A 115,343-nucleotide genomic window follows, 5' to 3' on the forward strand; every position below is an offset into this window, starting at 1 on the left:
TTTATTTTGTACTACAATAAATTTCCAAGGCTCCCATCCAAATGAACTTGGAGAACGTCTTCCAACCTCAAGAATAAATTCGAAATCATCATCTGAGATTTTCTGATCCTCTTCAAAAACTTTTATTGCGCGACGATATGCATGCGCTTTCAATATTTCTTCTTTTTTTTCTTTCATACGGCATTAATTTTTCTTGCTTCAAAAATATCTTATATATACTTTCGTGTCAAGTACATACTTTTTTCATACATAGTATATTTTTAGATACTTTTATTGAATATCAACCTATTATCAACCACAAGAAATTTAAATATGACTAAAAAAAAATCAGATGCTCCAATTTGTGCTTTAGATTATGCGTTTAGAAGAATAGGTGGTAAACACAAAGCTCGTATTCTTTGGTACATCTATCAGCAAAATAATGTATTGAGGTATGGAGAACTAAAAAAAATGGTTCAGAATATTACATCAAAGATGTTAACCCAAACTTTGCGCGAGTTGGAGGAAGATAACCTGCTTAATCGTAAGGTTTATCCTGTTGTTCCACCCAAAGTAGAGTACTCGCTTACCGAAACGGGAAAAGAATTGATTCCATTTATAGAGCATATTGGTGCTTGGGGGCGCGCGCAGATGGAAAAAGAGAAGGTGGAAAATAAAAAAAAGGACGAATAATCATTCGCCCCATATTTTATAAATCTTCTATTACATAAACCAAAGTCTTAATTAATTTGGATGAAAAACTTAAGCCCTTGTTGCTGCCAGAACTTGTTAAACTAGCAATGCCTCTGCCAACATCAATGGCTTTTTGCCCTTTAATCAATTCCAAATCATCCATTGAGAGTAATATTTTACTTGAAGGAACAATAATGTGTAAGGTCTCTGCCAAGAATATGGTCAACAATTGATCTGAATCTTGAGTATCAATAATCAATTTTCCTGAATCCGCAATAGCATATTCTGCTTCAATTATTGCATTTTTAGCATTACTAATCTCAAATGACTTTTTGTGCAGGTCAATACTATTCAAGCGAATAAATTCAAACTGAACGTTTTCCTTGCTTGCCGCTTCAATAAATAATTCCTGATCTACTTTAAGAGAGTCATTTCCCAATTGGTTTGAATTCGCTAAAAATGAATCCAAAAGGTCTCTCCTGTTTTCTGTCGAAAATAAATTTTGCTTCTGTGTAAATGTTCTGACTTCCATACCTTTTAGATTTTAATTAAAACTAGCATCTAAAAGGCAAAAGGAATGCCAAAGAGTGATTCTAAAAGTTAAGAAAACTCAAGTTTTGTTACACCACTGATATACTGCACATTAACAACCAATACAGACTCTACCATTTTACATCAAAAGTGTTCAATTCTGCACATTTAACTCTAAGCTTGTGGCAAATTCGCACAATCGGGCCAAATCGCACATTTACTGCTGATTTAAAAGTGTGAATTTTCTCCACGACTGTGGATTTTTTTCACATTTTAAGAAAGTTTAAAAACACTATAATTTATTCATTCTGCTACGAAGTGCACTTCTGGTTATTCCTAAATATTCTGCAGTTTTAGATTTGTTGTTATCGAACTTTTTTAGAGCCTTCCTTACAATCTCCAATTCCAATTGCTCAATATGAAGTTCATTTTCAGGCAGTATAATTCGTCCTGGAATAAGTGGCTGATCACCTGCTGCTATCTCCTCATTTTCTGCCTGAAGAAATCTAATGTGCTCGGGTTTTAATTCGATATCATTATACAAGAGTGTCGCTCTTTCGATGGTATTTTTTAGTTCACGAATATTTCCTGGCCAATCGTAATCCTTCAATATCGATTGAGCTTCTTTGCTGATGAACTTAAATTTACGTCCTCTCTTCTTGGCATATTGATCCAAAAATATCTGTGAAAAAGACAGAATAGCTTCTTTTCGTTCCTTTAAAGATGGAATGTATAAACGACCAGTATTCAATCGGTAATACAAATCGCTTCGGAAGGTCTTCTCCGAAACCATTTCCTTTAAATTCCGATTGGTTGCACAAATAATACGTACATCCAAATCAATTGCCTGGCTACCACCAACACGATACATCTCTTTTTGCTGCAATACTCTCAACAGCTTTGGTTGCATGTCCAGAGGCATTTCTCCAATTTCGTCGAGGAATAATGTTCCGCCTTGTGCCAACTCCAATTTACCTGGCTTACCTTCCTTTTTTGCACCAGTAAATGCTCCGTCGGCATAACCAAATAACTCACTCTCGAATAAGGTTGGCGAAATTGCCGAACAGTTTATCGAGATGAAAGGTTTCAAGGTATCTGACTCCTGACCGAAATGAACCAATCTTGCCATTACCTCCTTACCAGTACCTGTTTCGCCTTCAATCAATACAGGAACCGATCGATCTTCATGAAATTGCTCTGCCATACGAACTACTCCACGCATGGCATCCGAAAACACACCAATTTTACCTACCGAAGTAATTTCTCTAATGGTAGTTTCGTAATAATTAATTCTCTCTGCCTCATCTTTTTTAGCGGAAGTAATCTCTCTTTCGAAATTTTCCTTTAAATCCCGATTTTCAGTCTTCAATCGAATATTCTCGGCAACCCTTTCAATTAGTATTGCCAATTCCTCAATATTTACAGGCTTAAGTAAATAATCATAAGCACCTCCCCGTAAAGCTTCAATGGAAGTTTCCATATCGCCAAAGCCAGTCATAATAACAACCTCAATAACTTTACCTTCTTGTGTACTTTTAATTCTTTTTAATAATTCCAAACCTGAAATACCAGGCATTCTCATGTCGGATATTACCATTCGATAATCTTCCGTTTGCATTAATCTTAATGCTTCTTCTCCATTATGGCATAAACTAATCTGATGTCCCAATTGCTCCTCAATGAATTCGGCAACTGCAGCCCCACTGGAAATATCATCATCAACAATTAATATCCTCATGATTAATAGGTTTTATAAAGAAAACTTACTCTTGTAATTTAAATTTAACGATAAAGCTAGCTCCTCCATCGGCATTGTTATAGTTGGAAATGTCTCCTTGAAATCGATCGATAAAAGATTTTACGATGGCCATTCCTAATCCACTTCCCGATTCAGGTCCTTTGGTTGTAAACAATGGATCATAGATTTTTTCTTGAATTTCTTCATCTATACCTGTTCCATTGTCATGGATTTCAAAAATTCCATATTGCTTGTCCTTGCTCAATCTGATTAAAATTCGTTTGGATTCCTTTTTCACCTTATCCAGCGAATGAATCGAATTTACAATCAAATTAACAACAATTTGCTCAAACTGTATAAAATTGGAATGTACTAAAATCTCCTCTGTAGGCAAATCACTTTGCAACTCAATACTGTGGTCATAAACTTGTCTTTCCACTAATGATAAAGCACTATTAACAGCGCTTAACATGTCAACCGTCTCGCTTCCGATATCTCTTGGTTTCTCCCAAAATTTACGCATATGTTTAATAATGGAGTCAATACGCTCTGTTCCTTCAGATATGGTTTTGATTTTTCGGGTAAACATCTCAGGCAGCTCCCCTGGATTTCTTTTTTGCCAGAACAATACGCTATCTGCGGTAATTTTTATGGCATTTAATGGTTGATTAATTTCATGGGTAATTCCTGCAGCCATAACTCCAATGGAGGCCAATCGAGACGATTCTTCCAATAATCGAATGGCATCCAAATTTTTTTGTTCTGCCTCAATTCTTGCCTCCATCAACGAATTTCGCTCCCATGCATTGGCAATCATATTGACTGTACTGAAAAAGATGGATATTTCATCTCTTGTCCATTTGTATTGTTGATTTTGAGAAAACCCCATTAGGCCAAGTACCTTTTTCTCAACAACCACAGGCAATATTACCACAGATTTGATATTTCTTTTGCGATAGAATTCTCTTGCCTTATCACCTAAATTAGAAAGATCATTCGATACAATACTCCTGTGCTTTTGCAAACGCGCAATAACATCCTCTAGTTCCGAAAAATAGAACTGATCAACATCTTTAATATTTTTCCCTTTGGTAGATATTCTACTTTTAATTTTTACAGCAAAGTCATCAGATGATTGAATCGAATAAAGACTTATTCTGGCTACATTCAATTCCTCTGTCATCAATTTTAAAACATCATCCAAAACATGCTTAAAATCAGCAGAAGCATTCAGCAAACGCCCAATTATACCAAGTAAACGCTCATGTTTAACTGATATTTTCAACCTTTCTTTCTCTTTGATTAAAGCTCGTTCCGCTCTTATTCTCCTGATGATTGCTCTAGATAGAACTACAATAATAAGGGTAGAAATAGATATAATTCCCAGAACAATATGCACCCACTCCCTATGTTCACTATAAAAAGATCGAGGTGAATTTCGAAGAAATGTTCCCTTTGGCAAAACGCCATCGTCAATATTAAATCGCTTTATTTCATTGTAGTTTACAACATATTGATCCAAAGGTTTTCTATGAATAGGAATTGAATCAATAGGTGTTCCACTTAGAATATTATCTACCATTTTTGCAGCCATCTCGCCATGAAAACTTCCTTTTACAATTTTCCCTCCAATTACACCATCGTTAACATAGAATGACCATACAATATAAACAGGAACTTTGCTGGCTGGAATCAAAAGATCCAAATTATCTTGAAAGCTTATAAACTTGCCTTGTTTATCTTTGTTAAAAGTAAGTAACAAAATGGATGTATCACCTTTCACTTTTTTTACATCGGTCACCAATTCGTCTATGGTTTTATCTTCGTAATAGATAAACTCCAATTGATCTTTATACTTTTTTTGTATATCAACCATGGATAACTTGTTGAGCTTTCCCGTTGTAGTTATATTATCATTGATTACAACAAGTTGTTTGGTATTGGGTCTTGTTGTTAGGATTAGGTCAATTACTCCATCCCAGTCAACCTCTTCGGCAACACCGGTTATATTTTGCATTCCTTCAATCATTTCATCTTTAAAATGATTGATCCCACAAAAAACAATAGGAGTATTCTTAAAGTATTTGTCCCCATGATTGCGAACAAAGGAGAGTGCATTATTGTCAGACACAATAATTGCATCGTAATTTTCCTTCATCAGCTTCAAATCATACAATTCAATTAGCTTCTCAAGGTATTCGGGTGATGGGTTTCTTTTGGTATCAAGATATTCGTAATCAAGCTCATATTTATTCCCAACGGAATCCATAACAGATTGAATACCCAAGTTTACATTATCGGTCCAACGCAAACCTTGATGATAGGAATGAAGAACGAGTATTTTTTTCCTGCCATTGGAATAAGCAACAATTGAAGTAAACAGAAAAAAAATGATTAATAAATTGCGTAAACACCTCATATCGTCTTTGAATTGATAAGAAACACTTGCCCAATATAAGTGAAATATCAACATTTTAGGCAGATGCTAAGATGTTACGCAGAAGTTTTAAAGAGGTTATCAAACAGCAATCGTAAAAATAAATTTACTTCCTTTGCCCAATTCACTTTCAACTCTCATCTCTCCACCATGCCTTTCCACAAACTCTTTACAAAGAATTAAACCAAGCCCGGTTCCTGTCTCATTTTCAGTTCCATTCTTAGTTACCTTCTCATCAATCTTAAACAATTTGCTAATGTTTTCTGGTGTAATTCCTATTCCATTATCAGCTACTGTAATTTCAATAAATTGATCTAGCACCCGCGAACTAACTTTAATTACACCCCCTCGAGGTGTGAATTTTATTGCATTGCTCACCAGGTTTCGCACTACCGTATCAATCATGTTCTCATCAACAAAAGCCTTAAGGTTTTCATCAATCTCTGCTGATAAACAAATTTCTTTGTGCTCTGCACTTCCGGTTAGTAAATTGACTACTTCGTTTACCAAATTCCATAAATCAACCTCTTTTGGTTTAAATTTGATATTGCCAGTCTGCATTCGGGCCCATTCCAAAAGGTTTTCCAACAATTTGTATCCCCTTCTGGCTGATTGATTAATGATTTCATGAAAATTATGAAGTTGTTCCTTATCAAGCTCTTTAGAACTATTTACCAGAAAATCTGAAGCTCCAATTAATGAAGCAAAAGGATTTTTTAAATCATGTGCAATAATGGAAAAGAATTTATCCTTAGTCGCATTCAAACGTTCCAACTCTTTTCTTTGTCTTTCGATCATCACCTTCTGGCGAGTCAATTCTTCCTCCAACTGATCCTTCACCATCATACGCTTTCTGATATTCTGTAAAGGAATCAAAACCGTATCAATAATTTTAATATTGAATTTGATCTCAACTTCTCTCAAATTGTCCTGTGTACATTGCAACAAAACACTATCGACTTTAGCTCTAGCCGATGCAGAACGAGTATCAGTATCAATTAATGCGTATTCCCCAAAACTTCTGGACTCATCTAATTCAATAAAAATGTGATCCTCATCATGAATTTGTATACATCCTTCTGCAATTACATATACTGCTCCTCCCGGATCACCGAAGGTAAAAATGCAGTCACCTGCGGGTACATTCTTAATTTCTACAATTTCAGACAGGTAAGCAAAAACTTTTTCATCCTGCTCCGCCAGGAAATCTAATTTCCTTAACAATGAAATCTTGGTCTCAGAAGGTAAAATCATTTTAGGTCGTGGTTTGGTCGACTACAAATTTATCTATTTATCATTCAAATAAATAAAATCTAAAAAATAAAGACAAAAAAAAACTGCTGAAATTATCAGCAGTTTCAATTCATTATACGATCTGATTAGAACAATTTAAATCCTAATGTTACATTAAACATTTTGTTCTTCTTCAAGAACTCAGATGAAACATCGCTTAATCCAAATTCATAATCCACATCCAAAGTAAGTTTCCAAACGTCAACACCTGCTCCTACTTTAGCATTCCAAACCGCACCTTTTAAATCTTCATCTTCAAATCGTTGCTTCAAAGCTGAAGAAAAGCTATCATCAATATTAAATGATGCAACAGGTCCAGCAAATGCTCTTAATTTAAAAGCAGGAAGTTTTACAAGCTTGTAACCTAATAACATAGGAATATCCATGCTCTTAGTTTTAACGTCTCCACTAACTCCATTAACAACAACTTCACTTTTTCTAGATACATAGTTTAATTCTGGTTGTAGATACCATTTGTTCAAATTAATTCTTAAAAAGGCACCTAACATCATTCCATTATCAGCCTTATCTTTAACTTCTGATACTGATGGCATTTTCGTATCCATTTTTGTACTTACCAAACCAGCATGTACACCAAAATTTATAGGAGATGACAATTGAGCGAATAATGCAGAACTGAACAAACAGATCACTGCTAATAAGATTAATTTCTTCATAGTTAAATAATTTTCAATTTTTAGAAATACTAATTTAATAGTTTTTTTAACATTAATCGTTAATTTAAAATGATTAATGTTATAAAATATAATATATACTACTAAATAAACCGAACGAGCACAAAAAAACCCGACTCAAAGCCGGGTTTAATATTTTGTTATGATGGAATTATAATCCCAATTTCTTTTTCATTTCTTTCGACAAAGCATCCTTGTGAATCATGAAAGACATGGTTTTGTATGCTACGAATGGGAATGAAGCATAGAAGTATCCGTCGTACTTGTTGCTATCATCAGCCCATGAGTTCTTCACAATAAAGTATTTGTTATCTTTTTGATCTTTTGCAATACCTACAATGTGCATACCGTGATCATCAGTAGTTGTGTAGTTATCGTATGCAATTTGACGCAATTCCTGAGTAATTTCTTTCTCTTTAACAGGACCAGCATCACCACTTAATTTGGCAGCTTTCTCAGTTTTTGAAAGAGATTCCCATTTTGAAATTTCAGAATCTGTCATGTTTTTAGTTTCAGTTTCAGGAACAATAGCGATACCTTTTCTGTACATGAAACCTTTTTCACTTACGTCAGAAGCCCAACCAATGGTATAACCATCCATGATTGCTTTCTCCATAATTTCCATCATTTCATTCAATGGCACGTTGTAAACCTCATCCCACAACCAGTTATCTGGCACTTCTATAATGAATTTTTCATAGAATGGGTGGTGAGTGTATGATGAAATCTCGATATAATCATCAGCATTCACACCAACAAAATCCTTAGCAAATGACTTTGGAGTATACTCTTTTCCTTCGTACTCGAATTTCTCTGGCTTCTCACCCAAATAAGAATCTAGAATTCCATCGAAACCTTTGTGCCAAACTGGAGTTAATTTTTTATTTCTGTTCTTGATTACAGCAGTAACGTAGTCATTCAAAACAGCATCCAACTCACCATGAGTATGTCCTTCTTCACCGTAATTTAATCCTTCGTAAACTCCTTCAGGTACGATACCGTAGTTTTTCAACACATAAGTAACATCGTGGAAGGCTCCACCGCCACCAAAGTTGAAATTACCATGCATTCTAACATGTCTTTTCGCTTTATCTGAATAGCAGTTGTATACTACGAACATTTCAGACAAATCTACTTCTGGCTTACCCATTCTAATCATTTCTGATTCGATGAATGACAAACCTGAGAATGACCAACATGTTCCTGATCTGTGCTGATCTTTTACAGATGTTGCAGGTAATCTTTTGATATCAGAAAACTGATAAGCTTCTTTTTTCTTCTCATCTTTTTTCACTCCAGCAGAAGCCGAAAAAGCCAATCCTGCTGCTAAAAGTCCAACGCTTAAGAATTTTAGTTTCATGTGTCAATAATTTTATAGTGTTCATTTGGAATAAGATTCCAACACCGACCAACTCCCTATTATACTATTTATCAATCGGTAATAAACATTTATGTATTTTGTTATAATGTATTCAAACGCTTGCAAAATTAGCAAAAGCAAATCCTTAAACAAGGACTATTGTCAGTTTAACACATGTTTTAGACAAACCCTTTATTTTTCTGGTTTTCCCTATAAAAAAAGAGAGCATGCATAAGCAGTACTCTCATTTTATTTCTTGAATTAATAAGCTGATTTAACCCATTACAATTTGTTTGCCCAACACTCCTTTTTTTGACATCAGGTCCATACAGGAATCTACAATATCTTCTTCTCGTAAATTCTTTGAATTGTATATGACATCAAAAACAGTTGCTGGCAATGGTTCTTTGTTAAAGTAATTTCTCAGAATTTCTCTTTTCTTATCAATTTCTTCTGCATACTTACGCATTTCTTCCATGCTTAGCTTGTAAATTTTCTGCAGTTGGGAAGCCCTCCATTCCAAAGGAGCATGCAATTTTACATGAAACGATCTTTCAATATCATTGGTTAGTACTACGCCTCCTCTACCTATAATAATACAGTTGCCTTTGCATGCAAACGACCTTACCACTTCGGCAATTGTCTTTTTAATTTTTCTATCGCTTTGATAATACTTACTCGACAGAGCTGCCAGAATTTCATCCCATGTTGATTTTTCCATAGAATTAAAAACATATTCAATTTTAGCGGGATCCAAATTTAATTCCTTTGCCGATCGCTCAAGAATTTCCTTGGTCAAAACAGTCCATCTCTTTCCGGTCTTTACACTTAGCTTTGCCGCCAAGCTGTTTGCAATGTTAATTGCTGTACATCCGCACTCACGAGAGATGGTAACAACAGGTCCTTCACAAAACATCTCCTTTTTAGGATCGATAATTTTTGATTCATACCTTTTTTCCATGTACTTTAACAAAATATTGTCCATATCCACCTCCAAATTAGTTAGTTTATCTCTTTATAATTTAAGATTTTTTAAGAACATATAAAAATGAAATGGCTTGGTTCTTGTTATATAGAGTGATTATTTAAAAGAAGGTTTTTTTATTTTTATAAATTTGTAATTCATAACTCAAGCTCACCAAAAAAGAATACAATGCGCAATAGATTTGTTCAGCTTATTATCACTCTGATTATATTATCCTGTCCTATAGTTTTAAAGGCACAATTAAACACCAACAATATTTTCGATAAAGGTAGAAGTGCAATTTATTTTGATGATTACACCGAGGCAATCAACAAATTCAACGACATCATCAGGGTAAAACCATATTTACCTGAACCTTATTTCTTTCGGGGACTGGCAAAATCTCACCTTGAGGATTACAATGGTGCAATTGTTGATTATACCAAAGCCATTGAAATGAATCCCAATTACACTTTTGCTTTTCTGTACAGGGGAATTGCCAAAAATGCACTTAATAGATTCCAGGATGCAATCATTGATTTTGATAAGGCCATGCTGCTAAAACCCAATATGGCAGATATTTATTTTAGCAAGGGGAATAGTTTGCTATCCTTAAAACAATACAAAAGTGCAGAAGAAAATTATACAAAAGCCATTCAAATTGATCCGGAAATATTAGGCGTTTATTTAAATCGATCCATTGCACGTGAAAATCTGGATGATATCGATGGTGCAATAAAAGATTGTAACAAAGCCATTCAATTGAATAACTTCTCGGCCCATGCCTTTGGAAATCGAGGATATCTAAAATTCAAAAAAGAAGATTACCACGAAGCCATAAAGGATTACAACCGTGCTTTAAAACTTGAACCGGAAAATGCGAGGGTTCTTATGGCAAGAGCTTTCGCAAATTACCGTCTAAAAGACTTAAAGGGCACCATGGATGATTACAACAAAGTGCTTGAAATTGATCCCAATAATGCTCACTGTTACTACAACAGAGCCTTGTTAAAATCAGAAATTGGAGACTATAATTCAGCAATTGATGATTTCAACAATGTTTTGGAAATGAATCCTGACAACATGCTAATCTATTTCAACCGAGGATTTGTAAAGACTGACATTGGAGACCTGTATGGTGCCATGGCCGATTTTAGCACTGCCATTCGAATCTATCCTGATTTTGCCAAAGCCTACCTTGCCAGAGCATCGGTAAAGCGTGATTTAAATGATGAACAAGGTGCCATGAAAGATAGACATCAGGCATTACAGATTATCGACAGATACAAGAAAATGAAAAACGAAGGCAAAATGTCTGCGTTTGTTGATACAACAGAAAACTTTCAACGTTTGATTGACTTAAATTCCAGAGAATCATTTACCGAAGAGATTATTAAAGGACGAGTTCAGGATAAACGCGTAAACATCGAATTGGAAGACAACTTTCACATTACACACTTGAGCATGGATAGCTTGCGTGCAGGAAAGATTCAGTATTACGATCAAACAATCATGAAATACAACCAGCAGCACAATTACAGTCCTGCATTTACCATTTCCAATCACTTAAGAAGGTATCCAAAATCATTGGTTGAAAAGCAGATTGCCGCTGCACAGAATCAAATTCAATCCGATCCGGCCAAAGCTTATTTCCACAGAGGAACCTATCAGCTGATGGACAAGAAATACAACAATGCCATTGATGACTTTAACAAAGCTTTGGCGAAAGATAAGAACCAGATTTTTGCCTATTTCAATCGCGCCAACGCATTGGTAGCCATGACCGATTACATCCAATCCATTGGAACAGGAAATGAATCGGTGGTTAGCTTAAGACCTGATGATAAAAAGGATAAAAACGAAGTGATTGTTGATTACTCCAGCGCAATTAAGGATTACACCAGGGTAATTCAATTGGATCCATCCTTTGGTTTTGCAATTTTCAACAGGGCTAACGCCTACGCCAAGTCAAAACAATTCAAGAAAGCCATTGCCGATTATGATTGGGCTTTACAATTGGATCCTAACTTTAAAGAAGCATACTACAATCGTGGGCTAATTTATCTGTTCCTTAACGATAAAACATTGGCATACGAAGATTTAAGTAAGGCTGGTGAGCTTGGATTAATTGATGCATACAATGTAATCAAACGATATTGTAACAAACAAGATTAGAAGACTTTGAATAAGTATTTTAATTTTGTGATTTTAGTTAAAACCTCCAAACTATGGACGATTTCTTCGTTATCAAAAATTTTAAGTCCTCACAACCAAAAGGTTGCTCCGGGTTTAAACTTTATCTAGCCTTGAACTCGGCACATATTTTGGGTTATTCAAAGTCTCCTATTAAAAATTGTCCTGATATCAGGATAGAACGATAAAATAAATGACACCAAATCAACCTTTAGCTGAACGCCTGCGTCCAAAAGATTTAAGCAATTATCTTGGACAAAAACATTTGGTTGGCGAAAAAGCCGTACTGCGTAAAATGATAGAATCAGGAAACATCTCCTCTTTCATTTTGTGGGGACCTCCTGGAGTTGGTAAAACCACTCTGGCAAAAATCATTGCGAATCAGCTGAATCGTCCGTTCTATACTTTATCGGCAGTTAACTCTGGTGTTAAGGATGTTCGAGAAGTGATTGCCAAAGCCGAAAGCCAAAGGTTTTTCTCTTCTCCCAACCCGATTCTGTTTATCGATGAGATTCATCGATTTAGCAAATCGCAACAAGATTCATTATTGGGAGCGGTTGAGAATGGAACCGTAACCTTAATTGGTGCTACTACCGAAAACCCTTCCTTCGAGGTAATTTCTCCACTTCTTTCAAGATGCCAGGTTTACGTGCTTAAAGCACAGGAAAAAGAAGAGTTGGAACACTTGATCGATCATGCGATTGAGAACGATAGCTACCTAAAAGAAAGAAACATCAGCGTCAAAGAAAAGGATGCGCTGCTAAAGTTTTCGGGTGGTGATGCAAGAAAACTCTTAAACATTCTTGAACTCGTAATCAATTCACAAACCAGTGATGAGATCATCATCACCAATGAATTGGTGACCAAGGAGCTTCAGGAAAATCCATCGATGTACGACAAAGATGGAGAGCAACATTACGACATTGCTTCAGCAATGATCAAATCCATCAGAGGTAGCGATCCGGATGCTGCTGTGTATTGGTTGGCCCGAATGCTGGAAGGTGGTGAGGATCCAAAATTTATTGCACGCCGACTGGTAATTTCATCCAGTGAAGACATTGGATTGGCCAATCCCAATGCCTTATTGCTTGCCAATGCATGCTTTCAGGCCGTTAACCTGGTTGGAATGCCAGAATCCAGAATCATTTTGTCGGAAACTGCTATTTACCTTGCTACATCGCCAAAAAGTAATGCTTCCTACCTTGCAATAGGCAAAGCGCAAGCATTGGTGAGAGAAACAGGTAACTTGTCTGTACCTTTACATTTGAGAAATGCTCCTACCAAATTGATGAAGAATTTGGACTACGGAAAGAACTACAAATACTCACACGATTATCCGGGTAACTTTGTAGAACAGGATTATTTACCCAAAGAAATTAAAAATCAACGCTTGTATATCCCACAACAAAATGCTCAAGAAGCAAAAATTTGGGAGAGATTAAAAAATTGGTGGAAGAATAGATTCTAAAATTGCTTACTTTTGCCATTAAATAAAACCGAAAATCATGATTAAAAATATTCCAAATATTAAACATACCGATAGTGGTAACTTCTTTCTTTTAGCTGGTCCTTGCGCAATTGAGGGCGAAGAGATTGCCATGAGAATTGCCGAAAGAGTTGTTGAAATCACCAACAAACTTGAAATTCCTTACATCTTTAAGGGATCATACCGCAAAGCCAACCGTTCAAGATTGGATTCTTTTGCAGGTATTGGTGACGAAAAAGCACTAAAAATCCTTAAGAAAGTAAGCGATACTTTCGGAGTTCCAACCGTTACTGACATCCACAATCCTGAAGAAGCTGCCATTGCTGCTGAGTATGTAGATGTATTGCAGATTCCAGCATTCCTATGTCGTCAGACAGATCTTTTGGTAGCTGCTGCAAAAACAGGTAAGGTTGTCAACATCAAAAAAGGACAATTTTTGGCTGCTGAATCTATGAAGTTTGCTGTAAACAAAGTTCGTGAATCAGGTAACGATCAAGTGGTGCTTACCGATAGAGGAAACATGTTTGGATACCAAGATATGATTGTTGATTACAGAGGTATTCCAGTAATGCAAGAAAACAATTGTCCTGTTGTTTTGGATATCACTCACTCTTTGCAGCAGCCAAACCAGGCTGGTGGTGTAACTGGTGGACGCCCTGAACTAATCGAAACAGTTGCCAAGGCAGGTATTGCAATTGGTGCTGATGGTATCTTCATCGAAACGCATCCTGACCCTGCAAATGCAAAGTCGGATGGTGCAAACATGCTACACTTGGATTATTTGGAAGATCTACTTACAAAATTGGTTGCAATTCGAAAAACGATCAATCAATTCTAATATCGAAATCATTAAGAAATTCCCATAGGGTTCTGAGAGTGTCACTTCAAGTGATGCTCTCAGTTGTTTTATACAGGGTATTAATGATTGATACCCATCATCTTGAACTCTTCTCTTTATACACATTTATTTTCTTGAATATAATTCGACAAACAATCAGATATCTAATTGTTTAATTTCTAAATTCTCCCCTTCTAGGGGAGATGGCGACAGCCAGAGGGGTGTATTTTTAATTGAATCTCTTATCTCACCCTTTTCCCTGTCGGGATTTTCCCTAAAAGGGAAAAGTTCAACATGAAAATGTTCTCTAATATTCATATGCATTTAATCAATAACGTTATTTCATATTTACACATAAATAGAAGATCTTAAGAGAGAGCATCAAAATACATTCTAACACAGAAAACATACAAAACAAAAGATCCGACCAAGGCCGGATCTTTCTTTTTACACAAAATTACCTATTACTAATATTGCTCACGCTTCACATATGTGGTATGAAGTAATTTGTGAGATTTATGGCTTAAAGGTTCTTCTAAGAATTCCTTATAAATTTGAACGATTTCAGGATTTTCGTGTGACTTTCTGATCGGAAGATCACTATCCTCATTGTAAATCGCTTGCATTCGCTTCATACGAACTTCATCATCTACTGGATATGGCTGACCACCACCTCCCAGGCAACCACCTGGACATGCCATAATTTCTATAAAGTGATAGAAACTTTCTCCATTCTTGATGTTGTCCATTAATTGATGTGCATTTTCAAGACCATTGGTAATTGCACACTTCAGCTCAACTCCCTCAAGGAATTTCCAATCATCAACAGTTCCCTCAATCTTAATGCTCGCTTCTTTCACACCTTCCAGACCACGAACAGGAAGAATTTCAAGATTCTCAAATGGTACCTCACGTCCAGTTACAATTTCGTAAGCTGTACGAAGAGCCGCTTCCATTACACCTCCTGTTGCACCGAAGATGACTGCAGCACCAGAACCCGTTCCCATAATGGAATCAAAGGATTCATCATTTAATTTTTCAAACTCAATACCAGCCTGACGAATCATTACTGCAAGCTCTCGGGTAGTCAATACAAAATCAACATCCTTGTAACCGCTATCCTTCATTTCTGGACGGTTGGCCTCATATTTCTTGGCCGTACACGGCATGATGGAAACAGAAATAATATTTTGAGGATCTACTTTAACGTTCTTCGCATAATAGGTCTTTGCCAAAGCACCAAACATCTGCTGAGGTGATTTACAAGTAGACAGGTTAGGAAGATACTCTGGGTATTTGTGCTCGATGTACTTCACCCATCCTGGAGAACAAGAGGTCGCCATAGGCAATGCAACATCAGGATCATCCTCTACCAATGCACGCTTCAATCTTGTCAACAACTCAGTTCCTTCCTCCATAATGGTAAGGTCGGCAGTAAAATCAGTATCCAATACCGAATCAAAACCCAAACGACGAAGAGCAGAAACCATTTTACCGGTAACACGAGTACCCGGCTCAAATCCCAGTTCTTCACCCAAACCGATACGAACAGCAGGAGCCGTTTGCACCACAACATGAGATTCAGGATCAGCAATGGCATCCCAAACTTTCTCTACATACGATTTCTCAGTTAAAGCACCCGTAGGACAGTGAACAATACACTGACCACAATTGGTACAAACGACCTCGTCCAATGCACGATCGAATACCGTTGAGATCTTCATCTCAGAACCTTTGTGAGCTACCGCAATGGCACCAACACTCTGAATTTCGGCACAAGTACGAACACAACGCTGACAACGAATACATTTCGAATCATCCTTTTCAATGGCAGGAGAAATTCTGTCAACCGTATAGTTCTTATCAGGAACCAAATCAATAAAATCCTGGTTGGTAATCTGATATTCTGCCGCCAATTCCTGCAATTCACAATGCCCATTGCGATAACACTTGGTACATTCCTCGTTGTGCTCGGTAAGCAACAATTCGATGATGTGCTTGCGACAATTACGAACTTTCAGTGTATTGGTATTAATTTCCATACCTTCTGAAACAGGCATGGCACATGAAGCTACAAGTTTATTGTTTCCAACCTGTTCTACTACACAAACACGACAGTTCCCTGCAACGCAAAGGTCTTTGTGGTAGCATAAAGTTGGTATTTTGATATGGAGTTTTTCAGCTGCTTCGAGAATGGTTTGTCCCTCTTCTACACTTACAGCTATTCCATTGATTGTTAAATTTACCATGTTTGACATATCAAATTTCTTTTTAATGGTTTAAATAAATAGGAATTAGCTCTTTCTTAGTAAATCATTTCCTCACGGAAATTTTCTACAATAGAAGAGAATGAATTAGCCACAGACTGGCCCAAACCACATTTAGCTGTCAACTTCATCGTATCGGTAAGTTTAAGCAATTGGTCCAAATAAGAGGCTGGCTTTTCACCGCGCTTCACGGCTTTGATGCCTTTTAGTAGTTGCTGACAGCCCACTCTACATGGAGTACATTGTCCGCATGATTCCTCCTCGAAGAAATCCAGGTAGTTGTTCAATACATTGTACATGGAGCGAGAAGAGTTGAAGATCATCATCGATCCTCCTGTAGGCAATGAAATACCCGTTAATTTTCCTTGATAACCAATGGAAGTCTTTCCAAATCGTTTACGTGGAACCAAGAAACCAGAGGCTCCTCCCACCTGAACAGCTTTGGTGTCACCATCACCAAAGTCGTCAACGAAATCCTGTACCGACATACCAAGCTCTAATTCATAAATGCCTGGAATTGGCGTATCACCCGAAACCGAAAATACCTTCGATCCGCGAGAATCTTTCACACCCAGTTCGCGAAATTTCTTCGCACCATACTTTAAAATGGTATAGGAATGTGCCAATGTCTCCACATTGTTGATTACCGTTGGCTTGTCCATATAACCAATCTCGGTTGGGAAAGGAGGCTTATTTCTAGGCTCCCCGCGCTTGCCTTCCATCGATTCAAACAGAGCACTCTCCTCTCCACAGATGTATGCTCCACTTCCCATGAAAATTTCAACACGAAAATCCAATCCCAATTCGTCTAATATATCGTGAAATCTTCTCAATTCCTTTTTCAGATTTGGAACCAAGAATTTATATTCTCCTCTTAAATAAATGTAGCCTTTTCTTGCACCAATAATTTTAGCACAAACCGCCATACCGGATAGAACTTTATGAGGCACTCGGGTTAAAATTTCCCTGTCCTTAAAGGTTCCCGGTTCGCCTTCGTCGGCATTACAAATCACAAATTTTTCATCTACTTTTTGCTCGGCAGTCAATTTCCATTTCAAGCCGGTTGGAAATCCTGCTCCCCCTCTACCCTTGAGACCGGAATTCACCATCTCATTGATTACTTCCTGATTGGACCTTGCCAATGCATTTCTAAGAATCTCTTTACAATCCTGCTCATTTTTAAAGATAAGATCGATTCTATGAAGTTGTTTTTTAGTTGTTGTCATACCAAAGGGTATTTAGATTGTTAGTTTTGCTTTATCTAATACTAGCTTAGTTTTCTTCGCGATATTCTCTTAAAATATCCACCACCGATTCTGGCGTAAGCTCTGTATAAACATCATCGTTCACCAGCATGGCAGGCGCCTTATGACACCATCCCAAACAGTTGGTCTGAAGAATGGTAAACTTTTTATCTATGGTGGTTTCACCAACCTTAATCTTTAAGAAGTTCTCAATTGCCTGGATGATTTGGTTTTTGCCTTTCATGGCACAGGTAATTGTTTTGCATACTCGAATTACATACTTGCCTCTTGGATCTGTGTCGAGGAAGGAATAGAAGGTAGCCGTTCCGTAAACATCAGCAGCAGGTATGCTCATCTCTTTGGCAATCTTCAATATTGCCTCTTCCGATAGGTATCTTTCCTGATCAATCACTCCCTGAAGAATTGGAAGCAAATTTTCGCGATCAGTACCATGCTTGGCAACTAAATCATGCACTAATTTTTCTTGAAAATCCATACACTGTAGGTTTAAGGGTTAATACTAATAGAGTTTCTATATGAATATAAAAAAATTAAAGAAATATTTCTCTATTTATTTAAAAAACCTTAACAGTCAATCTATTACCAAAACAAACAATACTAAAGCTTAACTTAAGAAATCCATAACTCTCCAACATCAGCAAACAAAAGGTCTCTGGAAGGTTTACACCTATAATAATTTTCCAATACGTTCAACATAAAATGTCGCAAAACATACGTAATTTGTATTTAGACTCCTTTTAAACTATGATAAACGTGACAAAAGTCATAAAGAAAGCCTTCAGTAATTATCCGAAGGCTTTCTCTATGAATACTTTAAAGTTTTTAGCTTCTGAAAACTTGTTATTAATTTGATTTGTGATCAAATACAAGCTGATGCCATCTTTCCGTTTGTATTTTACTGAGCTGGTATTACTTTCTACTTCTGATTCGCACTTCAATTTATATCACCTTCAGTAATCAGTTGAAAAACGGTCTCAAGTTCCGGATCCTGCTTATTTAGAAAGTATTGATAATATTTTTCACCCCCAAGTTCTATGTCGGGATTGACTTTTAACTCAGGTACTTTTTCATAAAGCTCATCGGAAAAGTTCACCACCATTAACGGAACTTTCACTTTAAATCCCGTATGAGGCATTTGATAGGTAATATCGGTACCAGCCGTAATTGAATGATGAGATCCTCCAATTTGTTCTCCGATGATGACACCACGCTTCTCCCCCTTAAACATAGCCGTAAAGTAAGATGATGCGGAACAAGTATAACCGCCTACCAACAAATATACATTGCCCCGAAAAGCATGTCTGTTTGGAAACATTTCTTGCTCTTTAATAGCTTCAGAGATATAACTGGATTCGCCCTTTTCAAAATTTGATCGATAAGCATTCATAAAATCCGCAATATCTTCTTCTCCCTTACATTCTTTATCATCCAACTTTATAATATATTTCTCTTGGGGCAATAAGAAGTCTGGAATTTCAAGTTGAGCATGCTGTACAAACTTATTTTTAGCGATATAAGAGTATAAAAGTCCGGGATTATGGATTTCCCCTCCTCCATTATGCCTTAGATCAATTATAAGGTTCTCGGCTCCAAGCTTACCAACTTCTTTAAATATTTTTTTGAAGCATTTATCAAACTTAGCCTTCTTATTACTAAACCTTTCAAACCGTCCCAAGTTAGAATTCTCATCCCAACTAAAGCTATTCAACTGAAAGTAATATACTTTGTGCTTGGGATAATATTTGGTATTAATGAAGTTTTTCAAAGAATCTCTATTCAATGGATAAACACGCACCTCATTTAGCTCCTTCACACATTCGCTTAGATCTAACCCATCAATCTTCTTTTTTAAGTTTATTTCCGGGGCCGATGGTTCTGAATAGGCAACAGAATAAGATTGCGTGAAAGGCTTTTTTATACAATAGTCAAAGGAAAATTGGTTTTCCATATTCCTCTTCGAAAGATTATCTGAATCAGAAGAGATCATTCTTAAAACCGAATCGATGGCTTGACCATTAATGGAATGGATGATACTCGCATAGGGCAACATTCCACTTTTACCATTCACCACAACACGATCTTTCAAGATTTTTATAGGCATGGGAAATAGTTTTGCTCTTTTAAGTAGAGGGGTCAAAACATCTTCATCAATCTGAATACTCGCATGTTCATCAAATTGTGTGGGCAGATCCAATTCAGCCAGGAAATTAAAATACTCCAAGCTAGTCATAGCCTTACCCTCAATGGTATTTTTCTTTTCTTCTATCAGCTTAGAAATTTGGTTTCTCTCCTCCTTACTCAATTTTGGAGAAATTCCAATAACAATATCTCCCAGTATTTCCAGCTCTTCCTGTAACAATTTGGAATCAATTTTATCCTGCCCAAAAAGTTGATTACCCAGTAACAATAAGCCAGTTATTGTCAACAATAATATTCTCATGAAATGATCTTCTTATTAATTCTTGCAAATGATTTTGTAGTACCCATTACTTTAAGCGATATCCTTAGTTAGCTCCCGAACCATCAGTCTCCATCCCTTCATAAGCCATCTCCAACAATTCTATAGCAACTTCATCTCCCTCTTCCTTAAAATCAGGACTCAAAATCCTAGTTGGCCAGGCATTATGCAATTTCCAACTCATTGCCGGTTTACCACTTTCATCCAACAAACGAATGAGCACAGTACATTTATTCATGGCATTCATTTTAATTGAATCGTACCATTTAAAATAGTTATCAGTTTTTGTAAAAATCCCTTTTTTCAAGCTTACATTCACAGATTGCAAACCTCCTTCACTAGCAAGATCTAATCCTGCAACTTCTTGAAATTTTGCTTCAATACCTGACTCCAGCTTTACTTCAAAGTAGAACTTAGGCAATGGCCAAGTGGCATTTGTTTTATCTTCTGACATTCTTCTATTCTTAATCGATTAGCATTCTTTTTACTTACCATTTACATGGATTGATTTTTATACCGATTATTAATTTGTATAAGCCATTAGTACGCTTCACTTCTAATGCCTAACAAATTATATATCGGCATTATACCTAAACTATTCGAGAGCGTAAAATAGCTCTCTATTTTTAATAAATGGTATTACAAACGAAGAGAGTGCACCTTTAATGTTAGGTTTTAATCAACCCTATTCCCTTTTCTATCAATCTTAAACCACTCATCACTTTCAACACGCCTATGCTCTTCCAAATCCATATATTCCTTCGCATGGAAGGCAACCTCAGCCTCTCCATTTACAAACTGCTTGGCAAAAGCATAAATACAAGGGATCACAACTTGTCCATACTCATTTGCGTAGCCCATTTTACCATTGCGCAATACCCTTACATAGTCTTCACTAAAAGGATCAGGACCATTGTCGAATAGTACAATATCATATAATATTCTTTGGCTTTTATCTATCGCTACTTGCCTTACTGCACAAGTATCCGTGGGCAATAACATCACATTGGCAAAATGAACCAAAGTATCCGTTCCAAAATAAGCATACCTTCCCAATGGAATAATGGTATCCCCTTTGCTGTCTACATAGGCAACACTTGAACCATACTCTAGATACTCCTCATCAGTAACTGCAATTAAGAATTCCTTTGATAAACTATCCACCTCGCTTGCATTGTAGTACTTGTAATGCGTACTTTCTCTCTTTATATATTGGCGACAAGATGCGAAAATCAGAAGGATGATTCCCAATAGGATTAAAGTTTGATTTGATCTGCTCATCAGTTCTAAATTCTTTATGAACCGCTTTAGAAGCTATAGATTATAATTAGCGGTTTTTCTCTACCAATCTCTTGTTGCAATTAATTCTTCAACGTCAGCCGCACTAAACGAGTATGCTTGGGCAATGAAATAAAAGTCCATTGCAATGATTTCTCTAGCAGCCGTCTCTATTTCGCTGTCATTTTTATAAAACTCATCTTGTAATTCATTTATTTCATTGGTAGCCCCATGAGTTAGTTTATATAGTTCATTTAAGCTTTTAGGTTTTTGTTCTTCAATATTCAAACATAGCTCTATCAAAATACGTTCACATTTGTCTACTAAAAAACCAGGAAAATATTTATCCTGACGCATTCCATTTAAAAACTTATAATTCTTAAGCTTTTTGTTCTTAATATCCTGCTTTGTCAACTGCTTAAATTCCGCCTTGTTCTTATTTTCTTTATTAGTGTTACATGAAAATAACACCACTGCAAAAAGGAAGGCAGCTATTATAATTAATACTTGATTATTCATTGCTTTGAATGTTAACGGTAAATCATATGAGTAATGGCCGATTCTATATCATTTCCTGTCAAGTCACAGAAAAATTGAAGCGAACTAATTAGTAGCAAATCAACAATTATCTTTTTACATTGTTAACAGCTTTGATATTTTGATTTCATTACTGATATTTGATTAATTCATATTAACATTCTCCTTGGGACAAACTGACAGTGTTTTCTTTAGCTCAATATCCGCTCTAATACAATTACCAATAGCTTGGATTAATTCCATACACTCATTATCATCTTGGTTAAACATATCTTTCTTATTCCCAGTTATTACTAACACATAAGGAGTATCACTGCATAAATTAAACATTGCCTGACTTCGTACACGTTTCTTTTGCTCATCACTTACGTGTGAATAGTCCACTTGATGCCAAGTATCTGAGAACATTACTATAGGTTCAATTGGGTTTTTCATATATTTTACTGCAGCATAGTTATTTTCTTCATAATACTTGGGATTTATTTTTCGAAGATGTGAATGAGTAGGAACTTTTGAACCTGTAGAACTATAATAATACTCAATATCAGGCTCTTCCATATTTGTAAATATTGCAATTTCAAATTGGACTTCTTTACCGTATTTTCTTTTTAAAATAGTATCAGCATATTTCAAAGACGTATCCACCAGTCTTTTTGAACATGATTCACAGGTAGTGGTCTCTAAGCCCGTTTTACGCTGTTCATAGTGCTCTTTAATAACTCCAAATGGTAAAATCTCATTATCAACGAACTCTTTTTTTATTATTTTATAGAAATAAACGCCACCTGTCGCAAGGAATCCACTGGTTAGAAGTGTTGGAACAGCGTTAACTTTTCCTTGAAAGGATAAAATTAAAGATGCTATTAGCCCTAATATTAAAACTATGATAATAAAAATAAAAACTCTAAAGATGGTTTTTCTTTGCTTGGCGTTCATCATGATTACATTATTTATTAAGTTCTAATTGCATTTATAATTCTTAGTCATATTTATTTTGTTTTGGATATACTCCTTACTTCTGATTGCACTTTCCAAATTTATAGCTTCGATAGTGATTGTGTTGCTATAGCATTTAGCAACTAAATAATTGATGATATTTTCATAGTTTATTATCCCGCTTCCAAGCGTTAAATGAAGGTCATTCACTCCATCGTTATCACTTACATGAATATTCCGAACATTATCATACAATATTTCTAGACCGACTATTGGGTCAAAATTTGAGTACAATACAATATGTGCTATATCAATAGTATATTGTATTTTCCGTGGTTCAATCAATAAACTGTAGTCCAACAATTCGTTTATTGAATTTTCATGAATATTTTCAATACAAATTTCAATATTATCTTTCTCGGCTTCGCAAACAAGAGTTTTTAATCCGTTAATTACCTGTTCAAGACTACCTTTTTTTTTAAACTTCGGTATGAATCCTGTATGAATTGTCATATATTCTGCATAATTTCCGACCAATGATATTGTTGTTAATAGCTGATTCAATGATTCTCGTCTAATACCTGAATTTAAACTACCAAGTTTTATATCTACAGAAGGAGCATGTACTGCAAAACGAACACCATTTTTTATACATAACTTTTTCAATAGTTTAATATCTTCAAGTTTTAGTGCATCTAGATAGTTGTCCAATACTATTTCAACTGATGAAAAACCATTTTTTATTGCAGCATCTACAGTATCCCATGGATTTGAATCTAGTAATAAGAGTCCTATTTTCATTTATTGTCAATTAAAGATGTTAAATATGTGATGAATTCAATAGTGTGAAGATTCGTTTTTATTGAATCAATTGTTTGTTTTTCAAGAAGACCATGAATACTTAAATACTGAAAAAAAACTTCTTTAGGGGCATTATGTTTCAAATCAGTTAGGAATGATTTAGGACTTGATGGTTTACCTAAACATTGTAATAGAAATGCCTGTACCATTGCATCAGCAGAATGCCTTGCTAAAATTATTGCTGATTCAAAATCACCTTGTTCAATAAGTATTTGTGATTTATTCAGTAAATTCTTTGCTTGATTAGACCACTCATTATACTTCTGAATACTAAATGCCTTAAAATTTGGTGCATTTAGTTTTAAATTGGCAAATATTCCATTATCATACAAAACTATACCTGATTTAATCGCACTAAAAACAGTCCAATGCCCTTGTGATAAGGCATTCTCAAGATAAGGGACATCAACAAATATTAAATCATACTTTATTCCATCCACCCAAAAGGCTTTTGAAGGAATTCCATAAAGCATCTCCGCTTTGTTAATAAACTCAATTTTTTTATTTATAATAAGTATATCAACATCGAACTTTTCATCAATTATTTCCTTTTCTGATTCAGATACAGAACCCCATATTACCGCAGAATTAACATTATCATTAAGCACTTCACTATAGACAAACTCTTTAGCTTTGTCAATTATTTTAACTTTTTCCATAACTCTGATTTAATTATTCTGCTCTCTCCATAATTCAAAAATATAATAAGGTGATCCTGATATATTTGCTTCAAAATATGGAGAAAGTGTATAAATAAATTTGTAAGCAATCTCAATCATTTCATCACTAGATAACCATTGAGTATAAAGAGTAGGGTCGAATTTTGAAGCAACAACATCAGATGGATTTTCAGTCAGCTTATGAATACCTATTTTATTCTCATCTTTATTAATTTCATGGTCAATATATGTGCCTGGGTATGATTGCAGCAATGACATTAATGCAGTATCTGGTTTTAATTCCTTTATAAATTCGATAGTCTGTAGAAGTTTATCTTTTGTATCTGTAGGCAAGCCTATAATCCAATTAGTTCTGCTGGCAATACCTGCTCTTCTACATAGTTCTACTGCATTTTTTATATTTTTCGCCCATAAATTTGGGTTTGATGTTTTTCTAACTTTTTTTATAGCATCTTCATGGATTGTCTCACACCCCATAAAGATTTCATCAAAACCTGCTGCTTTGATTTTTAGTAAGTGGTTTAAATCAGAAAAAAGTTTTGAATCTAAGGTAGATGAGATAGCAAATTTGACTTCATCTAATTGGGATTTAATAATTTTATCAGCTATAGCTAATAGGTGATTGATATGAATTCCAACATTGTCATCATTAAAAACATATCTTTTGATGTGATATTTATTTATATTATGCGTAATTTCATTCACAATAGATTGACTAGTTCTTAGTCTTATTTTTGAGCTGAAAATATTTGTGCATGAGCAAAATATACAATCTAAAGGGCAACCACGACTTGACTCAAGTGGTAGATAAGGTTCAAAATTGTTTTTTTTCGCAATTTCGGAGTATTCCTCAATAGGAAACAAATCCCAAGCAGGCATTGGAAGAGAGTCGAATTCTTTATTAGTTAAGTAGTTTCTTCCATTAGAAATTATCTTGCCTTTTAACTTAAACGCTATTCCATTGATATTTTTTAATAATGATGCATCATTATATGATTGAACGTAAGCTAGAAAACTCTTTTCTGATTCACCAATAAATACTGTATCAACATTGGTATTCTGTAAGAGCTTATTATAAGTAAATGTAGGATCTGGACCTCCCAACGTAACTTTTGATTCTGGCAATATTGATTTTATTATTTTCGCAATTCTTAAACCTTTATTAACATTAGAAGTAACTAATGGCCCAATTCCAATAATATTTGGTTTTAATAAATTTATTGTATGTAATAGTTCACCCCATGGATCTTTCCCTAACACTTCCTTACATGCCATATCAAGAACTTGAACATTTGCTTTTTTTCTTATAGTTGATGCAATTCTTGCTAGCCCTAATGGTGGTATTGCTGATTCTTTAGGAGAATATGCAGAATAAGGAGGGTTTATTAGTAATACTTTCATTTAAAGATTTTCTTAGATTAGTAGAATATTTACTTGACGTCAATAGTTTTCACAAACACGGAAATCAACATTACAACTATATGACTCTTATGTATCATGAATTAAAAATGATACTCACTATTATAAGTTTCTAACATTTAATAGCCTTACTAAATATTCATTTTACTTTAATTCTGAACTACATATATTTGACTTCTTTTCAATACGCTGAACCAATAAAATCAACTCATTAACAGACTCATAATCTGCTAATTGAAAATAAACAACATGAGCATCCTTAGCGTATTTTAAAGCCTGTCCATCATCTTTTACTATATTATACATAAATAGAGCCAAACGTTTATTTGCTAAAGCCATTTCATCAGAACGACCTATTCGATTAGCTATTTTTAATCCTTCTTTATAATGAAAAAGTGCAAGATCATACTCCTTTTCCATTTGAGCAATTTCCCCCATACATCCATGAGCCATTGAATTAACAGCTTCACTTTTTCCTTCCTTCCCAGAACTCTCGTTTAATGACCTATTAAAGTATTCTTTTGCCTTTGAATATTGTTTTTGCTCTCTATATAAATCTCCTAAATCCCATAATAAAAATGCTCCATAATCAGGATCTTGCGATTTATAAATCGCATAACTTTTCTCATATAGCTCCTTAGCCTTTTGATAGTCTCCTTTCATTTGGGCGATTCTTCCTAGATGCCTAGTAGCAGTAGCTACTCCTAGTGTATCTTCATGAAGTTGAAAATACTCAATTCCTTCTTTAACCTTCAATCTAGCAGAATCGTATTTTTTATACTTCAAATCTATATATGCTAAATCATAAACCAGGCACCATGCCATTGTTATGTTATCATTCGTTTCTCTACATGCCTCAATAACTTTATAGGCTAATTCTTTTCTTTTATTCCAATGACCTCTAATACTTAAAAATAATGTCAACTGATTTCTTATTTCTTTAATAGAGAGCCATTCTTTTTGATCGTATAACCAATTTATGGTTTGAACAATATTATCATATTCTCTATCTAATGCATCAAAACTACCCCACTTCCATTTTTTCCCTCCGTGTGAATTAATAAAATCTAAATAATAAGATATAGATCTTTGTATTAATTTAGTTTCAAGCGGTTTATTTTTTCTTAAATGAGATTTTGTGAAGAAGCGCGTTAATGGATGCAATTTATATTTCTTGTCTTTTTTCTGCATTGAGTTAGATGCACTTAAAAGCGATAATTCCACTAAGGTTGTAATAGCATCTTCCAAAGTTGATTCCTCTAATTCTGTAACTCTATTGTATACATCAATATTAATTGAGGAATGCAATATACTAGAGGTCATTAATACAAGTTTATCATTTTCATTTAGAATACTCCATGAATAGTTAAATATTGATTCAAATATATCCCCCTTGGCGGACTTTATCCATTTGGAAACAGTTTCTATAGATTGTCCCCTTTGTTTTATTTGTCCAAGTGCCCATTTCATTGCTAAAGGAGCAAATCCGATCAGTGAAAATAACTTCCAAAGAATCTTTTCTTCATCGCTCTTTAGTTCTAACCCTATTAACTTAGCATGTTCAATTACAAACTCCAATGATTCATCTTCTTCAAACCCTTCTAATGGCACCTGAAATGCATCAATATTTTCAACAAAACGAGTTGTTAAAAAAATTCTAGAGTTTGAAGGGATATTCTCAAGAAACTTAATTAAATCTTTATCATTTACAAACTCTTCAAAACTGTCTAAAACAAGTAGGATTTTGTATGAATTAAGTAAATTATTAACTTGTTTTTTCTTTTCTTTCAAGGGAAGCTTTAGAGCGAAATTCAAATCTGAAGATTTTAAAATAATGTCAATTACTTCTTCAAATTCCAGTTTGGAATCCATTGCAGTAATCCAAATTACCCCGTCAAATATTTTTTCGTTTAAAAATTTATAACATACCTCTTTTGCAATTGATGTCTTGCCGATTCCTCCAATTCCCGTAATAGATATAATAGGAAAATGAGAATTAAATGCCTTATAAATATTATTAATTTCTTGCTTTCGACCAACAAACAACTCTCTTCTCGGAAGATTAGAGTTTATGGTAATCTCTCCTTGAAATCTTATCTGATCATTTATATTTGGAATCAGCTTCTCTATTGGTGTACTTTGATTTGTTCCTTTTGACGAAATTCTATTTTTTTTATCTTTTATAAACTTATGTATTTCTATAGAGCCAACAATTATTGTAAATAGCCCTCCAATTATCCCTATAACAATACCAAATACTTCCATCTAATAAAATAGATTTAAAGGTTTATTCATAAAACTAGAAATTCCCATATTAGAAATCACTTTAGCCGATTCTTTCATTGCTTCATCTATTGCCAATGTAAAATCTTTTGAAGAAATCCAAATACTTAAAAATGTACCTGCAAAAACATCTCCTGCACCAGATGGATCTACAATATTTGTTTCTTTTGATGGATATCTAATTATAGTATTCTTAAATGATGCAATACAACCATCCTTATCAAGTGTAATGAGACCTATTTTAACCTTCGCTCCCATCATATTAATTGAATCTTCCTCATTCAATCCTCCAAAAAGTTGAGCAGCCTCGTTTCTATTACACATAAATACATCAATACTAGATAGCATCCTTAATAGAATTTCTCTCTTTTCAGGAATAGAAGTATGAATATTATTCGTTCCTAATGCAATTTTTAATTTTTTACTTTTTGCAAACTCTACCCATTGCAGCTGTATATCAGGAATCATTGGTGAAATATAAATCCATTTTGAGTCTATGTCATTAACTAATATTGACGGCTGCAACCTATTACCTACTCCTTGTTCTATGCATTCATAATAAGGCTCCCATTGATCATTGTATGTAACAGTAAAACTTGTAGATTTCCCCTTTATCCTTTTTAGATTATTTGTTGTTATCAATCCTTTTTCTAGATTCTTAAAGACTGTAAATGGAAAATCTTCACCTATAATTGAAATTAGATCAACATAAGAATTCTTCGCTGCCGCAAAAGAAGAATACAATGCAGAACCTCCTGGGGAATACATTGAATCCGTAGCTGTTTTTAAATAGTCAATTGATAACCATCCAACTATTGTCAACTTACATTTTTCCATACAAAAAACGAAAACTATTAACGCAATTCACAAAAACAACATAAAATTATAACAATAAGGCGAAAGCATTTATCAACTTTAGAAGACATACATGCAATTACATTTTGATGCAGAACTCCCGAAACAAAAATCTATATTGTTCTCCTCTTAAAGAGTTATTATTCTTCTCAACCGGCCAATAAATTTAAAACTATTCCCTCAAATATCATTTACATATTCTAGCTTATTTCCCTTAGAATCAATCTAAATTTATTTAACTTTTTAAAATCTATTATTAAACTACCGTTGTACATATAAAAAAAGCCCCATTTACTGGGGCTTTCAGAGAGATTAGAATTGAGTGATTCAAACTTCCGTTTCGCTTTCCACCTGCAATTCTTCCAGTATGAAGGTAATGTCGAAATGCATGCAATGGTCGGCTTCTAACATGAACACTCTTTTCTCTTGCTTGTAGGATTCTTTGGTAAACACCAGGCTGTGCTGTCCGGCTGCTACATTGTAAAAGTAGAACTGGCCTTTTTTACCGCCTTTCTTCACGGGTTTCTCCTCATCCAACTGTATCCACACATCGCTTACAGGTTCGCCTTTTTCATTTTTAAAGCTGCCTGTAATCACCTTGGTTTTCTTTGGCAAGGCATCGGTGTGTATGGCATTCCGGAAGGCATTATACAAGTCAGGATTGCTATCCGCATAATTGGCTCTCATATTCGGCTTAATCGAATCGTTCAACAATTTTCTATACCCTTCCATTTCTGCATCAATTTGTACATTCACATCATGCTGTTCCAAGCGGAACTTTTCAGGCCCATGTACAATCGTAATGGCTTCATCTACCTTGGCAATTAATGCAAGCTTTCGCTCTTCGCTAACACCAGCCTCAACACTTTCTGCAGGGTGAGCCTCAATTTCCGCTATCATGCTCTGAACATTGGAGATCACATCTTCATCGCGTGCCCGGTTCAAATCTGTCTTCGAACAACCTTGGATACTCATAAAAGGAATAAACTTTTTGTAGTTCCCATAACTAATTAGCATGTCATTTGTCACCACGCTATCAGCAGTCAAACTTTCAAAAATCACCTCTTTTTCCTGTGTGAGTGCCTTACTGCTTTTTTCATCTTTAACCATTAAATCAGCAATTCGATTGTAAAAACTTTCAGCATCTTCCAACATCAGCCACAATAGAGGATTCAGTTTCAAAGCTTCTTCATTTGCTTTCTTAAAGGCAACTAGCTTTTGTAGTTGTCCAAAATTTAATTTCTCACTTGAATTCATATTTCAATTATTTATTGTTTTGACCCAATAGCGGGCATTGTTCCATATTTGTAAATTCTTAACCCAATTGTTGTATCTCCTTAAGTCAATTGTTCTACCTTCTTAACCCAATTGTTGTACCCTATCAGGTCAATTGTTCTACCCTCTTAACTCAATTGTTGTACCTCATTAGGTCAATTGTTCTACCTCCTTAACCCAATTGTTCTATCTTCTTAACCCAATTGTTCTACCTTCTTAACTCAATTGTTGTACCTTCTTAACTCAATTGTTGTACCCTATCAGGTCAATTGTTCTACACCTTTAACCCGATTGTTGTACCTCATTAGATCAATTGTTCTAGCCCCTTAACCCACTGTCAAGGAGTTTAAACTTCTTTGTGGGTGGTAAGTCCACTCTTTTGTCAGCTCTGTTCAGCAATTTCTGTAATGCTTCTCCCTATTTGTTTTGTAGTATTGATTGATTTCGGGAGTTCCTGGAAGAGAATTGGGTGCTTCTGAATCGTTTCCTCCTGCTGGTAGCCCAATTGCACATGGCGCACGAACGTTGGTATCCTGCTTTTAGGAGTGATTTTGGAATCTGAAACGATTTTTGGGAAGATTGTGAGTCTAATTCTGTGGTATAGAATTGGCTCACCTAGGCACCAGAAGGGATGCGCAAATTGGGATGATTGAAATTTTTAAGTCACCGTGGTCAGCGGTTTTCTGTAGTTTCTGTTTTGTTTTCATCAGAAGGAATTTTAGTTCTGTGTTCAAGCTTTATGCTCTGCTCCTCTTTCGATCTTCACCTTCTCTATTGAACAAGTACTAATTTATGCCATTAATCTTTATAAGTCAATAGTTTAATTTATTTTAAACTGGTTTTTGATGTGAAATATATCACACTTGAGCACTTCACTTTGGTCCTCTTTTTGAGGAAAGGCAACAGATTTCGTCGCAAAAAAACGAACCATTCCTTATCTGCATTGTAGTTGCGACGAATTGTTGTACCCAATCATACCTGGGGCGCTGCTCCAGGCTATAATGATTTGAGCCCTACAGGCTCTTCCTTTGTGTTTATTTTGGTTTACCTTTTTCAAATGGCGCTCTTTTTAATTTCCTCACATCGGTCCTCTCCTGAAGGCAATGTCATTAAGTTAGCAGGTTTTCGCCCCACACTCACCCTTTAATTATTCCTTTTAGTCATGAGACGCTTCGCTTTGTACCCTAAAGGGAACCGCGCACAGGACAAAGCCCCTTTAGGGGTTTGGGGTAATTTTGGCAATGTTTATCAAAAGGATTCACCCTTAACTTAATGACATTGCTCCTGAAGGAGAGGAAGTAGTCACTGGATGAAATAAAGTCGGTATTTGTTATTGGTGAAGCAGTGTTTCTTTCTCCTTAAGAGCCTATCCCGATGAATCGGGAAGAAAGATAGAATGAGGTATTTCTAATCACCTCACCTCAGTCCTCTCCTGAAGGAGAGGAAGTAGCCAGTAGATGAAGTAAAGTCTGTGCTTTTAATTGGTCAGGCACCCTCAGTGTAGCTGATTTCGTCGCAAAAAGCGAATTACTCCAAATCAACATGGCAGTTGCGACGAGTTGCTGTAGATAATCATACCTGGGGCCTTGCCCCAGGCTATAATGATTTGAGCCCTACAGGCTCTTCTTTTGTGTTCTTTGTGAAATCCCTTCGTTTGCTTTTGTGGTGAAACACAAAAAAAGCCCTCGGGATTACCGAAGGCTTTCTATATTAAGGTATATCTTTTCGATTATACGTATACTTTAGGCTCAATTTCGTTTCTAAGAACCATGTAACCGTTCATTGCAAGAGCTTTCATTTCATCCTCTCCAGGATAAACCACTACTGGTGCAATAAATGAAACCATCTCTTTGATGTAGTTCACCAAATCAGGGTTGTGAGCAATACCACCTGTCAAAAGGATTCCTTCTACTTCACCTTTCAATACTGCAGCCATTTCACCAATTGATTTAGCAACCTGGTATGACATTGCATCCTGAATCAATTTTGCTTTTGCATCACCATCTTTGGCTTTCAACTCGATCTCGTAAGCATCGTTTGTTCCCATGTGCGCTACCAATCCACCTTCTCCTTTGATCATCTTCTTGATCTCTTCAAGGGTGTATTCTCCGCTGAAACACATCTTTGCCAAAGCTCCTGTTGGCAATGAACCTGAACGTTCTGGTGAGAAAGGTCCTTCTCCGTCCAATGCATTGTTTACGTCAACTACTTTTCCTTTCAAGTGAGCACCAACAGAAATACCACCACCCAAGTGTGCTACAATTACGTTGATGTCTTCGTATTTTTTATCGATAGATTGAGCAAATGCACGTCCGATTGCTTTTTGGTTCAAAGCATGGAAAATAGATACTCTTTGGAATTCAGGGTGACCTGAAACTCTAGCTACATCAATCATTTCGTCAACCACTACAGGATCGGCAATGTAAGCTTTTGCTTTAGGCAAAGATTGTGCAATATTGTCTGCAATCAATCCTCCTAAGTTACTAGCGTGCTCTCCAAGAATACCCACTCTTAGGTCTTCCTTCAAACGATCGTTCACTTCATAAATTCCAGATTCGATTGGCTTAACCAATCCTCCACGACCAACTACAGCTTCAATTAGGTCAATTTGAATTTCTGCATCCACCATTTCTTTCATGATGATGTTCTTGCGAAATTCGAATTGCTCTGTTATCTGATTGAATTCTGCCAATTCTTCCGCGGTATGCTTGATATTTTTCAAGAAAACTGATTTATCACCTTGAAATACAGCAATTTTAGTAGATGTTGATCCGGGATTAATTGCTAAGATTCTACGAGTTTCCATTAGTTATAAAAGTATGTTTGTGTTTAAGTTGTAATTATTGAGTGCAAAAATATCAAACCAAATTAGAATTTAATAGGATTTACACAGTATTTACATGCAAATTTACAATTAAAATTGATTTTAAGTTACAATTTAATACCATTTTGAGCAAATCGTTTAATACCGATTAGTTGATTACCTCACCTCAATCCTCTCCTGAAGGAGAGGAAATAGTCGTAGATAAAATAAAGCCTGTGTTTTTATTTGCAAAGCGGTCTTTTAACACATGAAAATTAATAGAGCAAAATATTCCCTCGCAATTAAGCGAGTCATTTCATATCAGCATGGCAGTTGCGACGAATTGCAAAACCTAATCATACCTGGGGCCTTGCCACAGGCTATTAAGATTTGAGCCCTACAGGCTCTTTTTTTGACTTAGTCGGATGAAGCTTTAATGTAGAAGGACCTTTGTGATTGATCTTTTTAATCACCTCACCTCAATCCTATCCTGAAGCTACTCTTTATACACAATTCTATTCTCGAATATAATTCAACAAAGAAAAAGGTATGCAATCGTTTAATTTCTAGATTCTCCCCTTATAGGGGAGATGGCGACAGCCAGAGGGGTGCCTTTAGCATACAACACTTATTATTTCACCCTTTTGTCTGTCGACATTTTCCCTAAAAGGGAAAAACTCAACTTGCAAATGTATAGATGATTCACCATTATCTAATTAAAATAATGATTCCAAATTTGTGTATAAAGAATAGCTTCAGGAGAGGAAGTATCCCAGATGGAATAGAGAGCAATTGATATTCAGAATCTATCCTATTTTAAACACAGCACTAATGCCACAAGTACGAGTCCCGGAGACGCGTTCATTTCTCCTAGAGGAGAAAGATAGAATGAAGTGCAAAAAAAAAGCTGATTATAAAAATCAGCTCCACCCTTTATATTTTGGTAAGTTATCTAATGCCATTCGTTCTTGCCTTGCCTCGAAATGATTGAACAGGTCTTGATCAGGCCACTCTTTTACCGATCTCAATACTCTATTCATTAGAACACTCAAATCTCTTGTAAAGTCTGATCCACGCCAGGTAGATGAGTTGGTAACGATCACAAAGCTATATCCACCAACCTGGTGTTTCATCAATGCCGAAGATCCAGCCAACGTACCGGTTCTCCACCATGTTTTGGATCTTGTGCCCTTCCAACCAATCGGACTTTGTCCATTTTTATTTGGAGTAGTCATGTAAGCAATGCTTTTGCTCGATAGAATATCCGGATGAGCGTCATCCCCATCAATAGCCAATAGGAGCTTCATCAGTTCGGCTGCTGAAGCAACCCAACCTCCTGCGCCACCAAGCTCTTCGATATTGTTTCCACCATTCGATCTGAAAACGGTTTTTCCTGATCCATCGAATGCTGAAATCTTAATGGCATTGGATTGTTCGTAATATTTCACCTCATTCGGGTAATGATCCTCTTCCAGGTTTTTACCCAAATGCATATCGAAAACTCCTGCTGGATTCAACACATGAGCTTTTACATAGTCTTCGTAATTTTCACCAGATGCTTTTTCAACCACCTTTTCAAGCATTACATATCCCAGGTTGGAATAGCCTCCTCTACTTCCCGGGGTAAAATGCAATCTTCTTGATAGGGCAAACTGAATGGTTGTTTCAGCCGAAATAGGCGGTTTCACCTTCATTTTTTTAGCAATAGACAATGGCAAAAACATTGGATCGCCATACCTACTGGAATAACCTGCCGAATGTCTCAACAAGTGCTCTACCGTAATTCGCTTGGTTCTCTTGTCTCTAATATTGGTATAGATGGAGTCATTTAAAATTCCATGCTCTCCAAACACATAATCATCCAATTTAAGTTTTCCCTCTTCCTGCAATTTCATAATTGCCGTGGCAGTAATCAGTTTTGATACACTGGCAATTCTAAAAATGTGAGAAGGTTCAACTTTTACTTCATTTTCAATATCAGCGTATCCATAGCCTTTGGCAAACAAAAGCTTTTGATCTTTCACCACCGCTACCGTTGCACCAGCTACTTCCCATTTTCTTAGGAATCGCTTAATTAGGCGGTCAGCGCGAGCTGTTTCTACACTTTCTGAAAGATTATTTGAGATTCTGTGAGATACTGCCTCGATGCTACTATCGAAGGCCAGGACATTTGTTCCTTGTTTTGAGAAACTAAAATTCCGGTTACAAAAGACCAGAAATAATACTATAAGGAAAGAAAATATTCTTCTTATTACCATTCAAAAAAAATTCGTTCAACATGCACTTCCAACATCACAACTTATTCCAACAACAAGTTAACTTGTTCTTTTCTACTCAATTCGCTACAAAAATGTTTATATTTTTTCGAAATTCAATTCTAAATTAGAACCATTTTAAAAATAGCAATAATTTATTCATTAATCCTAAAATCAATTCATTTAATCATTAAAAAGTTTCTCTTTATACCAAGAGACTATAAGACATTAGCCTAATTTAGAATCAATATCAGCAATCAATTACGGTTAAAATCACAAACAAAGGCCATCGAAAATGTAATAACGATGGCCTTTATATATTATTTTACTTCCAATAGTATTTTTTAATTTTCCTTGCAAGAACAGTTCTCTCCTACCTGGTAGATATGGACCTGATCGTCGAATCCTTTTACCTGTACCTCACCCAAATCGGTAAAGCAACCTTTGCAATTCAGCATATCCACAAACTGACGACTTACCAGGAATTGTGTTTTAAAAGTTTTATTCAATTGCTCTATTCTGGAAGCCAGAATCACATTCTTACCGGCAATGGAAAACTGCTTTCTGATCTCGTTCCCAATATTTCCTGTAATCACCTCGCCCGAATGCAAACCGATTCCCACCTTTGTGGTACTACCATTCTGGTCTGTTCTTAGGTGATTAATGGCTTCCATAATCTCCAAACCTGCATTCAAAGAGTCTTTGGCATGATTTTCATTTTTTACCGCTATCCCAAAGGAGGCCATAAATCCATCACCCAAAATCTGGTGAATAATCCCATTGTTCTTTTCTATGATTCGAATAAGAGGATCGAATATGGCATTCTGAAATTCTATGGTTTCTTCCGGACTTTGATGATCGGCCATAACCGTAAAGTTTCGAATATCCAGGAACATGATTGAGCCAACCACTTTGTGCCCGATGGTTTCATTTCTGTGAACAATCAACTCATTGGCAACCCCTTTCGATAACTGCTGACCAAGCAAGGACTCAATTTCTTTCTGCTCTTCCATGCTGTTCAGGTAATTGTTAACCCTCTTTTTAATTTCATGTGCCACTACCCCTGCCACCAGGCCTCCCACAACCAGACCAACACTTCTCATTGTATAAATTTCCTTTAGTTGAGCCACATCCTGTTCGGTTTGAAGATAATTAATGCCCCAAAATGCAACTGAAAAATATCCTATCCCAGCTAGAAAACCAGCTCCTACCGAAACTTTAAAATCAAGATGCATTGCCGAAAGCATGAGTAACAGGAAATAAAACAGCAGCCCGTCATATTCCAATATTAAAAGAGAGTAATCGAACTTTACTGCGTTATACAACACAATGGCAGGCAAACCAAACTCCACCAGTATATTGATAATCAATATTCTTTTAGGAATCTGAATATTATTCTTAATGGCGTAACCCAATCGGAAATAAACCCCCAATTCGAATACACAGAACAACACCCACCAAAACACCAAGCTTCCAATGAATTGTTCTTGATTTAAGAAGTTACGCAACAGGCTTGGAGCCAAATAATGAAGAACCGGAAGAATCAAAGTACCAATAATAAAAAGGCCTAAAATGATTCCTACTCTTTTTCGCTCTATCCTTAAAAATTCGGGATGCAACAACTCATTAAAATGATCATGATGATGAAACATGGTGCTATAATTTATTCATTACATATACCTTTCTTGTCTTGACTTGGATTTCAGTCTTATTTTCTCAGCAATTTCAGGGTACATTTTCAATACCTTATCGAACTCTTTCTTTTGAAGTTCATACAAATCTGAATATCCTACTGATTTTACGGTTGCGGTTCTTGTTGTCTTTTTAAACAAGGCGATCTCTCCCATAAAATCACCTTTCTTCAAAAGTGTCAACTGTTTTGATTCATCCGCCGACAAAACTTTCAGACTTCCTTTTTGTACAAAAAACATTGAACTTGCAGAATCTCCTATTCGAAACAAATAATTTCCAGGAGTTAGGATTTTTGGACTAAGATATTGAGCGATATCTCTAACGAAATGATCATCCACAGATTCGAACAAGGGAATATCTTTTATAATGTTCTTTTTGAACTCTAACTGCAACTCATTTCTAAGTCCAAAAGGAAGTGCTTCCATCAATTCGGTTTCATCGTAACCCAATTTTTGTTTCCTTTCGTAGGTAAAGTAATCGCTAATTCTGTGCTCTAAATCTTTTGAAATGTGTTGATAGTGAATTAGTGCTCTTAGCTTTTCCATATTTTCTAAAAAGCGCTGTTCGGCAGGATCTTTCCTGGTAAAAATACTAACCACATTCCCCACAAGAAGAGCCAAAAAACCAACTCCTATAAACTGAAGAAAGATATTGTAGAGCATCTCGGCATTTCCATGCGGAACCACATCGCCATAGCCAACAGAAGTTAAAGTGGTTACCGTATAATAAAGTGCCCTTACATAATTGTCAACTTTAGTCAGGCTAGCTTCCATTCCATGTATCTGTATCCAAATACAAGCAAACCAGTGTGAAAATAAAAAAGCTCCAATCCAAAGCAAGCCAACAGAAATTCCGGTACTGTATCTTAAATTCCTGATTTGAAAATAGCGAGTTGTTCGAATTACTCTAACCCACTTGAACAATCTGAACAACTGAAATACAGGGTTCGAGAACATTACTGCATATGGCAATATTGCCAGTAAATCAGTAACAAAGAATTTACTGGATGAATAAGTATCCCAATAAACATCTTTTAAAAAGGCATGACTTTTTATACCTCGATATCGCAGAATGTTTACGATCAAGTCTAGGAAATAGAGCACAGATATAATCAAATCGAGAGTCTTGTACCATTCTAATCCTCTCAAATTAAAGAGGAAATCTAAAGGCATTAAACTCACTTGCAGCAAAACGGCTACAATGATCAAGATTCTCCAGGCAGAATTATAAATTGACTTAAAGTAGTTCACAGATATTTGGATTAGAGTTCTTCAAAATAAATTGAATCTTATGGATTGCTCCAGTAAAAATAGATAAAAGAGAACTATTAATCGGTAAATGGCATTGAGTTTCTATTTGAAGTCAGGCAACTTTTCGATGCATGTTCACCGCAATACTTACAACTGATACCGCAAATACCGTTAAAATTGCAATTTCATTAACAATGTCAAAAAATCCGGATCCTTTCAAGAGTATCATTCGAATTACCTTAATAAAATAGGCAATCGGATTTAAGATGTTTAAGGTCTGCCCCCATTCCGGCATACTTTCCACCGGCGTAAACAAACCGCTCATCAATAAGAATATCACCATAAAAAACCATGCAATAAACATTGCCTGTTGCTGCGTATTGGTCTGTGTAGATATCAGCAGTCCAAAGCCCAAAATGGCAATCAAATAAACAAAAGCAACCAAATAAATGAGCCATACGGATCCTAAAAAAGGAATCTTAAACAGGAAAGCAGCTATGCTTAAACCAATTCCCAATTCAAAAAATCCGATTACCAAAAATGGTATCAATTTGGCCAGTAGAAATTGTGACTTTCGAATTGGAGTTACATTGATTTGTTCGATTGTTCCGATTTCTTTCTCTCTTACCACATTCATTGCCGATAAGAACAAACCAATAACCGTAACCAATAACACAAGCAACCCGGGCAACATGTATGGAATGTATTTCATTTCAGGGTTAAACTGATGCAGGTAGCTTGATTGCACAAAATGTACAGGTGTTCCTGTGCCTACTTCTCTAACGCTTGCGCTTACTTTACGATTATAGTCCTGAATTACCGAGGAAATATATGCATTGTACAAACCAGCAGAGCTTGCATTAATCGCATTGATCAGTACCTGAACAGACGCTCCCTTTTTCAAATCAACTGATTTCCCAAAATCATTATTAAAAACCAGAATGGCATCAATCTTATCTTTATAGATTTCCTTTTCGGCTTCTTCAACCGAAAACCCAATTTCCTTTACCGTGAAAAAAGGGGACCCATTAAACTTGGAGATCAACTCACGAGAATGACTTGAAAGGTCTTTATCGACAATATAAAGATTCGTATTTTTCATGTCGTAAGTTGCAGCAAAAGACAAAACACAAAGCTGTAATATTGGCATCACAAAGATGATTGGCAACATGCTTTTGTTGCGAAAAATCTGTAAAAACTCTTTCTGTAATAGATATTTTAATACTCGCATAACTTTTTATTTCACCATTACTGTAATCTGATTTTAAACTTCTTAAGACTTAAACCAATAAACCCAAAGGTCATTGCAAGTAGTATCAAGGTTTCCTTCCATACATATTCCAATCCTACTCCTTTTAGCATGATATTTTTTAAAATCACGATAAAGTATTTGGGTGGAATGATATAACTGATCACTTGCAGGGGAACCGGCATATTTCTAATTGGGAATATAAAACCAGAAAGAATTATGGTTGGCAACATAAGCACAAACATCGAAAGCATCATTGCAACCTGTTGACTTTTGGCGACTGTGGATATAAATATCCCAATTGACAAGGCTAAAAATATAAACAGCACACTTTCGGCCATTAATAAGGTAAAACTACCAAGAACTGGTACTCCAAACACAAAGTACCCCATACCCACAATCACCAGGGCATTAATAAATGACAAAGCCAGGTAAGGAGTTACTTTTCCAAGTATAATTTGTAATGGATTCAAAGGAGAAACCAATAATATTTCCATTGTACCTAGCTCTTTTTCCCGAGCAATGGAAATGGAAGTCATCATGGCAGATACCAACATTAAAATGGTAGCCATTATACCTGGAATAAACATGAAAACACTTTCGAGGTTGGCATTAAAATACATTCTGGAATTTGCTTGAATCGAACTTGGTAATTGTTTGTCCTGATTGATTTCCACATTGTAGTTTTGCAAAATCCCTTGCAAATAACTCACCTCTAAATTTGCAGTATTCGGATCTGAAGCATCGGTTAGTATCTGTACATTAGCTTTGGAATTCTTGACTAATTTCTTTCCAAAATCGGGTTCGAATACTAAAATTAACTTTACATCTCCTTTTCTAAAAATAACATCGGCCTGCTCAATACTCTTTAAGTTATTGCTTAGCTGAAAATAGCCCGAGGATGTAATTTTGTTGATTATTTCAGCTGTATATTCATCCTTGGAATGATCGAGAACTGCCATTTTCACATCCTTTAAGTCTGTATTAATTACATATCCAAAAAGCATGATCTGCACGATAGGCATTCCAAACAAAATAAGCATAGACCGCTTATCGCGGAAAATATGATAGAATTCTTTCTTTAAAAATCCGATAAATCGATTCATTACTTCTAATTTTTAATCTACTCTACATTTGTAGCCGTTCGAGCCAAAGCCAAAAACACCTGATCCATATCTACAGCATTAAAATCTTCCTTCAATTTGGCTGGTGTATCCAATGCTTCTATTTTTCCATCCACCATTATCGATACCCTATCGCAATATTCCGCTTCATCCATATAATGGGTGGTCACAAAAATTGTAATTCCCTCTCGCGATGCCTCATAAATTAAATCCCAAAACTGTCTTCTTGTAACCGGATCAACCCCTCCTGTTGGTTCATCCAGAAATACAATTTCGGGATCATGAAAAATGGCAACCGAAAATGCTAACTTTTGCTTCCATCCAAGGGGCAAAGAACTGATGCGTTTATTTCGTGCGTGCTGCAAATCCAGTTTCTTTAACAAATCATCAGCTTTACGATGAATCACCTCCTTTGATAATCCATAAATACCACCATAGAATCTGATATTTTCAAACACTGTTAAGTCTTCGTACAAGGAAAACTTTTGGCTCATGTAACCAATATTTCTCTTCAATTGCTCACGCTGCTTGTATACATCGAAGCCAGCAACACTAATTTCACCTGAAGTAGGATAAGACAATCCGCATAATATTTTAATGGCTGTGGTTTTTCCTGCTCCGTTTGCTCCTAGAAAACCAAAAATCTCACCTTTAGAAACCTCGAACGACAAATTGTTGTTTGCAGTAAAATCGCCAAATTTCTTACAAAGATTTTTAACCTTTATCACCTTAACATCCTTATTCATATCCGTCTGCTTTTGTGCTCAATGCCATGAAACAATCTTCAATTCCTGGCTTTACATGCTCTATTTCCAAGTGCAAATGACCTTTACTTTTTAGGTAGGAGTTGACTTCTTCCAATGAAAATTCTTTTCGTACATCGGTATAATGCAAAGTTTGACCGAATAGAAAAACCGAGTTTGTAAATTCAAATTCTCTTAAATCGAGTAAGCATTGGTAGTTATCATCACTTTTAATTGCATACAGTTTTCGTTCGAACTGATCCACTATTTCCTGTGGTGTATTCACTTGCAGAATTTCGCCATCTTTAATCAAGGCAACTCTTTCACACAAGTTTGCTTCATCCATATATGGGGTTGCAACTACAATTGTAATTCCTTTTGATTTTAAATTCTTTAGCATTTGCCAGAATTCACTTCTCGATACCGCATCAACCCCAGTGGTTGGTTCATCCAACAACAGTACTTTAGGCTGATGAATTAATGCACAACACAAGGCGAGTTTCTGTTTCATTCCTCCCGAAAGGTTGCCTGCAAGGCGATCTTTGAATGGCTCTATTTGCACCCAGATATCATGAATCATGTCCATATTGTCTTCGATTCTCGTATCAAATACCGTGGCAAAGAACTCAAGGTTTTCGATTACACTTAAATCCTGATACAAAGAAAATTTCCCTGGCATATATCCCAATAAGTTTCTGATTTGCTTATAGCCTTCCACTATATCAATATCACACAAGCGAGCACTTCCTATATCTGGCAATAGTAATGTAGCAAGTAATCTAAAGAGAGTTGTTTTTCCGGCTCCATCAGGCCCAATTAAACCGAATAGTTCCCCCGAATTTATATCTAAATTAATACCCTTAAGTGCCTGAACACTTCCGTATGTTTTAGATAGGTTTTCTATGCTAATACCTGCATTCATAATCAATTAGAATCTAATTTCACCTGGCATACCAATCTTTAGTCGCCCATCGTTTACAACTCTTACTTTTAATGCATAAACCAATTTTACCCGCTCTTGTTTTGTTTGAATAATTTTAGGTGTAAATTCCGATTGAGATGATATCCAGGTAATTTCTCCTTCCAAACTTTCATTCTCATCAGCATTTTTATCAATGATCACCTTCACTTTTTGACCGATTCTCACGCTTGAAAGCTGATCTCCCGAAATGTATGCTCTCAAATCCAAGGATCTTAGATCTGCCAATTTGAACAGTGGAGTTCCTGCATTCACCATTTCGAATGGTTCCTTATATTTTTCAAGTACTGTAGCAGCCTCTGGAACCATAATTTTACTCTTCGCAATCAGATCATTAATGGACTCTATTTGTCTGTCTAAGCTTTCAATATTTCCCAACACTTTGGCATTTTCGCTTTGTACTGATTTTATTTGCTTTTCAACAACCTGAATGTTTCCGTTAATATCATCTACTTCTTTAACCGAAACTGCTTCATCGGCATACATTTTATCAATTCGTTGTTTGTCTTTTTGCAATAGAACCAACTGCTCCTTGTAAACATCAATTCTGGATATGATATTTTGAATTCCAGATGCTATTGACTTGCGCTGTGCCTTTAACTGCTCTTTTTTCAGAAACAGTTGAGCGGTATCGATATATCCTACTAAAGTTGGTTCGTTAAATACATCTCCTTCTTTAAGATTCAAGCCCATTATTTTCCCTGAATTTTCTGCAGAGATCATGTAATCTACAGCTTCGAAATTACCATATGCATCCGATAGCTGATCTCCATTATTACATGCGCTAACCAACATCGCAATTATCAATCCGATATATAATTTTATTTGTCTCATTTTCTATCTAATTTCAGTTTTCCCTAATATTCTTTTGTATTCAGCAATGGACTGGCTCAGTTGAATTTGATGATATTCCCTGTTCAGTTTGGCCTGTATTTCCTTGTTTAAATCTTCCAGGTAATCACTGGATGTGATCACACCATTGTCAAGTTGAGAAGAAGAAGTTTTGGTCACCTCTTCCTGAAGGCACACAATTGCATCATCCTGTTCCAGTAATATTTTGAACTTAGATATGTTATTGACCTCCGTGCGCAATTCAACCATTTGATTCTTCTGAAAACTTGATCGTTGAGTTGACACAATTTCCTTTTGCAATTGATACTTTCTTTGATTTCTTTTGCTCGATTTCCAGTCAAAAATGTTCCAGCTCAATTTTGCGCCAAGCATATAGTAGCTGTCAAAATCATCATTTAATTGATTGTATCCTGGCTGACCATATCCCAACTGACCAAAAGCGCTGATTACTGGAAGCCTGTCTTTTCTGGTGATTTCCATCTTCTCATCCAGCAATAAGTTTTGCCCTTCGAACAATTTGTACTCTGGCCTCTCTTCTGAAAGTTCATTACCCAGTTTAAATTGTCCGATCTCTTCTTTCACACCAATGGCTTCAATATCGAACTTTTCAATCCTATTCATCAACTCGGCCAGGCTTTCCAGGCTTGTTCTTTCGGCAAATTCTATTTCTTTTTCCTGCTGTTGAATGAGCAACAGTTCCGATTCCAGCACTTTGGAATTAAAAGCAGGCATTACACCATTTTTCACAACCGATTGCACCTGTTGCAAACGTGCTGCAATACTTTTTCTTTTCTCCTCTAAAACCTGTTTGCTTTGCCTTAGCAGCAGAATGCTAAAGTATGCATCGTTCACACGCTCTCTAAGCTCATACATTCTGACTTCCAAATCAATCACTTCAAGCTCTGCAGACAATTGCTCCAGTTTCACCTGACTTTTGATCCTACCACCATTGTAAATCAACTGCTCAACATCCAGATTCAGGGAAATTTGTTCCTTGGGTGCACCAAAAGAATTTGGTCCTGCAAGCGGACTGCTGGTTACATCAGACTGGTAACTCATTTTTCCATTGGCATACAATTGGGGCAAAAAGGCAGTTTTTAAATTCTCAACACTTAATCCCGATTGTTCACGTAACAAATCTTTTCCTTTTACCAAAGGATAATTTTGCTGTACTATTTCCTGAATTTGCTCCAAACTTAATATGCTATTCTGTCCAAAGCCTATATTCATATATACAAAGCACATCAGGAATAAAGCACATTTTTTATACGATTTCATTTTCATACTGATTGGATTTTTATGGATTGAATTACAAAATCAGCAACATGATCGGCTCTTTTCTTTAAGACTTCTGTCACATCCTCATCAGGGTACAGGATTTCCCCGGCAACTGGTCGGCTGACAATTGGAAATATGCACAAACTCATGATATTCCATAACAACTCCCTGGGGTCGATTGGCCTTATTTTACCTTCTCTAATATACTGCTGGATTTGCATCCTGGTTTTTTCCTTGGCTTCCACCACTCCTTCGAACTTCATCAAACGTAAAAAGCGGTCAGGATTGGCACTGGCCTCATTCAAAACAAAAATTGGAATAAATGGATATTCAATTAAGACTCCATAGTAATGGTGACACAGATTCCTGATTTTTGCAAACAACTCCGAATCATCAGCTAAGAAAGAAGCCATAGGCCCCAACAATTTGCGAATTGCCCCTTCAAAAACCTGCTCGAATAATTTTTCCTTATTTCGATAATAATAATGCAAGAGTGCTTTATTAATACCAGCGGCATCAGCAATTTCTTGCATACGAGCACCCGCATAACCTTTTTGGGCAAAAATATCCTTTGCTGTTTTCAATATTAACTCCTGCGTTTCTTCTGACTTTTTATTCTCTTTCATACTTTTTTAACCATTTGGTTAATTCAATTATCAAAAATAAACCATTCGGTTTAACCGTTTGGTTAATGCAAATGTAGAACATTTAAATAAAGATCAAAACAATTTATACTTTTTTTAACCAAATGGTTAAAAAACAAAAAAAAGAACTCTATCTGTTTAGAGTCCTTTCTTAATTATAGTTCTGTATTATTCGTATCGAAGTGATTTTATGGGATTTGCATTGGCTACTTTTACTGAATGTCCGCTTACCGTTAAAATTGCCAATAGTAAGGAAATACTTAGTGCAATCAAGAAATAATACCAAGGAAAATCTATTCTATACACAAAGTTCGACAGCCAATTTTGCATTGCATAATAACTTAATGGCCAAGCAATCACATTTGCAATAATTACACTCACACATAAATTTTTACTCAATAATACAATTAGATTCATCTCGGTACCACCAAGTACTTTCCTAATTCCTATTTCCTTTACACGTTGTTGCATTTCAAAAGAAACCAATCCCAACAAGCCCAATAAGGCAATAATAAATGCTAAGATGGTAAAGGATGTTAAGATATTGGCAACTCTTACCTCTCCTTTGAACAACGTATTGAAATCAGCATCTAAAAAGAAATACTCAAATGGTTCTCCTTTGGTCATTTTCATCCAAATTTTCTTCACCATTTTCATACCTCCCATAATATTATGCTGCTTCAGTTTCACCAACATATATCTTTGATGATATTGAGGTGTATAAGTCAAAAACATTGGCAGAATTTTATCTCTCATCGATTCAAAATGGAAATTTTTCACCACCCCAACTATTTCGATTGGTGTACGTCCGGCATCAGAGATGTTAGGTCGATACACATTCCTTCCTACAGGACAATCGGTATAGCCTAAGGCATGTATTGCCGCCTCATTGGCAATAAAAACAGAAGTGTCGGCCAATCTATCTTTGTCGAATTTTCTTCCATCCTTCAGTTTTAAATCCAACAAATCAACAAAGTTTTCATCTACATGCATCAAGCGGAAATTGATCATCTCCTCATTACTGGCTCCCTCTCTATACATCGACCACCCATTTGTTCCACGTCCAGGCACCATTCCTGAAAAAGAAACATTTTCAACTCCTGAATATTTAAAGAGCATTTCCTTTATGGTTTCCTTTTCTTCTGCATCAAAGGTATAAGCACGATCAACCACCATGATTCTTTCCTTCTCAAATCCCAACTTCTTGTTTTGCATGAAATCAACCTGCTCTTTCATTACAAAGGCAGAAATTAATATTCCAATGGCAACTGTAAATTGGAACACCACTAAGGAAGCTCTAATCCTCTGCCCAATCTTTCCTTTCCTGACTTCTCCTCTCAGAATACTCATCACCCTAAATCCCGATAAGGAAAGTGCCGTATATGTTCCAGCAAAAAGGACAACAAACAATATTACTCCCAACACAAACAACAAGTAATCAGGTTGCCACAATAAAGAAGAGGAAATATTTTTCTTGGCAATCATATTAAACGATGGCAACATCAATTCAATTAGAAAATAGGACAATATGCCTGCAAACACCGTCATTATTAATGTTTCAGCATAAAACTGCAACATTAACATCTCTCTACTGCTACCAAAAACCTTTCGAACACCAACTTCATTGGCCCTTGTAAATGATCTTGCTGTAGTAAGATTGAGAAAGTTTACACAAGCCAATAACAATATAAAAAAAGCAATTGCCGAAAAAATATAAATGTATTTGATATCACTTATTGGCTCTATTTGACCATCTGTAGTAGAATAAAGATAAATCTTTTCAAGTGGCTCTAAGTAATAGTTAAATTCATTTCCTGATTTTTCCCATTCATAAATATCAATACCAAGTATGCTTTTTAGCCTTGGTCCCATATATTTTAAGGTAAAATCTCTGAATTTCGCTTCCAGTTCCTTATAATCTGTTCCTGGTTCCAATAAAAAATAGGCTTGCATATAATCACTAAACCAATCATCTGCTTCTTCAGCACTCAATTTCAAATTGCAAACCAAATTGTAATGAAAGTGAGAATTTTCAGGTATATCCTCTACTACACCTGTCACCGTGTAAAGAGTCTTTTCTCCCATCCGAATAAGCTTACCTAATGGATTGGAATTGCCAAAATATTTTTTAGCTGTAGTTTCTGTAATGACTATATTCCCAGAACCATGCAATGCAGTCTTAGGGTCACCATAAATAAACGGTCGATCGAACACTTCGAAAAAGGTGGAATCTGTCCTTAACAATTTATTTTCTACAAACTGCTTATCTTCATATGAAAAAAGAACATTACTCCTAAAATGTGTTCTAACCGCATATTTGACTTCTGGAAAATCGGATTGTGCAGCAGGTGAAAAAGGAGCACATATGGAGTTATAATCTGTTTTTCTTTCACCCATTTTAGCTCTGGTTGCAACACGATATATATTCTCCGATTGAGAATAAAACTTATCATAACTCAATTCATCCTGAACAAACAGGTAAATCAAAAACACACAAGCTAGTCCAATGGCTAAACCAACAACATTTATAAAGGAATATCCCTTATATTTCTTCATATTGCGAAATGCAACCTTAAAAAAATTCAAAATCATCACACGTAGATTAAGGTTATGTCTTTCGATTATCAATCAATATGCCACCTAATGTAACAAGCTTACTTACTGACCGATGCTTCCAACCTCTCATTCCTCACTGTGTTCGTATACGCACATTTAATTTTCGATTATGGACAAAAAAAGAAGGAATGCAAATGCATTCCTTCTTCTAATATAATGTGATTCAAATTAGTCTAATTTGTGAATCAATAAACCTGAACGAAGCTTAGGCTCGAACCAAGTTGTTTTAGGAGGCATGATGTTACCAGTATCAGCAATATCAATTAATTGCTGCATAGATACTGCGTACAATGCAAAAGCAGCTTTCATATTACCGCTATCTACACGTTTCTTCAACTCACCTAATCCACGGATACCACCAACAAATTCTGCACGTGTAGTCGTACGAAGATCTTTGATATCAAGAAGGTTATCAAGAACATGGTTAGATAAGATCGTTACATCAAGAACACCAATCGGATCCTTATCATCGTAAGTACCTTCCTTAGCGTTCATTTTGTACCACTTGCCTTCTAAATACATAGAGAATTCGTGTAATTTAGCTGGCTTGTAGATTTCTTCACCCATGCACTCTACTTCAAAAGTAGCTTCCAATTTAGCCAAGAACTCTTCAGCAGTCATACCATTTAAATCCTTAACTACACGATTGTAGTCAATAATCTTCAATTGGTTATCTGGGAAGTGTACTGCCATGAAATAGTTGTACTCCTCATCACCTGTGTGATTTGGATTTTTAGCAGCAAACTCATCACCAATACGAGCAGCAGCAGCTGTTCTGTGGTGACCATCAGCTACGTAAGTTGCAGGAACTTTAGTTGCAAACAACTCTTCCAACTCTTTGTTAGTAGCAGGATCGTTTACTGGCCAGAAATGGTGACCGAAACCATCTTCAGCAACGAAATCGTAAGTAGCTTCTTCGTTTTTAACGATATTTTCTACGATAGCATCGATTTCAGGTACAGCTTTGTATGAGAAAAATACAGGTTCAAGATTAGCCTCAACATAACGAGTTAAAATCATACGATCTTCCTCCTTATCCGGACGAGTTAACTCGTGCTTTTTAATTACACCAGTTTTGTAATCTTCACATGCAGCGTTAGCAACGATACCGTACTGAGTACGTCCGTCCATTGTTTGAGCATAGATATAGAATTTAGCTTCTTCATCTTGCTTCAACCAACCTTTTTCTTGCCACAAGTTAAAGTTAGATACTGATTTTTCATATACTTCTTCAGAGTGAACATCAGTTCCTGCAGGACAATCAATCTCTGCTCTTGTAATGTGTAGTAAAGAACACTCTTTACCTTCAGCCATTTGAGCAGCCTCTTCTGAATTCATTACGTCATATGGAAGACATGCCAAATCCTTAGCGATATCTTGAGTAGGGCGCAAGCCTCTGAATGGTTTTACTATAGCCATCGTTAATATGTTTTTGTTGTGTTGTTAATTATCTTGATGAAATCGTTTGCTTACAATTTCATAAAAAAGGAAACAAGGTAAACTGTTCTTGTCCCCTGCTTCCTTTTTATATTATCTAGTTTACTTTATAAGTAGTATCTCCCTTTTCGATACAGTTCACAATTTGATTTGCACCAGCAATACCTGCATTGATATTTGCTTCAGCAGTTTGTGCACCCATCTTTTTAGGAGTAAAGAAGAAACGGCCTTCAAATTTAGCAGCAATCTCATCTTTACAATCAGGAGCGATATCAGAAATGTATGCGAAGTCTTTACGATCTTCCATCAATTTCATTAATCCTTCTTCATCAATTACTTCTTTACGAGCAGTATTTACCAAGATTCCCCCTTCTGGCATCTTGTTCAACAAGTCGTAGTTAATTGATTTTTTAGTCTTGTCGTTAGCAGGAATATGCAAAGAAATATAGTTACAAGTACTATACAATTCTTCTACAGATTCAACAACCTTAACTCCATCAGCTTCGATTGCTTCTTTAGCTACAAATGGATCGAAAGCCAAAACTTCCATTCCAAAGCCTTTCGCAATTTCGCCAACGTAACGACCAACGTTACCATAAGCATGGATACCAATTTTCTTACCTCTAAGCTCAACACCAGCTTTTCCGTTGTAACCATTTCTTGCCAAGAATACCATCATTCCTAACACCAACTCAGCAACAGCGTTTGAATTCTGTCCTGGAGTATTCATAGCTACAATTCCTTTTTCAGTACAAGCTTCTAGGTCAATGTTATCGTACCCTGCACCAGCACGAACGATAACTTTAAGATTTTTAGCAGCCTCAATAACTTCACGTGTAGCCTTATCACTTCGGATAATCATAGCATCTACGTCAGCTACAGCAGCCAATAGATCAGCCTTATCAGTATAAGATTCCAACAAAGCCAACTCGTAACCTGCGCCTTCCACAACTTCTCTGATACCATTAACGGCGGCAGGAGCAAAAGGCTTTTCGGTTGCAATTAATACTTTTGTCATTTTATTTGAAAATTAGAATTAAAAAAATAAAATGTCATTGCCAGCCAAATCGAAGTAATTCAAACGAATTACTTTAGTCGTTCCTCATGCATCTGAATGACGAAAAGCAGGAAATAAATCCTGCTCATCTAGATTTAATTATTTTACGTGTAACGCTTCAAATTCTTTCATGCAGTCAACTAAAGCTTGTACACTTGCTTTTGGTAATGCATTGTATGTAGAAGCACGGAAACCACCAACAGAACGGTGTCCTTTAATACCAGACATACCTCTTTCAGTTGCGAATGTGAAGAATTCTTTTTCAAGTTCTTTGTACTCATCAGCCATTATGAAGCAAATGTTCATTAATGAACGATCTTCTTCGTTAACAACAGTACCTTTGAACATTGGGTTACGATCAATCTCATTGTAAAGAACTGCCGCTTTTTCTTCATTCATCTTCTGCATTGCAGCAACACCACCTTGTTCTTTGATCCACTTCAAAGTTTGAAGAGCAGCAAATACAGGAACTACAGGCGGAGTATTGAACATTGATTCTCCTTTAATGTGAGTTCTGTAATCTAACATTGTAGGAATCTGACGGTCAACCTTACCTAAAATTTCATCTTTAACAATCACAAAAGTAACACCTGCAGGAGCAAGGTTCTTTTGAGCACCACCATAAATCAATGCATATTTTGATACATCAACCGGACGAGAGAAGATGTCTGATGACATATCAGCTACCAATGGAACATTGATATCCATATCCTCTTTAATCTCAGTACCGTAAATGGTATTGTTAGTAGTAATGTGGAAATAATCCGCATCAGCAGGAATTTCATATCCTTTTGGAATGTAATTGTAAACAGCTTCTTTCGAAGATGCTACTTCTACAACCTCACCAAAAAGGTTAGCTTCTTTTTGAGCTTTGTTTGCCCATGCACCTGTATTAAGGTAAGCAGCTTTTTTTCCCATCAAGTTGTAAGGAATCATGCAGAACTGAGTAGATGCACCACCACCTACGAACAATACTGAATATCCTTCAGGAATGTTCAATAATTCTTTGAACAATGCAATAGCTTCATCCATAACAGCTACGAATTCTTTGCTACGGTGAGATACTTCCATAACAGAAAGACCTGTACCAGCAAAATTTTTGATAGCTTCAGCAGTTTTTTCTACTGTAAAATCTGGAAGGATTGAAGGGCCTGCAGAAAAGTTGTGTACTTTCATTTTTTCAAACGTTTTAAATTTTTGTATTATTCCATATCCTGAGGCAAATTTGCAAATAAAAATTTATTTAGAAATGATTTTAGTTCTTAATTTCTATGTTTTTCAACAAAAAAATAATCATTTCCACCCCCTTCATATAGATTAATATTTACAGCCTGAAAAACAGTAATTTAACCCACAGAAAATATTTTGTTTTTGTTCTCCTTTTTGTCAAGTTGATGGCAATATTTCGAATTATTGATACTTTCTGATAGGACAACATGAGATTTATCACTCCAAGAAAGCTCATAAACTGTCAGATTTACCTCTTCACCTGCTCAAAAGAGAGGAACAAATGTAAGAATTTATGTTATAACTCTCTTTCTATTTTCACAAAAAAAGCAGATACTTTTACAAGTACCTGCTTTTAATATATCTCGAAATTGAAAATTATCCTTTATAGAAAGGGATTTTAACAATTTTTGCTTTAAGTGCTTTTTTACGTACACGGATGAAGATTTCAGTATCTGCTTTGTAAAATCCTTCTTTTACATATCCCATACCAATTGCTTTGTTTACCATTGGAGCCATTGTACCAGAGGTAACCTCTCCAATTTCGTTTCCTTCAGCATCTTCAATCTTGTATCCTTGACGAGGAATACCTCTGTCAATCATTTCAAAACCTTTTAGTCTACGCTTAGGTTTTTCTTCTTTTTGTTTTTCGAAGAATTCACGATCGATAAAATCGTTACCATCAACAAATTTAGTAATCCAACCTAAACCTGCTTCAATTGGCGTGTGATTGTCATCGATATCATTTCCATATAGGCAGAAACCAACTTCAAGTCTTAAAGTATCGCGAGCAGCTAAACCAATTGGCTGAATACCGAACTCTTTTCCTGCTTCCATAACAGCATTCCAAAGTTTCTCACCATCTTCGTTTGCTACGTAGATTTCGCATCCACCAGAACCAGTATAACCAGTTGTAGAGAAAATAGCATTTTCGATTCCAGCTACAGTAGCTTTCTTGAAAGTGTAATATTCCATGTCTTCAACAGGAACATCAACAATTTTCTGCATTGCTTTAAGAGCTAATGGGCCTTGAACTGCAAGCTGACAAATTTCATCAGAGGCATTGTACAACTCCTTGCCAACTTCCATACCCATTTCTTCTGCATTCTTACAACACCAGTTCCAGTCTTTCTCAATGTTTGCAGCATTAACTACCAAAAGATAAGTTTCTTCATCAATTCTGTAAACCAACAAATCATCTACGATACCGCCATCTCCATTTGGAAAACAACTATACTGTACTTTTCCATCAGATAAAGCAGCAACATCATTTGTTGTAAGCTTTTGAACAAAACTGAAAGCCTTTGGTCCTTTTACCCAAAACTCTCCCATGTGAGATACATCAAAAACACCTAGTTTTTCGCGAACACAAACGTGTTCATCTTTAACTCCAGTGTATTCAATTGGCATGTTATAGCCTGCAAATGGTGCCATTTTTGCACCTAGTTCTTCATGAAAACTAGTGAAAGCTGTTCTTTTCATTGTATTTTGTATTTAAGGCAGTCGGTACTATTTTTTTTAGCTTATCGAATACCTAAGAAAAATTGTGAATTATGTATGTGTTATTGTTAGTGCAAATGTAAAAAATTTTCTTAGATAACAGCCGAATCCTTACATTACTTTACCCCTCCTGTTTTCTTTGCAATTCCTAGGCGGTATCCACCTTTAAATATCACGACAAAAGCATCGTGAACGCCACATGAATCACGATATTCGGCAGCTTCGTCAAAGGTTTCAAAACCTCCAATGGTATACTTGTGCCAACCTTCCACAAACAAGTGTTCTATAACATCTCCACCTCTATATCTCTGAAATAAATCTTTTGGTCCCATTTCCTTTTTGCAGGCAGCAATTTGAACTCTATAAACAAAATCTTCTTGCACCAGTTCTTCTTTCATTCTTATTTCTTCAATTACTTCAGGCTGCTTCTTTACTGGAATATCCGGAACCACTGCAGGTTTAGTCATTACAGGAACACTCATTTTTTCGTTCTTCAGTTCATTTGGAACCTCTTGAATGCTTACTTGCTCTGCAAGGATAACAGGTTCTTCAATTTTTTCAAGAGCCTCCTTTTCCCTGTAGATATCAAAACCTCCTACTCCCCCATATCTTTCCGAAGCAAAATAGAATCGACCAGTTTCATCTTCAAAATATGTAATATCGTTATCGGTACTGTTTATTGGAAATCCTAAATTTTGAGGTCGCCCCCACTGTCCAGACTCCTTTCTTTCACTCTTGAAAATATCATAACCTCCAATGGAATTATGTCCTTTAGAACTGAAATACAAACTTTTTCCATCCTTAGTAAGGAAAATATCACTTTCATCGAATTCGGTATTAATATCTCCTCCAATATTCATTGGTTTCGACCATTTTCCATTCTCCTCTTTTATGCAGTAATAAATATCACAATTCCCAAATCCACCTTTTCTATTACTTATAAAGTAGATTTCATTGTCATTACCGCCTATACACACCGAACTTTCTCTGGATTTATTCTCATTTATAAACTTTAAAGCTTTGCCTTTTCCCCATTTGTTATTTAAAGATTCTGCAAAATACACATCTCCATTTCCTTCTCCTCCAAGATATATTATAGGAACCTCATTTGTAAAAGACATTAAAGCAAGGTTGGATTTACTTGGAGTATTTACCGATACACTGTAAATTTTTCCAGTGGTATCTTGTGCAAAAATTTTCTCATAAAACTTTTGGTCTTCCAATGATCTAGATTTCTTCACACCTCCCCTTCTTGAACTAAAATAGAAATCACTTCCACCCCATACAGGCTTATATTCATCATATGCTGAATTCACACCTATCATCAACTCAACTTTCAAATCAGAAGTATTATTTAAAAGTTGCTTTCCATTTTTACACTCACTAATTCGCTTTTCGCTTAATGCTATTAACTCTTTTTTGTCTTTGTAATTGTTCTGCTGTATTAATTCAATATTGATTTTAAATTGCACAATTGCCTTATCAAAATCATTACAATATTGATATGCTATTCCAAGTAAAAAGTGAATGTCTTCGCTAATATCTGCATTTAGTTTTTGTGCAGATTTTAAATATGTCAAAGCCTCATTTCTTGGTCCTGCAATCAAATAACAAACGCCTAAATTATAATTTAATTCTGCATTTTTTGAATTCAATTGATATGCCTCTTTTAGTAATGGGATGGCCTGCCTCACAAAACCTTCACCTTTTTGTTCCAGTCCTATGGCATGTAGAATATTCTTATAGGCAGGTTTTCTTTCCTTATCTCCTTCGAGATACTCTGATTTTTTAACATTCAATAAATCCTGAGCCTGAATAGAGACATAAAAAGTAAGCAGAAAAATAGATAGGATAGTAAATTTCCAATTCATAGAGATTAGTAGTTTGTTAACAATTCGTGTATTCTAGGTAATAGTTGCAAATTTAAATTTTCTATATACTATTACTGATTATAAAACAAAATGTTTCCCAAAAAGAGAAAAGTCGAATAAAACATCCATTAAATAACAGAATTTTACACCTCTACTGAAACCTTTAACAGATAGGTAATTTGAAAATAAATTAGTATCATTGCAATATTATATGAAGTAAAAACCATACAGATTTACAGGGCTTTTAAAATACTCCTGCTAATTTGTGATTATTATTTTATCCTGCAGAATGACTCAAGGAGAACAACTCACCGATTTATCCTATTTAAAGGAAATGTCTGGAAACGACAATAGCATTATCGAAGAAATGATCGAAATATTTATCGAACAGATTCCGGAATTTACAGAAGAGGTTACAAACTATTTTGAAACTCAAAACTGGGAAGGATTAGGAGCTGTTGCCCACAAAGCAAAATCATCGGTTCGAACAATGGGAATGGATAGTATTGGAGATTGTTTGGAACAATTAGAGCATTTCTCAAAAGGAAACCTTAAATTTGAGTTACAGATAAAAAAAGAAAAGGGTATTGAGTTAAGTCCTAAAGATGAAAAGAATTGGAGTAATGTGATGCACGAAACGACTAATGATGTTGAAATGAAACACATTCCTGACTTGGTTGAGTGTTTTCTTTCAAAGTGTCCGCTAGCCGTTGACGAACTTAAATCAAACCTAAAAAAACTTTAAACCATACTTTGAGCCATGAATATTGAAACCAAAAACATTGACTCTGTTACAATAATGAAACTTTGCGAAACCAATCGTTTGTATGCTTTAAATGCAAGCATTGCAAAAGATAAAATGAACGAAGTTTTAACTCAACCACAATCAAGACTTGTTGTTGATTTTGAAGACATTAATTTTATTGACAGTTCTGGATTTGGAGCACTTATTTCTGCTTTAAAAACCTCCAAGGAACATCAAAGTAAAATAAAGCTTTGTAATATCAATAAAGATGTAATGGAATTGATTGAATTAATGCAATTGGATTCTATTTTTGAAATATTACAGGATCCTACCGCTTGTGTAAACAGCTTCTCGGCAGAATAATTAGCCAATATGGCCAAGGCCTCACCGCATATACTCGTTGTAGATGACGATGTTGTTGTGCTTAAGTTTATAGAGTTTACACTAAAAGGCTTAAGCTACAAAACAACATTGGCAAAGAATGGTATTGAGGCCATTGATAAAGCAAAAACTGAGCATTTTGATTTAATAATTTCGGATCTTTACATGCCTCTTATGGATGGTAATGAATTGGTGCGTCATTTTAGAAACACTCCCGAATATAAACACACTCCTTTCATATTTTTATCTGGTAACAACGAAGAAGAAACCTGGATAAAAAACCTAAATGATGGTGCTGATGATTTTATAACAAAACCAATCAAGCAAAAGGTATTTGTCTCAAAAATTAATTCTCACTTAAAAAAGGCATTTCTCAGAAAGGAAATCATTGCAGGAAAAGAAAAGTCAGACATTAGCTACGAAAAAGGTACAATAATTTATTGTGCCAACAGAACCAGACCTTTTCCAATCCCACGTAAACTTGTAAAAACCAACATCAAGGTTGTTTATACTGATTCCGATTTTTTTATGGCTCTCCAAGGAACAAATAATTGGGGAATAATTATCGACGATGCCGCTACTTGGGCTATGTCCATACTCGATAAAATTGTTGAAATCACATCGGCTCATGTACCTTTAAGTTTACTCATTTCAGATCCGAAAGATTCTGCAAAGATGGATGAGTTTTTAAAGTTAAAAATCAGCACCTTTTTGTACAAAAACCTGGATACCAAACTAATTGTCCATCAAATCAATTCGAATATCCAGAGAGAGCACGAACTTAAGAACAAATATCTTAATGCTTTAAATACGGCAGCCAAAAGATCGCCCATCCGATTTGAAAACGAATTTTCTGATCAATTAAATGATTTTCAAATCCGCATATTACATGAACCATACGACAAATTACCGGGTGGCGATTATTATGAAATCATTAATGTGGATGAACACCGTAAGATTTTTGTATTAGGTGATGTAATGGGAAAGAAATGGGACGCCTGGTTCTTTGTTCCCGCATATATTGCATATATCAGGAGTACAATTAACTTCTTCCTGAACCGTCAGGAATTTGATTTTGTAGAGTCGCCAGGAAAATTTCTGGATATCATCAATCAATACATATTTAAAGACATGCAACTTACCGAGGTGTTCACTACTTTAAGTGTAATCTCTATTTGCACCAAGCAAAACAAAATTAGTGTTGCTTCAGCTGGTGCTTTGCGTCCGTATTACTACAACAAATCGGAGGATACCATGTCGCAATTAAACATTGTAGGAACATTATTAGGCGTTATAAAAACAACCAAATATCAAAGTTTGGTTCATGATTTTAACAAAGGAGATAAGGTTTTATTCTACACCGATGGTTATACCGAAGCGGTTAACGACAAAAACAATGAAATGATTGGAGATGATGCTTTATTCCAATCATTAAATAAGTTTAAACTTGATAGCGAACTACAACCTCAAAGCATAGAAGAAGAACTCATAAAAACTTACAATGTCTCTAAATTCGACGACGACCGCACGCTTCTTTTGGTTCAAAGAAATTAACCTGAGTTCAATTTAAAATATTGTCACAGTTTACACTGGTTTTGAGTAGAAATATTCTCAAATTTCCGAAGGAATATCGGGATATTTCGAGGTGATTTGAGGAAATTTATGCCAAAAGCAGGTAAATTCTTTGAAAAAATCATCTTCATCCAATCTTTACTTTAAAAACTCTTCAAAATATCCCGATATTCTTTCAGATTTTTTAAAACAAATCTTGAATAAATTTGATTTTCTGTGTCGGATATTTTAAATCGAACTCAGGTTATTAGTTTTTTCTTATCCAAAATTCGAGTTTTTTTTAGCACATTTGCCCTAAATATCAAAAAAACGGATTAAAATGAATGAAGTAGTTGGCTGGGTTGGAAGCTTATTATTTGCCATTTGTGCTTTGCCACAGGTAATACACACTTTTAAAACCAGAAAAACAGATGATGTAAGCGAAATATTTCTTTGGCTTTGGTTTTGGGGTGAGGTATTTACATTTACCTACATTTTAGTGGATGATATTGCCAGTAAAAATTACCACATCCCCCTCTATTTTAATTATTTATTCAATCTGGTACTTTTATTTTACTTGATATATGCCAAATATACATACAACAGTAAACCTACTGGCTTGGCATTACTCTTTCAAAAAATAAGAAAATAATACTTTGGATTAGTGTACATCTCAAATAGTAGGACTATTTACAATGCTTTTATATTACTTCTGGTTACTTACCCATTCCTTATGGATATAAAAGCATTCATTTCTCCTACTTTCTCATTCATTCTTCTTACTTTCCCACTCATTCTTTCTACTTACACATTACTTCTTCTTACATTTTCGTTCATTCCTTCTACTTTCACAGCACTTACTGTTGCATATCGATTCCTTTTTGTTTTTATATCGGTCGTTTCATCGACATAAACATTCCCATTGCTTACTTACACATTACTTCTTTCTACTTTCTCGTTCCTTCTTCTTACTTACACATTCCCTTTTGCAACTATCCGATTACTTTTAGCTACTTATAAATATCTATGCCAAAACCCCTCACACCAATCGCCAACATTAAAGAACTTATTGCTCTATAGACTCTATCAAGTTTAGATCCTTTTTAAGTTTATCTTTTTGCTCCGCAGACAACGCCTCATTATTAACATACTGCAGAATTAACTCTTTTAAATAATGATCCTTGATATCAAATAGAAAGCCATAATCTTGTCCACCGGCATATCCATATTCTTCAAACTCCTGCTTCACAGAATTTCTAACATGCTTGATGTATTGTTCAGCATTCATTTGAATTTTTCCTTTTTTACTATTTAAATCATCATCGAAATAGAAAATAGAATCAATAATATTTAAATACATTATTGGATCAATACAATAGGTTCGATATTGATCGGCATTCCAACTTGGCTGTTCATTAATTGTGGTGTAAAGATTATTTGCAATTCGAATATTAATATTGGCATGTTTTTCATACTCTATGATCATAGAATCTAAATCACTATGCGATAACAAACTTATCTGACTACTTTGCACCTGATCACGTTTAAGTTTATTGTTTTTGCAGGCAACTAGTAAAACTATTACACTACAATACATCCATTTATAAGATTTCATTTAGTTTGATTATTATTCTGAAAATAAGAATGTTTGATGTAATATAAATATTCTGCACATAAAAAAAGCCTGGTATTTTAAATAATACCAAGCTTCCATATTTTTAATACTCTCTAAAAGAGCTCTTATTAATGCCTTGAGATTGTATTTTTAATTTTTGTTCTTACTTCTAATGACTCATCGGAAAGCAAGAAGTTTTTTGTAGAATCAGGAAGGAATTCCAGAACATCCTCCAATCTATCTTCTCGTATTGCCTGTCTAACTTTCGAAGCTGAAATATAATTATCATCTCCTCCGCAAGTAATTCTTGGTATTTCCAATAAATCAACACCGTTGGTCGGAAGGTATTTTATCATCGCTTCGTTGTAAGCTGCAGTTACCGGAGAGTACATCTCGGTTCCTACATAACGCTTGTTGATATTCAAAACCGGAACAATATAACTTAAGAAAGTAATTACATCCAACTCGGCTTGTTTTGCAGAAATATCACATTCTTTTTCTTGTTTTAAGAAATAACATGGAAAAATGGTTCCAGAAACCACGTAATTCCCACCTTTTACCATCACAAGATTATCTACATGTCCTAATTCTTCCTTTATTAACCTCCATCTAATATCGAAAGTAAAAGAAGATCGATCTTCCTCAACAACAAAAAGATAGACCAATCTATTCTCTTTGCATGCTTTCTCGATTAAATACTTGTGTCCATTGGTAAAAGGATTACAGTTCACAACAACAGCTGCAATATCGCCAACGCTCACATCCTTTTTTACCGAACGCAAATAATCCTGGTAAGTTTTGATGTTTTCGTAACCAAATTCTAAAACAGAAAACAATGGTTCTGCAGTTGCAATCTCAGTAAAACCAAGTCCTTTAAAAACCTCAAGGTTTCTAGGCTTTGTGTATACAAAAATATGCTTGTGTTCTTGAATTACAATATCGATAAGATGAGTTACAATTTGTGCAAAAGCAGCTCCTTCTCTAAATTTTGGCGCTACAGCAACATACTTTAAAACTCTCCCCTTATACGATCCTGTTCCAATAACCTCATCGTTTAGATTATACAAAATCATAGTATAATCAACATCATGCTTATTGAAATCAAATCCCAATGGTTCCAAAAACTCAGAAACCAGTTTTATATCGAAGGGGTTCCTCAGATCCAAAGATTCTTCTCTGTAATCAGTATTTTCAACTCCCATATTTTCCGTTAGTTTAGTTTTGTTAGGTGTGTGTGATAGTTTTTAAATCAACAGTCAATATTATTGGATTTTGTCAAATATCAATGCTTTTATAATATGTTTCAGAGATATAAGAAGAATCCAAAATCATGATATATGTTATTTGTTTTATCTGAATGTTTTGTTATAAATGAAAATTAGGCATGTTGTTTATTTGCGGTAAAGATAAAATATGAAACCGCTAACAAATCAGCCGAACCTCCCGGAGATATGTGATTCTTTTCACAGTAATGAATTAAATCCTTGTATAAAATTTCGAATTTTTCATTCTCGAAATTCAAAAATGCTTCGTTGGCTTTTTGCTTTAATCCATCTAATACCTCAACACCTTTTCGATACAGAATATTACTATCGTCGTTATTGGCAATCAAAGACAACAAGGCGTGGGTTAAAGATTTGTGCAGGATTTTATCATCGGTGCGCTTCTTGTTCTGCAAATGGTATTCCAAAACCGGAATTGCATGCTGAAATACACTTGGTAAACCAGCCTGTATTTCACCACGAATGCCTTGTCCTTTATTTCCATATTTCTCGAAACAAACTTCACCATGCGTTAGGCTCCCATTATACAATTTCCTGCCCAACTCTCGCTCTACCAAATTTCCATTTAAATCTTTAATCAGATCAACAAAAGCTTGATAGGAAAAACTTCTTTTTGCGATTAGATACGCACTCACAAACAGAGAAAATCCCAATAAAAAAATTGCTCCTTTGTGTGTATTTATTCCATTGGTTTCACGAAACATATCTTCCTCCATGAGCAAACCAATTCGGCGCAATTCAGGAAGAGCTTTTTTTAAATCATCATTTGTATAGGAAAAACCATATTCAGCAATCTCCTTAAAGTAAACCGACAATACCGATGCGGAATCAATAAAGGTAGAAAAGTCCATATCGTCATGCGAACCATTGGAATTCCGATCCACCAAACCTGGTTTAGGTGACAATGCCACTTCGTGCAATAAAGATTTCAAAGCATTCGATGCTAATTTTTTGCAAACCTCATCTTTCCTTATCTCGGATAGATATTGATCGATATCATCATTAATCTTCTGACGAATATCAGCATAAGAATGACTCTGCTCTCGCATACATACCAAAGCAGGCTTTTCATTGCAGTAATAACACAACTTTGCCTTACCCGAAGATACCGGGCCTCCTTCAGCATTGGTTATGTCCACATCCAGCAAACGACCCAAAGAATGTGTTTCCTCGAACTTTTCAGTGATTTGTTTTATTTCATCAATTGAATAGGTATTTTCAAGAAGAGGAACCAAGTAGAAATCGCCAGCTGCATCAACAGCACAGTACTCTTGCTTTGAATCAATCAATACCCTATGCGATAACAGATGTCGCTTTAGTTCTGTCAACACCTGCCTAAAACAAGAATGAATTCTATCATCAGACTTTGGAAACCCTGGAATATTCATGTTCAAGCTTAAAGATGCCTGTCCAGACTCTGAAATTCCTTTTCGCAAAACAGATCTTTGATCCCTTGCCTTTAATATTTTCCCTAACACATCACTCATTCCTGTAAATCTCTCTATATCTTATAAAATTACACCCTAAAAGTAAAATTACAATTAGGGTGTACTTTTCTTTATATCAACTATCTGTTAAGATAGATTTTCAACATTACGAATTACGTCAATAATGGTACCATCGCGATATTCAACCAAGGCAACAATTTTTTCGCCCAATTGTTTTTCCGCCGGAACACCAGTCATTGTATCAACTTCTTTCTTCAAATCATTAATATCGACAACTTTTACACCTGCTTTCTTCAATGCAGCTGCAAGATTTGGCTTAGAAGGATTTACACAAACTCCACGTTCTGTAACAATCACATCAACACTTTCACCCGGAGTAACAATTGTATGAACACGATCTTTCACGATTGGCAAACGACCACGGAAAGAAGGACAAACAATCACACTTAGGTTAGCACCTGAAGCTGTATCAGAGTGACCTCCTGAAGCTCCACGAATCTCACCCGATGAACCAGTGATTACATTTACATTAAAATCAACATCTACTTCCAAAGCACCTAGCACAACGACATCCAATTTGTTGGTCATTGCTCCACAGTTATTTGGATTTGCATATTGATCACAAGTAATTTCGATATGCTGTGGATTATTCAATACAGAAGTACTTACTGCAGCATCGAAAGACTGCACATCAAAAATTGCCTGGAACAATCCTTCGTTAAGCATGTCAACACCGTAAGAAGTAACACCACCAATCATGAAACTACCTTTAATGTCTTTGCGTTTCATATCCTCGCGAAGGAATTTAGCTACAGCCAAAGAAGCACCACCCGCTCCTACCTGGAACGACATACCATCTTTGAACAAGCCAGAATGCTCGATAACTGTTGCAGCAATACGAGCAATACGTAAATCCATTGGAGATTTTGTGATACGAGTAGTACCTGATGCAATCTTGGTAGCATCACCAATGCTGTCAACCTTTACAATATGATCAACAAAATGCTGACGAATTGAACCTGGAACACATGGATAATCTACAAGGTTATCTGTTACAATAATTACATTTTTAGAGTAACGAGCATCAATATCAGCGTATCCCATAGAGCCAAAAGCAGATGGTCCGTGAGCTCCGGTAGCATTACCTTCCTCATCGGCAGCAGAAGCAGCCAAAACAGACAAATCTGGTTTGATACGTCCGGTCAAGATATCTCTAACACGACCACCATGAGAGTGAATAATTGCAGGATGCTTTAATTTACCCATTGAGATAATTTCACCCAAACGACCACGAATACCTGAAGAGAAAATTCTGGTAATCATTCCTTTCTCAACATATGGAACCAACCCATCGTGTGCAGATGTTAATGAAGAAGAAGCCAAAGTAATGTCTTTGATTCCCATTTCATCTAAAATTTCGATTGTTTGCATCAAAACTCCATCTCCTCCACGAAGGTGGTGATGAAATGTAACAGTCATTCCATCGAAAGGATTACATTTTTGGATCGCTTCTTTTAAATCGCCACACAATTTTGAAGTATGAGCTTTTTTTGCTTTTAATGTTCGAACAATATTAGTTGATGGAATCTCATCACCAATAATGCTTTCCCATACGCCCTGGAAAGGTTTTAACTCACCAAGACCTTCTATATATTCAGGAATTTCAACTCCTAATGCATTCTTCATTTTGTTTCTTTATTAGTATCAATTTTGTAAACAGGAATAACTGTTAACTTGCAACCGACTCTTCGATTTCTTTTAAATCGATATTGGCATATTCAAGAACGGTAATTGCTCTCTGAACAACAGGAGCATCTACCATTTTTCCGTCAATTGCAAATACTCCAATACCAGCGTTTTTATTTCGAATAAATTCTGAATAAACACGGTAAGCTTTTCTTACCTCATTTTCGGTTGGGTTAAACACTTCGTGTACACCATCTACCTGACGAGGATTAATCAATGCTTTTCCAGCGAAACCAATCTTTTTAATGTACTCCGTTTCTTCACGAAGACCTTCCTCATCGTTAACATCAGCAAATACGGTATCCAAAACATCTAAACCATGTGCTTTACCTGCCATTACAATACGCTTACGAGCATAATCAATACCTACTCCATCAGGAGTTTTTACGATACCCATATCCGCAGTTAAATCCTGACCTCCAATTGTAATTGCATCAATTCGTGGATCAGCACCTGCAATTTCGTATACATTTGCAACACCTTTAGCTGTTTCGATCATTACATGGATCGTCATGGTTGGCTTCTTAATTCCATGTTCTTTTTCGATTCTGCGAACCTCTTTCATGAAATCTTTCACATCCTGAACAGACTCAGTTTTTGGGAATCTGATATTATCAGGTTGCAATGGCACGATTTCTTCTAAGTCTGCCAATCCAAAAGGAGTATGCATGTTGTTTACACGCACGCAAACTTCTGTATCGTAAAATTCAACGGTTTGTAACATGTTACGAACCAAGATTCTTGCAGCATCTTTTTGGTTCAATGCCACGGCATCTTCCAAATCCAACAATACTGCATCACAACCATAAACTCCGGCTTGTTGAATCATTGCAGGATTATTTCCCGGAATGTACAACATTGATCTTCTTTTCTTTCTAGCCATTACATTGTACCCTCCTGAATACCTAAAGAACGTTTAACAGCAGCTTCAACTCTAGCCTTAATTGTTGGCGTTAGAGCTCCCTTATCTTTTGCAATCAGGTGTACATTCTGGATATCCAAATCATCCAAAACCTGATTAATTGTATTTTTGATATCATCTTCGAACTGCAACATCACAGTAGATGAGATATCAATTTGGCGACCGGCTTCCTCTGATACAGGTTCGATCAAGACCATGATATCGCTTGATTCGAAAGTTCCGGCTTGCGCTTTAAACTTAGGTGTCATTGTTAATGATATTAGTTTAATTATTCCGTAAGAATTATAATAATTGATTTTGCAAATTTTAATGTCTTTCGATAGAAATCAAAGCACTTTTAAAGATTTTTGTAGTTAATTACCTACTGTTATAAAACACAATCAGGAAACGATTGCATATCAGCCTGTTATTAACAGCCTATTCTTTGTAAGTATTTACATTTCTTACTATTCGCATAATTAAACAGGTAATTATTTTTTCGATTAAACATGAAAAATCATTATTTATCCTTCATAAATGTATGTTACTTATCAATTTAAGCTGGAAATATTATACATCCGAACAAAACAACAAAGGCTTCGCGAATGCGAAGCCTTAATTGTTAGTGATTAGTTAGTGGTTAGATTTTACTTGTCTAACAACAAGAAAATCAATTGTGTGATTAGTAAAGTTACAAATGGTAATTGTGTTTACTTTTTAAATACGCCACAATATAAGTTTAATTTTTCTATTTACGCAAACGTTTTCTGAAAAATTATTCACTGCATTTTTTATTTTTATTTATTCTTTAACTCAAAAAATTAGTTGTCAGTTTTTAAGTATCTATTAAAGAAATATTTCCGTTAATACTTCTAATTCTAACATTTTCAAAAAAAACTGCACATCATATTTTTCATCTGTTTATAATTTTCTTGTTAAGGTCAGATGGAAGCCGCAAGATCAAAATAATCATGTCGTGTGTTTAATCATTCTCGTTTCATTCAATCCATAAAATTTAATTGTGGATTAATTCTTTTACCATGTCATTAATCCACAATTAAGCCAAAAATTAAGAGGCTCAAACTAATTTCGTATTGTAAGAATAAATTAATTGATCGTTTAAAGATTAGATTAGTATAGTTAGTTTAGAGTTAGCTTAAACTGTTCCACACAAACAGTTTCGATTGAAAGTGAGAATAGCCCTGTACCACAACATGGGCTATTTTTACAAAAAAAAGGAGCAATTAGGTTTCAACCCAAAAACTCCTTTTCATTGACAATTATATTTTTATTTACACAGCGCCAACCAATGATACTGATGAAATTGTATCACCCATTCCTACCAGTGTAACAGGTTTTTCAATTAAAATGGTTGGAACAGCAATTACTTCAATTTCTTCATTAGAATAAATCCCAGAAGTTAATAATTCATTTTCGCCAAGTATATTTTTAACAGTATTGCTTAAGCCCTCAAGTTCATTCAAACCCACATCCGATACCTTATGATCTTTGGCCCACATTAATACATCTTTGCTGTTAATTGCACCAGTTCCAGCTTTAGCTGCCGCAACCGTTGCTGCCAACTGCATTCCGTTTCTGTTTTGCAATGGAGTAACCTTAAATCCTTTTTGCTGAAGAGTTACATACAAACCAAACATGTGCAACTGCATTCTTGGACATTTGGTATAATCATATACCTTTAACATCCCTTTAAATAGATTTGATGCATTGGTATTCTGATCACACTCTTGTGCCAATTCCTCCTCACCAATAACTTCAAGAATATCTATTAATTCTCGCTCATTAAATCCAAGGCTATCAACATCCTGAACCAGGCTATCAATCAAATGTTTTCTTACCACTTTATCCTGAGTTGAAGCAACTTCAAGGTGAAGAAGGTTATCCGGACAAGATTTTCTCCATTCGGCAATCATCTCTTTTGAAAGCTCAATTCGTTCAGCTCCTTTAGTTCCATCGGCTAAAGTTTCATGCAACATCTGATATCCAGATAAAATAATGTATTCAGGATTTACATCATCCTTCGCCATTCTTTTATTAAAGTTATCATCAATATGAAGCTTGAAATTCAATGGATCATAAGTAGCAATGAATCGATTTGCTTTAGGACAAGTGTAAGTTTCTCCTCCAATGGTTAAAGAATCTCCTTTATCAAACTCGATAATCCAGTGAATTAATGCATTATCATCTTTACGATCTACATTAAAGGCTTGTTGCAGCTCACCATTCTCATCAGTTGTTAATAAGTTTGGTAAATCCAAAAACAATTGAGATTGCTCTTTAGGAGAAGATGCACAATGCACATAAACATTTTGCACACCACATACAGCCATTGCATTAGCAACGATTCCTCCCTGGCCTCCCATTTGTAACTTATCGTAGCCAACATTCTTATTCAACCAATAAAAAACTTCAACATCTTCAATTAACCATTCCTCAGCAATACCACCTTTAAAGCAGTGAAGAATACCTCTAATTGCATCCTCATTTTTTCTAATTGCTTTCTCTTCTTCAGATATAATTAAATTTGTGTCAAGCTTATTGTTTTCAATCAACTTCTCTACATCTTTTCCACTCACCTTGATCACAGCATCTACATTTGCATTAAAGGCACTAATTAAACCTTTAATCTCTCCCATTTTCTCCAATTGCTCAGGCGCTGTACTATAATTCTTAAGCCAGGCAGCTTTTAATTCACTTTTTGACATTTGAGATGTTTTATTTTATTATTCAATTATAACCACAAGTTTAACTAGCAAATTAATGCAATTATCGATCAAAAACTTAATATCGAAGTGATTTTTATTCAAAATTTTACTGCAATGGTTTGCAGAACAATCACAAAAAAAGCCTTCGCAAATTTCTTTGCAAAGGCCATAACTGAATTTCGAAAATTAAAAGGACTATTTTTTCAATTTCGTATCCATTAACTGATTTGCCATAGCAGCACCAATTAATGATTCAAGTGGTGTTTTTCCATTTTTGCCATCATTACCAGTAATCATTACATCCGGGAATTTAATTTTGGCAATCTCTTTAGCAACACCAATTGCAATTTCTTTTTCAATTTGAGCTCTTTCCTGAGGCGTTAAACCAGCCGAAACCAACTTCGCATTTTGATAAGATTCTGCATCAGCAGCTACTTTTTTTGCAGCTGATTTAAGCTTTTCGGTTTCTAATGCAATCGCTGCAAGTCTTTTGTTTGTTTCCTCTTGCTTCAATTTTGTTTCAATGGAAATCAAAGCCTTTACCTGTTCCTTTTCCTGAGCAACACGTTCTGCTGCTTTATCTCTTTCCCCCTCTGCTACGATACGTGCCTGAGCATCTTTTGCTGTTTTAATCTTCTGTTGCTCTAACTGTCTTTTTGCAGATTCATCACGCTGTGCTTCCAATCGCTTTTTAAATACTGCTTCCAAGATAACATCATCTACAATCACCTGAGCTACAATAATATTATTCTCGTTAATATCATGAGGGATACGAATGAATTTTCCATTTTTATCTTTTCTTTTCTTCACCTCATAACGTGTTTGAATTTCCTTGATCTCACGACTACTATCTTCAATCGAGGAAATTATGGTATCACGATACTCCAATTTTTCTACACTATAGGCTCCATCCTTTAACTGGTCTTCAATAGCAACCCTAAAGTCGGATGCAGATCCAGAAATATAATCTTGTGCTGCAAACATGTAACCAGTATTTGACACAACCTCACGAACTGTTGGAATCAAAGTATTTTGCGCTAAGTTTTGAAGTGACCTAAACTCAATTGCCATTTCAATGAATGATTCTTTATCTGTGGGCAATTGGAAACGAGTAGATAATTTTGCCGATGCAGTCACCTGATCGATAAAACGAATAGGAATTGGATTCATAACACCTTCTATATCATCATTATTCTCTCCCTTACTTACTACCTTAACATCAATATATTTCTGCCAAGGGATAATTTTAGCGAAACCTCTCCATTTAATACCTTCTGTCATCACAGCATCCTTTCCACCATTAGGATAAACAACAAAATACTGATATCCTGGTTCTGCCCAGAAAAACATAAATGGCAAAATAATCATAATAACTCCCGAACCTATTACGCCAAGAGAAAATCTGGAAGTGAGTTTCGAAAAAGCTTGCGCTTTGCTAACTAACAATGGCTTTAACAATAGCATTGCCAATCCTGCTAATACAATAATAACTCCTAATACAATCATAAATTAATTTGGTTTAATTGATTTTCTAATTCAAGGACCAAAGTATAATTTATAACTGAAAGATCTATTATTTTTATGTTCGTTTTCGATTAAGACAATTTTTACACCGTGAAACCTGTTTTTTTACATGTTATACTAAAAACAAAAAAGCTCACCACAAGGATGAGCTTCTAGTTCTATAAGTTCCCTCAATCTAAAAAGTCTCTAAACATTCTTAAATACAAGGTTTTCACCCTCTACATCCACCATTATTTTTTGATTGTCTGTAATGTTTTCGGACAGTATTTCATTTTTCTCAAATAAATGTCAATAGAAATTAACCTGATACATCTGGATATTTATATATATTTGCCAACTAAAATTCTAAAAACAATTCGAAAATATTATTATATGAAAGCAACAACTATCTGGACAAAAGGAATGTCATCGGTAATTACAGACAACAGAGGTCATGAAATCACAATAGATTTACCAGAAGCAAAAGGTGGAGAAGATCTTGGTGCAACAGCATTTGAAGTGTGTTTAATGAGCTACTCTGGTTGTGTAAACACAATTTTTAACATTGTAGCAAAGAAAATGCGTATTGAGTTCGAAGCATTGGTTGTTGATACTGTAGGATCTCAAAAAGATGGAGCTCCAACTTTCACTGATGTTGAAGTTGAGTTAAAAATTGATTCTGAAGCTAGTGATGAAAAAATCGAAAAATGCCTTCAGCAAACTTTAAAAATGTGTCCTGTAGGAGTTCTATTCCACCAAGCAGGTGTAAACACTACTTATAAGATTGAAAAAATGCAGAAGGCTTAAGCAAGCTGTACCACAACACTTAAATCCCTCGCCTTTGGTGAGGGATTTTTTTATCATTAACAAATCATTAACTCCTACATGATTAGTAATATTTGAACAGAACAAAAATAAAAGACTATTTTGTGTTTTATTTTAACATTCTATATCATGAAAAGAATATTTGGATTATTAATATTACTAATTAGCCTTACAAGCTATGCTCAAAGAGAAGCAAGCTCTATAAAAGTTGGCGATAAAGCACCTATGTTTGAAGCCAAAGATCAGAATGGGAATCTTGTTAAAAGTTCCGACATCTTGAAAAATGAACAACTGATCGTTGTATTTTACCGTGGAGAGTGGTGTCCGTACTGCAACAAACACCTTTCTCACTTACAGGAAAATCTTGGTAAATTCAAGAAAGCGGGAGCACAGTTGGTTGCGGTTTCACCAGAAATTCCGGTTAATGTGGATAAAACCATTGAAAAGACAAATGCAGAATATCCAGTATTGTTTGATGAAAACAGCAAAATCATGAAAAAATATGGGGTTGAATTCATGCTACCGGAACACTTACAAAAAAGATACAAGAACTATGGTGTAGACCTTAGTATTACCAATGGTAATAATGATCAATTATTGCCTGTTCCGGCTACCTATATCATAGGAAAAGACGGTAAAGTGAAGTACATACAATATGATCCTGATTACAAAAGCAGATCGAATGCTAAAGATATATTACAGCATTTGTAAACAAAAATGGGACTGTATATCCAAAACAGTCCCATTTTAAAATTTAATTAATCAGAATTTCATCAACAAAAATCCAATGCTTTCTGCCTCCAGCCATGTGCCAATCTGGTATTGGTCCATTCTTAAATGTTACTCTTAGGTATCGACAATTAACCGATGGAAATTCAATTACAGGTCTGCTTACATATCTGCGTTCATCTCCTGGAGATTCCATACTTATAGTTTTTACCAGTTGATAGTTCTTTTGATCATTTGAAACATACACTTCAATTTCATCAGGATTAAAGATCCATGCTCCTGGATAAATTAGAATTCCAGGTTTCACCTCACAAATGCCTCTTACTTCTCCAAGGTCAATATCAACATGTAGATCTTTCAAATCAACTCCTGTCCAAAATCCATCATTAAAGGTTATTGAGCCAAAACCTCCATCTACGAGTTGAGCTCCAGATTTTTCACCGTAACCAATACCATTGCCTTCCACCTTAACTTTTGGATAACCAGTTTGAGTATTAAATGGAATTCCTTTTAAATAATGTAAAAGCAAACTTCCACTCTCTTTTAGTCCTGGCTTAAATGCTTTGGCCTTAATAGTAGCATCCTCGTTGATCACGATTGGATTCTGATATTTTTTAGAATTCACTTCAGGTTCAGAACCATCTATTGTATATCTGATTTCTGCTCCTTTTGTGCCACAAAGCAATTCCACCGTTTTTCGCTTCTCAAAACTAAAAGTAATATCATTGACGTAAGGCATTAGAACCTGTTTTTCCTCATGCAGTTTGTAAGCTTCTGATGGCTTTATACCATTTAAGTCTGCCAAATCAGCCTTAGTGTTACCCCACTTTTTATTTGGTTTACTGCCCATTTCGAAAACCAGCTTACCTCCATGTTTAATTTGATCGTAAGTAATAAATGGTTTGGTAAATTCCTTATTATTTAGTTTTGCAGATTGGATGTAAATGTTCTTTGGGGAATTGTTATTAGCCACAACCGTAAACACCTTACCATTTTCAAGATTGATACTTGCTTTTTGATAGGCGGGAGATCCAATTTGATACTGGTTGCTACCCGGACAAACAGGATAAAATCCCAAAGCCCCAAAAATATACCAGGATGACATTTGACCCAAATCATCATTATTATCCAAGCCTGCAGGATGATCATGATAAAAGCGAGGAAGAATTTCCCTTACCAACTTCTGAGTTTTCCATGGCTGACCGGCATAAACATACAAGTAAGGCATTTGATGAGATGGCTCATCGCCATGACCATATTTTCCAATGAAACCGGAAATATCCACATGCTGTGAGCCTCCAATTTCAGAATCATCAGCAAAAATTGCATCCAGCCAGGAAGCAAATTTCTCCTTGCCTCCATGCAACTGCATTAGGTAAGCCATATCGTGAGGCACGTAAGACGAGTATCCCCAAATATTTCCTGACACATAGTTCTTCACCAATCCATCCCACTTGCTCTTATCCACATTCACCAGTTTACCATTTTGAAGTTTAGGCAATAAGTATCCCGATTCTACATCAAATAAGTTGCGGTATCCTTTCGACCTTTTCAGGAATAGGGAGGCATCATCGTTTTTTCCAAGTTTATGTGCCACCTGACTCAAGCACCAATCGTAGTAATTGTACTCGGTCGTTTTCGAAACAGAACTGCCAATTTCACCCGGAACAAAATCCATATCGATATAAAAGTTCATTCCATTTACATCGTAACTATTGCTATGTTTTTCCAGATTAAAAGCTGCCGCTTTCATCGCATCATAGGCAGCCTGATTGTCAATCCCTTCAATATCTTTCAAAATGGCATCAGTCATTACCGAAACGGTGCTGTATCCAATCATACAAACATTATCATGTCCCAAACATTCCCATACTGGTAAACCAACTTTTGAATCGGTATATCTTGATGAAAGTGAGTTCACAAAGTCAACTGTTTTCTCCTGCTCTACAATTGCCATTAAAGGATGAACAGCACGGTAGGTATCCCAAGTAGAAAAGTTACTGTACTGATCGAAATCGGAATGGTACTTTTTCCCTTCCACCATATATTCTCCGCTAACATCCGAAATCAAATTTGGTGATATCATGGAATGATAAAGGGCCGTATAGAAGTTTCTTTTGTCTGATAGTTGATCCGTTTCGATATGAAACTTATTCATTTTTTCTTCCCAAAGATTCTGAGCTTTTCTAAGCACCTTTTTAAATGATACTCCTTTTGCTTCAGCATCGAAATTGGCTTTGGCTCCTTCATAACTCACATGCGAAAGTGCTACTTTAACATCCACTGTTTCACCCGAACTCACATCAAAACTAACGAAAGCTTTCACTCGTTTAGCACTTGCTTTCTTTGTATCAGCCTGAATTTTATCATCTATCGCAACACCACTTTGTTCGAATGATTTGGAAAATTTCGCATAGAAATACACTTTCCGATCTCCTCCTTCTCCATTGCAATGCTTCCATCCTCTGATTTCACTATCCGATAAGATTTCAATTTCTGTTTCCTGAACATTCTCCATGATATTGTGGGTAGGATCAAGAATTACATTTCCTTGCCCGGCAGTATTGAAAGTATACCTGTGAAATCCAACTCTCGGCGTACAAGTCAACTCCACTTTTACATTGTAATCATCTAAAACAACAGCATAATATCCTGCCGAGGCTTCTTCTCTATCGTGTGAAAATCTGGAACGAAATCCATTGTCCGTATTTTCTTCCGTACCCGCTTTTACCTTTATTTCTCCTAAAGTTGGCATCAGTAAAATATCACCCAATCCTGCCAAACCAGCTCCACTAATATGGGTATGTGCAAATCCTTTTAAAATGGAATCGCTATAGTGATAACCCGAACACCAATCCCAGGCTTTAAAATCATTACTGGGACTTAGCTGCACCATACCAAAAGGCAAAGTTGCCCCTGGAAATGTATGAGCATGACCATCGGTCCCGATCATGGGATCGACATACTGAATCAGTTGCTTATTATCCGCAAAAAGACTAGATGTAATAAACAACAAAAGGAATATTTGAATTAATTTCTTCATGAATAAATTGCTTTAGGATACAATACCTATATATATCCTGCAAATAAAATCCTGCATGGTTAAGATTTTGATTAATTCATGATTAATCCTCTATATATTTCATTATTTCTGACGTTTTCTTCTAATTCTAATATCTCCTTCAGGCAATATGGTCACCCATAAAATTTCAATCAGCAGTAGGAATCTACGTAGCACATCAAAGTACAAGGAGAAATAGAAAATGATGCTCGTCAACCAAATTATTGTCACATTGAACCAAAATGTATCAACCAAATAATTGCCTAGTCGCTTTTGCGAGGCAAATAAGTGAGCTCGTCCATTCTGACTAATCGGAGTTTGAAAAACAGGATCTTTTAGTTGAATAAATTCGTCTTCATACCTTATCAACTTATTAATTTCTCTTCTGTTGGTTACAATTTGCTCGATCGCCTCGTTGTGATGGGTATTTTTATATTCAACGATTTTCTGTATATCGCCAAGTTCATCAATAATCTCTTCATAAACCTGATCTCTATGCATCGATTGTTCTTTGTATTCCTTCCAACCCGCTTGCTTTACATGCTCAAGCCAGGTTTGTACTCTTGCCGAAGAATCTCGCAAAACTTGCTTTGAAACTTCCAATTCTGTTGGAAAGGAATAGATATCGGAAAGTTTTATCAGTTCGTTTTTAAATACCCGATAGTGTTTATCGTTGTTTTCCTTTAACCATGACTTATAACTTTGCTGCATAGCAGGAATCAAGAAAGATGAACGAAACGACGATTCACTCATTGCCTTCTCATATGGGAAAAACTGCTTCTCAAATTGATTATTTTTAAATTGCTCAACTACCAAAGCCTCGTAAGCCCAACGCGAAGTCATTAAATCTCCAACAATTGGAACATACTTTTGCGTTGTAATGGCAGGATGCAATTTATTAAAGCTTACAATAACTCCCGAGAACAACAATTGTGGAACCAAAATAAAAGGTATGGATACATAAACAGCCACTACAGAATTTAATCCTGCTGACAGGTTTAAACCGATTAAATTGGCACATGCCGAAGCTGTATACAAGATTAACCAATACTCCCAGGTTAAGCCTTTAATTTCCAAAATATAGGTGGCGAGAATAACAAATAGAAAACTCTGAATGGCCGAAATGATCAACAAGATAATGACCTTGGAGTTTAGATAGCTCAATCGACTCAAATTCAAAAACTTTTCACGCTTCATCATTCTTCGGTCGTGAAGAATTTCTTCTGCCGAAATAATCAAGCCGAGGAATAAGGCAACAACCACTGCCATAAAAATAAAAGAGGGAATATTTTCATTCTTGGCAAATACATAGTCCAAATGATGAGATTCAGAACCACTAATGTACTTGGTAAAGTATCCCAAAATAATGGCTAAAAGAGGTGCCTCCAACAAAGTAATCAGCATATACTGCCTGTTACTCAGTTTGGCCTTAAAATCTCTTGAAAGGTAAATTTTCAATTGCTCCCAACGCTTTGGAATGTTAAAAAAGTTCTTGGGAATCAGTTTTTTTCTACCTGGCTTATGTACGCTGTTTTTCTTCTCAATATTCTCTTTATAGAGTTCATACCAATCATCAGAATTTCTTTTACGCTTACGAATTTGCTTGCCATATTCATTCATCATCCTGGCTTCAACAATTCGCAAAATCTGTTCGGAGTTCACGTTACCACATGTCAAGCATTCACTTTCATCGGCCTTTACGTAGTGCGATTGAGTTTTAAAATAAACAACTGCATCAATGGGGTTTCCAAAGTAAATTACCTTCCCTCCCTGGTCCATCATGATTAGCTTATCCAAAAGCTTGAAAATATCAGACGACGGTTGATGAATGTTACAAATCACCAATTTGCCTTTTAAAACCTGACGTTTCAGAAGAAGCATTACTTTCTCGGAATCCATACTCGATAAACCTGAAGTAGGTTCATCAACAAAAAGCACCGAAGGTTCACGCATTAACTCCAATGCGATATTTAATCGTTTTCTTTGTCCCCCACTAAGAACCTTATTAATCGGATCACCAACCTTTAAATCCCTGGCTTCAACCAAATCAAAATCCTCAATGGTTTTGTCAATGATTTCCTCAATTTTTTCATCCGAAGTGCCATCAAAACAAAGCTTGGCATTAAAATACAAGTTCTCGTAAACCGTTAGCTCCTCAACCAATAAGTCATCCTGAGGAACATATCCAATAACCCCTTCGAGTTTCTCTTTATCCGAATGAAGATCATAACCATTGATATAGATATTCCCCTGACGCAGGGATAAATTCCCATTCAATACATTTAGTAAGGTTGATTTTCCGGTACCACTACCTCCCATCACGCCTACCAATTGTCCTGAATTCATTTCCAGACTAACCGGATGAATCCCATTATTGGAACCAGGGAACTTAAACTCTATATTTTTTGCAATAAACTGAAGATCGGATAGGTTTTTCTTCTCGATAAAAATGGAAGAAATCTGGGAATAATAGATCGGATCAATTCTATGACTTCGAATAACCGAGCCATAGGATAGAATGTAAGCCCTATCAACTTTAATATTGTGTCCGTTCAAGAAAAGGTTGTACTCTCCAAAATATTTCATCAGGAAGGTATTGGTGCTTTCCAAATGCAGAACAAAAATCCTTCCTCGAAGCTTCTCACTCTGGATATGTTTCACCACCTCATGCGACCACTCCTCATTATTATCAATTAATAAAAGATGCTCGTTGAACGGTATAGAAAATTCATCGCCAATCAGAAATTGTCGACTTAATTCGAACTCTTTTTTGGGAATATTAAAGGTTTTTGAAACGGTTTTTACCAAATCCAATTCATCATGACCTGTGTATTCTGTTTCATCAATAAACTCAAGCAATTGAAGCATGATCCAAACCTTCTGCTCCTGCTCTACTTCCTCTACTAATTTTTCACAAACATCTTTTACCTGTGGATGCTTGTTTACAGAGGAAACCTCACCCTTTTCATCACAATGTGAGTCTCTTAAGTATCGCTCAAAATCCTGTAGATATTTCTCGGTCCACTCCTTACTAAACTGTTTCTGAAGCCATACTTCAACAACATCACGTGCTGCTGTTTCGAATCCCAACTTTTGCTCATCCACAATAATGGCAAAAAGTCTCATTAAGGCTTTCAGTAACGATTCATTCATAGTCTAGGTTTGGAATTGGTTTTTGGTTTTAACAAGGCCTAATTTAGATAAATAAAATGAGCTATGGAAACTACTGTTTTAAAGAGAAATTTAGGATTGTCTTAAGAAATCTTTTAAAGTTCTATGTTTCAATTAAAAAATATTTTTAAATAGAAATTCTTTGAACATCACAGAAATAAAGACTTACAGCTCCTCTTTCCATTACTATCAACCTGAAGATCAAACTCCTTTAAGGTTTTTTAACACTTATTCTCAGGTCTTAACCGATTCTTGCCATACCTTTGTAATGTACTACAAAAGATAGTATTTTCATAGATTAAAGATTTAGGTTAGTAATTAGTGGTTAGAGAGAATCCCGGACGCCCGTTCGGGATTTTTCGTTGTTATAATGGTATCAAACGATAAGGTTATAATTACTTAACATCAGCTTAATCCAGTTCGCTGTAAGCAATCATATATTTGTATTGTAAAAAGCCTTAAAAGTTTTTTTTCATAGATTAGATTTAGGTTAAATTTAGTGGTTAGATTTGAAATCCGGGTGGGGACCCGGATTTTTTAATTTATCTGAACATGAATATGATCGTCATGTCTTACCGATCGGCAGCCATGAAACCTAACTCTTTTATCCTCTAATTTGAGTCTCTGCTCCAAATGCGGCTCAATAAACATTTTAGTGAGTTTTCTTTGACTTAAAATTGCTTCAATTAAAGCATTGGTTCCACTTTTAGAAAACTTTAAATCATCATTAATTCTTCCAAAAATTAAATATTTTGGATAATCATATTGAAAATATCCTTTTTGCAAACAATCTTTACATTGATCAACCTCATTCCTTAACGGATTTTCAAATACTCCATACCCACTTATTGACTTGCTTTTATTGACGATTTGTCCATTGATATCTTCATATACCAAACTAAAATCAACCTTACAGCCATCATTATGACTCAAATGTGGTAACAAAGGAAAACCATCAAAAAATGGAAAACAAGCATCCAAATACCGAGCTTTTACTTCTGGTTTCTTTTCAGCCAGGTTGCGTGAAATATTTTGCAAAAACTCATGGGTTTCGGGAGTAACATAGTTGCGATTCAATAATACTGTTGCAAAGCTTGCAGCTTGCAAATTATCATTATTTCTAATCTTCTCCCTTCCAAACCATGGAGCAACAATAGGAACAATCAGAAAACTTGCTGTGACATATAAAACTATAAAAACCACTAGTTTTTTACCCCAAAAGGCAAACTTAATTCTGTTACTTAAAACAATGCCAATTAAGTAGATCAATCCGCCTATTTGCGTTATAATGGTTAGAAGAACAAATAATATCAATCTACCAAGATTTTGTATCAGTACCTTCATTATTCCTCCAAATACTCCTTTAATCTCTGGTTGATAAAATATTTCCAGCCACCTTCACAACTCTCTCTTCTGAATTCAGGAACATCATCTGAGAAGGTATCTATTCCACTTGCTGTAACTCTTATTTTGCAGACTTCATTTTCTTCGAACAGTTCGTAACTCACCATGGCAATCCCGTCGTATCCTTCATATTCCCATTGGCAAACCAATTTCTCGAATGGAATAACTTCAGTAATTTTCCACAAATGCATAAACTCTCTTTCACCAGCATCCACATTAAACTGGGTTTTAAAACCAACTTCAGCCTTATGATCCGGCATTTCAGCAAAAAACCATTGCCTCATTTCAATTGGATCGGTAATGGCTTTCCAAACTTGTTCTCTATTTACAAGAAAGCTTTGTTCTGTGATTATTGGTGCGTTATCCTTATCCATAGTAAATTCATTTTTTCTTGTTTGCATGTTAATCAAACACTGCATTTATCCCTTTAATTCTTTATATAAAACAAAACCTCCATTGATGTGGTCAATGACAATAAAATAGTTCGATCTGGACGATTCGGCTGCAATAATTGCTCCCAAAACGCCAAAAAACATACTGGCTCCAACTACATCACCGGCATTTGCTGTAGATTGAATATCACCTACAAAATAAAAATAGTCTTTGCTTTTATACAGTGGATAATAACCATACCTGGTTGCAATAAGTGGTTTTCCATCAATTACCAATGCATAAACATCTTTTGATTTAACTTTAACCTGTCCCTTTATTTCATCCTCAATTTTAACCCAAGCAATACTATTGTCTTTTCTTCTTTTAATCGTAGGCTGCTCATCAGGCATTTGATCTCTAAATGCTGCATATGTATAGTAAAGTCCATCCTTGTATTCTTTGGTACAATAAAGCTTCAAATCCTTTTTTTCATAGCTATCCAACTCTACAATATCATTGTAAGAATACAATATTTCCTCCTTCTTGTCATTCTTTAAATTGTCCTGTATAAAATCCGTGATGGTTTTACTTCCTAATCTTAAAAGCTTCTTGGTTACATCCATTCCTTTTACTTGCGACAAAGAATCAATAGAAGCTAATTTTCTGTATGAATTACCTTCTTTTGCATAAAGGATCGCTCTTATATAGAAATATCCTTTTTCGCTTGTGGCTTTTGTTAACTCGGCAAAAGATATTTTTCTTAGTTGAAGTAGAAGTTCTCCATTTCCAGAATTATCAACTGTTGACGAATCTAGAATGTCATTAAGCTGGTTAGTAAAAGGCTTTTCCCAAATTACCTTCACTTTATTATTAAACATTCCAAGTTGAACGAAACCTAGATTGGTAGTATCCACTCTTGAATCAATCCAATCTATTTTACTGTACAAGCTTCCTTCTATTTTTTGTTCCGGATCTATTAATTTGAATTCTTTATGGGTACGCTGCGCCTTTAGATAACTTGCATTAAAAAGCACAAGTAGGATTACAAATAGATTTTTCATCGAATTAAGAATATGGTTTAGGGTTTATTTAGGATTAGATTTAAAAATAAGTCACATTTACTTTTTTCGTTCATAATAAGTAACAGGCCCATCCACATAAGATTGGTTGATGATTAAGCTATCATTTTCGGTAGAAAAGAATGACTCTGTTCCATTATTGATGACCAAAACCAATGTAGAATCACTATTGGCATCCATCGAGTTATCTATCCTGTATTTTAGTTTGTATGGATACTTGTGACTCAATTCCTCATCCCTATAATACTCCACCGTATCGTTTGTTTTGAACACAATACTTTCCTGGTATCCTTCTGATTCTGGCGTAAATTCGCTTCGTGTGCGTGGACTTTCGGTTTTTATCCATTGCCATTCTCCTTGCAGCGATTTATATGCCTCACCTAAAAAATCATCTTCCGGTTTTTCATCGGTACAAGCAATCGTAAGGTAAAGTATACCAATAAGGATCACTACATGTGCAAAAGGATTTTTTCTGGTATATTCTTTCGGTATCATACTCAAAGGTTTTGTTGATCCTACTAATTTAAAGCATCTAGTTCTTTTAAACCTGACATTCTGAATTTTATTTGTTTAAAGCATTCTCTAAAAACCACATTAAATTCCCCTTAAAATAGAACATCAACAAGGCAATAGAGAAACCAATAACCAAAGCAATTCCATTCAGTTTCATCTGTTTGGTTGTGGATGCTATATGATATCTTTTTTGCATTACACCCAAATTTATCAACACAAATAGTATTACAGGCAGTACTAATGCCCAAAAACTAAACTGAGAATTGGGAGATAAAAGCGGGATTGTTCTGTAAAACAATATCAATGATGGCAGTATTAGCATCAACACAAAACCAATAGGTTTGCGTATGAATACACCTGTTATGGCAAGCATGCAAATAATAGGATCGAAAAGTAAATTTGATCTCAAGATGATCATAGGGTTTTCAAACAGATAATTCACCGAATAAAAAGCTCGCACATAATTTACCTGTTCGTAAATTCCCACTCCCAATTTCATTAACATTAGAATTAATACTAGGGCAACAACCAAGTTTTCTATAATTTTTGTTCTATCCATCTCGTTATAAACACAAGTTACAGGTTTGTGGCAGTTAGTAGCTTATAAGTACTTTTATTTCCTACTTCCATAAATTCGATTAAAATCCTCTAACATTTCAACAATATCACGTCTCTTGTAGGTTTTGTCTTTAATCCGATCAGCTATTTTCGGATAATCTTTAAATACGGCCAAAGCTGCCTTCTTAAAGCTTTTTCCAATTCCACCACCATCACTCAAAAAGTAAGTAACAAAGTCTTGGTTCTCATTACAGATGTAAAATCGTTCAACTGGTGCACCTGCAGTTCCACCCATAGCCGTTCCTGATGAACTCATCCGCGGTGCTCCTGCAGAAACTTCGCTATACAATGCCATTTTACCATCAACAAGTAATCGCAACAACTTGGGTTTTGTCGTATACCTTTTCTTTTTAATCATTTTGTAATGAAAAGTGTAGAAATCCTTATTATAAGTGGTAAAACTCCCAAGTAAAATTACATCCTCCCTTTTGGACAGAGTTTTGTTTATTTTCAAGCCCCTCAGAGTTCGAAAATTATAAATTACTGGTTCGCTTTCCTTATCCTTTCTGAACTTTACGGTTTGATCTGCCTTCATTCTGGCCAAACCTTTCAATACTTCTCCATTTCTAAGATATAGTGTAGCTTGTTTATTCTGCGCAAAAACATTGCATGAAGTTAATAGGGCAATTAGTAGTAATAGGTTTCTCATTTATCAGTAGTTATTTATTTTATTCTTCTTGTGATTATTCATAATCAGAAAAACTCCAATTAAAAGTGGAATCTCCCTAGCTTATCCATTCATTAAAAGTCTTCTCCAACAACCATTTTTCCCCTTCTCTTTGATATAATCTGCATAAACCTCCACCATTTACTCTGCCATACATTGAATATTCATATACAAAGGCATATTTGTAATCCTCTGAAAAAATCGGGATAGAAATACCGGAAACACAATTATATTTTTCAACCAAATTCTCCCAAAAGGGAAGATTTTTACTTTTCATCTCCTCCATAAAAAAATGAAACTCTTTTATTGGAATTTGGTTTTCTGCGATTAGCATTTGATTTTCAAAATTCTCACACAATTTTTTCTGCTCTTTTATTATTTTCCGAACATCTTTTCCCAAATACATGGCTAACTCTGATTCCAAATCCTGACTTGTGATAATTGGTGGAAGATATGCCCCATATGAATGAATTAAAAACAGACCAGATTTATCATTAAATTCTTTTTTTATTTGATTTAGAAATATCAAAGATTCTTCAATGTAACAGTCATTATTTCTACAGGAAAACAATAAGAACAACCCTATTATTAATATTACTTTTTTCATGTACTATTCAATCTCTATACCTTACAAATTCCTGCTTATAGTTCACCGTGTCCGTTTTAAATATTCCTTTCCCAAAAGCCTTTTTACGAACTTCAGATAATTTATCGAACCGCTTCTTTCTAAGTCTATCTACTCTTCTTAATGTCATAAAGTCATATATTGCATCAAACATCATGATTACCTCCAGTTGATTACAATTACTCTCGAATTGAATAGTTAACCATTCCATTCCCACAAAAGCAAATATTAACTGATTGGTATCTTTTGGGATGGTTATATTAAACTCCCCATCAATGTTAGTTTGTCCTATTTCAACCGTATCTGTATTAAAGATTGTAACACTAGGTATTAATTCTAAGTTCTCATCAATTACAATTCCCTTTATCGATTTTTGTTGTCCATAAACATTAAAAACCAATAATGTAAAAATTGAAATTACTAATGTTAGTTTATTCATATTTTTCTTTTAGCCCAAGACCCAAGCACTAAATTTAACAATTCCCCCTTATCCATTCCTCATCATTTTATGAAACTTTTGCTAGAATTATTATAAATAACTACTCTCTTGTTCTAATACGATTATTGTCATGTTAATATTCTTGCTTAATGAGTTATGGCTTTTGCTTTTTGAGTACCAACTTTTAACTTCTGAGTAATCTTTTTTCCAATTTGAGTTAGGATTTTACCTTTCTGAGTTTAATCTTTCCTAATATGAGTTAACTCAGACACCAATTTTGGTAACTCCGATAGGTATCTTGGCTACTCAGACGGGGTAACAGCTTACTCAAATGGGTATTTTAGCTACTCAGAAGGGGTATTTGTTAACTCAGACGGGTATTGGGGCTACTCAAAAGGGTATTTTGCTTACTCCGAAGGGGAATTGAGCTACTCAGATGCTATTTTCTTAACTCCGATCGGTAAATACTGGGCTACAGAGGATTTTAATTAACTAAATATTATACCTCTTCAATTTTTCAGAAATTAATTACAAAAAAAGAAGGATCATTCAATGCATTATATGCCACGGTGCGCTGCACCTTTTTTCATAGGCAAATACTAAGGCTATAAAGACTACGCAGCTCTGCTGCTTCAGTAGATTTAAAGTCCTAACCAATACTTTTGTCCTGAGAAAGGTGCATCGCACCGAAGTATTTATAGGATGCAATCAATGTGATAAATCAAGGTACAGCGTACCGCGGTATTTAAGTTTTAAATAGAAATTTTGCAAAATAAAGAGTCCCGTTTAACAACAGGACTCTAATCATGATACTATTCATTCGCTAATTTACTGGCGCTTCGCTAGTTTCCTTCTTGTAAGCATCATTTCTTTTTTTCCAATACTTACTCTGGTAGCGTTTCAGCCTCTTTTCATCTTTTCTGAAAAGATATTTGCCTGCTGCGCGTAACTCATCCAGCCCTTCTTTAAGATAGGTGTAGGATTTATCGCGTAACAATTTGGCCTCGCTACCACTTAAACGATTCTCGTTGGCAATGGCCAGTGCATTTGAGGCATCAACACCCAACTTCTCCAAATCATCCAATTTAGTTAGGTTGTAGTTAATGGCTTGCAATGGTTCAGGATGCTTTCTTCCCAACACAACCAAATCGCTGATGTCTTGCAAAGTATCGGCATGCGTACTTCCATCGTCAATATCCGAAATGGCATCCATTACATTGTCAACGTTTCGATAGGCATACTTAAAAGTATGAATGGTATCGAACTTTGCCTCGGTGGCCTGCTCTCTTAAAGCTGCCCAATCTTCCTCGGCATTATTGACACAGTGGTTTTCTTCCAACCAAAGCGACTCGGTCTCCTGACATGCACCTGCTCTTTGCTCCAAATTATCCGTTTTTTCCGACGTATAATTAATGGTTGCCAAAGCATCGGCATCAACGCGAGCACATCTTACCGTGTCGTAGGTTTCACGAACCAAAACATTTACAGGAACGGTAATTGCAATCACCCTATCGTTGGGTATTGCCAAAATTGTTGGCTTTAATACTTCCAAAGCCTTTTCTTCGTCCATTTTATAACAAGTTAAAGTTTTAAATAAAATTTGGGTAGTAACTTCTGTGTAAAGAAGTAATGAGAGGGTAGTCTGTATGCAATATTGTCCGCAGGCAATATTGCTAGCGCGCTTAAGACTAAAGAGTAAAGAATTTTATTTACAACTATTGATTTACAATAGTATAATTAAAGCTAAGCATTTTAATTAACACCATAATGTTAAAAAATCTTAAAATATAATTTTCACACAAAGAGCTTTGTATATGAATTTTTAAATTTTCGCTCAAAATTGTAAATTCGCTACGCCTGTAATAAACTGAGTATTTAATGGATTCACTTAGCAGATAACAGGCAATAAAAATTCAAGTTTTAATCCCTAAATAAAATTTAAACACATGAAAAGAAGTAGTATCATTCTTGCTTTTTTAGCTGTTATTGTATGTTTTAGTGCATGTAACAAAGTACCTCGATCGGGTAAATTAAAGTTTAAAAATAGTGTGGATAGTGTTAGCTATGCATTGGGTTATATCGAAGCGGATAACTACAAGAAAAGTTTCGAGCGCATGCCTTTCCAAATGGATACTGCCGCTATGGTTGAGTTTGCCAAAGCTGTTGCCAAAACAAAACTGTCGGAAAGATATGTGGAGTTTAGAAAGAATCAGTTCGAAGATTTAAACGAGGATATTTTCTACAAAGGCTTTCTAAACGAGTTGGCATATGGCAAATCGTATTTTACAAAAATGAGTGCCGATATCTATTTAAGAACGATTTTTGAAAAGCAAAAGGCAAAAAAAGACTCTCTTAAAAAAGAGGAAGGATTGGCCAACCTGAACAAAGGAAAAAAGTTCTTGGAAGAAAATAAAGCTCGCAAAGGAGTAATAGAAACCGAAAGCGGATTGCAATACGAAATTATTAAAGAAGGCACTGGTAAAGTTGCCCAACTAACCGATCGTGTTAAATGTGTTTACCACGGAACTTTAATTGATGGTACTGTTTTCGATAGCTCGAAAGAGCGTGGCGATACTACTGCTTTTGGTGTAAACCGTGTAATTAAAGGTTGGACCGAAGCATTACAGCTAATGCCTGAAGGATCGGAATGGAAATTGTTCGTACCTGCCAAGCTGGCTTACGGTGAAAATGGAAACCAAAAAATTGGTCCAAACGAAACCTTAATTTTCGATATCAACCTGGTAGAGGTGCTTGAAAAGAAAAAATAAGATTTACAATTATAGATATTGATGAAAGGGATACCAATTGGTGTCCCTTTCTCAATTAACAATTAACAATTAACAATTAACAATGTGTAATGAATAATGGTTTTGATTTGAATCGCCTCTCCCCCCTTCCATTCAACACACATACTTCGACTATGCAACTGTTGGACTTTACCCCTCGCGAGGAAGCAAAAAAACATAATAAAGTACAAAGTCGCGACAATTAAACTAATCATTACCTGGAGTGGCATTCGTTTCACTCATTCACCCTGGATTACAAAGATATTGCTCCTACAGAGCAAAATTCTCTAATCCCCCTATACACCATTAAACCTTTCTACTTTTCCACCTTTCTACTTTTCCACTTTTCTACTTTTCCACTTTTCTACCATTCTACTTTTCCACCTTTCAAGTCACTGGCTAAAGCCAAGTTACACAGGAAAAGAAAGTAGCTAATTGGACGTTTTGACTGTTCAACTATTAAAGTGTTTGACTTTTTATTACTATTAAAATAGAACTTTTACTATAAAAATAGTAGGATTTAAAAATCATTCTACTATATTTGTAGTAGAATTATAATCGAAATTGTATATGGATATCAAATCACTTACCAAAGCAGAAGAGCAAATCATGCAGATTTTATGGCAGTTACATGATGGAACTGTGAAAGAAGTAATCGAAAACTTTAAAGATTCGAAACCTGCATACACCACTGTGGCAACCGTATTAAGTGTGTTGGAAAAGAAAGGATTTGTAAAACACCGCAAAGTGGGCAACACAAAATTGTTTACCCCCATGGTAAGTAAAACTGATTATACCAAAGTACAATTCTCGTCGCTCTTACGTAATTACTTTAATGGTTCGTTTCCGAAAATGGCAAGCTTTTTTGCCCGGGAAAACGACTTGGACATCTCGGACTTGGAAAATATCATGAAACAAGCCGAAGAGGAAATGAAACAAGACAACAACAAAAACGAATAGTATGAATGTTTATTTTGACTTTCTGATAAAAGCATCGGTCAGCATAGGCATCATGTATGTTCTGTACTGGTTGTTGTTACGCAATTTAACCCACTTTAAGGCCAATCGATATTTTCTACTGGCAAGTGTGGTTCTGGCCATAATCTGTGCAGCATTTCCCCTTAAGTATGAAGTGTTAATGCAAGCTCCAGCAGTAATGCAAAGCTCTGAATATGCGGATCAGTTTCAGCGTGATGTTGCAAACACCATCGTTCAGCAGCCTGAAGATTCCTCAATCAGTATTTGGGGAATTCTATTGGCAGTATACAGTATAGGTTTTGCCTTGGTTCTTCTTCGATTGCTGATTCAATCGTGGAAACCCATACAGATTATTTTTAGAACTACTCCTAAGAAAATAGACGATTACCTGTTGCATGAGAATACGGTTTATAAAATGCCTTTCTCATTCTTTAACAGGATCTTAATTCATCCCGAATATTTTAAACAAAACGAGATAAATGACATTTTAACTCATGAAAAGGTGCACATTCAAGAGCGTCATTGGATCGATTTGTTCATTATAGAGCTGTTAACAGTGTTTTTTTGGTTCAACCCATTTATTTGGCTGTTTGAACGTGCAATTAAACAAAACCATGAATACCTGGCCGACAAAGGTGTATTATCCCGGGGCCAATCACCTGTCAGGTATCAGGCTATATTAATTAACCAGCTAATGGGCACAAAGGTAATTGGCATGGCCAATCACCTGAATTTTGCCCTCGGCCCAACCCGATTTAAAATGATGACGAAAGAAAAATGTTCGAAACGAAAATTGTACCGAATGATTTGGCTTCTGCCGGTATTGACATTATTGATGTACTCGTTTGCTCAGCCTGAGTACAAAGTGCAAGCACAGGAACAGAAAAAGAAAGAAACCAAAACGGTTATAGTTCCTGACAACAAGGAGTTGGAACACAATTTAACTGATGGTACTGTAGTTACAATTCCAGGAGGAACAACTCTTACTTATCCTGTAAAATCTAACAAGAACAAAGGAGAAGTAAAAAAGAATGATGAATCAAACTTTGATATAAGTGATTCTAAGGTTCCGTTTAAGGTGAAAAACAAGAAAGAAAATACCATTACGATTTCTAATGTTGAAAAGCCTAAAACAAGCAAAAAAGTTCCTGCTAAAATTAAAGGTACAGTTAAAGATGAGCATGGAAATCCTATTCAGGGTGCCTCCATCATACTAAAAGGAAGTACGCATGGAACCATTACTGATGCAGATGGTAAATATGAATTTGAAAAGCCAGTAGGTGAAAGTGGAGGTTTAATTGCCATACATCCTGGGTATGAACAAAAATCCAACACTTTATCCACTGAAACAGGTTCTGGTTATTTTAAGCAAGATTTTATCATGGAAGCAATTGATTCTGATGATAAAAAAGACCAGCAAAAAGCAATTAAAGTAACAGGTACGGTAAAAGATGTGAATGGAAATCCTATGCCGGGAACTTCTGTGGTATTAAAAGGCAGTACTTTAGGCACGGTTACAGACAGACATGGAAAGTATGAAATTGAAATACCTGCAGGATCTAAAGTTGCATTTGTAGCTTCTTTTGTTGGATACCAAACAGATGCTACCAGGGCAACCCTTCCAGAAACCAATAAGCCAATGGAGGTGAATTTCATTATGAAACGAGAAGTGATTGAAATTAATGCCAAAGAGTTGAAAAAAGCAGGCGAAATGCTTCCTCCTCCACCGCCACCACCAGCTCCAGAAATGAAAAAATCGGATGAACCTGTATTCTATATTGTAGAGGAAATGCCGCAATATCCACAAGGATTTTACGGATTGGCACAACATGTAAAAAAACAATCTGCGAATATCAAGGAGAGCTTTTTCTTCGAAGGTAAAAAGTTAGAAGGTAATGCTACTGTTGGCTTTACTGTAACTCCTAAGGGAAACGTGAGCAATATTCAGATTTTGAAAAAATCAAATAAAGTGGCTGCCGAAGCAGCGAAAATAATTACTTCCAAAATGAAGGATTGGAAACCTGGTTCTCAACGTGGTAAAAAAGTAGCTGTTGATTTTGCAATGTCACTAGAGTTCTAAACAAAAAACAATTTCGATATTATTCTAAAAAAGTGCTGTTATATACGATTTGCATAGTGTTAACAGCACTTTTTATATCATTCCAATTGCATATATATTATGCCTTTATTAAGCTCTCCAACTTATCTACCAATGCTGATTCGGGTACTACGCCAACCGATTTATCCAGAATTTTGGAATTCTTTACAAAAAGTAATGCAGGAATACTACCAATTTGATACTTGGTTCTTAAATCGGGAAACTTATGCACATCTACCTTGTGAAACTCAACCCTTCCTTCGTAATCTCCTGCTAACTTATCTACAATTGGCATTATTGCCTGGCATGGAGGACAAGTTTCGGCGTAAAAATCTATTAATATCGCATGATCCTTTTTGAGTAAATTCTCTAATTCCTTTGCATTTTCTATTGCTTTCATCATTTCAATCTTAAATGTTACTAATCCTATAAGTCTGTGTACAAATATGCTAAAACTTTACGCTTCGTTCATTGTTAATTATTCCCGAAGGCTTGCCAATTATTCCCTTTCGCCTAATTTGATCCTTAAAATCTCTTTCTATCTTTAGCTAATTCTTAAAATTAACAGAAATGGAAAAAATAAGATGCGAGTGGGCAGGTAACGATCCACTATACTGCGATTATCACGATAATGAGTGGGGTGTGCCACTTCATGATGATCAGATGTTATTCGAGTTTTTGATTTTGGAAGGTGCACAGGCAGGTTTAAGTTGGATTACGGTACTTCGAAAACGAGAAAACTATCGCAAGGCTTTTGATAATTTCGATCCGAATATTGTGGCCAATTACGATCAAGGAAAAGTGGATGAATTGCTTCAAAATGAAGGCATCATCCGGAATAAACTGAAAATAAATTCGGCCATTAAAAATGCCAAGGCTTTTCTTAAAGTTCAAGCAGAGTTCGGTAGTTTCGACAAATACATTTGGAGCTTTACAGGTGGTAAAACCATTAAAAATGCATGGAAAAACCTATCTGAAGTTCCTGCTCTTACCGATGAAGCAACTGCTATGAGCAAAGATTTAAAAAAGCGAGGTTTCAATTTTGTTGGACCAACCATTTGCTATGCTTTTATGCAAGCAACAGGCATGGTTAATGATCACACAACAGACTGCTTTAGATACAATGCGAAATAAAAAATGCCTTTGCTTATACAAAGGCATTCATTGCTGAATTAAAGATTCAAACTTAAGTTTGATATGCTATTCACTCTTCACCTTTTCTATTTGGATTGAAGCATCATTGCCCTTCCCTAATTTAAAGTTGATTGGAACTGTATAGATAACATTAACAGGTTTGCCATCTTGTTTTCCCGCTTCCCATTGAGGCATTGAGTTCACAACTCGAATTGCCTCTTTGTCCAATGAAGGATCAACACCTCTTACAATTTTAGGATCACTCACCTTTCCATCCTTATTCACAATAAAAGAAACGAATACTCTTCCCTGAATTCCATTATCCTGAGCCACTTTAGGGTAAACGAGAGTTCTTGCAAGAAACTTTTGAATCTCTAAATGACCTCCCGGAAACTTAGGCATATTATCAACCATATTATAAGCTTTCTTGCCATTGATGAAGACAATATTATCCTTTTTAGTAACTGCTACTTTCTCAACGCCACCTTTGTCATTAGTACCAAATCTAACAGGCAAAGTATAAGCTACATTCACCTTTTTACCATTTTGTTTACCTGGAATCCAATTTGGCATTTCTTCTATTACTCGTAATGCTTCTTTATCTATAAGAGGATGTACACCTCGTATTACTTTTACATCCTTTATACTTCCACTCTTTGATACAATAAATCTTACAAAAACAACTCCTTTTATTCCTTTATCAATGGCTTCTTTAGGATATTTAATGGCTTTGGCAATATGTTCTAGCTTGGCTTTATTACCTCCTGGAAACTGAGGCATATCTTCAACCACCACAAAAATCTCATTCTCATCAAACTTATTCTTTTTTACTTTTTCATTAGAACTCCAATCATTCCCTTCAGAAGGTAAAACCTCTCCTTTTTGAGATTTCAATTTAATTTTTAAAAAGTAATTGTTCTCTTTATTGCCATTTAAAATAAAATCTTCAACAGCCATTTTTCTGGTCTGGAAACCAATAAAAGATATTCTGATATTGGCATCTTTGGCTACCTCAAGTTCAAACTTACCATCCGAATCACTTACAGTTCCAACTGCGCTATTCTCAACCAATATCGCAGCACCTGCAGTAGGTTTATTATTTTCTGCCAAAATTAAACCTGATATTTTAACCTTTTCGCTATTTTGAATTTCCACGATTTCAACCTCTTGAGCATGTACTTTAATAGCTTTCATATTAAAAACCAATACAGCAGCTACAACCGGAATCATGAACAGTAATTTATAGCGCCTTATTTTTGGACCTTTTTCTTTTGACATCATAATCATTCTTTTTTTGTTTATGGAGTGATTAAAGTTGTTGGCTAAACCAACCACTTCTGCTCCCATTAATTGGTTAATTAAAATTGCCTGATACTGTCCAATGCCGAAACCGCGCGCTATTACCCCGTCATCAGCCAATAATTCATGCGTTTGTTTTATTGCGATTTGAAAAAGCCATACAAATGGATTAAACCAAAATACTATGCTTAATATTTCCACCAAAAGCAGATCGATCCAGTGCTTTTGAAGTGCATGAACTTTTTCGTGTATAAATATATTTCTCAACTCTTCATTTTCGAACTCTCCCCTGTTGATCACAACATACCCAAAGAAGCTAAAAGCAGGTATTTTCTCATCAAGGAGTATTACTTTACAGTTATCCTTCTCTACAAACTCCTTCCCTACAATCATACTCCATATCTGCCAAACCTTAATGCCGCTTCTTATCAACAGTACCAATGAAACCATTAAATAAATTCCCATTAAAAGCACAGGAATACTGTAAAACGTTTTATTATCTGACATTACCTCAGGAATTGATCCTGCTATCCAATCACCAACAGATAAATCACTTGAAACATTTACTTGTGATGCTTCAACAAGAACTGTATATGGTATTTTTACGAGAGGCAGAAAAACAGCCAGCACAATACTCATCATTAGAAACCACCTAATTTCGGCAAAAAACCTTTCGTTTCTTAAAAACAGGAAATACAAGACATAAAATGCTGCCAAAATTCCCGAGGACTGTATTAAATAATAGAAGAATTCATTCATATCTATTTCTCCTTCTCAATTTGTGCTTTTGCAATCTTTATCATTTCTTCCAACTCCTGAATGCTTAGTTTATTATCCTTTGCAAAAAAGGATGCCATTCGGGAAAATGAGCCATTAAAATAGTTTTTCACCAAAGCCCCTGCTTTAAAACCTGAATAATCTTCTTTCGAAATTTTAACCGCGAACAAATGTGACTTTCCCGCAGGGATTTTATCTACAAAGCCCTTCTTCTCCAAGGCATTCATCACTGTTGCAACAGTTGTATATGCTGGCTTTGGATCAGGAAAGTTAGAAACTACTTCCCTAACATTGGCTTCTTTTAACTCCCACAATATCTGCATCACTTGTTCTTCAGCTTTGGTCAACTCTTTCATTTTAACATTTACTTTTAGATTAATCTACTACAAACTTAGTACTAAATTTTTAGTAGACAAATTTATTTACTAAAAACTTAGTAGATAAATTTATTTTTAAACTTCAAGTGTTGATAAATGCAAGCTATTTTGCTAACTATGCAAAAAAATTGAGCATGGAAACCTTTGAATTATCTAAAGAATCATACACCCTATGGGACCGAATTAGAAAAGAATTGTCACTCTTGATTCTACTAGTGGCTATACTTCTATTCTTTGTAGGATTTAAGTTTGTATACTTCACAGCTATAATTGTAATGTATTCACTTTTATTATTGCTCAAACGCAATAGAATTGTTACATCCATATCTTTTGATGACCAACAACAAGAATTGCATATAAATTATTACTATTTCATTTTCGTTAAAGGAAAAGAAAGAATTTCCTACTCCAAGCTAAATTATAAATTGAGTATGAAACGGTTTGGTTTTGGCGCTGCAACCCAAACTCTAGAAATATTTAAAGGGAAAATTCTATCTGCTGAACTCAGAAAAGATGGAAAATGGAGTTGGCCCGAAGAAAAAACAAGTGCCATCTGCGATAAAGTGTCAACAATTCAGAATTCAAAACAGGATTAATATCTTTTAAGGTATAATTCTTGATAGATCCTTCGATAGAATCTCAATTTATTTATCTTTGATAATAGAGTATAACCATTGAAACTAAAATACTATTCGAAGTTCAGCAACATATTGTTTGTTAATAGTAATACTTATAAGCTATTTTTCTTCTGCAAATGCACAGCAGAATATTCAAAAAGACAGCCTTGTAAACCCCATTAAAAATATAGATTTACCAGATAGTACAATAATTATTTCACGCGATACTATCGTATTTTTAATGGATACCGTAAACGAACGAAAAAAGGATTCCCATAAAAGCGGAAGTAAATTCTACCATGCAATACAACGTGGAGCTTATAAACGCAAATTTACAAAAGAACTTTACAAATTATTTTTTGTAGCTCCCGATAAAATTTCGCCTACCGATACGATAAAAACAGAGCGCAGTGAAACCGCCTTTGTTATTTATCAGGGAAAAACAATCAGAAATATTGAGGTAAGAGTTCTTGAGCCTTTCGGTTCTAGCCTGCACGATACCACTAAAGTTGCCAATAGCTGGATTGAAAGAGCTGGAAACAACCTACATCATACCAGTAGACGTGGACATTTAAGAAAAATGTTACATCTAAACGAAGGAGATAAACTGGATGCTTATACACTTGCTGACAATGAAAGGTTAATTAGACAACTAAACTATATTAAAGATGCATTTTTTAGGGTTATACCTGTAAAAGGCTCAAATAAGTTTGTTGATTTGCAACTATGGGTAAAAGATCAGTTTTCCTGGGGGATTGACGTAGATCTTGGTTCAAACTTATCTACTGAATTCGAAATTTACAGCCGAAACCTATACGGCATTGGCCATGAGTTCAGCAACAAATTTCATTACGATAGAGATGAAGATCAAAAGTTTGGTTATTCAGGGAGATACAAGGTTCGCAATATCAAAAGAAGCTTTATTGACGCCAGTTTAATTTACGAAAACACATATGAAAAATCAGTGATTGGAATTGATTTTGAAAGAGATTTTAATACCTATAACACCAAAAGGGCAGGTGGGTTTAGCTTATCGAAAACAATGCGATCGGATAAAATCATGGACGATGATCCGATTCGGAACGAAATCCCTCTGGATTTTAATTATGGGAATCTTTGGTATGGAACTTCTATAAAGCTAGACTCTAAAAATTTATTTGCCAGACGAAAGATGTTTTTTACCGGAAGGATATCCAGTAGAAAGTTTTTTGAAAGGCCAGAAACGGGTCCTGATCTAAATCAATTTTTCCACAATAACATCCTGTACCTTGGAGGAATCAGTATCAGCCAAACACAATATTACAAAAGTAACCTGATCTATAATTTTGGTAGAACCGAGGATATTCCTTATGGATTTTTGGCGCAAATGAATTTTGGTTACGAAGATCGAGAGTACTCACACCGATTGTATTTGGGTTTTGATTTTCAAAAAGCAAGCTATATTCGTAAAACAAGAAGTTACTTTTTTAATCGCGTAGCCATTGGTGGATTTTTCAATTCAAAACGCTTTGAACAGGGAACCTTAATCGCCCAATCGAAATTCTTCAGTCGGATACGAAAATTAGGTGCATTAAGGTTCCGTAATTTTGGAGATTTAAAATACACTTTGGGTATCCGAAGATTTCCTGAAGAATTTATCACGATTAATAACAAACATGGTATTCGTGGATTTAAAAGCGAAGAGGTTATCGGAAAGCAAAAACTAAGTTTAAATTTGGAAAGCGTAGCCTTTACACCTTACATGCTTGGCGGTTTTAAATTTGCCTTTTATACTTTTGGCGATGTTGGAATTATAGGCAGTAATCAGAAACACATTTTTAAAGGTGATTATTACTACGGATTAGGTTTTGGTGTGCGATTACACAACGAAAACCTTGTATTCAAAACCATACAGTTACGTTTGGCATTTTATCCAAAGGCTCCAAGCGATTTTCAATCTGTAGCATTCCGTTTATCAGGTGAAGAAAGGCCTAGATTCAACGACTTTAAGGTAGGACAACCTGATGTTGTTCCATATGAATAATTCGTTTCAACATGAACTTTTCATCTTAAAAGCTGACAATTCAATGTTGATATTTAAGGTTTTAATATTATAAGCTGATTTTTTAATATCGCAAGCTGTGCTCTCAACGTTGAAAGTTGATAGTTTAATATTGTGAGCTGAAGTTGCAATGTTGATAGTTGATATTTTAATGTTGTGAGATGAAGTTTCGATGTTTTTTGTTGTGTTTTTATACAAAAAAATGATCGTTATAAATGAAAAGCCGAGCTTTCAATATAAAAACCTCAGCTGCAAATGTTGAATGCTCAGTTTTCAACATTAACAGAACAAGAAATAATGTTGGAAGCTCAGTTTTTCATGTTGATGTGTGAATGAACAACGTTAACATCATAAGTTTCAATAGGGAAAGTTCTACATTCTACATAGAGAACTCAATTTTTAATGTTAAAAGTTCAACTTTTAATAGAAATTTCAGATAACTTCAATATTCAACTTTTCACTCTTCAAATCTACACCTTACTATCCTTCCAGTTGGCAAATTTCAAATACAACCAAGATCCAAAAGCCAAAAAGCCTGCATAAAAATACTCCGACACCCAAACTCCTGAAATAGATAATTGAAAGACTTCAATCAGTAAATAAACTCCTCCCAGGTAACATGCAAGCACAACTATTTCAATGAGCATGGCATGAAAAGTATTGCCAGTTCCTGAAACGCCTTGAAACAATGTAATGGCAATGGGAAATAATAAAGCTGCACCAAAAATCACATACAAAACAGGTTTGGTTTCTACAATCAAACTTGGCTCATCGGTATAAATCGATATCACCAATTCCGGGCTTATTAAACTAATCCCAACCAAAGCCAATACAGCTAAAAACGATAATTTTATGGTTCTGAAAATAACCGGCATTACCTCCTTAGGTTCTCCCTCGCCTAACACTTGACTAACCAAAGTATTTGCAGCAGAAGCAAATGCCCAAACCGGAACCATTATCAAGACATAAATACTACGGATAATATTGGAGATGGCTAACTCCCTCTCTCCCATTTTCTCAACCAGTAAAAAGAACACAAACCAACATGAAAGTGCCAGAAAATTTTGTATCATCATTGGAAAAGAAACTTTTAACAATCGCGAATACAGTTCCCTATCTACTTTTGGAAAAGCAAACAGTTGGTATTTTTTTATTGGAGTTTTTCTAAAAGTATAAACCAGAAAAAACACTAGCACACAAGCTTCTGCAATTACCGATGCCAATGCTGCTCCTTTAATACCCATTTCTGGAAAACCGAATTCGCCAAATATCAAAGCATAATCGAAAAAGATATTAATGATTGCCATAAAAGCTGTACTCCAACTTATCACTTTGGTTTTGGCAATTCCTATATAAAATGCCCTAAACAACAGGTTTACGCAAGCAAATAAAATTCCCCATGCGCGCACAGAAATGTAATCGGTACTGGCTTGAAAAATAGCATCCGATTGAACGATCCCCTTCAGAATTGGAGGAGCTTGAATCTGCATAAAACCTAATAAAAGTATTGCCAGAATCAATAAAAAATACAAGGCATGATCAAAGGTTTTTCCAACTCTTTCATAATTGCCTTCGCCAAATCGACGCGCAATTACAATTTGGGTCCCTAATCCAAATCCCCAACCAAGCATAACCACAGCAAAGTAAAAGATTGTGGCAATGGCTGCAGCTCCTAATGCTACTTCGCTTAGGTGTCCTAAAAAAGCAGTATCGGTTAAGGCAATGATGTTCTGCGCCACAGAACCCAATATAATGGGATAGGCAATCTTCCAAATATTTCTATAATCAGTTTTTATTCTCACACTAAAATTCTATAAAATAAAAAACCGGCTCCTTAAATTGAAGCCGGCGAAAATTAGTTCTTTTATTTCAGATAATCATCAAAATAATTGCTGACTTTCTGCTTTAAGTGAATTCGATCTCGACCTCGAACATTGTGTTCTGCTCTTGGGTATGGGAAGTAATCAACCTGAACATTATTCTTGATACATTCGCGAATGAAATTCAAGCTATGCTGCCATAAAACCGTTGGATCAATAGCTCCCTGGCAAATTAAAAGTTTTCCTTTTAAATCTTTCGCTTTCGCGATTAATGAAGTTTTAGCATATCCTTCAGGGTTTTCGTCAGGAGTATCCATATAACGTTCTCCATACATCGCCTCGTACCATTTCCAATCAATTACCGGTCCTCCTGCAACAGCAACTTTAAATACGTCTGGATAATTCGTAATTAAAGAAATGGTCATGAAACCACCATAACTCCATCCATGAACTCCAATTTTATCGGCATCAACATATGGCAGCGATTTCAAAAACTCAACACCTTTCATTTGATCATCCATTTCTGGTTGTCCACACTGACGGTGAATTACGGCCTCAAATTCTTTACCTCTGTTTGCGGATCCTCTATTGTCCAAGATATAAAGCAAGTATCCACTTTGAGCCATATACTGTTCCCACAAACGAGAACCTCCCAAGTATCTGTTGGTTACCAACTGAGCATGTGGACCTCCATAAACATATACTACAACTGGATATTTTTTATTTGGATCGAAATCAGCTGGTTTAACCATTCTATAGTGAAGGTCGGTAACTCCATCAGCAGATTTAATTGTTCCCAATGAAATTTCGCCCAAATTGTAATCCTTCAATTTGTCTTCTGCTTTCACCAATTCTTTTACGAATTTCCCTCTGGTATCAGCTACATTTATAATTCTTGGTACTTTTAGACTACTGTAATTGTCCAAAATGTATTTTCCATCGGCACTTACCTGTACGCTGTGATATCCTTCATCATTGGTTAATCTGTATCTTTTACCAGTTTTCAAATTCAACTTGTAAGCATGTCTATCTATCGGGCTAACTTCGGTAGATACATAGAACATGTACTTTTCGTCTTTATCGAAACCTAATATTTCAGTAATTTCCCAATCCCCAGAAGTTAATTGTTTAATCAACTTTCCTTCGGTATTATACAGGTAAGCATGATTAAAGCCATGACGGTTGTTGGTTTGGTAGATGAACAGATTTGGCTTGTTCTTCAAAAACACCAATTTATGCGATGGTTCAACCCAACGATCATCTTTCTCTTCAAATAAAGTAGTTACAAACTTACCTGTTTCAGCTTCATATTTGTTCAATTTGGCATGATTCGAAGCACGATTCAATACCTGAATGTAAATATATTTGTTATCAGCTCCCCAAGAAATATTGGTTAAATATTGATCTGATCCAAAATCATTTGATTTAATCCATGAAGTTTTCTTGGTATGCAGATTGTAAACACCTAAGCTAACCACTTCGCTACCCATTCCTGCCATAGGGTATTTGATTTCTCTTAAATCACCTACTCTAGTGTTGATATCAACCAAAGGAAAAGAAGTTACATTGCTTTCATCTTTTCTATAAAATGCCAATTGATTTCCATTAGGAGACCAGAAAATTCCTCTGCTAATGCCATATTCGCTTCTACTAACTGCCTGACCATTTACAATATCTTTATCTGTATCAGTAGTAACTGCAAGCTCTTGTCCATCTTTACCAGCAATGTACAAATTGTTTTCAATGGTATAAGCTACTGTATTCGATGCATTACAAAAATTCTGGTTTTCTGCTTTTGAATTTACATTCAGGTTAAGCAATACTTTTTTGACTACAAAATCATAATGAATCAAAGCTCCACGCAAGTTGAATTCCATTACATTTGCTGATTGCCATGAAAAACGAGGTATTCTCCTTAATGATTCGATTTCATTCTCTTTTAAACCTGAATTCAGTTCTTCCAAACTTAATAATACCGTTGGATCATCTCCAGGTTTTGCAAGCATTATTTTATTCTCTTTCACATAAGTGTATTCACTTAAATCTCCCCTCCAAGATAATTGTGACAAGGTCTCCGGATAAAATTGTCTCCATTGCCCTAAAATAGCATCTTCCATAGACAAATTTTTTGGCTGTGCCTCCAAGCTTAGGAAAACTCCACAATTAATTAATAAATAGACTAAAAGGAATATTCTTTTCATCTTGTTTCGTTTGTTGTTAAATATCTTTTTAATTTTTTTTGCATTCAAATGTATCCTTTTTAGTATAAATACAGTAATAATGTTAGAATAAATTAATCAGGACGACTACCAATTGATTTGATATTTGTTAAAATCAAGTTGAAAAAATACTAGATTAAAATACGAATCGTTTTCAAACAGTTTGAAAACAGCTATGCAAATCGTGTTTTTTCTTCATAATTGGTCCAAATAATTAAAGAAAAAAGAAATGCCAAAGAAAAGAATCCCAAACAGTGTTAAATTTCTATTTTTAATAGCAATTGCAGCAATTGCTACCTTTTTAATATTGCAACCTTCTGAAACCATAAACAAAGAAGTAGCCATCGAACAAGATACGGAGGCTGAAATCATGGCTGATGCTGAAAAAACAGGAAATATTTTTAAGTACAACAATATCTTGTTTAGTTTACCATCGCCGTATCAGATTTCCTTATTGCTTGAAAAATCAGGAATTTCATACAACAAAGACTTGCTTAATTCGACTAAAAAGTCAGGCGATTACGTCGATAATTTTAGCAAAGCAATCAACTTTGGTGTTTATGGTTCCGATTTAGGATATATCAACATTTACAAACAAACTCAGGATGCTGCAAGTTATTTTGCCGTTCTTAAAATTTTATCGCAAGAAATAGGCTTATACAATGCCATGGATAAACCAACCGTTGAAAGAATTGAAAACAATATCGAAAACCGGGATTCACTTTTGGTAATTGTTAGTAATACATATCGCAAAATAGATAACTACTTAAAGGCAAATAAACGTGAAAATACAGGCGCACTTATCTTAGCTGGTGGATGGATTGAATCTGTTTATTTACTAACTCAGCAAATTAAAGAAAAACCTAACAAGGATTTAATAGATCGTATTTCGGAGCAGAAACGTCCGCTTGAAAACCTTATTAAATTGCTTGTTCCTTACTCTAACGAATCAAAAGATTATTATTTCTTGGTAGATAAACTAATTGATCTAGCCTACACATTTGATGAAATTGAAGAACAATACAAATACGTAGCACCAATTACCGATTCTCATAAAAAACTTACCATTGTGAAAAGTAAATCTGAATTGATAATGAAAAAGGAACAGTTAGCTAAAATCACAGAAAAAGTTTCTATAATCCGTGAGCACATTATTAAATAAACTGAGAAAATCTTTACCTATGAGACTTAAATATACCATTATACTATTTTCCTTATTATCTGTTTTTGCGCTGAGTGCGAAGGCTCAATCTGATGTAACTCTTAAGAATTGTACCAAGCACTTGGGAACCGAATTTATATCTGATGGTCAACAATATAAAGCTTTATTATCAGGAGGCGAAATTGCCGAATTTCATACTACTTTTTATGCTGGCAATCATTACAGAATTGTTGGTGCTACAGGCAAAGATGAAGGCAATGTGATTTTCTCCATTTACGATCAGGAAAACCATTTGATTTTCACCAATCGCGAACATAAAAATTCTCCTTACTGGGATTTTAAATTTGAAAATTCAATGAATTGTACAATCGAAGCCAAATTAAACCAAAAGAATGTAAGTTCAGGTTTCGTTTTAATGTTAATTGGATTTAAACAATAATAAAAAGCTACTCTTAATAAGGTTGACAACCTAACATTATAACCCTACCATTCCATGAGCGAACGAATACTAAAAGCTTTAATGCAACTCTTTGCTATCATTGCGCACCCACAAAGTTCCGCAACCGATAGGCGTAGAATGGTATCTAAATATTTGAAGCAACATCTTGATCAGGAAACGGCAGAAGAATATTTAGTTCTTTACGATCAGCACTACGAAGAAAATCAAAGAAGAACAACCAGAAAATCAAAAATTAAAAAATACACTTCGGCAAGTTCAGTTCGTGTTTTACGCATTTGTACTGAAATTAACGAAGAATTAATAATCAGACAAAAGGTTGTTGTACTCATTCAACTTCTTGAATTTTTAAATTTTGAAGATGAAATTAGTGCACAGGAGTTTGCTTTTATCGAAACTGTAGCTGATACATTTAATCTACCTAGGGAAGGTTATGAAAGACTTCGCAACTTTGTACTTAATGATTTTTCGGAGATTAACCCATCCAGTAGGTTACTTACAATAAGTAACTCTGAATCGAACCATGAAATTGGGGAACATTACTATTCGGCTGGGTTAATTGGTAAAATCAAGATTCTTAGATTACAAACAGTGGATATGTTTGTAATGCGATTCAAAGGAATCGATGAATTATTCATGAATGGACAATCGTTAAACCCAGAACGAGTTCATGTATTAAGTCAAGGATCATCCATTCGTAATCCTAAAATCGATCCCATTTACTTTGGCGATATTGTAAGTACATTTTATCGTGACAACAAACAAAAAAGAGTAGTTTTTGAAGCTCAAAATATCGAATATCGATTCAAAGAGGATAATATTGGTGTGCATGATCTTTCGTTCAAAGAAGAGTCAGGCAAAATGGTTGGAATTATCGGATCGAGTGGTGCTGGTAAAACTACACTGTTAAACGTTTTAAACGGATCTGCCCAACCAAGTAAAGGAAATGTTGTAATCAACGGTTATGATATTACTCCAGATAAATCGAAACTTGAAGGTGTTATTGGGCATGTATCACAGGATGACTTACTTATTGAATCGCTTACCGTTTTCGAAAACCTATACTTTAATGCTAAACTTTGTTTCGACAAATACAGCAGTTTTCAATTAATAAGACTGGTTTTAAAACTTCTAAAAGATTTGGGCTTATATGAGGCTCGTAATTTAAAAGTAGGAAATCCTTTAGATAAAAAAATTAGTGGTGGACAACGCAAAAGATTGAACATTGCTCTGGAACTAATTCGTGAGCCTTCCGTTTTATTTCTTGATGAACCAACATCTGGTTTATCATCAAGAGATTCAGCTAAAATTATGGATTTGCTGAAAAATCTAGCATTAAAAGGCAAATTAATCTTTGTTGTAATTCATCAACCAGCTTCGGATATTTTTAAAATGTTCGATCGTTTATTGATCTTGGATACTGGTGGATACCTTATTTTTAATGGAAATCCTTTAGATGCCATTACCTATTTTAAATCACAAACTTTAAGAGCAAATCGTACTGAAAGTGAATGTAATTCTTGCGGTAATGTTGATGCAGATCAGATTTTTAACATTGTTGAATCGGAAGTTCTCGATGAATATGGCAATCCTACTCAAATAAGAAAAGTTTCACCCATTCAATGGTATCAAAGATTTAAAGACCACAATAAGAATGGCAAAGACATAGAGGACACAAAAGAGTTGCCGCCTGTTAGCTTTAAAATCCCTTCTGCACTAAAACAATTTTGGGTATTTACCAAGCGAGATATAATTTCAAAATTTGCCAATCGCCAATATCTGTTTATTAACCTGTTCGAGACGCCTCTTTTGGCATTAATTCTATCGTACATTATCAAATATTATAATGTAGATGCAGGAAATGAGCTTGGTTACACTTTTAGCAACAATAGCAACATGCCAGTTTACCTGTTCATGGCAGTTATTGTAGCTCTATTTATTGGCTTAACCTTAAGTGCCGAGGAAATCATAAAGGATAGAAAAATACTGAAAAGAGAACGCTTCTTAAATCTCAGTAAATCTGGATATTTGATATCGAAAATTGTCATTCTATTTACAATTTCTGCTTTTCAAGCATTCTTATTCACCTTTATAGGCAATTCTATACTGGAAATCAAAGGAATGTTTTTTGAATATTGGCTTGCCTTATTCAGTGCCTGGTGTTTTGCAAACATGCTAGGTTTAATTATATCTGATAGCTTTAAAACTGTAATTACAATTTATATCCTAATTCCATTTATACTGATTCCTCAGCTGATACTTAGTGGTATAATTGTGAAATTCGATAAATTAAACCCCAACATTTCTGCTCCAAACTCTATTCCATGGTATGGAGAAATAATTACAGCTCGTTGGGCTTATGAAGCATTGGCTGTAAAACAGTTTAAGGATAATCAATTTAATGCCAATTTCTACGTTTACGAGAAGTTAATGAGCAAAGCTGACTATCGTAAAAATTATTGGCTACCTATCCTTAAAAACAAATTAAACGAGTGTGAAAGATATTTAAACCAACCCGATAAGCTTGAAAAATTAGAATCTAATTTGGTTTTATTGAGAAATGAATTATCTCTGGAGGATTTAGAAAAATTGGCCTTCGATTTTGAAAGAATGGATTACCTATCCCCAATCAAATTAGATGATTTGACGATTAAAAATTTACGTACCTATTTCGACAAACTGAATCGATACTACATTAATTTGTATAATGTTTCGAACCAAAAAAAGGATGAACATTTGGTTGAAATTCAGAAACAATACGATAACAAACAAGAGTTTGTTAAAATGAAAAAGGAATACTCAAATGAAAGGTTAACCGAATTTGTACGTAACAGTAATGATATTGAAAGGATCATAGAATATAACGATAGATTGTACCAAAAAATAGATCCGATTTATCGAGATCCTGAGTGCAAATTTCTAAAAGCACATTTTTATGCACCACAAAAGTGCCTATTTGGTAAGTACTACGATACTTATTGGGTGAACATTATTGTAATTTGGTGTTCAAGTATAGGTCTTTACCTTGTATTGTATTTTGGGCTGCTTAAAAAAGCTTTAGGTATTTTCGAACAACGCATTAAGAAAAGGAGTTACAATTCATAGACACCTGAATTGGATAACACAAAAAAACTGCAACCTATTAGATTGCAGTTTTTTATTATCTAGTTATATAACGATTTATTCATCCTCCTCAACCATATTGAAAGGAATCTTCACAATTGACTGATAATCTTCACCAGCTTCCAACATGTCCTCATCATCCACTTCGTAATGCCAGTTAATGATCACTCTTTTCCCTCGTTTAAAAATGGTTTCCAATTTCTTAAATATATCCAATATACATTTCGACGAACTGGTGTTAAAATACTCTAACCTAATAGAAACTTTAGTTTCTTCCTGTGGCTCGTTTACATACGAATCCAGCCACTCCATTACAGGCTTATAAAAATCAAGCGAGTTTTCTGGAATTGAACGACCTTCAATTAAAAAAGCTCCTTTTTCTCCATCAAAATTAATACTCGGAGTTTTTGGGCTACCTTCTAAAACTAGTGAATTCATGGAAGTTATACTTTAAGTTTTATATTACAACATCAATAGAAAGGAATAAATAGTCGGTATTATAATCAATAAATTGATATTCCATATTATTACCACTCTTCCGAGCAATCTCTACCATTCCTAAACCGCCTCCTCCTTTTTCGGAGAATTGCTCATTATTTAATATGATTCTATATAAATTTCGAGTTTCCTCCGACGACAAAGTATTGATCTGGTCAATTCTATCTCGAATTAATTTAAGGCCTTCAATTTTTATGAAATTACCTACGCTAATGCGATACTGCATTCCTTCGTCTCTTAAAATAAGTACCCCGAATTTATTGTAATCGACATTCAAATTAGCTGGAACCTCCCCATGATGATGAAGATTTTGCACCAGTTCTATTAAGACATTAAAAATTTTCTTGAATATCTTTGGAGATTCATCCTTTGCCTTAAGAATTCTCTCAATCGAATTTAGAATTCGAGTAACATCCTCATCATCAATTCTGCCTTTGTAATCAAAAATAGCATCTTCATCTATTTTTTCTTCATACCATTGGTTAAGGTCAAAACTCATAAATATTAGGGTTAGGGTTACTCAATAACAAAATTAGCAAATTATCTCAGAGTTAAAAGTGAAGCAGGATCAAATTTCCTGCTTAGCTCTTATTTATCTTTTTTATAATTATCCTTCTTTTTACCTTCGAACATAGAATATTTCTGGAATTTACATTCTAGTGCACCATTATAAAGAGTAATTTTTCTTGAAGGACGCAATCCCACACTATCGAAACATTCTTTACCATAGCTTAAAATCCAAGCATCATAACCCGGAAAATTGTGCTTTAATCTTTCTCCAATCATTGCATACAATCCTTCTAAATCTTTTGGTCTTAAACGCTCACCGTAAGGTGGGTTAGTAATCAAAAGTCCTTTTTCAACGGGTGGTACAAACTGTTGGAATGGAGTAACATTCAATTTAATTTTTCTTCTCAAACCTGCATTACGGATATTTTCTTCTGCAATTTCCATTGCTTTATCAGAAATATCAGCTCCTATAATTTTGCCTTCGTAATCAACTTCAGTTTCTTCATTGTAGATATCATCCCACAAATCCTCATCGAAATCTTTCCATTTTTGGAATCCAAACTCTTTACGATACAATCCTGGAGGAATATTGTACGCGATCAGTGCAGCTTCTATCAAAATGGTTCCCGATCCACACATTGGGTCAATGAAATTAGATTTCTTATCCCAATCAGAAAGTAAAATTAAACCAGCTGCCAACACTTCATTAAGTGGAGCCGCAGTTTCTCCTACACGGTATCCTCTTTTGTGTAGAGATTCTCCCGAACTATCTAATGAAACTGTACAAGTATTTCTATCAATATGAATGTTAATACGTAATGTTGGATTCATCATTCTTACCGAAGGGCGATCACCTGTAGCATAAAAGAATTGATCTACAATAGCATCTTTTACACGGTAAGTAACAAATTTTGAGTGTTTAAAGTCATCCGAACTAATTGTGCTATCAATCGCAATGGTATCTTTATTACCAATATACTCACTCCAGTCAACTTCCTGAATTCCTTTATACAATTCGTCGGTATCGTGAGCTGTAAATTTGTGAATTGGCTTAATAACTCGGGTTGCTGTTCTCAAATGCAAGTTTGCTTTATATAGCAAAGTTTTATCACCCACAAAGCTCACCGCACGTTTTAAAATTCTAATCTCCTCTGCGCCTAATTTTTCCAATTCATTAGACAATACTTCCTCTAAACCATGAAAGGTTTTTGCAATTAATCTGAATTTACCCGAGTCTGTTTTCACAACCATCTTTTTAAATCTACGTCTAAACTATTTCAATTATCAAATCAACGAAAACGTCTCTTCTTAACAAATTTAAAGAACTTGTCTTTGATTCGATTTTCGGCTACAAAATTAATCTTTAACACCTAAAAACATAGGCTTTTAATCAGATATTCAAAAAAAAAGCCGAAAGCAATGCTTTCGGCTCATAATCAGCAATTACTCACTAATCAATTCAGTATCGTATAATTTAGGATTTTTGAGTACCTCTATGGCTTTTTGAACAAATTCATTCTCACTATTCACTATTTTATAGTACTCTGCACTTTCCCATAAATCTCTTGCTAGCAATGCCTTTACATGCAACTTTATATCGTCCACTACCGCATTGTAATCCTCTTCATTTTTTTCAATTCCTTCTTTTTCTCCCAAAGCAACAATTTCTTTCATCATTTCATCACTTACTTCGAAATTTTTCGAGAAAGAATCAAATTTTGGATACTTCTTTCGTAAAGATTCCAGGTTTTTATCCATATAATTCACCACATATGGGTAAATAACATTCTTGCGAACCAATAAGTTGAAATATTTATAGTTTGCAGTAGTGTCAATAGGAACAAAAATATCAGGCATTATACCACCACCACCATACACTGTTCTTTTATTAACAAGAGTATTGTATTTTAAAGAATCAGGAAAATGAATACTATCAGCATTAATCATTTCTCCAGATTTGTATCGCTTCAGGATATCCAAATGATAATCTTCTAAACCATTTTCATATGGTTTTTGAATACATCTTCCTGTTGGAGTATAATAATGTGCAGTTGTTAATCGAATCATCGAACCATCAGAAAGAGGAAATTGTCTTTGTACCAATCCTTTTCCAAAAGTTCTACGACCAATAATCACTCCTCTATCCCAATCTTGAACAGCTCCAGACACAATTTCAGAAGCCGAAGCAGATCCTTCATCCAAAAGAATTACAATTCTTCCTTCTTTGAAAATCCCTTTCTGGGTAGAAATATTCTCTCTTCTAGGGGTTGATAAACCTTTGGTATATACAATAAGCTTTTCTGCATCCATAAACTGATCAACCATTTCAATGGCAGCGGTCATAAATCCTCCTCCATTGCCTCGTAAATCGAGAATCAGATCTTTCATTTTTTGAGCTTTTAACTTGCTTAAAGCCTCTAAAAATTCATCGGAAGTTGTGAGGGCAAATCGGTTTAATTTCATGTAACCAATTTGTTTGTTAATCATATATGCCGCATCCAAACTATGAATTGGAATTTTATCACGAGTAATCACAAACTCAAGTAACTCCTTTTCTTTCTTTCTCTTTACTTTCAAATTTACAATGGTTCCCTTCTCACCTCTCAAACGCTTATGTACATCAGTATTTTTCATACCAATTGCGGCAACATTTTCATTATCAATCTCTATAATTCTATCACCAGCACGAAGTCCAACCTTTTCTGATGGTCCACCAGGAATGGTTGCTACTACCATTAGGGTATCACGCAACAAGTTAAATTGAATTCCAATACCACTAAAACTTCCTTGCAAGGCTTCATTCATTTCTTTAATCTCATCCTTGCTAATATAGATAGAGTGAGGATCAAGTTCAGCCAAAACCTTTACAATTGCATCCTCAGTTAATTTCTCAACATTTACAGTATCCACATAAAATGCATCCACCAAGGCCAATAAATTCTGATATTTAATTGCTTGATGTTTTACCGATTGAGCATTAAGCGTTCCACAAATTGCAAAAACACTTAAGAATAAAAGTGTAAAGCCATTCCTCAATTTTTTTTTCAAACTACTCATATAAATTATGCTTTTTAATAAATTTTCCGCAAATTGATTGTACTTTACAGAACTTGACGAAAGATACAATCTTTTTAAGAAATACGGGCATTGAATTCTACAAACATGAAACATAAAGCCAATATATTACTGCTTGGATTTACTTATTCATTAAGTATTGAATCGCTGCCTGGAATTAATTTTTCTAAATGTAATTCACTTGATGAGTTAACCGAACTACTTCTCTCAAATGAATACAAACTAATTATCTCTAAATTTAAACTTGGCGATAAAACTGCCTTAGATCTAAATGAAACTTTAGAGTCTTTAAAAACTTATTTTGCTGATTCAACAGCAAATTCATTCAAATTACTTGTTTTAACCTCAACCGAAGAAGAGGATAATATTTGTAAGGTAAATAAACTTTTGTATTTCCCAGAGGAAATGAATCTAAAATCGTTAATCCTTAAATTAATTGATTTACCTCGCGAACCAAAAAAGACAGACAAAGATCTTGCCATTATCGATTTCAATGAACTTTTTATCCGGGTTGATAACAATAGAGCCTTTATTAAAGAGGTTATTGAAAAATTCTTTAGCATCAAAGAATCCAGGATATCAGAAATTTTGGTTCCCCTGGAAAATGGAGATTATAAAAAAGCAAAAGATTCTGCTCACAAATTAAAAGGAGTTTTAGCCAACTTCTCAATGCTAGAGGCAAAAGCAACGATTATTGAATTGGAACAAATAATACTCTCTGAAGACTTGGTGAAATCACTAAACAAATTGAAGGAATTAAATGATAAAATTGATCTTGCAAAAGAGTTCTATTTGTCAAATCAGGATCAATTCGAAACCACATAAAAAAACGGTAGCACTTTTAAAGTACCACCGCTATATCTTGTTTTCAACAAATTTATTCCCACTCAATAGTTGCAGGTGGCTTAGAGCTTACATCGTAAACAACTCTATTAACACCTTTCACATTATTGATGATTTTGTTAGAAGTTTTTGCAAGAAACTCATATGGTAAATGTGACCAGTCTGCTGTCATACCATCAGTAGAACCAACAGCACGAAGAGCAACAACGCTTTCATAGGTACGCTCATCTCCCATTACACCAACCGATTGAACAGGCAATAACATAGCACCTGCTTGCCAAACTTCGTCATACAATCCATCTTCTTTCAAACCTGAAATGAAAATGTCATCAACTTCTTGAAGAATTCTCACTTTTTCAGCGGTAATATCACCAAGAATACGAATACCTAATCCTGGTCCTGGGAATGGATGACGATTAATAAACTTATCTTCTAATCCCATGCTACGACCTACTCTTCGAACCTCATCTTTAAACAAAAGTTTTAAAGGCTCAACTACCTTAAGCTTCATATAATCTGGTAAACCACCTACATTATGGTGTGACTTAATGGTTTGAGAAGGACCTCCTGTAACAGAAACTGATTCGATTACATCAGGGTAAATTGTTCCCTGACCTAACCATTTTGCATTTTCTATTTTATGTGATTCTTCATCGAATACTTCCACAAATGCATTACCAATAATCTTACGCTTCTTTTCTGGATCAGTAACACCAGCCAAAGCAGAAATAAACTTCTCTCCTGCATCAACACCAGTTACATTTAAACCTAGAGATTCGTATTTCTTCAATACATCAGTAAACTCATTCTTACGCAAAAGTCCATTGTCAACGAAAATACAATAAAGGTTTTTACCAATCGCCTTATGCAACAACATAGCTGCAACAGTTGAGTCAACACCACCTGATAATCCTAGAATTACACGCTCGTCACCCAATTGAGCTTTTAACTCTGCAACTGTAGTTTCAACAAATGCATCTGGAGTCCAATCCTGTGAACATCCACAAATGCCAACAATAAAGTTCTCTAATAAAACAATACCTTCTGTACTGTGATAAACCTCCGGATGGAATTGAATACCATAAGTCGTTTCACCTTCAATTGCAAAAGCAGCATTTTCCACATCAGCGGTACTTGCTGTTACTTTATAATTTGCAGGCATTCTTTCAATGGTATCACCATGCGACATCCAAACCTGAGAATTCAAGCTAATTCCTTTTAAAAGAGCACAGCTATTATCAACCGAAGTTAAGTTAGCACGACCATATTCTCTTTTGTTTGATGCCATTACTTCACCACCAAAGCAATGAGCCAAATGCTGAGCACCATAACAAACTCCAAGAAGTGGTAACTTGCCTTTTATTTCTGATAAATCTGGAATTGGAGCTTTTTCGTCTCTAACTGAGAACGGACTTCCTGATAAAATCACCCCCTTAATCGACTCATCGATTGCCGGTGGATTATTATAAGGATGAATTTCACAATACACGTTTAATTCACGAACACGTCTTGCAATTAACTGAGTGTACTGTGAGCCAAAATCTAAAATCAGAATTTTTTCCTGCATAAACTTACAAATTGAGGGTTGTTCAGTAATCTTATTTGGCGTACAAAGATACACAAATTTGTGACTTTAAAACGCCTTTATTAAGAATTCAAAAAACAAGTCTGCAATAAAAAAAGAACCCCCGAGGAATTCCTCAGGGGCTGCTCATTATTTGAATTTCTTAAGTAAATCTTTTACTGCATCTTTGTGAATGGTATATCCCATCATTTTCAGCTTCACATAGTCTTCATGGAAGAAATAATATCCAAACTCAGCTGAGTTTTCATCAATATTACGAGAACCAGAACTTGAATCCTTAATCAAATACCAATCTTTTCCTTCTTTGTCAACATAGTAACCTACCAAGTGCATACCATGATCATCAGTAGTAGATCCGTTAGAAAAACGGAACTGGCGAGCATCTTCGTTAATATATGCTGATGGAATATCAAAACTAGGTACCATTGCACAATTTGTTGTTCTTAAGAAACCAGCTTCCGAAACATCTCCACCAATACTCATGGTGTATCCTTTACGAATTGCTTTCTTAATTGACTCCATGTATTCGTCAAGAGGAACATTATAATACTCTTCAGAATGCCACCAGTTATCTGGCACTTTGTATTCAACTTGCTTCCAGTATGGCTCTTGCTTATAAGACAGAATTTCTACATAATCATCAGGATTAATTTTCAAATAATCTTTCAAATAAGTTTTAGGTGTATACTCCTTACCTTCTACAGTAAATTTTGTTGGAGGAGTTCCCAAATAATGATTCATGATCGATTTGATTGTAGCCAATGCTTCTTCTTCGTTCCATGCATTGCTTTTTTTCAAACCATTCAAGAATGCCATCATTTCAGTATACATTTTCTCATGAGTATGGAACTTTCTTCCATTCAACAATCCTGTGTAAGCCGATTGAGGACAAGCCCCATAAATCTTCCACATTCTTGCTACAGAGTTACCTTCAGCTCCTTGTCCAAATTGAGAATCACCACGTTCTTGTACAAAGCGACGAGCTTTTTCAATATACTCACAGTAAACTGTGTAAAGTTCCGAAATATCTACTTTCTTTTTGTGTAAACGATACACTTCTGATTCATAAAAAGAAGTAGTAGAAAAACACCAGCATGTTCCGGTATTTCCTTGAGAAATGGTTGGATATGCCCATTCTGTATGATCCTTATACAATTCAATTTTATTTGGAAGATCGTACGAACTCTGATCCATAAAGAATCTTTTATCAACAGCTTTCTTTTCAAGCTGAGCATCAACCATTCTAATATCTTTTAAGATAGAATTTTGATAATAACCTGGTTCATACTCTTTAAATTTAGATTTATCTTGTTTTTGTTGAGCAAAAACAGATGAACTTACAGCTACAGCCATAAGCACGATTAAAATCTTTTTCATGTTTGTTGGTTTTAGTGTCAAATTTAACAATAGAACTTAAGGTTTTCTATTTAAAGAAACCGTATTAATTCTTTCGAGATGCTAAATTATAAAAAAAGTTGATTGCTTTCTCCTTTAACGATTAAGTTCTATAGAGAACTTTTTACCATCTTCAGCCAAGTGAGTATTTTCGAAAACGGATTTTGCCTCTTTCAAGTGAGCATCCAATGTTTTAAATCGAGATGAGAAATGCCCAATGATTAACTTTTTAGCATTGGCTTCTTCAGCCATTTTAGCAGCCTGTTCTGCTGTAGAATGATAGGTAGCCTTTGCGAGCTTTGCCTCTGTTTTAAGAAAAGTTGCCTCATGATACAACAAATCCACATTTTCAAGAATAAGGATAATCTTCTTGTATGGAGCTGTATCAGTACAAAAAGCATAAGATCGTGTTGGAAAAGGATCTTTGGTTAATTTTTTATTCGGAATTACTTCGCCTTCTTCGGTTACAAAATCTTCTCCCATTTTTAAAGATTGGCGACAACGAATTGGAATATTGTAGAAATCTAACAAATCTGCAATCAATGTACGAGGTCTATCCTTCTCCTTAAATAAAAATCCGGCACAAGGCATTGCTCCATGCTTTAATGGGAAAGATTGAACAATTACTTTGTCATCTTCGAAAAGAGTTTGCGTTTCTTTTCCATAAATGGTGTGGAAGTAAATATTGTATTGCTTCTTGGTTTCAAGAAGCTCCAACTGGAATGTAATCAACCTCTCAAGCTTACTATGTCCATATATATGCAAGTCGGATTTTCGCCCTTGAAGAGCATAAGTAGAGAGTAATCCGATTAGGCCAAATATATGATCGCCATGAGTATGCGATATGAAGATATGGTTGATGCGACTCATTGGAACACGGAATCGCTTCATTTGAATCTGTGTACCTTCACCACAGTCAATTAAAAAGAACCGCTCAAGTACATTGAGCACTTGAGCGGTTGGATATCTTTTGGTTGTTGGTAAAGCAGAGTTACTGCCTAGAATAGTTACTTCAAATTTCACCAATTACTTGTTTAATTCAATTTGAGCTTTCATAGTAGAAACAGCCTCATCCATATTGTAAGCAATATTTAGAACCGAATCTAACTGTGAAATAGAAACTAATCTTTCAACAGCAGGCTGCAAGCCATACAGAACAAATGTTCCGTTTGCATTTTTACACAACCTATTCGCTACAAGAATTGCACTAAGACCAGAAGAATCACAATATGTACATGGAGTTAAATCCAAAAGGATATTTTTCTCACCATTTCCAGAAATTAAAACCAATTCCGATTTTAAAGCAGGAGCGATATGAGTATCCAACTTGTCTTTCAATACCTGTACTAAAGTGTATCCATCTTTCTTGTCAATCTTGAAGTCCATAGTTACCTTATTTTTTATTTTTCGTCTTTACCGCTTTCTAATTGCGATTTAAGAGCAGCTAATTCTGATATATCACCTAAGGTAGTCTTTTCTAGTGAATCTTTCACCTTTTTAACACCTTTTTTCGTTGATTTAGCAGCTTCTTTTTTCGCAGCAGTTTCTTCAGCTTTCTTCACATCTTCGAAAGTTCTTGAGTGTGAAAGGATAATTCTCTTAGCAGCTTTTGAGAATTCAATTACTTTGAATTGTAATTTCTCATCAACTTTAGCTTGAGCACCATCTTCTTTCACAAGGTGACGAGGAGTAGCGAATCCTTCAACACCGTAAGGAAGAGCGATAACAGCTCCTTTTTCGAATACTTCTACGATAGTACCTTCGTGGATAGAATCAGTTGTAAAGATTGTTTCGAATACATCCCATGGATTTTCTTCCAATTGCTTGTGACCTAAGCTTAATCTTCTGTTGTCCTTGTCGATTTCAAGAACTTTAACTTCGATTTCAGCACCAATTTGAGTGAACTCAGCTGGGTGCTTCACTTTCTTAGTCCAAGAAAGATCTGAGATGTGGATCAATCCGTCAACACCTTCTTCGATTTCTACGAATACACCGAAGTTAGTGAAGTTACGAACTTTAGCAGTATGCTTAGAGTTAACAGCATATTTAGTGTCAACCTCAGCCCATGGATCAGCTTTCAATTGCTTGATACCAAGAGACATTTTTCTCTCTTCACGATCCAAAGTTAAGATTTGAGCTTCTACTTCGTCTCCAACTTTCATGAAATCCTGAGCAGATCTTAGGTGCTGTGACCAAGACATTTCAGAAACGTGAATCAAACCTTCAACACCAGTAGCGATCTCAACGAATGCACCGTAGTCAGCCATAACAACTACCTTACCTTTAACAGTATCACCTACTTTCAACTCTGCATCAAGAGCATCCCATGGATGTGGAGTAAGTTGCTTAAGACCTAGAGCGATACGTTTCTTATCGTCATCGAAGTCAAGGATTACAACGTTCAATTTCTGATCAAGCTCAACAATTTCGCTTGGGTGAGTTACTCTACCCCAAGATAGGTCTGTAATGTGAATCAAACCGTCAACTCCACCCAAGTCGATGAATACACCGTACGAAGTGATGTTCTTAACAGTTCCTTCAAGAACCTGACCTTTTTCAAGCTTAGCAATAATTTCTTTCTTCTGTTGTTCAAGTTCAGCTTCGATAAGAGCTTTGTGAGAAACAACAACGTTTTTGAATTCGTGGTTGATTTTAACAACTTTGAACTCCATAGTTTTACCAACGTAAACATCGTAGTCGCGAATTGGCTTAACGTCGATCTGTGAACCTGGCAAGAAAGCCTCGATTCCGAATACGTCAACGATCATACCACCTTTTGTACGACATTTGATGTAACCTTTGATAATTTCGTCATTTTCAAGAGCCGAATTAACTCTATCCCATGAACGTAAAGCGCGAGCTTTTTTGTGAGAAAGAACTAACTGTCCTTTTTTGTCTTCTTGAGACTCAACGTAAACTTCAACAGTATCACCAACTGTTAATTCAGGATTATATCTGAATTCGTTTAAGCTTACAATACCGTCTGATTTGTAACCAATATTGATTACAACTTCTCTTTTGTTCAAAGAAATAACTGTACCATCAATTACTTCTTTTTCAGCAACTGTAGATAAAGTTTTATCATACATTGCTTCTAATTCGGTTCTCTTTTCACCTGCAAAACCATCTGCATTGGTGAAAGCATCCCAATCAAATTCTGCATCTGGTGCAGAATTGTCAACTTTTTTGTTTTCTTCAACCATGTGTTAAACTACTGATTTACTAATAAATTAGACATTATATATAAAATTCCGTGCAAAAGTATTAAATTATTCCGGAAGAATATACAAGTTACAACATTTTTTTTGCAAAATCTTGTAATAAAACATGCTCTTAGAGGGGAGTTGGCCTATTTAGAATGCGGCATTTAAATTATGAATTATAAATGATAAGTTGGGAATTTACATTGCAACACTATCTGTTTATTAAAACAATTTTTCTAATTTAAACTGGCATAATTTCATTTCTCCCTTACCTTTGCAGCAAATTTCGAAGAATAATCAAATAATAATGAGCTTAGAAAAAGAATTACAGTCACGCTCTTCGGTTTGCGAATTGTGTGGTGCCAGCGAAGGTTTAAAGCCATACGAAGTTGCTCCATCAAACGGATCTTCCGACCAACACATTTTGGTTTGCGGAACTTGCCACGAGCAAATGGAAGACAAAGATAAAATGGATGCCAACCACTGGCGTTGCTTAAACGATAGCATGTGGAGCACAGTTCCTGCTGTACAGGTAATGGCTTGGAGAATGTTGAACCGATTGAAAGCTGAAGGCTGGCCTCAAGATTTGTTGGATATGCTATACTTGGATGAAGAAACAATGACTTGGGCACAAGCAACAGGCGAAGGCGAAGAGGATGAAGACAAAGTAAAACACGTTGACAGCAATGGTGTAGAATTGCAAGCTGGCGATAGCGTGGTATTGATTAAAGATCTTAAAGTATCAGGTGCAGGATTTACAGCAAAACGTGGTACTGCAGTACGCCGTATCTCTTTGGTTGCCGACGACCCAACTCATATCGAAGGACGCGTAGAAGGACAACAAATCTACATTCTAACCAAGTATCTGAAGAAAATGTAATAATCGGCTTTTAGCGATTAACAAAAAACAGGAACTCTTATTGGGTTCCTGTTTTTTATATCATATTACCTACACTCTATCCTAATCCATCTTGTTCTAAAAACACTTATTGCTACAACAAGTATCATTAGTAATAAAGCCATAAATATTAACAAGACATTCTTCC

At 35.3% G+C, this 115,343-nt stretch carries 94 protein-coding genes (2 of these 94 running past the window's edge); 21 read left to right on the forward strand and 73 right to left on the reverse strand.

What is annotated here, in order from left to right:
• Positions 1-177, reverse strand: partial view of an NAD(P)H-dependent oxidoreductase gene (locus BXY64_RS12335; RefSeq protein ID WP_120240294.1) — the 5' portion only. 492 nt of this gene lie to the left of the window's left edge; 177 of the gene's 669 nt are visible here — the first part of the coding sequence; it begins with the start codon at positions 175-177; its stop codon lies beyond the left edge, outside the window.
• Positions 178-312: 135 nt separating this feature from the next.
• Between BXY64_RS12335 and BXY64_RS12340 the strand changes: the two genes are divergently transcribed.
• Positions 313-672, forward strand: coding sequence for a winged helix-turn-helix transcriptional regulator (locus BXY64_RS12340; RefSeq protein ID WP_120240295.1), 360 nt, complete (start codon positions 313-315; stop codon positions 670-672).
• A gap of 16 nt (positions 673-688) precedes the next feature.
• Here BXY64_RS12340 and BXY64_RS12345 read toward each other — a convergent pair whose 3' ends face one another.
• The 7 genes from BXY64_RS12345 to BXY64_RS12375 all read right to left on the reverse strand — a co-directional run bounded on the left by BXY64_RS12345 (position 689) and on the right by BXY64_RS12375 (position 9,711).
• On the reverse strand, positions 689-1,204 hold the full coding sequence (locus BXY64_RS12345) for an LUD domain-containing protein (RefSeq protein ID WP_120240296.1): 516 nt from the start codon (positions 1,202-1,204) through the stop codon (positions 689-691).
• A 291-nt stretch (positions 1,205-1,495) separates the two neighbouring features.
• On the reverse strand, positions 1,496-2,941 hold the full coding sequence (locus BXY64_RS12350; protein ID WP_120240297.1) for a sigma-54-dependent transcriptional regulator: 1,446 nt from the start codon (positions 2,939-2,941) through the stop codon (positions 1,496-1,498).
• Between the two features lie 25 nt (positions 2,942-2,966).
• Complete coding sequence (locus tag BXY64_RS12355) at positions 2,967-5,360, reverse strand: ABC transporter substrate binding protein (RefSeq protein WP_170150646.1); 2,394 nt, start codon at positions 5,358-5,360, stop codon at positions 2,967-2,969.
• Positions 5,361-5,459: 99 nt separating this feature from the next.
• On the reverse strand, positions 5,460-6,632 hold the full coding sequence (locus tag BXY64_RS12360) for an ATP-binding protein (protein ID WP_120240299.1): 1,173 nt from the start codon (positions 6,630-6,632) through the stop codon (positions 5,460-5,462).
• A 125-nt stretch (positions 6,633-6,757) separates the two neighbouring features.
• Positions 6,758-7,348, reverse strand: a complete 591-nt coding sequence (locus BXY64_RS12365) for a porin family protein (protein ID WP_120240300.1) — start codon at positions 7,346-7,348, stop codon at positions 6,758-6,760.
• Between the two features lie 169 nt (positions 7,349-7,517).
• Positions 7,518-8,726, reverse strand: coding sequence for a C1 family peptidase (locus BXY64_RS12370; protein ID WP_120240301.1), 1,209 nt, complete (start codon positions 8,724-8,726; stop codon positions 7,518-7,520).
• A gap of 274 nt (positions 8,727-9,000) precedes the next feature.
• On the reverse strand, positions 9,001-9,711 hold the full coding sequence (locus BXY64_RS12375; protein WP_120240302.1) for a cytidylate kinase-like family protein: 711 nt from the start codon (positions 9,709-9,711) through the stop codon (positions 9,001-9,003).
• A 168-nt stretch (positions 9,712-9,879) separates the two neighbouring features.
• Between BXY64_RS12375 and BXY64_RS12380 the strand changes: the two genes are divergently transcribed.
• The 3 genes from BXY64_RS12380 to kdsA all read left to right on the forward strand — a co-directional run bounded on the left by BXY64_RS12380 (position 9,880) and on the right by kdsA (position 14,207).
• Positions 9,880-11,865, forward strand: coding sequence for a tetratricopeptide repeat protein (locus BXY64_RS12380; protein ID WP_120240303.1), 1,986 nt, complete (start codon positions 9,880-9,882; stop codon positions 11,863-11,865).
• Positions 11,866-12,076: 211 nt separating this feature from the next.
• Positions 12,077-13,351: a replication-associated recombination protein A gene (locus tag BXY64_RS12385; RefSeq protein ID WP_110360740.1), complete on the forward strand. Its 1,275-nt coding sequence runs from the start codon at positions 12,077-12,079 to the stop codon at positions 13,349-13,351.
• A gap of 37 nt (positions 13,352-13,388) precedes the next feature.
• The gene (gene kdsA, locus BXY64_RS12390; protein WP_170150647.1) at positions 13,389-14,207 is read left to right on the forward strand and encodes a 3-deoxy-8-phosphooctulonate synthase; all 819 of its coding nucleotides are present in this window, start codon (positions 13,389-13,391) and stop codon (positions 14,205-14,207) included.
• Positions 14,208-14,674: 467 nt separating this feature from the next.
• Here kdsA and BXY64_RS12395 read toward each other — a convergent pair whose 3' ends face one another.
• The 31 genes from BXY64_RS12395 to BXY64_RS12545 form a co-directional block, all read right to left on the reverse strand.
• Positions 14,675-16,456, reverse strand: coding sequence for an NADH-dependent [FeFe] hydrogenase, group A6 (locus BXY64_RS12395; RefSeq protein ID WP_317124612.1), 1,782 nt, complete (start codon positions 16,454-16,456; stop codon positions 14,675-14,677).
• A 56-nt stretch (positions 16,457-16,512) separates the two neighbouring features.
• The gene (locus BXY64_RS12400; protein ID WP_120240306.1) at positions 16,513-17,700 is read right to left on the reverse strand and encodes an NADH-ubiquinone oxidoreductase-F iron-sulfur binding region domain-containing protein; all 1,188 of its coding nucleotides are present in this window, start codon (positions 17,698-17,700) and stop codon (positions 16,513-16,515) included.
• Between the two features lie 46 nt (positions 17,701-17,746).
• Positions 17,747-18,214: an NADH-quinone oxidoreductase subunit NuoE gene (gene nuoE, locus BXY64_RS12405; protein WP_120240307.1), complete on the reverse strand. Its 468-nt coding sequence runs from the start codon at positions 18,212-18,214 to the stop codon at positions 17,747-17,749.
• A 459-nt stretch (positions 18,215-18,673) separates the two neighbouring features.
• Positions 18,674-20,179, reverse strand: a complete 1,506-nt coding sequence (locus BXY64_RS12410) for a S41 family peptidase (protein WP_120240308.1) — start codon at positions 20,177-20,179, stop codon at positions 18,674-18,676.
• 64 nt (positions 20,180-20,243) lie between these two features.
• On the reverse strand, positions 20,244-20,651 hold the full coding sequence (locus BXY64_RS12415; RefSeq protein ID WP_120240309.1) for a phage tail protein: 408 nt from the start codon (positions 20,649-20,651) through the stop codon (positions 20,244-20,246).
• A 221-nt stretch (positions 20,652-20,872) separates the two neighbouring features.
• Positions 20,873-21,478 carry a WG repeat-containing protein gene (locus tag BXY64_RS12420; RefSeq protein WP_120240310.1) on the reverse strand — a complete coding sequence of 202 codons (606 nt, stop codon included), beginning with the start codon at positions 21,476-21,478 and terminating at the stop codon, positions 20,873-20,875.
• 60 nt (positions 21,479-21,538) lie between these two features.
• Positions 21,539-21,994: a DUF5713 family protein gene (locus BXY64_RS21435; protein WP_211334490.1), complete on the reverse strand. Its 456-nt coding sequence runs from the start codon at positions 21,992-21,994 to the stop codon at positions 21,539-21,541.
• A gap of 162 nt (positions 21,995-22,156) precedes the next feature.
• On the reverse strand, positions 22,157-22,951 hold the full coding sequence (locus tag BXY64_RS12430; protein ID WP_120240311.1) for a hypothetical protein: 795 nt from the start codon (positions 22,949-22,951) through the stop codon (positions 22,157-22,159).
• 21 nt (positions 22,952-22,972) lie between these two features.
• Entirely contained in the window at positions 22,973-23,749 is a 777-nt protein-coding gene (locus tag BXY64_RS12435; protein WP_120240312.1) for a sugar phosphate isomerase/epimerase family protein, read from the reverse strand.
• On the reverse strand, positions 23,746-24,468 hold the full coding sequence (locus tag BXY64_RS12440) for a hypothetical protein (RefSeq protein WP_120240313.1): 723 nt from the start codon (positions 24,466-24,468) through the stop codon (positions 23,746-23,748). Before BXY64_RS12440 ends, BXY64_RS12435 begins: the two co-directional genes overlap by 4 nt.
• Positions 24,469-24,477: 9 nt before the next feature.
• The gene (locus tag BXY64_RS12445; RefSeq protein ID WP_120240314.1) at positions 24,478-25,890 is read right to left on the reverse strand and encodes a B12-binding domain-containing radical SAM protein; all 1,413 of its coding nucleotides are present in this window, start codon (positions 25,888-25,890) and stop codon (positions 24,478-24,480) included.
• Positions 25,891-26,052: 162 nt separating this feature from the next.
• Complete coding sequence (locus BXY64_RS12450; protein WP_120240315.1) at positions 26,053-28,173, reverse strand: tetratricopeptide repeat protein; 2,121 nt, start codon at positions 28,171-28,173, stop codon at positions 26,053-26,055.
• On the reverse strand, positions 28,174-29,028 hold the full coding sequence (locus BXY64_RS12455; RefSeq protein WP_120240316.1) for a carbohydrate kinase family protein: 855 nt from the start codon (positions 29,026-29,028) through the stop codon (positions 28,174-28,176).
• 345 nt (positions 29,029-29,373) lie between these two features.
• Entirely contained in the window at positions 29,374-30,303 is a 930-nt protein-coding gene (locus BXY64_RS12460; RefSeq protein WP_120240317.1) for a hypothetical protein, read from the reverse strand.
• Positions 30,304-32,050: 1,747 nt separating this feature from the next.
• Positions 32,051-33,127, reverse strand: a complete 1,077-nt coding sequence (gene buk, locus BXY64_RS12465; RefSeq protein ID WP_120240318.1) for a butyrate kinase — start codon at positions 33,125-33,127, stop codon at positions 32,051-32,053.
• A gap of 917 nt (positions 33,128-34,044) precedes the next feature.
• Positions 34,045-35,382: a serine hydrolase domain-containing protein gene (locus BXY64_RS12470; RefSeq protein ID WP_120240319.1), complete on the reverse strand. Its 1,338-nt coding sequence runs from the start codon at positions 35,380-35,382 to the stop codon at positions 34,045-34,047.
• A gap of 341 nt (positions 35,383-35,723) precedes the next feature.
• On the reverse strand, positions 35,724-37,031 hold the full coding sequence (locus BXY64_RS12475) for an adenylate/guanylate cyclase domain-containing protein (protein ID WP_120240320.1): 1,308 nt from the start codon (positions 37,029-37,031) through the stop codon (positions 35,724-35,726).
• Between the two features lie 18 nt (positions 37,032-37,049).
• Positions 37,050-38,321, reverse strand: coding sequence for a cyclic nucleotide-gated ion channel (locus BXY64_RS12480; RefSeq protein WP_120240321.1), 1,272 nt, complete (start codon positions 38,319-38,321; stop codon positions 37,050-37,052).
• 112 nt (positions 38,322-38,433) lie between these two features.
• Positions 38,434-39,552 (reverse strand): ABC transporter permease, encoded by a 1,119-nt coding sequence (locus BXY64_RS12485; RefSeq protein ID WP_120240322.1) that lies wholly within the window; start codon positions 39,550-39,552, stop codon positions 38,434-38,436.
• Positions 39,553-39,569: 17 nt separating this feature from the next.
• Positions 39,570-40,676 carry an ABC transporter permease gene (locus tag BXY64_RS12490; protein WP_120240323.1) on the reverse strand — a complete coding sequence of 369 codons (1,107 nt, stop codon included), beginning with the start codon at positions 40,674-40,676 and terminating at the stop codon, positions 39,570-39,572.
• A 17-nt stretch (positions 40,677-40,693) separates the two neighbouring features.
• On the reverse strand, positions 40,694-41,440 hold the full coding sequence (locus BXY64_RS12495; RefSeq protein WP_120240324.1) for an ABC transporter ATP-binding protein: 747 nt from the start codon (positions 41,438-41,440) through the stop codon (positions 40,694-40,696).
• The gene (locus BXY64_RS12500; protein WP_120240325.1) at positions 41,433-42,359 is read right to left on the reverse strand and encodes an ABC transporter ATP-binding protein; all 927 of its coding nucleotides are present in this window, start codon (positions 42,357-42,359) and stop codon (positions 41,433-41,435) included. Before BXY64_RS12500 ends, BXY64_RS12495 begins: the two co-directional genes overlap by 8 nt.
• A 6-nt stretch (positions 42,360-42,365) precedes the next feature.
• Positions 42,366-43,250 (reverse strand): HlyD family secretion protein, encoded by an 885-nt coding sequence (locus BXY64_RS12505; protein ID WP_120240326.1) that lies wholly within the window; start codon positions 43,248-43,250, stop codon positions 42,366-42,368.
• Between the two features lie 3 nt (positions 43,251-43,253).
• Positions 43,254-44,552 (reverse strand): TolC family protein, encoded by a 1,299-nt coding sequence (locus tag BXY64_RS12510; protein WP_120240327.1) that lies wholly within the window; start codon positions 44,550-44,552, stop codon positions 43,254-43,256.
• On the reverse strand, positions 44,549-45,172 hold the full coding sequence (locus BXY64_RS12515; RefSeq protein ID WP_120240328.1) for a TetR/AcrR family transcriptional regulator: 624 nt from the start codon (positions 45,170-45,172) through the stop codon (positions 44,549-44,551). The genes BXY64_RS12510 and BXY64_RS12515 overlap by 4 nt, the downstream gene beginning before the upstream one ends.
• 186 nt (positions 45,173-45,358) lie before the next feature.
• Positions 45,359-47,746, reverse strand: coding sequence for an ABC transporter permease (locus tag BXY64_RS12520; RefSeq protein ID WP_170150649.1), 2,388 nt, complete (start codon positions 47,744-47,746; stop codon positions 45,359-45,361).
• Between the two features lie 228 nt (positions 47,747-47,974).
• The gene (locus BXY64_RS12525) at positions 47,975-49,225 is read right to left on the reverse strand and encodes a DUF1015 domain-containing protein (RefSeq protein ID WP_120240330.1); all 1,251 of its coding nucleotides are present in this window, start codon (positions 49,223-49,225) and stop codon (positions 47,975-47,977) included.
• Positions 49,226-49,340: 115 nt separating this feature from the next.
• A complete protein-coding gene (locus tag BXY64_RS12530) occupies positions 49,341-50,261 on the reverse strand; it encodes a 3-phosphoglycerate dehydrogenase (RefSeq protein ID WP_120240331.1) in 921 nt (306 codons plus the stop codon).
• 138 nt (positions 50,262-50,399) lie between these two features.
• A complete protein-coding gene (gene serC, locus BXY64_RS12535; RefSeq protein ID WP_120240332.1) occupies positions 50,400-51,476 on the reverse strand; it encodes a 3-phosphoserine/phosphohydroxythreonine transaminase in 1,077 nt (358 codons plus the stop codon).
• A gap of 429 nt (positions 51,477-51,905) precedes the next feature.
• Positions 51,906-53,009 carry a glycine cleavage system aminomethyltransferase GcvT gene (gene gcvT / locus BXY64_RS12540; protein WP_120240333.1) on the reverse strand — a complete coding sequence of 368 codons (1,104 nt, stop codon included), beginning with the start codon at positions 53,007-53,009 and terminating at the stop codon, positions 51,906-51,908.
• 134 nt (positions 53,010-53,143) lie between these two features.
• Entirely contained in the window at positions 53,144-54,898 is a 1,755-nt protein-coding gene (locus BXY64_RS12545; RefSeq protein ID WP_120240334.1) for a tetratricopeptide repeat protein, read from the reverse strand.
• Between the two features lie 289 nt (positions 54,899-55,187).
• Here BXY64_RS12545 and BXY64_RS12550 point away from each other — a divergent pair, with 289 nt between their 5' ends.
• The 4 genes from BXY64_RS12550 (at position 55,188) to BXY64_RS12565 (ending at position 58,227) form a co-directional block, all read left to right on the forward strand.
• The gene (locus BXY64_RS12550) at positions 55,188-55,643 is read left to right on the forward strand and encodes an Hpt domain-containing protein (protein WP_120240335.1); all 456 of its coding nucleotides are present in this window, start codon (positions 55,188-55,190) and stop codon (positions 55,641-55,643) included.
• 15 nt (positions 55,644-55,658) lie between these two features.
• Positions 55,659-56,006, forward strand: a complete 348-nt coding sequence (locus BXY64_RS12555) for an STAS domain-containing protein (protein WP_054720551.1) — start codon at positions 55,659-55,661, stop codon at positions 56,004-56,006.
• 9 nt (positions 56,007-56,015) lie between these two features.
• Positions 56,016-57,578 carry a SpoIIE family protein phosphatase gene (locus tag BXY64_RS12560; protein ID WP_120240336.1) on the forward strand — a complete coding sequence of 521 codons (1,563 nt, stop codon included), beginning with the start codon at positions 56,016-56,018 and terminating at the stop codon, positions 57,576-57,578.
• A gap of 337 nt (positions 57,579-57,915) precedes the next feature.
• Positions 57,916-58,227: a PQ-loop repeat-containing protein gene (locus tag BXY64_RS12565; protein WP_120240337.1), complete on the forward strand. Its 312-nt coding sequence runs from the start codon at positions 57,916-57,918 to the stop codon at positions 58,225-58,227.
• Positions 58,228-58,641: 414 nt separating this feature from the next.
• On the opposite strand, the gene BXY64_RS12570 is transcribed toward BXY64_RS12565, so the two are convergent.
• From BXY64_RS12570 to BXY64_RS12605, 8 genes are all read right to left on the reverse strand, one after another.
• On the reverse strand, positions 58,642-59,190 hold the full coding sequence (locus tag BXY64_RS12570) for a hypothetical protein (protein WP_147375986.1): 549 nt from the start codon (positions 59,188-59,190) through the stop codon (positions 58,642-58,644).
• A gap of 128 nt (positions 59,191-59,318) precedes the next feature.
• Complete coding sequence (locus BXY64_RS12575) at positions 59,319-60,392, reverse strand: [citrate (pro-3S)-lyase] ligase (protein ID WP_120240339.1); 1,074 nt, start codon at positions 60,390-60,392, stop codon at positions 59,319-59,321.
• A gap of 176 nt (positions 60,393-60,568) precedes the next feature.
• Positions 60,569-61,960, reverse strand: a complete 1,392-nt coding sequence (locus BXY64_RS12580; RefSeq protein WP_120240340.1) for a triphosphoribosyl-dephospho-CoA synthase — start codon at positions 61,958-61,960, stop codon at positions 60,569-60,571.
• An 87-nt stretch (positions 61,961-62,047) separates the two neighbouring features.
• Positions 62,048-63,607: a citrate lyase subunit alpha gene (gene citF, locus BXY64_RS12585; protein WP_120240341.1), complete on the reverse strand. Its 1,560-nt coding sequence runs from the start codon at positions 63,605-63,607 to the stop codon at positions 62,048-62,050.
• 43 nt (positions 63,608-63,650) lie between these two features.
• Positions 63,651-64,550, reverse strand: a complete 900-nt coding sequence (locus tag BXY64_RS12590) for an HpcH/HpaI aldolase/citrate lyase family protein (RefSeq protein WP_110360768.1) — start codon at positions 64,548-64,550, stop codon at positions 63,651-63,653.
• The gene (citD, locus tag BXY64_RS12595) at positions 64,550-64,837 is read right to left on the reverse strand and encodes a citrate lyase acyl carrier protein (protein WP_110360769.1); all 288 of its coding nucleotides are present in this window, start codon (positions 64,835-64,837) and stop codon (positions 64,550-64,552) included. Before citD ends, BXY64_RS12590 begins: the two co-directional genes overlap by 1 nt.
• Before the next feature lie 1,023 nt (positions 64,838-65,860).
• On the reverse strand, positions 65,861-67,294 hold the full coding sequence (locus BXY64_RS12600; RefSeq protein ID WP_120240342.1) for an ADP-dependent glucokinase/phosphofructokinase: 1,434 nt from the start codon (positions 67,292-67,294) through the stop codon (positions 65,861-65,863).
• 195 nt (positions 67,295-67,489) lie between these two features.
• Positions 67,490-68,800 (reverse strand): SPFH domain-containing protein, encoded by a 1,311-nt coding sequence (locus BXY64_RS12605; RefSeq protein WP_120240343.1) that lies wholly within the window; start codon positions 68,798-68,800, stop codon positions 67,490-67,492.
• 390 nt (positions 68,801-69,190) lie between these two features.
• On the opposite strand from BXY64_RS12605, the gene BXY64_RS12610 reads away from it, so the two are divergent.
• Both BXY64_RS12610 and BXY64_RS12615 read left to right on the forward strand, forming a co-directional pair.
• A complete protein-coding gene (locus tag BXY64_RS12610; RefSeq protein ID WP_170150650.1) occupies positions 69,191-69,604 on the forward strand; it encodes an OsmC family protein in 414 nt (137 codons plus the stop codon).
• Between the two features lie 147 nt (positions 69,605-69,751).
• The gene (locus BXY64_RS12615; RefSeq protein ID WP_120240345.1) at positions 69,752-70,333 is read left to right on the forward strand and encodes a peroxiredoxin-like family protein; all 582 of its coding nucleotides are present in this window, start codon (positions 69,752-69,754) and stop codon (positions 70,331-70,333) included.
• 43 nt (positions 70,334-70,376) lie between these two features.
• On the opposite strand, the gene BXY64_RS12620 is transcribed toward BXY64_RS12615, so the two are convergent.
• The 11 genes from BXY64_RS12620 to BXY64_RS12670 form a co-directional block, all read right to left on the reverse strand.
• Positions 70,377-73,394, reverse strand: coding sequence for a GH92 family glycosyl hydrolase (locus BXY64_RS12620; protein ID WP_120240346.1), 3,018 nt, complete (start codon positions 73,392-73,394; stop codon positions 70,377-70,379).
• 102 nt (positions 73,395-73,496) lie between these two features.
• Positions 73,497-76,565, reverse strand: a complete 3,069-nt coding sequence (locus BXY64_RS12625) for an ATP-binding cassette domain-containing protein (RefSeq protein WP_120240347.1) — start codon at positions 76,563-76,565, stop codon at positions 73,497-73,499.
• A gap of 555 nt (positions 76,566-77,120) precedes the next feature.
• Positions 77,121-77,927: a hypothetical protein gene (locus tag BXY64_RS12630; RefSeq protein WP_120240348.1), complete on the reverse strand. Its 807-nt coding sequence runs from the start codon at positions 77,925-77,927 to the stop codon at positions 77,121-77,123.
• A complete protein-coding gene (locus BXY64_RS12635) occupies positions 77,927-78,361 on the reverse strand; it encodes an SRPBCC family protein (RefSeq protein WP_120240530.1) in 435 nt (144 codons plus the stop codon). Before BXY64_RS12635 ends, BXY64_RS12630 begins: the two co-directional genes overlap by 1 nt.
• A gap of 45 nt (positions 78,362-78,406) precedes the next feature.
• Positions 78,407-79,420, reverse strand: coding sequence for a hypothetical protein (locus tag BXY64_RS12640; RefSeq protein ID WP_120240349.1), 1,014 nt, complete (start codon positions 79,418-79,420; stop codon positions 78,407-78,409).
• Positions 79,421-79,477: 57 nt separating this feature from the next.
• Entirely contained in the window at positions 79,478-79,933 is a 456-nt protein-coding gene (locus tag BXY64_RS12645) for a hypothetical protein (protein ID WP_120240350.1), read from the reverse strand.
• A 67-nt stretch (positions 79,934-80,000) separates the two neighbouring features.
• Positions 80,001-80,510: a hypothetical protein gene (locus BXY64_RS12650; protein ID WP_120240351.1), complete on the reverse strand. Its 510-nt coding sequence runs from the start codon at positions 80,508-80,510 to the stop codon at positions 80,001-80,003.
• A gap of 54 nt (positions 80,511-80,564) precedes the next feature.
• Positions 80,565-81,218 (reverse strand): hypothetical protein, encoded by a 654-nt coding sequence (locus BXY64_RS12655; protein ID WP_120240352.1) that lies wholly within the window; start codon positions 81,216-81,218, stop codon positions 80,565-80,567.
• A 76-nt stretch (positions 81,219-81,294) separates the two neighbouring features.
• Positions 81,295-81,843: a hypothetical protein gene (locus BXY64_RS12660; RefSeq protein ID WP_120240353.1), complete on the reverse strand. Its 549-nt coding sequence runs from the start codon at positions 81,841-81,843 to the stop codon at positions 81,295-81,297.
• Between the two features lie 7 nt (positions 81,844-81,850).
• The gene (locus BXY64_RS12665) at positions 81,851-82,300 is read right to left on the reverse strand and encodes a carboxypeptidase-like regulatory domain-containing protein (protein WP_120240354.1); all 450 of its coding nucleotides are present in this window, start codon (positions 82,298-82,300) and stop codon (positions 81,851-81,853) included.
• An 823-nt stretch (positions 82,301-83,123) separates the two neighbouring features.
• Complete coding sequence (locus BXY64_RS12670) at positions 83,124-83,870, reverse strand: hypothetical protein (protein WP_120240355.1); 747 nt, start codon at positions 83,868-83,870, stop codon at positions 83,124-83,126.
• Positions 83,871-84,246: 376 nt separating this feature from the next.
• Between BXY64_RS12670 and BXY64_RS12675 the strand changes: the two genes are divergently transcribed.
• The 3 genes from BXY64_RS12675 (at position 84,247) to BXY64_RS12685 (ending at position 88,144) form a co-directional block, all read left to right on the forward strand.
• Positions 84,247-85,068, forward strand: a complete 822-nt coding sequence (locus tag BXY64_RS12675) for an FKBP-type peptidyl-prolyl cis-trans isomerase (protein ID WP_120240356.1) — start codon at positions 84,247-84,249, stop codon at positions 85,066-85,068.
• Positions 85,069-85,656: 588 nt separating this feature from the next.
• The gene (locus tag BXY64_RS12680) at positions 85,657-86,046 is read left to right on the forward strand and encodes a BlaI/MecI/CopY family transcriptional regulator (RefSeq protein ID WP_110360787.1); all 390 of its coding nucleotides are present in this window, start codon (positions 85,657-85,659) and stop codon (positions 86,044-86,046) included.
• 1 nt (position 86,047) lies between these two features.
• Positions 86,048-88,144 (forward strand): carboxypeptidase-like regulatory domain-containing protein, encoded by a 2,097-nt coding sequence (locus BXY64_RS12685; RefSeq protein WP_120240357.1) that lies wholly within the window; start codon positions 86,048-86,050, stop codon positions 88,142-88,144.
• 97 nt (positions 88,145-88,241) lie between these two features.
• Here the strand turns inward: BXY64_RS12685 and BXY64_RS12690 are convergent, their stop codons facing one another.
• Positions 88,242-88,562, reverse strand: coding sequence for a thioredoxin family protein (locus tag BXY64_RS12690; protein ID WP_170150651.1), 321 nt, complete (start codon positions 88,560-88,562; stop codon positions 88,242-88,244).
• Between the two features lie 170 nt (positions 88,563-88,732).
• On the opposite strand from BXY64_RS12690, the gene BXY64_RS12695 reads away from it, so the two are divergent.
• Positions 88,733-89,296: a DNA-3-methyladenine glycosylase I gene (locus tag BXY64_RS12695; RefSeq protein WP_120240359.1), complete on the forward strand. Its 564-nt coding sequence runs from the start codon at positions 88,733-88,735 to the stop codon at positions 89,294-89,296.
• Between the two features lie 66 nt (positions 89,297-89,362).
• Here BXY64_RS12695 and BXY64_RS21545 read toward each other — a convergent pair whose 3' ends face one another.
• Both BXY64_RS21545 and BXY64_RS12705 read right to left on the reverse strand, forming a co-directional pair.
• A complete protein-coding gene (locus tag BXY64_RS21545) occupies positions 89,363-91,354 on the reverse strand; it encodes a M56 family metallopeptidase (protein ID WP_120240360.1) in 1,992 nt (663 codons plus the stop codon).
• A gap of 2 nt (positions 91,355-91,356) precedes the next feature.
• Positions 91,357-91,728, reverse strand: coding sequence for a BlaI/MecI/CopY family transcriptional regulator (locus BXY64_RS12705; RefSeq protein WP_120240361.1), 372 nt, complete (start codon positions 91,726-91,728; stop codon positions 91,357-91,359).
• A 155-nt stretch (positions 91,729-91,883) separates the two neighbouring features.
• Between BXY64_RS12705 and BXY64_RS12710 the strand changes: the two genes are divergently transcribed.
• A complete protein-coding gene (locus BXY64_RS12710; RefSeq protein ID WP_120240362.1) occupies positions 91,884-92,345 on the forward strand; it encodes a hypothetical protein in 462 nt (153 codons plus the stop codon).
• 118 nt (positions 92,346-92,463) lie between these two features.
• Entirely contained in the window at positions 92,464-94,389 is a 1,926-nt protein-coding gene (locus BXY64_RS12715; protein ID WP_147375987.1) for a BamA/TamA family outer membrane protein, read from the forward strand.
• Between the two features lie 488 nt (positions 94,390-94,877).
• Here BXY64_RS12715 and BXY64_RS12725 read toward each other — a convergent pair whose 3' ends face one another.
• Both BXY64_RS12725 and BXY64_RS12730 read right to left on the reverse strand, forming a co-directional pair.
• Positions 94,878-96,209: an MATE family efflux transporter gene (locus tag BXY64_RS12725; RefSeq protein WP_120240365.1), complete on the reverse strand. Its 1,332-nt coding sequence runs from the start codon at positions 96,207-96,209 to the stop codon at positions 94,878-94,880.
• 62 nt (positions 96,210-96,271) lie between these two features.
• The gene (locus BXY64_RS12730; protein ID WP_211334491.1) at positions 96,272-98,344 is read right to left on the reverse strand and encodes a S9 family peptidase; all 2,073 of its coding nucleotides are present in this window, start codon (positions 98,342-98,344) and stop codon (positions 96,272-96,274) included.
• A gap of 331 nt (positions 98,345-98,675) precedes the next feature.
• Here BXY64_RS12730 and BXY64_RS12735 point away from each other — a divergent pair, with 331 nt between their 5' ends.
• From BXY64_RS12735 to BXY64_RS12745, 3 genes are read left to right on the forward strand one after another with little or no spacing between them, the layout of a single operon-like run.
• Entirely contained in the window at positions 98,676-99,608 is a 933-nt protein-coding gene (locus BXY64_RS12735) for a hypothetical protein (RefSeq protein WP_120240367.1), read from the forward strand.
• A gap of 19 nt (positions 99,609-99,627) precedes the next feature.
• Entirely contained in the window at positions 99,628-100,047 is a 420-nt protein-coding gene (locus tag BXY64_RS12740) for a hypothetical protein (RefSeq protein WP_120240368.1), read from the forward strand.
• Between the two features lie 54 nt (positions 100,048-100,101).
• Positions 100,102-103,170 (forward strand): ATP-binding cassette domain-containing protein, encoded by a 3,069-nt coding sequence (locus tag BXY64_RS12745; RefSeq protein ID WP_120240369.1) that lies wholly within the window; start codon positions 100,102-100,104, stop codon positions 103,168-103,170.
• A 75-nt stretch (positions 103,171-103,245) separates the two neighbouring features.
• Here the strand turns inward: BXY64_RS12745 and BXY64_RS12750 are convergent, their stop codons facing one another.
• The 4 genes from BXY64_RS12750 to BXY64_RS12765 form a co-directional block, all read right to left on the reverse strand.
• Positions 103,246-103,626: a DUF1987 domain-containing protein gene (locus BXY64_RS12750; RefSeq protein WP_120240370.1), complete on the reverse strand. Its 381-nt coding sequence runs from the start codon at positions 103,624-103,626 to the stop codon at positions 103,246-103,248.
• A gap of 19 nt (positions 103,627-103,645) precedes the next feature.
• A complete protein-coding gene (locus BXY64_RS12755) occupies positions 103,646-104,185 on the reverse strand; it encodes a SiaB family protein kinase (RefSeq protein WP_120240371.1) in 540 nt (179 codons plus the stop codon).
• Positions 104,186-104,274: 89 nt separating this feature from the next.
• A complete protein-coding gene (locus BXY64_RS12760) occupies positions 104,275-105,441 on the reverse strand; it encodes a THUMP domain-containing class I SAM-dependent RNA methyltransferase (protein ID WP_211334492.1) in 1,167 nt (388 codons plus the stop codon).
• Positions 105,442-105,639: 198 nt separating this feature from the next.
• On the reverse strand, positions 105,640-107,253 hold the full coding sequence (locus BXY64_RS12765) for a S41 family peptidase (protein ID WP_120240373.1): 1,614 nt from the start codon (positions 107,251-107,253) through the stop codon (positions 105,640-105,642).
• A gap of 105 nt (positions 107,254-107,358) precedes the next feature.
• On the opposite strand from BXY64_RS12765, the gene BXY64_RS12770 reads away from it, so the two are divergent.
• Entirely contained in the window at positions 107,359-108,096 is a 738-nt protein-coding gene (locus tag BXY64_RS12770; protein WP_120240374.1) for an Hpt domain-containing protein, read from the forward strand.
• A gap of 52 nt (positions 108,097-108,148) precedes the next feature.
• Here BXY64_RS12770 and guaA read toward each other — a convergent pair whose 3' ends face one another.
• The 5 genes from guaA to rpsA all read right to left on the reverse strand — a co-directional run bounded on the left by guaA (position 108,149) and on the right by rpsA (position 114,297).
• Positions 108,149-109,681: a glutamine-hydrolyzing GMP synthase gene (guaA, locus tag BXY64_RS12775; RefSeq protein WP_120240375.1), complete on the reverse strand. Its 1,533-nt coding sequence runs from the start codon at positions 109,679-109,681 to the stop codon at positions 108,149-108,151.
• A gap of 147 nt (positions 109,682-109,828) precedes the next feature.
• Positions 109,829-111,076, reverse strand: coding sequence for a C1 family peptidase (locus BXY64_RS12780; RefSeq protein ID WP_120240376.1), 1,248 nt, complete (start codon positions 111,074-111,076; stop codon positions 109,829-109,831).
• A 114-nt stretch (positions 111,077-111,190) separates the two neighbouring features.
• The gene (locus BXY64_RS12785; RefSeq protein WP_120240531.1) at positions 111,191-112,117 is read right to left on the reverse strand and encodes a ribonuclease Z; all 927 of its coding nucleotides are present in this window, start codon (positions 112,115-112,117) and stop codon (positions 111,191-111,193) included.
• A 3-nt stretch (positions 112,118-112,120) separates the two neighbouring features.
• Positions 112,121-112,480 carry an STAS domain-containing protein gene (locus BXY64_RS12790; protein ID WP_120240377.1) on the reverse strand — a complete coding sequence of 120 codons (360 nt, stop codon included), beginning with the start codon at positions 112,478-112,480 and terminating at the stop codon, positions 112,121-112,123.
• A 14-nt stretch (positions 112,481-112,494) separates the two neighbouring features.
• Positions 112,495-114,297 carry a 30S ribosomal protein S1 gene (gene rpsA / locus BXY64_RS12795; protein WP_120240378.1) on the reverse strand — a complete coding sequence of 601 codons (1,803 nt, stop codon included), beginning with the start codon at positions 114,295-114,297 and terminating at the stop codon, positions 112,495-112,497.
• A gap of 307 nt (positions 114,298-114,604) precedes the next feature.
• On the opposite strand from rpsA, the gene BXY64_RS12800 reads away from it, so the two are divergent.
• Entirely contained in the window at positions 114,605-115,177 is a 573-nt protein-coding gene (locus BXY64_RS12800; RefSeq protein ID WP_120240379.1) for a PhnA domain-containing protein, read from the forward strand.
• A gap of 65 nt (positions 115,178-115,242) precedes the next feature.
• Here BXY64_RS12800 and BXY64_RS12805 read toward each other — a convergent pair whose 3' ends face one another.
• A protein-coding gene (locus tag BXY64_RS12805) for a hypothetical protein (RefSeq protein WP_120240380.1) crosses the window boundary here: on the reverse strand, positions 115,243-115,343 show its 3' portion. 304 nt of this gene lie beyond the right edge of the window; 101 of the gene's 405 nt are visible here — the last part of the coding sequence; its start codon lies beyond the right edge, outside the window; the stop codon is at positions 115,243-115,245.

The organism is Marinifilum flexuosum (assembly GCF_003610555.1).
GTDB classification, from domain to species: Bacteria; Bacteroidota; Bacteroidia; order Bacteroidales; family Marinifilaceae; genus Marinifilum; species Marinifilum flexuosum.

Excerpts from the sequence above, each read along its gene's own strand:
- BXY64_RS12340 (WP_120240295.1), top strand. The coding sequence starts at position 313 with ATGACTAAAAAAAAATCAGATGCTCCAATTTGTGCTTTAGATTATGCG.
- BXY64_RS12345 (WP_120240296.1), bottom strand. The coding sequence starts at position 1,204 with ATGGAAGTCAGAACATTTACACAGAAGCAAAATTTATTTTCGACAGAA.
- BXY64_RS12350 (WP_120240297.1), bottom strand. The coding sequence starts at position 2,941 with ATGAGGATATTAATTGTTGATGATGATATTTCCAGTGGGGCTGCAGTT.
- BXY64_RS12355 (WP_170150646.1), bottom strand. The coding sequence starts at position 5,360 with ATGAGGTGTTTACGCAATTTATTAATCATTTTTTTTCTGTTTACTTCA.
- BXY64_RS12360 (WP_120240299.1), bottom strand. The coding sequence starts at position 6,632 with ATGATTTTACCTTCTGAGACCAAGATTTCATTGTTAAGGAAATTAGAT.
- BXY64_RS12365 (WP_120240300.1), bottom strand. The coding sequence starts at position 7,348 with ATGAAGAAATTAATCTTATTAGCAGTGATCTGTTTGTTCAGTTCTGCA.
- BXY64_RS12370 (WP_120240301.1), bottom strand. The coding sequence starts at position 8,726 with ATGAAACTAAAATTCTTAAGCGTTGGACTTTTAGCAGCAGGATTGGCT.
- BXY64_RS12375 (WP_120240302.1), bottom strand. The coding sequence starts at position 9,711 with ATGGACAATATTTTGTTAAAGTACATGGAAAAAAGGTATGAATCAAAA.
- BXY64_RS12380 (WP_120240303.1), top strand. The coding sequence starts at position 9,880 with ATGCGCAATAGATTTGTTCAGCTTATTATCACTCTGATTATATTATCC.
- BXY64_RS12385 (WP_110360740.1), top strand. The coding sequence starts at position 12,077 with ATGACACCAAATCAACCTTTAGCTGAACGCCTGCGTCCAAAAGATTTA.
- kdsA (WP_170150647.1), top strand. The coding sequence starts at position 13,389 with ATGATTAAAAATATTCCAAATATTAAACATACCGATAGTGGTAACTTC.
- BXY64_RS12395 (WP_317124612.1), bottom strand. The coding sequence starts at position 16,456 with ATGGTAAATTTAACAATCAATGGAATAGCTGTAAGTGTAGAAGAGGGA.
- BXY64_RS12400 (WP_120240306.1), bottom strand. The coding sequence starts at position 17,700 with ATGACAACAACTAAAAAACAACTTCATAGAATCGATCTTATCTTTAAA.
- nuoE (WP_120240307.1), bottom strand. The coding sequence starts at position 18,214 with ATGGATTTTCAAGAAAAATTAGTGCATGATTTAGTTGCCAAGCATGGT.
- BXY64_RS12410 (WP_120240308.1), bottom strand. The coding sequence starts at position 20,179 with ATGAGAATATTATTGTTGACAATAACTGGCTTATTGTTACTGGGTAAT.
- BXY64_RS12415 (WP_120240309.1), bottom strand. The coding sequence starts at position 20,651 with ATGTCAGAAGATAAAACAAATGCCACTTGGCCATTGCCTAAGTTCTAC.
- BXY64_RS12420 (WP_120240310.1), bottom strand. The coding sequence starts at position 21,478 with ATGAGCAGATCAAATCAAACTTTAATCCTATTGGGAATCATCCTTCTG.
- BXY64_RS21435 (WP_211334490.1), bottom strand. The coding sequence starts at position 21,994 with ATGAATAATCAAGTATTAATTATAATAGCTGCCTTCCTTTTTGCAGTG.
- BXY64_RS12430 (WP_120240311.1), bottom strand. The coding sequence starts at position 22,951 with ATGATGAACGCCAAGCAAAGAAAAACCATCTTTAGAGTTTTTATTTTT.
- BXY64_RS12435 (WP_120240312.1), bottom strand. The coding sequence starts at position 23,749 with ATGAAAATAGGACTCTTATTACTAGATTCAAATCCATGGGATACTGTA.
- BXY64_RS12440 (WP_120240313.1), bottom strand. The coding sequence starts at position 24,468 with ATGGAAAAAGTTAAAATAATTGACAAAGCTAAAGAGTTTGTCTATAGT.
- BXY64_RS12445 (WP_120240314.1), bottom strand. The coding sequence starts at position 25,890 with ATGAAAGTATTACTAATAAACCCTCCTTATTCTGCATATTCTCCTAAA.
- BXY64_RS12450 (WP_120240315.1), bottom strand. The coding sequence starts at position 28,173 with ATGGAAGTATTTGGTATTGTTATAGGGATAATTGGAGGGCTATTTACA.
- BXY64_RS12455 (WP_120240316.1), bottom strand. The coding sequence starts at position 29,028 with ATGGAAAAATGTAAGTTGACAATAGTTGGATGGTTATCAATTGACTAT.
- BXY64_RS12460 (WP_120240317.1), bottom strand. The coding sequence starts at position 30,303 with ATGAATTCAAGTGAGAAATTAAATTTTGGACAACTACAAAAGCTAGTT.
- buk (WP_120240318.1), bottom strand. The coding sequence starts at position 33,127 with ATGGAAACTCGTAGAATCTTAGCAATTAATCCCGGATCAACATCTACT.
- BXY64_RS12470 (WP_120240319.1), bottom strand. The coding sequence starts at position 35,382 with ATGGTAATAAGAAGAATATTTTCTTTCCTTATAGTATTATTTCTGGTC.
- BXY64_RS12475 (WP_120240320.1), bottom strand. The coding sequence starts at position 37,031 with ATGTTTCATCATCATGATCATTTTAATGAGTTGTTGCATCCCGAATTT.
- BXY64_RS12485 (WP_120240322.1), bottom strand. The coding sequence starts at position 39,552 with ATGCGAGTATTAAAATATCTATTACAGAAAGAGTTTTTACAGATTTTT.
- BXY64_RS12490 (WP_120240323.1), bottom strand. The coding sequence starts at position 40,676 with ATGAATCGATTTATCGGATTTTTAAAGAAAGAATTCTATCATATTTTC.
- BXY64_RS12495 (WP_120240324.1), bottom strand. The coding sequence starts at position 41,440 with ATGAATAAGGATGTTAAGGTGATAAAGGTTAAAAATCTTTGTAAGAAA.
- BXY64_RS12500 (WP_120240325.1), bottom strand. The coding sequence starts at position 42,359 with ATGAATGCAGGTATTAGCATAGAAAACCTATCTAAAACATACGGAAGT.
- BXY64_RS12505 (WP_120240326.1), bottom strand. The coding sequence starts at position 43,250 with ATGAGACAAATAAAATTATATATCGGATTGATAATTGCGATGTTGGTT.
- BXY64_RS12510 (WP_120240327.1), bottom strand. The coding sequence starts at position 44,552 with ATGAAAATGAAATCGTATAAAAAATGTGCTTTATTCCTGATGTGCTTT.
- BXY64_RS12515 (WP_120240328.1), bottom strand. The coding sequence starts at position 45,172 with ATGAAAGAGAATAAAAAGTCAGAAGAAACGCAGGAGTTAATATTGAAA.
- BXY64_RS12520 (WP_170150649.1), bottom strand. The coding sequence starts at position 47,746 with ATGAAGAAATATAAGGGATATTCCTTTATAAATGTTGTTGGTTTAGCC.
- BXY64_RS12525 (WP_120240330.1), bottom strand. The coding sequence starts at position 49,225 with ATGGCTATAGTAAAACCATTCAGAGGCTTGCGCCCTACTCAAGATATC.
- BXY64_RS12530 (WP_120240331.1), bottom strand. The coding sequence starts at position 50,261 with ATGACAAAAGTATTAATTGCAACCGAAAAGCCTTTTGCTCCTGCCGCC.
- serC (WP_120240332.1), bottom strand. The coding sequence starts at position 51,476 with ATGAAAGTACACAACTTTTCTGCAGGCCCTTCAATCCTTCCAGATTTT.
- gcvT (WP_120240333.1), bottom strand. The coding sequence starts at position 53,009 with ATGAAAAGAACAGCTTTCACTAGTTTTCATGAAGAACTAGGTGCAAAA.
- BXY64_RS12545 (WP_120240334.1), bottom strand. The coding sequence starts at position 54,898 with ATGAATTGGAAATTTACTATCCTATCTATTTTTCTGCTTACTTTTTAT.
- BXY64_RS12550 (WP_120240335.1), top strand. The coding sequence starts at position 55,188 with ATGACTCAAGGAGAACAACTCACCGATTTATCCTATTTAAAGGAAATG.
- BXY64_RS12555 (WP_054720551.1), top strand. The coding sequence starts at position 55,659 with ATGAATATTGAAACCAAAAACATTGACTCTGTTACAATAATGAAACTT.
- BXY64_RS12560 (WP_120240336.1), top strand. The coding sequence starts at position 56,016 with ATGGCCAAGGCCTCACCGCATATACTCGTTGTAGATGACGATGTTGTT.
- BXY64_RS12565 (WP_120240337.1), top strand. The coding sequence starts at position 57,916 with ATGAATGAAGTAGTTGGCTGGGTTGGAAGCTTATTATTTGCCATTTGT.
- BXY64_RS12570 (WP_147375986.1), bottom strand. The coding sequence starts at position 59,190 with ATGAAATCTTATAAATGGATGTATTGTAGTGTAATAGTTTTACTAGTT.
- BXY64_RS12575 (WP_120240339.1), bottom strand. The coding sequence starts at position 60,392 with ATGGGAGTTGAAAATACTGATTACAGAGAAGAATCTTTGGATCTGAGG.
- BXY64_RS12580 (WP_120240340.1), bottom strand. The coding sequence starts at position 61,960 with ATGAGTGATGTGTTAGGGAAAATATTAAAGGCAAGGGATCAAAGATCT.
- citF (WP_120240341.1), bottom strand. The coding sequence starts at position 63,607 with ATGAAGAATGCATTAGGAGTTGAAATTCCTGAATATATAGAAGGTCTT.
- BXY64_RS12590 (WP_110360768.1), bottom strand. The coding sequence starts at position 64,550 with ATGGCTAGAAAGAAAAGAAGATCAATGTTGTACATTCCGGGAAATAAT.
- citD (WP_110360769.1), bottom strand. The coding sequence starts at position 64,837 with ATGACACCTAAGTTTAAAGCGCAAGCCGGAACTTTCGAATCAAGCGAT.
- BXY64_RS12600 (WP_120240342.1), bottom strand. The coding sequence starts at position 67,294 with ATGTCAAAAAGTGAATTAAAAGCTGCCTGGCTTAAGAATTATAGTACA.
- BXY64_RS12605 (WP_120240343.1), bottom strand. The coding sequence starts at position 68,800 with ATGATTGTATTAGGAGTTATTATTGTATTAGCAGGATTGGCAATGCTA.
- BXY64_RS12610 (WP_170150650.1), top strand. The coding sequence starts at position 69,191 with ATGAAAGCAACAACTATCTGGACAAAAGGAATGTCATCGGTAATTACA.
- BXY64_RS12615 (WP_120240345.1), top strand. The coding sequence starts at position 69,752 with ATGAAAAGAATATTTGGATTATTAATATTACTAATTAGCCTTACAAGC.
- BXY64_RS12620 (WP_120240346.1), bottom strand. The coding sequence starts at position 73,394 with ATGAAGAAATTAATTCAAATATTCCTTTTGTTGTTTATTACATCTAGT.
- BXY64_RS12625 (WP_120240347.1), bottom strand. The coding sequence starts at position 76,565 with ATGAATGAATCGTTACTGAAAGCCTTAATGAGACTTTTTGCCATTATT.
- BXY64_RS12630 (WP_120240348.1), bottom strand. The coding sequence starts at position 77,927 with ATGAAGGTACTGATACAAAATCTTGGTAGATTGATATTATTTGTTCTT.
- BXY64_RS12635 (WP_120240530.1), bottom strand. The coding sequence starts at position 78,361 with ATGGATAAGGATAACGCACCAATAATCACAGAACAAAGCTTTCTTGTA.
- BXY64_RS12640 (WP_120240349.1), bottom strand. The coding sequence starts at position 79,420 with ATGAAAAATCTATTTGTAATCCTACTTGTGCTTTTTAATGCAAGTTAT.
- BXY64_RS12645 (WP_120240350.1), bottom strand. The coding sequence starts at position 79,933 with ATGATACCGAAAGAATATACCAGAAAAAATCCTTTTGCACATGTAGTG.
- BXY64_RS12650 (WP_120240351.1), bottom strand. The coding sequence starts at position 80,510 with ATGGATAGAACAAAAATTATAGAAAACTTGGTTGTTGCCCTAGTATTA.
- BXY64_RS12655 (WP_120240352.1), bottom strand. The coding sequence starts at position 81,218 with ATGAGAAACCTATTACTACTAATTGCCCTATTAACTTCATGCAATGTT.
- BXY64_RS12660 (WP_120240353.1), bottom strand. The coding sequence starts at position 81,843 with ATGAAAAAAGTAATATTAATAATAGGGTTGTTCTTATTGTTTTCCTGT.
- BXY64_RS12665 (WP_120240354.1), bottom strand. The coding sequence starts at position 82,300 with ATGAATAAACTAACATTAGTAATTTCAATTTTTACATTATTGGTTTTT.
- BXY64_RS12670 (WP_120240355.1), bottom strand. The coding sequence starts at position 83,870 with ATGGACGAAGAAAAGGCTTTGGAAGTATTAAAGCCAACAATTTTGGCA.
- BXY64_RS12675 (WP_120240356.1), top strand. The coding sequence starts at position 84,247 with ATGAAAAGAAGTAGTATCATTCTTGCTTTTTTAGCTGTTATTGTATGT.
- BXY64_RS12680 (WP_110360787.1), top strand. The coding sequence starts at position 85,657 with ATGGATATCAAATCACTTACCAAAGCAGAAGAGCAAATCATGCAGATT.
- BXY64_RS12685 (WP_120240357.1), top strand. The coding sequence starts at position 86,048 with ATGAATGTTTATTTTGACTTTCTGATAAAAGCATCGGTCAGCATAGGC.
- BXY64_RS12690 (WP_170150651.1), bottom strand. The coding sequence starts at position 88,562 with ATGAAAGCAATAGAAAATGCAAAGGAATTAGAGAATTTACTCAAAAAG.
- BXY64_RS12695 (WP_120240359.1), top strand. The coding sequence starts at position 88,733 with ATGGAAAAAATAAGATGCGAGTGGGCAGGTAACGATCCACTATACTGC.
- BXY64_RS21545 (WP_120240360.1), bottom strand. The coding sequence starts at position 91,354 with ATGAATGAATTCTTCTATTATTTAATACAGTCCTCGGGAATTTTGGCA.
- BXY64_RS12705 (WP_120240361.1), bottom strand. The coding sequence starts at position 91,728 with ATGAAAGAGTTGACCAAAGCTGAAGAACAAGTGATGCAGATATTGTGG.
- BXY64_RS12710 (WP_120240362.1), top strand. The coding sequence starts at position 91,884 with ATGGAAACCTTTGAATTATCTAAAGAATCATACACCCTATGGGACCGA.
- BXY64_RS12730 (WP_211334491.1), bottom strand. The coding sequence starts at position 98,344 with ATGGAAGATGCTATTTTAGGGCAATGGAGACAATTTTATCCGGAGACC.
- BXY64_RS12735 (WP_120240367.1), top strand. The coding sequence starts at position 98,676 with ATGCCAAAGAAAAGAATCCCAAACAGTGTTAAATTTCTATTTTTAATA.
- BXY64_RS12740 (WP_120240368.1), top strand. The coding sequence starts at position 99,628 with ATGAGACTTAAATATACCATTATACTATTTTCCTTATTATCTGTTTTT.
- BXY64_RS12745 (WP_120240369.1), top strand. The coding sequence starts at position 100,102 with ATGAGCGAACGAATACTAAAAGCTTTAATGCAACTCTTTGCTATCATT.
- BXY64_RS12750 (WP_120240370.1), bottom strand. The coding sequence starts at position 103,626 with ATGAATTCACTAGTTTTAGAAGGTAGCCCAAAAACTCCGAGTATTAAT.
- BXY64_RS12755 (WP_120240371.1), bottom strand. The coding sequence starts at position 104,185 with ATGAGTTTTGACCTTAACCAATGGTATGAAGAAAAAATAGATGAAGAT.
- BXY64_RS12765 (WP_120240373.1), bottom strand. The coding sequence starts at position 107,253 with ATGAGTAGTTTGAAAAAAAAATTGAGGAATGGCTTTACACTTTTATTC.
- BXY64_RS12770 (WP_120240374.1), top strand. The coding sequence starts at position 107,359 with ATGAAACATAAAGCCAATATATTACTGCTTGGATTTACTTATTCATTA.
- guaA (WP_120240375.1), bottom strand. The coding sequence starts at position 109,681 with ATGCAGGAAAAAATTCTGATTTTAGATTTTGGCTCACAGTACACTCAG.
- BXY64_RS12780 (WP_120240376.1), bottom strand. The coding sequence starts at position 111,076 with ATGAAAAAGATTTTAATCGTGCTTATGGCTGTAGCTGTAAGTTCATCT.
- BXY64_RS12790 (WP_120240377.1), bottom strand. The coding sequence starts at position 112,480 with ATGGACTTCAAGATTGACAAGAAAGATGGATACACTTTAGTACAGGTA.
- rpsA (WP_120240378.1), bottom strand. The coding sequence starts at position 114,297 with ATGGTTGAAGAAAACAAAAAAGTTGACAATTCTGCACCAGATGCAGAA.
- BXY64_RS12800 (WP_120240379.1), top strand. The coding sequence starts at position 114,605 with ATGAGCTTAGAAAAAGAATTACAGTCACGCTCTTCGGTTTGCGAATTG.